Source organism: Enterobacter sp. SGAir0187 (genome assembly GCF_002952735.2).
Classification (GTDB): domain Bacteria; phylum Pseudomonadota; class Gammaproteobacteria; order Enterobacterales; family Enterobacteriaceae; genus Enterobacter; species Enterobacter quasiroggenkampii.
Genome location: NZ_CP025034.2, coordinates 1,995,018 through 2,110,360, shown reverse-complemented (window position 1 = coordinate 2,110,360; position 115,343 = coordinate 1,995,018). Strand labels below are relative to the sequence as shown.

The window sequence follows — 115,343 nt, the reverse complement described above, 5'->3', positions numbered from 1 at the left end:
GTTTTGATTCCAATCTACTTACTGGCACTTCTCTCGAACACCATCTTGATCTTGATAAGTTTAGCCAGAAAGAGGTTGCACAGGCTGAAGGTCAACAGCTAGTCGATATTTCATTAAACGGCGAGATTCTTGAGATAGAAGTGCCGGTTAGATTTAAAAAAAAATCTTCAGATGATACATCTGCTTCTCCTTGTATTGATCGTCATTTATTAAATATACTACAGTTAAAACCTGATGCTAATGCTAATGAAAGCTTAGATGAATGTGTTTTTCTATCACAAATAGTTAAACGGGCTAATTGGCATTATGATGCTTCAAACTTGGTACTGGAATTCGTTGTTCCGCAAGTATCACTTTTACGTAAACCGCGAGGGTTTATACCAGTATCAGAATGGAATGCTGGTAACTCTGTGCTTTTTGCTCGACACAGTACAAATTATTTTCATAACGAAAATAGTACCAGCGGCAGCACCTACAATTATTTATGGAGCATCATGAACATTGGTGCGAATGCCGGTGTGTGGCAAGCTCGTCATCAGGCTAATCTACGTTATATGGATAGCAACAAGAGCGGGAGTAGCTATAAGTGGAATTCCGTGCGAACGTGGGTGCAGCGTCCTTTGCCGGATATTTCAAGCCAGTTAAGCTTGGGTGATAATTATACTAGCACCAATATGTTTGGTGGTATCTCTTATAATGGTATTAAGCTAGAAACCGACGAACGTATGTGGCCACAAGGTAAACGCGGCTATGCTCCAGAAGTTATTGGTACAGCAACATCAAACGCGCGTGTAATCATTAAACAACAAGATCGTGTCATTTATGAAACTAGAGTACCACCTGGCCCGTTTGTCATTAGCGATCTCTATAATACGAAAAGTAATGGCGATCTACATGTCGATGTCATTTCTGCAGACGGTAAAACTACATCTTTCACTGTACCGTATGCGGCTGTACCTGATTCGGTGCGTCCAGGTAATTTCTCCTATGAACTTGCTGCAGGGCGCGTACGTAATTATTACTCAGTAAATAATGAATTTACTGAAGGGGTTCTCAAGTATGGTTTAAATAATTACTTCACGTTAAACAGTGGGATGCGCGTAGCGAAAGATTATGAAGCGCTGCTCGCCGGTGGCGTATGGTCCTCTGCTGCTGGGGCCTTAGCGTTGAATACGACATGGTCACACGCGAAAGAGGCTAATGACAAAAGCAGTAGCGGTTGGCGTGCTGAGCTTTCCTACAGCAAAACATTTGCTACTCGAACTAACCTCGTTCTTGCAGCATACCGCTATTCTACTAGCGGCTACCGTGATTTACAGGATGTACTGGGCATGCGCCGTGAGGATAAAGAAGGTGAGATCTGGTACTCCGATACATTACAGCAACGTAATCGGCTTGCTGCGACGATGAGCCAGAATATGTATGATTTCGGTACATTAGGATTCAGCGCGAGTACCACTGACTACTATGGAAATCGTCCCCGGGTCAGTGAATTACAGTTAACTTACAGCAACAACTGGAAAAAATTAAGCTACAACATCAGTGCCGGACGTCAGCGTACAAGTTGGGATAATAGCAGTATTTATAGTGTTAACGATAGTGATTATCACTCTGATAATTATAAAAAAACGACAGAAAATACAATTTCTCTGAATATTTCCATACCGCTCGATTGGCGTGACACTTCTTCACGCGTTTCGTTGGATATGACTCAAGATAAATATAGCCGTAGTACAACGACTACATTATCGGGGTCGGCTGGTGATGACAACCGTTATTCCTATTCTATCTATGGGGGTTATGACCAATATCGTCAAAGTGAGGGGGGGCATGAAACGTCATGGGGAGCTAACCTGCAGGATAGGACATCAATAGGTACGCTCAGTGCCTCTTGGTCCCAGGGGCAAGGATTTAAACAATTAGGACTAGGTACAAACGGGACGCTCGCTATTCACGAAAAAGGTGTAACTTACGGTCCTTATGCTAGCGACACTTTTGCATTAGTGCATGCACAAGGTGCAAAAGGTGCTCTCGTACGGAATGGGCAAGGATCGCGCATTGATACTTTTGGTAACGCCATCTTACCGTCTCTCGTACCGTATCGGAAAAACCAAGTGAGTCTGGATACGCGCACGATGAACCAAAACGTTGAGATTAAAAGTGGAAGTGCACGTCTGGTTCCTTATGCTGGCTCCGTAACACGCGTTGACTTTGAAACGTTATATGGCCGACCAGTGCTGATCATCGCGAAAACGTCAGATGGAACGCTAGTCCCCATGGGAGCCGATGTATTGGATGTAGAAGGTAAGAATATTGGTATGGTAGGCCAAGCTGGGATGGTGTATGCGCGTTTACCGGAGCAAAGTGGAGTAATTCAGGTTAAATGGGGTGACGCATCTAATAAACAGTGTCGAATTCGTTATCAGCTGGATACATTTAATAGCGAGGATGCGGAGCCCATTCAGTTCGATGCGATATGTAAGGAGAGTCAGTCGTGAAGTCAAAATATTTAATTATTACCGGGATGCTGGCACTGACGATTGCATCAACGGTAAATGCTAATTGCATTAAAGTTAACTCATCTTCACAGCTTTCTGACAGTGCGAAAAGCGCCGGTTATACTGCATCAAGCTGGACCGGTGCATGTGGTAACTGTACGGCGAAACTGGGGCTTTCCTCGATGATCAGTATTGGTACCGGTGTAGCCTCGTATCCGAGTGGTACAGTGCTGTCAGCGACAACGGGAAATTTTATTACGGAAGGTGTCAGTAATGGCTATACAGGCGGCGCTAATCGAATTCTATTTCGCTGTGCAAAAGCAGATGAAGACAGCCTTTACGAAATGTATGCAACTGATGGAAAAAATCCTTACGCTGGAAAATATCAGGTTGAGGATATTGAAGGGGCTTATTATACTTACGCGAAAAATATCGCTTTGCGATTAACTAACACTAAAACTGGGCTTTATTACACAAATCATTGGCAAGCTCGCAAGTTATCATCATCAGAGTGGTATGAAGATGGTGGTTACATTTATATTCCTGCATCAGCATTTAGTGATGTATTTATTGAGTTAATAAAAACAGATAATACAACTTATTATTCGAACTCTAGTGCCCAGTATGCTTACAATAACCCAACAAGTAATGGGTTTGTTGTATTTAAAGGGCCTGGTATGCTCAATGCAATAACCGATGGTGGTGATAGTGGGACACAAACTGATGGATTTTATACCAACTGGCCGGCAGCATGGAGTCTGTACCAAAGCGTTACGATTGCCCGCGGTGCAATGTGCATTTTGAAAGATTACACAAATATGGTTATATTTCCCAAAATTGGCACAGGAGAACTCAATAGTGGGGGAGTTAGCCAACAACCATTCTCTATCACTTTGGATTGTGACAAAGATGCTATTTCAGGTGTTAATGGTTCAGCCAGCAAACCTAATGTCGCCGTGGGATTTTTAGTTAATCAGGCTGTTGCGGCAGAAACCGCAGAAAAACTGGGGTTAAAAAACTCCAGCGGTGGGATTTCTTATTTACTAGATAGTCAGTACGGTGCTGAGGGAGTTGCAAGCGGTGTCGGTATTCGAGTTTATGATAAGACTATGAGATTAATTAACTTGCTGTCTTCGCGTACAACAGGAGGCGGTGAAAGCGCTGGTTGGTATGGTTATAAAGACATCACTGATTATGTCGCTGATAATGAGGATTCAACGGTGAAGTACACCGGCGATTTTATTTCTGCTTTGGAAGTGCTTCCGGGCAATAAAGCAACCGCAGGGAGTGTCGATGCACAACTACAGGTGGTGGTTAGTTTTCAGTAAATCCGTGATAATGACTATCACGCTGGCATGGGGAGTTTTCCCCGCTCGAGCAGTTGTGAATCCCGATCGTTCAAGGGTTATTTTGCAGGAAAAGAATGGTGAAGAAACATTGCTATTAACTAATACTGCAATGATTCCATCGTTGAATCAGGTGTGGGTAGATGAAGGGGATCCTCTAATATCGCCAGAAAAATTAAATGTACCAATAGCGATTTTTCCTCCGGTATTTAAATTAGAGGGTGGTCAACAGCGAGATTTGCGCATTAAGTTAATCAAAAAAAATATACTAAATTTTTCCGAGAAGCTATATTGGATTAATATTTATCAAGTACCACCTAACACCGCGCGTAAATCAGAAAATTTGCAGCGGATAGTAATGCCGCTAAGAATCCGCATTAAACTCATTCTACGTCCTGCGGAGATGGGTGAAATCAATGAGGATGAGGGGGAGGGGATTAATTTCTCTATTCTCAATGAGAAGGAAAAAATATTGCAAGTTTCGAATCCAAGTCTACGTGTTATTTCTTTGTCAGGGCTAAAAATTAACAATTCCAACTACAGTGGGCTTACATTGCTGCCAGGTGAAACCAAAAGAATATGTATTTCTGATAAAGATCTTCATAATGGTAAGCAGGTTATTAAGTGGTCAATTGTTAATGATTTGGGGGTTAATTGGAGATATAGTCGTGACATTTGATTCACATTTCACAAATGAAAGTGCCTATATGATGATTTAGGAAAAATCTTACCTCTTTTATGCGCTACAACCATAAATAGTAGCGCAACCGGTTGTTCACTGGTTTTTTTAATTTTATATATGATAATTTAATCTATTTTAATTATAGATGTTTTATTTTAATTAATTTTTCAAAAAAAATTTATTGTTTTTTGTTATTTTTAACTTGTTTTTAAATGTTTATTTATTATCAGGGTTTGATTTATCTTTATGAATTATGATTAACTCATAACGGTCGTTTTATGGGAAAAGGTTTAATTATGAAAAATAAAAGTGTAAACATTGTATTACATCACCGATTCAATGTTTTTCATGAGTTTATTTTTGATTATATCAGGAAGGTGTTGCCAGCATATAACGTCTTTGTTAATGTTTTCAAAAACGACAATGTTCTGTTGAAGGCAATCGAAGTTGAAAATGTTGATCTTATCATTACTGATCTGGCTAGCTGGTTTAATTTGATGAATAACCTTCACGTAAGTCAGATGAATAATCGAATAGATGTTCCATTGATAAAGTGTAAAGTTGCAGTTATCCTTCAGGATTCAGATATTAATGTTATAGATAAAATTCTTAAAATGAATATTAATGCAATTATCAGTATGACTGATGACTCCCTTGAGCTGAAACAAGCTATCAAGTGTATTTTTGATCAAAATTGTTCTGGTAAGTATATTTCCGATTCAATTGTTAAACAGTTAAATGGTAACTCTCAAGCATCGCCCCGAGAAAGGCTTTCTAAAAATGAATGGGAGGTCATCAAGATGTTTTCTGACGGATATAGCCTTATAGAAATAGCAAAAATAAGATCTCGCGCGATCAGTACTATTGCTACGCAGAAAACCAGTGCAATGAGGAAACTGAATCTCCATAATAATGGTGAGTTAATGAAATATGTATACATGCACAGCATTCTATAAAAATAAAGACATGAGAATAATATTTATTTCATTTATTATGTTGGCGAATGCATTTTTTGTTGCAAAAAGTTATTCACTCAACATTGAAGAATCTGTATTGGCAGCTAATATTTTCGATCCAGAAATGAATGCTGCTCGTAATGAACACGATGCTGACAGTGAAAAAAGAAGGCAAGGATTTTCTGGTCTACTGCCATCTGTTTCGTTTAATGGAGCATGGACTAAAACCGATCAGCCGAATGCCAGTTACGCTGCTGGTGTAACACGTCATAACGCTACCATTAACCTCACACAGCCTATTTTTGACCTATCAAAATATGCTGACTGGAAAAAAGGTGATGCCATTGCTGAGTTGGCAGATGCAAAGCTCTTACAAGCGCAACAGAGGCTAATAAGAAATACTATCATAGCTTGGTCAGATGTTGTGTATCGACGAGAGATGCTGAGTAATAAAAATCATGTATTGAAGCTTTATCAACAAAAACTCAAACAGATACAGTCCCAGATGGTACTTGGCGAATCAACGCTGCTTGATGTTAGCGATGCGCAGGCCCGTTTTGATAAAGCTCAGGCGGATATAGTTAATGCGCAAAGTGAACTCAGTGATGCAGAGTTGGTTTTTTCGAACCTAACGGGTCGCGATGCTAATGAAATAAACGAAATGACGTTGACCTGCATTCCTTCTTTGGAAGCATCTTCACACCAGCAAATGCTGGATCATTTAATGCGCGATAATTTGGATATTCGGTCCGCGCAACTATTCATAAAACAGAGCGATGCAGACGTGCTCGGGGCGACGAGCGGCCATTTGCCTGTGGTAAGCTTGCAAGCTGGGTATGGGACAAACTGGAGTCGAGCGGAAGATAGCAATGAGCTCGATGTACTTTTTGGAACCACGAATAAGACTCGTGACACAGTGTTGTCATTGAATGTGTCAATACCATTATTTAGTGGGGGACGGGCGCTCTCTCAAAGTTTTGAGGCAGCGAAACGTCGTGCGCAATCAAAAGATCTGCTCGCATTAGCCCAGCTTCGTGCTAAACAGAGTTTGAGCCGTTCCTTGAACGCGTTAAAAAGTGGTTTCACTCACCTGGCGGCGACTGAACGAGCACTTCATTCCGCGCATCAACGTCTGGATTCGACACGCTATGGGCGGGAACTCGGTATGCGTACACTTATTGATGAGCTTGATTCTCTAAATGAATACGCTACGGCCTTGAGTGAAAAATCTGAAGTGCAGTTTTCATTAATAAAAGCCCATACAGATCTTGACGCCACTCTGGGTGAATTAGATATGTTCGCACTGAAAAAATATAGCTGCGTGCAATAACGATATGGAAGTTGATATGTCTGAAACCTTATTTCGCCAACAGGCGATTGATAATAATCGTGTCAAGTCTCTTGGATCGGTTATACTATTTACGCCTCCATATCGATGGCTGTTAGTTGTCTTCGTAGGTATGATCGGAGCGGCTATTGTTACCTTATTAATTTTTGGCAGCTATACCAAACGAGAGTCAGCTAGAGGAACATTAGTTCCTGAGCAGGGGATTTTAGATATTGTTCCCGTTGGCAGTGGTACGTTGACAGACATTTTTATTCATGAAGGCCAACGAGTAAAAAAAGGAGAGAAACTAGCCGCGATCTCTAGTGATATTTCAACTGCCATGGGGGCAACACACAAGCAAATAGCCCAGCAACTCAATGAACAGCGCGAAGTCCTTAAGAGCGAGTTGGTAAATCTTGATGCAATAAACAGTAGTACTATGCAAGGAATTCACGATCGGATCGGGTTGCTAAAGGAGCAAATTGCACAGCTACAGTTGATTAATAATCAACGTCGCAGTCAGATTGGTATTGAGCAGGAAAAATTAAAAAACCTTAGATCACTCTTAGCAGAAGGTTACGCCTCTAATACTCAAATCGATCAGCAGGAATCGGTGAGGCTCGAAGCGGTGGTACGAATGCAGGATGTTGGTCGCCAATTGCTGGAGCTTAAGCAGCAACTAGCGCAGCTCGAGCAACAATATATCGAACAACCTATCAATTATTTGAAACAGAAAAATGAAGTTAATCAGAAAATTGCTGAGTTAAACCAAACAATGTTGGAAAACGAATCAAGGAGAGGCACGATCCTTACTGCTCCTGCAGATTCAATTGTAGGCTCGGTGCTGGTGAAGAAAGGGCAGATTGTAACGAGTGGACAAACGATAGCTTCGCTTATCCCAAGCGATGGGAACTTACAAGCTCGCGTCATGATCAGTAGCCGTGCTATCGGATTTATTAAACCCGGCCAGAAAGTTGTTTTACGTTATGATTCATTTCCTTATCAAAAATTTGGTCAGCAATATGGCAGCGTTCTTGAAGTATCGGAATCAGCCCTGACGCCAAAAGATGTCGCTTCAGTCACGGGTGATAACCTAGCACAGGAACAGTTCTATCAGGTAAAAATCGTGCTGAAAAAACAGTCCATTAGTGCCTACGGCATAGAGCATCGTTTGCCGCCAGGCAGTGCGGTGAATGCAGACTTTATTGTAGATAAACGACACCTTTATCAATGGGTTCTTGAGCCACTGTACGCGCTCGGTAAACGTTTCTAACTTCAGGTATTCAAATGGATTTTATTGAGAAAATAAGGTTTTCAGCACGAAAATCCTTACCCCTTTTACGGCAGACACAGGCAGCGGAATGCGGCCTCGCTTGTATTGGAATGATAGCTGGATATTATGGCTACAAGATGGATATGCTGACGTTGCGAAAAAAATACGCTATGTCGCTTAAGGGCAGCACATTAACTGATATAATTAATCTGGCAGGACATCTAGGCTTAGTCACCCGCGCTTTGCGTCTTGAGGTTGAAGAGCTGAGTCAGTTGCGCTTGCCTGCGATTCTTCACTGGGATATGAAACACTATATAGTGTTGAGTGAAATTCACGGCGATAAAGTAACTATTCATGACCCCGCACGCGGTAGACGTATACTTAAGATAAAAGATCTTGCGGCTTCGTTTACAGGGATTGCACTGGAACTGGTGCCTCAATCGGACTTTGAAAAACGAGAAGAGAAAGAATCACTTTCGATGCTCAAACTTCTTGGTAACATTTCGGGCATTAAATCGGTCTTCGCCCAGCTCATGATCTTGACATTGTCTCTGGAAATATTTGGTATCATTACTCCATTCTATATGCAATGGGTACTCGATCAGGTATTAGTTTCCAGCGATTATAATTTAATGACCCTGTTGGGCTGCGCTTTTATTATCGTAGTTCTGCTGCAAAATGGGATTACCGCATTAAGAACGTGGGTGACCACATGGTTCTCAAGCTTGCTGAGCGTCCAGTGGTCAAGCAACATTTGTTCCCATTTATTAAATTTACCGCAATCATGGTTTGAAGAGCGTCACATGGGGGATATTGTTTCCCGCTTTGGATCTATAAATAATATCCAAAGCACCCTGACAACACGCTTTATCTCCTCTGTTTTTGATGGCGTCATGTCGATTATTACCTTGGGAATTATCGTTGTATATAGCCCTTCACTATCGCTTATTGTGGTAGGACTTTTCCTAGCCTACACTACTGTTCGCATGGTAGCATTCCAGCCGTTTCGCCAGGCAAGTGAAGATCAGATGGTTGCTAATTCACAAGTACAGAGCCAATTGATTGAATCGATCCGCGGCTCGCAGGCAATTATGCTGAGTAATAAGCAAAACATGCGAGTGTCGACCTATACGAATGAGTTAGTGGAAGCCACTAATAATGGAATCAAAATTCAGCGGTTATCCATCTTTTTCACTACTGTTCAGGGAATATTATCCGGTGTTGGGCGAATTGTCTTAATATGGTTAGCGGCCTTACAGGTGCTGGATGGCCATTTCTCGAGTGGGATGTTGATGTCGTTTATTACCTTCTCGGATCAATTCATCAGTCGGGCATCAGGCTTAATTGATGCCTTTATTGAGTTTCGTATGTTGCGTCTGCATGGAGAACGCTTATCGGATATTGTACTAAGTGAACGCGAAACCGATATGCTCAATCTTTCGGCTCATCCAGACCCTATACATGCCGTCTCGGTAGAGTTTAAAAATCTTTCTTTTCGCTATTCACCAACAGAGCCGTGGATCCTAAAACAAGTAAACATGTTAATTCATGCGGGTGAATCAGTAGCTATTGTAGGTCCCTCTGGCCAAGGTAAAACAACACTGGCGCGCTTACTACTCGGGCTTTTGCGTGCGGAAGAGGGGGCTATCATTATTGATGGCGTAGAGAATGTTCGTCTTGGAATGACGTGGGTACGTAATAACACAGGCAGCGTTATGCAGGATGATCAGCTTTTTGCAGGTTCCATTCTCGACAATATTTGTTTCTTTGACGCTGATTTCGATATGTCCATGGTTGAAGAAGCAGCAAAAATAGCACAAGTGCATACTGATATAATCGCTATGCCAATGGGTTATAACAGCCTAGTAGGTGATATGGGGTCGGCACTGTCCGGTGGACAAATTCAAAGGTTATTGCTTGCTCGGGCATTGTATAAAAAACCTTCAATCTTACTTCTCGATGAAGCCACCAGTCATCTCGATATCTACCGTGAAAAGGCCATAAACGAGGCCATACGAAAGATGAGTATCACTCGCATCATCATAGCACACCGCCCTGAAACGATAATGAGCGCTGATCGTATTTTTGTGGTGGCTAATCATAAAATTAATGAAGTCGACAAAGCCTCGCTTTTTGGGATACAAAACGGTGAGATGAAACCTGCATTAACCTAAAAACGTCATATGCACGTTTTTTTTGAATTATCACAGCGCTTTTTAACTATATGGCTATATTGTTTAAACTTATAACTGTATATATTTTTTCATTTAACTTCATTTTCATTGTTTTTTCTATATCAATGCAGGCTTGAACGTTAAATAATTATAGCCGCTTACACAGCGTGAGTATTTTATATATATATTTAGGATGAAATAGATATGCGTGAATTAACCGTAATTGAAATGGATGAAGTTGCTGGTGCATCTTTGGGCTCAGCCGTATATTCTGGGGTTATGAGTGCAGCTTCAGGTACTACTGGTGGAGCAATCATTGGTGGGGTTCACGGCGGTGATGGTGGCGGCCTGCTTGGCTTTGGTTCAATTGGCCAGGGTGTTGGTATGATTGCTGGCGGAGCTATTGGTTTTGTAACAGCAGGTATTTTTGGTACTGTATACGGTTATAACCATGCTGCAGAAGTTGAAAGTATCAATACCAGTTTTTGGAATAGTGTGATTAATGGTAGCTTCTATCCAGGTACCAGCACTAACAACAAAATTTAATATATATTTTTAATTATCTGGACAAAATTATGCGTGAATTAACACAAAACGAAATGAATGTAGTAGCCGGTGCTTCTCTGGGAAGTTCTCTTTATGGCAGCGTATTGTTTGCTGCATCAGCTACAGCGGGTGGTGCTATCATCGGTGGTGTTCATGGAGGTGACGGCGGTGGTCTGCTGGGTGTAGGCTCTATTGGGCAGGGCGTTGGTATGATTGCTGGCGGGGCTATTGGTATGGTAGCTGGTGGAATTGTTGGCGCACTTTATGGTTATAACCATGTAGAGGAAGTAGAAAGTATTACCTCTAATTTCTGGACCAGCGTAATTAATGGTAACTACTATCCAGGAACCAGCACTAACAATCATATCTGACGGTTATTTTTGAATACTTCAAAATGCAAACCCATATGCCTAGGTATATGGGTTTTTTATATTGGGTTCATTATAAAAGATCCACGACTAAACGTGCCTTTATCCATATCTCCTGCTATTGATAAGTTGAGTTGCATCCGAGCATCATATTGCGATATGATCATATACATAGTATGGTTTCTCCAATTTTTGATCTTCGCCAATGCGCAATGCTACACTACATTTCCTAGACTTAGAGTGGCTTTTAGGCAGACAATATTATTTATAATATTAAATTTCACGTCATCGACGTAGTCAGCAACTTAGTTATATACATACTACCGACGTTTATTGAAGCAATGTTCTTTTGTACACCGTTTCGCTTTCAGGTAAACGGGGGGCATTAACAATGTAATCGCGATACCATATACAGAGCATTTATCTTAAACTTCTTTCTAAGCCGAGTATTTACATACCTCGCTTTAGTCAACGCGCGTCATAGAGTGTATTTGTTCTCTAGTCTAAATGAGTTGAGGGTATAGTGTTAACTTTCATGAGTATAAAATATTATAAATATCCTTGGCGGTTTTCCGGTCGGGCACGAATTTTGCACAAGTGGTGAGATTTATTGCGGTATTACTCATTATTGAAAAATTTTATTAGCTATATGGTTTTGATTGCTGTTTAGAGATTAAAGGTGTGCAGTAAATGCTCAACAGATGTACTGAGCGGAAGTAATATGACCTGAAGCCTCCCGGTTGAGAGACATACGATCACCTTTCGCTGTAAGGTAGAAAGTATGCTCTTCCTGCCTATATAAATTTATACCGGAACCTCTTTCATTATCGTTTTCACAAACTAAGTGGAGTCCATTATCGATTCCATCGCATTGTCAACCAGTTGGTCCTAATAGTGGGAAAGCTGATTAATAGATAATTACTTAAGCTTCGGTTAGAGTGATATGGAGTTACTGCAGTGATATTAACATCAAAATACACATGATAAATTATTAAAGAACTAATTATGCCACAATGATAGGGCATTGTTACAGGCGACATTGACGTTTGCTACGTCTAACATTCACTTATATCCATATTTTCTTCAAGAACAATAATTTCTTTATTATTCACGATGACTTTATTCCTAGACTCCAGCGTATCTAGCGCACGGGATAGTGTTGAGGGTGATATACCGAGCAATTGTGCCAGTTCTTTTTTGTTCAGGGGCAATTCGAGAAGATCATGTCTGAAACCATATTCTTCATTAATGTATATCATTAGTTTTATAAAGTTGCTAACTTTTTGCAGGCCATCGCCGTTCACTAGCACACTGATAAACTGTTGCTTCTCGCTAACCGAGCGCGATAAGATATTGATGATAAAATTAGTAAAGTCACTGGTAATCTGACTCAAATGATAAAAATGTGCATTTTGCAGTTCGCAGAGCTCGATGTCGGTTGCTGCTTGAACGCTGTATTGATGCAGTTCGCTAAAAAGCTCGTCTGCACCAAATACTTGGCCGGGAAAGATGATCCCCTGCAGCACTTGCTGTGAATCATAGATTTTTGCTACCCCGCGGCGCAGGGCATACAGTGCCTGCACTCGCATGCCAGTTTTATAAATAAATGCATTTTTAGCGAAGTGTTTTTTGCGAGCAAGATCCTTAATGAACATCGGCTCCTGATGGTCGAAAAGATAAGAGCGACATATGGCGGCAAATCCACATTTGTTACAATTGACACAGCTATTATTTTTCATAGATAAAAGACTGACCATTTGAGTTAATTAGATATTAAGAATGAACGATACAGTTTATCAACGGCGAAAGTGCATTGGCAATCGTAATAATGCTATTTAATTGCGCTACCGAATTGAGTCAGGCAGTCTCCACCGGTGGCCTGCTTGTTATTGAACCTGCAGTTTCAGGTCTTATCGCAGTAAAAAGGCATTAACCTGCCCCCCGGATTAGATACAACCTTCAGTTAGTAATGTCGGTTGGTTTTTCTTCATATTTCCTGTTTCGCCACTCCGTTGCGAATTTAGCTGGTGTCTGGTAATCCAGCGATGAATGGGGACGGCACTCGTTATAATCCTGCCGACAGTCATTAATCGTTTTCCGGGCATGAAGAATATCGCTGAACCAGTGTTCATTCAGACACTCATCGCAAAAGCGTCCGTTAAAACTCTCTATAAATCCGTTCTGCGTTGGCTTACCTGGCTGGATAAGCCGTAGTTCCACACCATGCTCAAAGGCCCATTGATCGAGCGCGCGGCAGGTAAATTCCGGGCCCTGATCGGTTCTTATTATCGCCGGATAGCCCCTAAACTGCGCGATGCAGTCCAGAATACGCGTGACCTGAACGCCTGAAATACCGAAAGCAGCGGTGATCGTCAGACACTCCTTCGTGAAATCATCCACACAGGTCAGGCACTTGCTCCTCCGACCGTTGGCCTAGCGTCCATAACGAAATCCATCGACCATGTCAGGTTCGGCGCATCCGGGCGCAGAAGCGGAAACCGTTCGGTTGCCAGCCCTTTACGGCGTCGTCTGCGTTTGCGCTCAGTCCATTACGCTTGTGATTGACGTGAAGGCCCTCCCGACGCAGCAGCTGCCAGATGCGGCGGTAGCCAAAACGCCTGCGCTCCGCCAGCTCAGTGATGCGCCCTGATAAATGCGCATCAGCTGCCGGATGCTGAGCCTCATAGCGGCAGGTTGACTGGGACAAACCAGTAGCCTGCAGGCACGACGTTGCGACAGACCGGTCGCATCACACATAAACTAAACAGCTTCCCGCTTCTGGCCTGTCGTCAGTACTTTCGCCCCAGAGCCACCTGAAGTGCCTCCTTATCCAGCATGGCTTCGGCAAGTAGCTTCTTGAGGCGGGCGTTCTCCTCTTCAAGAGATTTGAGCCGCTTAACCTCGGGCACCTCCATACCGCCATACTTCTTGCGCCAGGTGTAAAAGATGGCATCGGAAATGGCGTGCTTACGGCAGAGCTCACGGGCAGAAACCCCGGCTTCCGCTTCGCGAAGAATGCTGATGATCTGTTCGTCGGAAAAACGCTTCTTCATGGGAATGTCCTCATGTGGCTTATGAAGACATTACTTACATCGGGGTGTATTAATCAACGGGGAGCAGGTCACTGCCATCAGCAAAATAAAAACGGCAACGTCCACTACTCGCTGTGAGTTCAATGGGTCGATGCAACGCTATCCTTAATCAAGAAGATTGTGAGCGAATTAGCAATAATTCGCTGGGTCGGAGACGGAGTTCCTATCCGGCTAAACGTGCTGGAGATCGCCCGAGAAGGAGATAGCATCATCCTGCGTCCCATCCGCCCCACCTGAGGTTCGTTCAAGCAGCTGGACAGGGCCGACCCGGGTTTTATGGCGGGACGCGGGGACGTGTCAGCGGCGAAGGACGGTCTGACCTGTGAACAGGGATTGTATGCCCGATACGAATATCTGTTCGTTCATCCTGCGCGGGCTGCAATAAGTGATCCTGAAGCGCCTGGAGCAGAAGGGGTATTGTGATCTGGCCATTACGTACGCCGAGATACGCTCCGGCGCCACCGGTCAAAAGACCCCTGCCACGTGCATTTAGTTGGTGCAACACCTCGCCGGCGTGCCGACAGGTCCTAACGACATGGCGATCGCTGGACATGCCATCCCTGCCATTGCCGTACTTGTGACAAATTACGTGAGAGAATTTGCGCGTGTGCCGGATCTGACAGTGGAAGATCGGGTGAAGTATCGTAGCTAGACCAGCATCCTACGGCCAAAGGGTCATTCAGTTATTTCAGCCGCATTCCATGTCTGTATGACGGAAGGGCTCTGTACGAATACAGATAGTCTTGAGCGTGGGTTGTAACGGCCTGATAAATTCTACAGTCAGCTCCAGAGACCAGACAGGAAAGCAGTTTAAACATTATTTCTGGGTAACACACATCTCGAGGTAGGACTGAGGATTTCCGAGGAGCCGGGCATCGCCTGAAGAGCTTAATCGTAACTTGTATTCGGCACCCTCAAATTTTTTTGATAATCTCATTTTCAGCAGAACCCCTCGCTGTTTTGATATGACGCATGTTGCTCACGACTATTTTTCCAGGCGTCTTAATGTCATAGTCAAGCGTGAGGTTGCACGAGACAGTCTGCCTGTTTGTGGCTGCGTCGATGCGACCGGAAAGTACGACAATACTTTCAAAATCACTCTCCAGTCTAAAGGTTAATTCCAGTGTGGAAATATAGTCAGGGTTTGCATGATCATAGTGAAGATTTATTGCTGCAGAAGGTATGGAGCATTATATGAGATGGGTCAACGCCTGAAGTATTTCTCCTAGGATTGTGCACAGTCATCATCGTACGCTGATAAGCACGCTCGGGCTTGACAATGTGAGCATTCACACTTTTTTCCTTGCTAAGTACATAGCAGCCCGTCGCATTGCACTGACTTGATTAGAAGGCATTCTGAACACTCAGAATACCAGAGTTAATAGATAAAATGCTCAGACTAGAATCCGGGCATTTCCGTGCCAGCCTCTTTTGTCTTACGCAGATCGCGAATTCAGTTGGCGGAATGGTGAGAACATTACAATAATGACCGGTTCCTTGGGTTCCTTCCTTCTTAATGCTACTGCGTAAAAATTCTTCTCCAATACAACCAGCGCAAACCCAGCTTCGATCTGACTCTTCAGCATACATATAAAAAGTATCTCCACTTTATTACTCTGAACAGGGCGTTTATCAGCCGTACCAAAACGCCTGGAGCCTGCGAAGCAGGCACTCCCTTCGATCTGAAATATATATATATTGTTTTTTTTGTTGCTATTTTGCTATTTCCAAGTTAATTAATTAAATCATTCGCATCTTATGCTGTTCTCCAAAATCGTTATTTGCAGCTTTTATCCATTATCTGGTCAGCAATTACTTTCCTGACGCTTGCTTCATCACCCCAATAAACATTATATAAATTTAAAAAAAGAATTAAAATTGGAGTTTTAATCTTAAAAATAGAATTTAATCGACATTTACATTTACCATTTTGAGATTTAATGGTCTTATATTTTGGCCTTGAGTTATGGCGTGGAATGTTGTCCTGCAACCGAAATTGCCACTCTGGAAAGGTGAAATGAATCATCAACATCTGTTCAGATGCCAAGGATGATGTAGCGAGAAGCAGGGATCAGGAAATAATTCCTCGCTACTGACAAAAGTAAATTTGATTAAGAAAACGGGATATACACAAATGTTTAACAAAGCATTAATCGTTGCGGCATTGATGGTTTCCGGCTCCGCACTTGCAGCTGAATCAACCGGTGTAGCGGGTGGTACCATTACCTTTAACGGTTCGGTGTCCGATACCACCTGTAACGTGGTATCTAATAACGGTTCAGACTTTACTGTAAATCTTTCCCCTATCGCTGTAGGTGATATGGGCACCACTGCCGGTATAGTTAAAACCAACGCCAAAGACTTCACCATGAATCTGAAAAACTGCTCTGCGGCATCAGATGTTGCTAAAACGCTTAAAATCACTTTCAGCAGCAGCAACCTGTCGGATGACGCTAAATACCTGAAAAACTATAGCGACAATGGCGCCGAGGGTGTGGGTATTGCGCTCACCACAGACGGTAACACTGCCGTACCGTTTGATACCGCTTTCGATACTGGCCTGAGTTCCGCTGACGCTGCCACCAAAAATGGCGTCACATTAACCATGTATGCCAACTACTACAACTACGGTGGCGCGGCCGTAACAACCGGTAAAGTAGTTACTGACGCAACTTATTCCTTTAGCTACGACTAACTCATTCAGCCGGGGTCTCCCCGGCTCTCCTCTGCGACATTATGAAAACACTGATACTTTTTCTTGCAGCTACGTTCATTTCCATGAATGCCAGCGCAAGCGTTGTGATCAACGAAACGCGAGTTATTTATCCGGCCAGCGCCAAATTTGTGTCGGTGCAACTGGTAAACGACAGCGAACAAACCCATCTGGTGCAATCATGGATTGACGAGGGCGATGCTTCCGCCGCGCCGGAGAAAGTCAAAGTGCCGTTTTCTCTGCTGCCTCCGGTCGTAAAAATGAGCGGGCACGCCGGACAGGCTCTGAAAATCTCGGCGATAACCTCCAATTCGCTGCCAAAAGACCGCGAAAGTGTGTTCTGGCTTAACGTTCTGGATGTTCCGCCCGTCCCCGAAGGAAGTAAAGATAGCTATCTACAGGTAGCCATTCGCAATCGCATAAAACTGTTCTATCGTCCGGATGTTCTGAGCGATCTCGACAGCAGTATTGCGGAGAAAATTACCGTTTCGACATCCGGCGGTCACACCTGCCTGAAGAATAATTCGCCTTATTATATGACTATCCCTCAGGTCGTGGCCTGGCAAGGGGGCGAGCTAAAGCAAAACCGAAAAGATAATTTACTAGCTGAAACTGCATTTATTCCGCCGTTTGGCTGTGCGCTGGTATCCAGCAAAATTCAGTCCGGTGGGCAATATCGCCTTACCTGGCTGGATGATTATGGCGCAAAGAGATTTAGCACTATCCACTGATATCCCAGATAAACGACCCAGGTTCAATTCTAATGAAAAACAGTTCTCTGTTTCGTATAAGCTTGCTAGTTCATTCTGTCAGCATTGTGCTATTTTCATATCGCGCGCTGGCGGAGGATTTCAATAGCAGCCTGCTGGTAGGTAATTCAGCGGATATGGACTGGAGTAATTCCCGGCTGGTTATGACACCGGGAAATTATGATTTGGATGTTTATGTGAATAACGTCTGGCAGGGGAGATTTAATATTTCCGTCGATAACGACGATAAAGGTACGTTGCTTATTAACAAAGATGACGTATCTCTGCTGACAATAAAGGGTCTGGATGACATAGTAAATAAGAGCAGCGCTGAAAAGCTCGACGTTAATACCCTGCTACATGGAGGGAAAAGTGCGCTGATACCCGGTACACTGCGTCTGGATTTAGAAGTACCTCAGGCTTTCGTAAAAGAGTCCAGCCGTAACTGGGTGTCACCGCAAAAATGGGATCAGGGAATTAATGGCCTGTATACTAATTATAATTTCAACTATTACAATTTTCACGGCCTGGAGAATGGCATTAGTGACAGCGATAATCTTTATTTATCGCTGAACAGCGGACTTAATCTGTATGGCTGGCATTTTCTCGATAGCTCATCGTGGATGCGCTACAGCTCGATCAACAAAGGTAGCTGGATCAATACCACGCGTTTTGTTGAAAAACCGATTGCGGCTATCGATTCGGTACTGCGCATTGGTCGAAGTTATACGACGTCTGATTATTATGACACGGTCCGTTTTCGTGGGGTGACACTGAATAAAAGTCGCCAGATGTTACCGGACAGCGAAAACGTATATATGCCGGTGATCGAAGGTGTTGCAACCAGTTCAGCGGTGGTCAGTATCTCCCAGGATGGTCATATCATTCACCAGATCAATGTCCCGCCAGGTCCCTTCGCCATTCGCGATCTGATGCCTACCGGCTCACGCAGCGATTTATCCGTCGAGGTAAAAAACACCGGCGGCAACATTGAGCGCTTCGTTGTGCCGTTCTCCTCGATCCCGGATATGCAGCGCCCCGGCAGCAGCGACTATCAGATTAACGTCGGGGCGGTGGACATGCGCAACGTCGACGATAGCAGCCATTTTGCCCATGTGAGCTATTCTCGCGGGATGAATAACTATCTCACCGCGTTAGTGGGCGGGATCTGGAGCCAGGATTATCAGTCTCTGCTTCTGGGGGGAGCAGTTTCCGTCCCCTACGCAGGATCACTCTCGGCTTCCGTGGAGGAGTCGCAGTATCGTCTGCCTAGCGATAGCCGTCGCCACGGAGAAAAATACGCGCTGTCCTGGAGTAAGTACTTCCCAACCCGAACCAATATATCGCTGGCTTCGTATTATTACCGTACTCAGGATTACGCTTCTTTTAGCGATTATATCCTGACCAAATCCAATATTAAGGATTATGGCGGAACGGGCACCTCAACGATAAACAGCAAACAAGCCTTTAGCGCCAATATTAATCAGCCGCTGGGGGAACAATTTGGAAGACTGTCGCTATCAGCCTACTGGCGCGATTACTGGCGTGGTCAGAAAAGTAGCCGTCAGTACAACATGACCTGGAGCAATGCCAGTCACGGCGTCAATTACTCGGTTTCGCTGCGCCGCTCGGAGGTTACGCAGTCCTATTATGACTATGAAACAAATTATGAAGGCGACCTGGTGAGCGCCTTGCGTTCACGCGGTAAGACGGAAAACAATCTCTATTTTTCTGTCACGATACCGATGTCGATATTTGGCAGCGGCGGCAGCCTGTCTTCTCATGCCAGCGCGCAGAACGGCAAATATTCCTCTTCTGATGTCAGCATGAGTGGGAATATGCATGATGTTGACTATAGCCTGATGCTGAGCCACGACAGTGACAACGATTCGCGGGCAACAGATCTCTACACCAGCTGGAAAAATGACTATACCAGCATGAACAGCGGCGCGACACTGGCCCGTGAATATCGCCAGCTAAGTCTTGGTGCCAGCGGCAATCTGCTGGCATGGAAGGGCGGGCTGCTGGCGTCTCCTTATAACGGACGTAATTTTGTCATTATTGAAGCGCCAGGAGTGGTGAACGCGGTCGTAAACGGCAATACATCTGCACACACCAATAGCAAAGGTATCGCTCTCATCACCAGCGCGACACCGTACCGACAGAATAATTTCCATCTGGAGCAGGATGGAACCCAAAAAAGCGACGTAGACCTTGAAGGTAATTTACTCAATGTGGCGCCATACGAAGGCAGTATCAGCTGGCTGAAGTACAAAACTGACACGCGCAGACTTTTCACTTTTGATGTGCAAACCGCTGAAGGGGAACAGTTGCCGTTTGGCGCAGTGGTCAGCGGTGCCGGGAATGAAGAAGTCGGCTTTGTCGCACAGGGAAGTCAGATTTTTATTAAGTCAGAGACGCTTCCCTCAAGCCTGAGAGTGAATATCAGCAAAGGCAAAACTAAAAAATTCTGCACTATTTCCCAGCCTGCAGAGCATGCTGAAAATATTTGTCGCTAACTCTGTTTATTCAGATAACAAACTCAATCATGAAAAAATTATTTTATCTTATGGTTACGGCAATAGTATTAGCCGCAATACCAGCATTATCAGCACAAGCACAGTCGCAGGCTCAGTCTCGCGGTGTAACAGGTGATACCTGCCGTAATGCTGGTATACTTTTTACCAGCGTCGCAGAATCGGATAAGTCGCTAAATCTTTCATCGGCTTTCGTGAATTCAAACGTCGTTGAATATTCCTATACCACTAGTTGGTCGGGTAGTATGACCTGCACCTACGGGAATATCGGAATAGGTGGTCTGGCACAAGATCATCTATATTATTTTTCCGGCTTCAATGGTTCTCCTATATATTTGAATTTCAAAAGTACGGATGGTGAAAGTAACTACTGGATAAAATTAACGGCCACCATTACTGGCGATACCAAAGTGACTGTCAGCGGTATCGTGGGCATTCATTCTCTGTCGTATCAGACACAATATACGCTACGGGCAGAACTAATGTCGACACCGCCTGTGGGAGTGGAAAGCTATACTAAAACCACAACCAGCGGCGCACTGTCTGTCATACCTGCGGTGATGAGTGGTACCGGAAGCGGTTCCAGTTCACCCTTCCTTTCAAGCAAAACGTATGCTTACCGCGCCTGGTCAAATATGATGGCTGAAACCGCTCGCAAAAGCTGGGACACCGATTATTTTATTGCTTATGAGAAGCTGACGATTCAGTTTGAGCCAAAAGAAACAACATGTAATATGACACGAGACATGAGCGTGAAATTACCCCCCGCTTCGTTTAGCGTCCTGAAAAAAAATGGAAAGGCAAATGGTGCAGATTTCACTATCCCGCTGAAGTGCGGTAACCTAGCCGGAATTAAAAAATCTACTCGCAACGTTAAGGCATGGTTATCCAGCAATGATTTAGTCAGTTCAGATACCAGCTACCAGATAATGGTCAATGATGAAACCACGGCGGGAGGGGTAGGTATTGCCATTCGTAGTAGGATGCTTATGGGTGACTACGACGAAGTGCAAATATCCAGTAGCAGTAATATGGAACATGCCTCGCAAATATTAGATATCGCTAAGGATGATGATATTAGCAGTACACAGTACATTTATCTTCATGCTTATTACAAAGTTTATAACGCATCAGAATTATCAACCGGTAGTGTAGTGGCGACTGCGCAGATAATGTTTGGCTACGATTAACATCCTCTATTTTACAGTGGCCCAAACGGGCCACGGTAAGTTTTTAATCTCGTTCTGTTAAAGGATTATATGAAAATATCTGTTCAAACTGTACTTGATCTTCTGCACAGCATAATGCACCCGCTTTCTCCTGAACTGGTGTATCATTTGCAACGTACGGGTCTCATTTGCTGGTATCTCGGAAATCGCGCCGGTTTTGACAATGCAGCCATCAATAACGCCTGGCTTGCGGGTATGTTGCACAATATCGGGGCGCTGAGCAAAGCGCATACCTTCAATGGCGCCCATGGTAAAGCCTTTATTGAAGAGCATGGAAGGCTTGGCGCCTCAATGATGTCCGGCGTACGTTTTTTACAGCCAGTGACCGAAATTCTTGAAACGCGCCACGTGGAAGCATTGGATTATACGCAACATACAATGCTGAATACCTGGCATCTAGTGCATATGGCCGATGAGTTTGAGCTATGGCTGCGAGGGATTAAAGGTGACTATGTGGCCCAGCGGCATAAAATTGTTTCCGGCTTTCTGGCCAGTAGCCCCTTATGGCCATCTTTTCTGGTCGAGGCGCTACAGGACGCCAGCCACGAAGATGGTTTCTGGTTTCGCCTGAGTTCGCCCGCATTACAACAGGTGCTGCGCGTTATCAGCCCACTCAATGATGTTGTGCTGGATCACCATGATTTTCTGGAGGTCTGTCTGCTGATTTCGAATATTATCGATAATTACAGCAGCTTTACACAGACTCATAGTACCAGCGTGGCTCACGTGGCTGCGAAACTTGCGGAACTGTACGGCTGCGATAGCTACACGCAAGATAAAATCCGCATCGCGGGATATCTGCACGATATTGGCAAGCTGTGTATTCCGCTGGAAATCCTCGAGAAGCAGGGGAAGCTGGAACCGGAAGAGTACGCGCAAATGAAGCGACACAGCTATAAGACGCTGGAGATGCTACACCCTATTGAAGAGCTGGATGAAATCGTATACTGGGCGGCAAGACATCATGAACGCCTCGACGGCAGTGGCTATCCTTTTCGCCTCGATGCAGCTGCGCTTGATATCCCCTCGCGTATTATTGCTGTGGCTGATGTTTTCACCGCGATGACTGAGAACCGCCCCTATCGTCAGGGGATGACTAGCGAAAAAGCATTGATTATTCTGGAGGAAGAGGCGGCAAATTTTCGGCTGGACCGGGACATTATCGAACTGCTAAGCCATAATATTGCAGTACTCAGACCGTTGGTTGCGATGCACTCAGCTCGGCAAAACCCGAGCTCGCATCTGTGCAGAACGCAAATTGTTTAAATTTATCGATAGAAAACTAGAATGAAATATTTGATAGCCAATAGAGTCAGCTACAATAGCGAGAACGGGGAACTTGTGGTGAGGGAACCCGGAAACGAGCAATGCAAAAGGCTAACAAATACCGCTAATCGTATTCTATCATTACTGATTGCGTCGCCTGGCCAGGTAATTGAACGGGATTATCTTCTGGATAAAGTCTGGGAGGAAGCGGGCCATCCGGGTTCCAGCTCATCGCTGAGCCAGTATATTAGTATCCTCCGAAAAACATTAACATCATTAATATTCATTGAGGAAATTATTGTAGCAGTACCCAAGGTGGGTTTTTACTTCTCACCGGAAATAGCCGTCGAACTTCTGAATGATGAGGATATGGAGATTACATCATCTCTTCCTGTATCTCAGCGTAAACCTGCGTCGAAGGATAAAAAAATCCTTTGCCTGATTACAGCTATAGCGCTTTTGCTGCTGGCCAACATGTGGATACTCAGCCAGAAGCAGGTCTCACCCCGTTTTGCTGCGGAATACAGCATTGGTAAAATCGGGAACTGCAAATTTACTGCCTATGAACATTTAGCGGATGAAGTTGACCCTGAGGTCATGAATATAATCCGTCAGCTACAGCCTGAACTTGAGCTAAAGTGTGCCCGAAAACCCGCACAAATTATGGTTTATTTTCAACCCAGTGTTCTTTACGGCAGTCATGGTCGATTTTTCTATTCTTATTGTCCAATAGATAAGGCAACATCAAAAATTGTCTATTGTGAGAACCATTATGCTTTTAACTGGAAATTAAAATGAAGCTGATGACAACCTTAACGCTGGCAATGGTTATGTTGATTTTTCTGTTAACCTGGCAGCTAAGTCTGCGATCGGATGTTTATTTTGACAAGCGTTGCTTTGCTAATATCACTTATGTTGGCGACTCGGATAGCTCTTTCTTATTCAAAGGAAATGTCACGGTTGAATTTAACAAGGACAAAACGGGCGCATTTAATATTTCCGGCAATGTTGACTATCAGGGTCGGCAATATCAATTGTCGCGTTTTATAACATTTTCCTATCATAACGTCAGCGGGAACCAGTATCGCATGAATACTACGACAAAAGATATTATGGCTCACGATAACATTCCGAAAAACATTACCCCGCTGACAATAAAAATATTTGGAATGGAGGGAGAATACGCTACCTTCTTAGAAAAAAGAGAAAATAATTATATTACGATTGCGAATACTTTATCGCCCTTAATGAACTGTGTGATTCAATAACAGGATTGTGTTATACATTCACAATGGAAAAAATAATTGTGTCAATTGTGGATAGTGTGGTTTTGCAGGTCTATGCTCTGCCTATCTGTTCAGACAGAAAGACCGGTTGTTTATACGCAATCTGGAGACAAAAAAGAAGATCGCCAGAGGTGGGTATATTTATCGACGGGGGAGAGAAAATAGATGCGCTGTATGCCCTACGTAGCAGGGCTGCTAAGGTCTTCTATGCGCGAGGGCAGCTGATAGGGATCGTTTTACCAGGACAGGTTATGGATGTGGAAGAACTGCAAATCGGGTACTGTCAGCAGGATATTCAGGCTGCAACTGAAATGGAAATTTGTGTTCTGAAAAACAATCATTTTTACGAAATTAGCCAGCTTATGCTAGGATTTACTGATTATATTGTAAGGATCATGTCACGTTCGGCGCAGGAAAAACAGAAATTTATTCCAGTATTGACAAAAAATGACGCCTTGAAAAAGATTCAATTTTACCTGCAACTTTTGTCTCGCACTTATAAAAGCTATGGCTTTGAGTATCACAATTTCGAGTTACCTCTTAATAAGAATGAACTGGACCAGGTTCTGGCCATTTCTATGTCTACCTTGTCACGCGTCCTTGAAAGACTAACGGAGTAGGGGGGTATTTCGATGCTAAATAAAAAAGAGACAGAGCTAACTCTGCCAGACAAAAAAATAACGTCTGTATTAGGGTGGTTTTGTAACTCCTAAATATTATGTCAACAAATATCAAATAAGACATTTGTTATTAATGTGCACCCCTCTGTGGAAAACACAAGTCTCATTTCATTTAAAAAAGAATAAGGTTTTGCCTAATGTCCTTAGTCGTATTCTCTGATGACTATTATTTCACTCATTCTGTGGGGTGGTTAGCCTCAATAGATAGCAAGTGTGAAGAACACTTATGTATTATTGATATTGATTCTTTTTTCAGCTTGCGTGATATTAAGCGTCGTGTTTGTAATGAACTAACAGACAGCTATTCTATCATTATGATAAAAGGCCGGGGGATGTTATCAGAGGTACTTTCATCACTGGATGGTATATCCAGAACTTCCTCAGCAACTGAGTTTATCAGATTTATAAAAGAAGGTCGGAGATATACTACACTTCATATCCTTAATTTAATTAATAACTTGAGAGAGTTACGAAGCCTTACGCATACTGAGGTTTTCTTAGCTAATGCGTTACGCCGACAAAATAATATCATTTCTGCATCTCAATATTCACGCTGTTCAAAAAAATTGATATATCAGCGAGTATCAACCATTGCTCACAAAATGAATCTTAGATATGGTACCCAAATCCAGTGTTTTTTGCACCGCGAATATACTATTAAGGAACTAGAGCAGATTGGTTATATTAAACTTCGTTCTGATATTGGTGTACTCCAAAATAATGAACCGAGCCCATTGACCTACTCCCAGTTGATTAATACACCCCGATGTAAGTAATGTCTTCATAAGCCACATGAGGACATTCCCATGAAGAAGCGTTTTTCCGACGAACAGATCATCAGCATTCTTCGCGAAGCGGAAGCCGGGGTTTCTGCCCGTGAGCTCTGCCGTAAGCACGCCATTTCCGATGCCATCTTTTACACCTGGCGCAAGAAGTACGGCGGTATGGAGGTGCCCGAGGTTAAGCGGCTCAAATCTCTTGAAGAGGAGAACGCCCGCCTCAAGAAGCTACTTGCCGAAGCCATGCTGGATAAGGAGGCACTTCAGGTGGCTCTGGGGCGAAAGTACTGACGACAGGCCAGAAGCGGGAAGCTGTTTAGTTTATGTGTGATGCGACCGGTCTGTCGCAACGTCGTGCCTGCAGGCTACTGGTTTGTCCCAGTCAACCTGCCGCTATGAGGCTCAGCATCCGGCAGCTGATGCGCATTTATCAGGGCGCATCACTGAGCTGGCGGAGCGCAGGCGTTTTGGCTACCGCCGCATCTGGCAGCTGCTGCGTCGGGAGGGCCTTCACGTCAATCACAAGCGTAATGGACTGAGCGCAAACGCAGACGGCGCCGTAAAGGGCTGGCAACCGAACGGTTTCCGCTTCTGCGCCCGGATGCGCCGAACCTGACATGGTCGATGGATTTCGTTATGGACGCACTGGCCAACGGTCGGAGGAGCAAGTGCCTGACCTGTGTGGATGATTTCACGAAGGAGTGTCTGACGATCACCGCTGCTTTCGGTATTTCAGGCGTTCAGGTCACGCGTATTCTGGACTGCATCGCGCAGTTTAGGGGCTATCCGGCGATAATAAGAACCGATCAGGGCCCGGAATTTACCTGCCGCGCGCTCGATCAATGGGCCTTTGAGCATGGTGTGGAACTACGGCTTATCCAGCCAGGTAAGCCAACGCAGAACGGATTTATAGAGAGTTTTAACGGACGCTTTTGCGATGAGTGTCTGAATGAACACTGGTTCAGCGATATTCTTCATGCCCGGAAAACGATTAATGACTGTCGGCAGGATTATAACGAGTGCCGTCCCCATTCATCGCTGGATTACCAGACACCAGCTGAATTCGCAACGGAGTGGCGAAACAGGAAATATGAAGAAAAACCAACCGACATTACTAACTGAAGGTTGTATCTAATCCTGGGGTTAGGTCACTTTCTTAATATTAAAGAAATTACTTTCGTATGAAAATTCATTTGAGATTATACAGCATCTCTCTTTTGGCCGAAAAATTCAGGATATTTTTAAACTTTATGAATCAAACGGAAAGATTATTGTTGATTATTCTATAGCATATAAATCTAAAAAAACTCTGGGCGAGTGGACTTTTATGTTTAGCAGTTATTCTTTTTCTATACTATTTGTCTGTAACAATCGTGCTAATTTTATGATGTCCATCGACTTCATGTTAGTGCGTGACAGTAGAATGCTGAGTACATGGATAGGACTTATATCATAAATGTACATTCTGAATTTTTGCCTGTTGATGAATTTTATTTTTTCATGGCAATTTAAAATTATTCTCTCCTCAAAGAAACGAATTAACAAAATACAAAGGTTAATTGGTGATAGTCTTTTTTCAAAAACGAGGTCGCAGTGAGAGTTGAGATCTAAAGCAATTGTATTCTGTACTATTCACTAATAGATATGATGCGTTGGATGCTAATTCACTATGCATCTTAACTGATCTCGATGGGATGGTTTTTCATGTTCATGAGGCGCTTCAGCATTGCCCGGAGTAAAACGTGGTGGAATAGCATAGAAACCGCAATGTCATAAGACTCACCCCGAATATTAAGGTCGAGAAACGTTATCAATATAAAAATTAAAAAAGATTTTAAGATGTTGTTATCTGAATTTTTCCGCAGGATGTCAGGTGGCCAGAGGGAAAGGTAAACGTTTTTTAACAGGACATGTCAATGAGTTACACATGTTGCATGAATCGATATTTCTAAAAATAAATATGTATTCAACAATATCATTAATGTTAATTACGCCGCAAGGTATTGGAGTTTTGACTGCATTCTCTTCCCAGAAGGAAATGAAGGGAGTGAAATTTTCCTGAAAAAAAATCCTGAGCATTTTAGAAACACTTTGGTCCTTAGAAAGGTAACTTTTGCTATATTTTTTTATCGTATTTTTTTTAGCAAAGTCGTTTATTAATGACATTTTAGGTAATTCTCCAGGAAACGAAAGGATGAATTTTATGATTTCATTTCTTAGACAGTCTGTGATGTATATAAGATCTCCATTATCATATGGTAGCGTATTATATTCATTAGTAGATAAATAAATTGAAGGTGTATTTTCTGCTCTTGTGTTGTTGAAATCTATAACACTGTAGCAACCGATAGGATGTTCACCTCTAAGTATGGTTCTTAGAGAATCATGATTTCTTTCATAAGGTGTGTGTAGTAATGTTGTTAAACCTTTGTTGTGCGTTATGCAGTAGGTTGAGTAGTAATAATGCCATGATGATTTAAAATATCCATATCCTTTATTTTTAATAGCCTCCCTCATGCAGTCTATACAGTACTTTATCTGAGGTAAGGTATTATATTGTTCCCGTCGTTGTGTAGGAGTGTAAATATTTTCAACATCTGACATGTATTCTGTCGGATCTGTGAACATTCTCGCACTCTTACAGGCACCCCATGAATTCCTAATTAGTAAAAGAAAATCATGGTCGTTGTAATATTTGAAGTGTTTAGCTGTTTCCGCATTTATACGAGGTATTATTCTCCACTTTTTGCTTCTGGTTGTTACATCTGCATGCTGCTCAATTCCGTTTACCAGGCAAACTCTAAATATGAAACTATGTAATGTTTCATCTGGCTGATAAGTTAGTCTAACTGACATTCTGAGCCTCTGGCATTAGCACAATAATTGATTTGGAAACATAAGTATACATTAGACAATTCGTGTTTGAGATACTTTTTTTATGACTAACGGCACGTTTCCTCTTGGGATTGTTTTAACTCTTAACTTTTAACTCTTAGGATGGTTCGAGTTTTTTTAGACAATAGAGTAAGAGCAAGTATCGGGTGGGAGACTGTGGTGAACGGCTAAATAATAAACTTCTCCAGTAGGAAAAGGTGTTTTTTTTCGTCGGGAAAAGATTTTTACTCGAGTGGTCAATTTTTTCAACGATCTTAGATAGTTCCATGTATAAAGCTAATTCGAATACACTTGTGCGCTCTTTTGACTGGACTTGTTTTCTATATCGGCGAATAACAGGTGAATGTATATGGCTAATAAATTCAGGGTTAGAATTGCATATAAATTCGAGAATCTCAGAAGAAAATTTAGCAAAACAGAAGTTTTCTTCACTACTGAGTGTTATTCGCTGTACCTGATGTAGCAACATGTGGCGTGTGATGCCTGATAATCTGGGATAATGGATAGTGTTAAGCCTGACTTGGTGATGATTGCAACTTGTAACGCCAGCAATTTGATGTTGCCGGTGCCAGTATCCAACTCCATAATTCCTGACATCGTGATGTATGCAAACAGGGCAATGTTTTATCAATGCAGGATGACCTTCTGCATAAGTAGATAAGTTGCATATATTGTATAAGTTCATTGCTGTATTAGCCAGATCTTCAAGCCTTTCCCTATACTCCGGCATTGCCCATGCATAGAGTGGGAGAAGTGTCTGTCGATTCCAGAGTTCATGCCCTGTCTCAGTGGTTTTTTCAGACAGTATATTCAGTGATGTGTTCAAATAAGGATGTACTGAGTGTGTTTTTTTATTGAAGAATACCGAAAAAAACTGCTCGGCAGTCATGCCATACACTTCCCGCGTTCTTACACACCGGCTAAAAATTGTCTCTTCAGGTAGTGCAGGCAGAAGTTGCATATGTCACCTGTGAGTAAGGTGGGGTGGAGATGCTTTAATTATACAGCTTTTATTCAAATGCTGGCTCGGTACATAGTAATCCGTATGCAGACAGATGGGTGAAACTTTTATTTTCATTTGCAAGCGTTCGGAACACTGAGCTGAATTCGACCGAGGCCATTCTCTCCTCAAAACCGTTTAGTATCTTCATGGTGCGTTCTGCAAGTTCAATGTGCTGGGGTCGACTCAGATCACCTACGACTATGTGCGATGAAGCCTCCTGTCTGTTCTTATTGACGGTCACCGCCGATGATTTTTCTTCATGGCGTACATGAAACGAAACAGGTCGGGAGGATAAAGTTGTTACGTTAAGTTGTGTGCTGATGAATTCTTCTGAACTGGCTGATAACCTCGGAATCGCTGAGTGTAGTACGGCTTTGTTAATTATTTCATTCCCACTTCCGATCACCATCATCTGTGCTCTTCTGTAAATCATTTGCGCAACTGCAATGTTGCCTTTCGAGAGTAAGTAAAGCGTCTCATTAAGTTCTTGTGTCAAAGGCGTTACAATATTGGTCCACTGAAGGGGCCAGAGATAGTTGATAAAAGATTGCCAGTCAGTTGTATTGAAATCCGGTGGTGTAATGTACATAAATCCACCTGATTCAGCTCTCCTGGCAATCCTGAGCTTTTTTGTCAGGGTTTCTTCAAAGGGATGGTTGCCGCAAAACACGAGTGACACACCCAGTGAATCGACAATCTCATGCAGAAAATCAATTAAAGTTGATTCACCGCCAGTTCTGGAGAATTTTAATCTTTGCATTTCATCAATGACCAGTACGCCAAGAAATGCGGCTTTAATTCTCTGAGCTATCAACCGTGACAGAGCACCATTCCTGGTGGGGGGGGGCGATGGCTCCAGTCCCAGTACATTATCAAGATTGAGAAGAATAGATTCACAGAGGTCACGGACGCTTGCGTTATAAGGGCAGTTAACCTTCACCCAGATGACCTGGTCACCAACTCCGGGATAAATGCCATTATACAGGGTGTGATTAATTACCTGAGGAAAGTGACCGAGAACCTGTTCAATCATGGTCGTTTTACCGGAACCACTGATACCCACTATGGTCAATGTATCTGCATTAGGATGAAAATATCCATCCAAGGGTTCAATCTCCGGACGTTCATCCCCGTAGTAGTGAAGGTACTGTTGAGTGCTGCTTTTGAGTGGGTTTCGTGGGGCGTATCCGTCTCTAATAATCCTGGTTAAATATTTATAGCATTCTATGTAGTTTGTCTGTGGACAACGGAAGTGTTTGATGCGGTCAACGTAATGTCCTCTGACGGACGCTGATTCATTCCAGCGGATATTTTCATCAAGTGGAGGAAAATTACTCAGAGCCATTAAAATCTCGTTATCTTCAAGCAATGGCGGTAATGCTTCGATTAACGGGTTTCCCCGATGCTCGGGGAGTATGGCTTTATTATATCGTGCGATTACCTTTCTCATTTTTTTTCCTCCTTCGCGTCATATTGGTTATTTTTTGTGGCCAGCCATTTTTCCTTTTCTTTAGGGCCTGGTAGCAGGGTGATGTTTTCTTGTGGTAGCTGGAGTAAGCTATGATCCTGTACTCTCGGCAAAACCTCGTTTTTACTCAGTTCTTCTCTTTTGTTTTCCTTTATGTTCTTTGTCCTGGCGCTATTGTGCAGTTTCATGTGATTCAGTCTTTGCAGGCCGGTCTCTTGTAGTGCTTCAGAGAATTCTTTCACAATATAAGATGTTGTGGTTACAGGCGACTTTTCACTATGCAGATCCACCCAGTCGGCGAGAGCATCAGCGTCAAGATGTGGCATGCTCTTGAAGATATTTCTTTTTTCGAGCAGAGCATGGCGGGTGAACGGTTTGTTTTTATCAAGGCGGACATAGATGAAGTCAACGCAGTTGTCATCGATACGGGCTTCACAGCTCGTTTGCCCGAAAACACGAGCTGCCGAGGCAAGACCTTCCTCGCATTCATAATAGAGATTGTTGTACTGTAGCCCACCGGGAGTAATGCTTACACGCTCAGGAGGCAAAAGCCTAGAAATGACTTCATCCTCCATGATTGCGCGCGCGCTGAATCTGCTTTTTTTCAAACTGATCAGCCAGCTATTCAGGGGGGACATTTTAAGGTCGTGTTCTATTAGGAGTGGATTAATGTAGGCGAGTTCTTTAAAGATAGCCTGATTGTGTTCCAGAATGGCGAGAATTATCGTTTTCGTCACTTCCTGCAGCGTCAGGCACGCTCTTGATGTCGGAGATGGCTCTCCTTTAACAATAAGTCCGCCTCTTGTTGATCCCAGAAGGGGATGAATTGCCTCCCGGTTCAAAATACCAAAACGCCTCTCAACGATGCTTTTTTTGTCAGCCCTGTAGCTGGGAGCAAATTCCAGCGTTGTGATCGGTGTTACAACATCTTGGGGTTTAAGGCCAATCATTTCGCCGTTGTCACAAACCAGTTTTACCGGCACGTGAGAGCAGGGCCAATCCCTTTCAGAGATGCTAATGCCAAATAACATGCAAAACTCTTTCTTTGGCATAAAACAGTTAGCCAATGCCTGGCGGGCTGCTCGCCAGGACGCATGGTAAAGAGATACATGCAAGCCGGTGACCATCCTGGTCGCCCGGTCTACAATGGTATAAATTGTTGGTCGGCCTATTACTTTGGTTTTATTCAGGCTGGAAACCAGGTGAACATCCGCGACAGTGGCATCTATCTCAAAAACATCTCCTGGCAGGGTGCTTGTGTTTGCAGCAGAGCCAAGGCGAGCTCGCTGGTTAAGCATAAAATATGATTTCGTAGCTCTGGCGCGTATCCTTTTCTCCTGAGGAATTCGTTTTTTCCCCCAGTATCTGAATTGCCTGAGTGAGGGGATGCAAGGGGGCTTGTTTGCTGCACGAGCATGCTCAATTTCGTCGCGGAAATAGTCTTTCAGGTATTCTTCATACGTGCGGGTTAAGGAATACCCCCCAACCTTCAGATAGTATTTTTTAAGCGTCCTGATAATATTTTTTTTGTCAGCGCTTTTCAGTATGTAAGTGCTAGCACGTTGCATCGGTAGAACCCGATTTTTCTTTTTTTTACCCAGAGGGATTGTGTCTGGATTGCGTTCTTTTCCTGGTGCTCCGCTGCAGGAGTAGGCGGGTAATAAAGCATAACTATTTTGGCCATATCGCCAGTATCGAGCCAGAAGTAGCCTTAGATGCCGCGGGTTAACTCCGGCTTCTGCAGCATAGCGTGTTAAGAGCTGTGAACGCCTGGACGAAGTGAAGTCGTAGAGAAAATTGCCGTTCTGGATAAGTGGTTGAATCAGCCTGTAATTCTCATCTCGTCTACTTTTGCTTTTCTGATTAAGACTGTCTTCATCTACCAGCATATATAACGGAAGTGCAAAAGTAGAGCGAACGACTACACGTGTTTTGACTAGAAGATGGAATCGCTGAAGTGAAAAAAAGAATGGCTTACTGGCACGATTGTCCTCAAGCTCGAAAAGGATGACGGTATCAATATCACCATTCATATCGAGTATACGGTACAAACCGGTTTTGAGTGCATCGGTGTCAGTTGTTTTCCATACACTATTCAGGGTTATATCCATTGCTCAGTCGCCTTCTGATAACAGTTGTTGCCCAGCACCCGTAACACCCCGAGTTCAAGTATAGGTGTGGTTAAATCAACCTTAATGATTTTTCTGGCAATGAGTATCTGGATAGCGGTCAGGATATCTCTATATTCGACATTAAATTGCCGGGCCAATGAAGAACAGAGTTCTTCAATTATGTGGTCTCCTGGTAGTAACGCGAAGGCCACTTCTTCACAGGGTAAATGAGCATGACATGTGGCATTCATTCTTATTGCAGATGTCGCCCAGGAGATGTTTTTACTTATGATTCGATTGAGTTCTGAGCCAATATAGACTTTAAATTCAATATCATGTAGTGCCCAAAAAAGGCGCTCAATTTCCAGCTTTTCTGCAACCCGGAGGGTAGGCACTCCTTCGGGTTTCACTGCATATGCCTTATATTTTATTCCGCCGTTAGGTTCTTTGACGGTCAGGAGAAAATCGGTAGTCATAACATAAAGAACCGGCGGGCCATTCACGCCTATGACAAAAGGATGTTTTACATTAATGTGGCTGGCAATCTTTTCTGTGAGATTAAGAGGAAATAAGGGGAACTGTTCACGAATATCAATAACTGAATCATTGAATTCAGCCTGATAGAAGAAATCACTTTCAATGATGGACATGAAGTGATGCGCGCGCATGGTTTTTAAACCAAAAACTACCGAACGATTACCATGAGATTTTACATCCTGGACTCTTAGCCAGGGCTGATAGTCTTGCATATGCCCGGATCCCACGCCTTTACTTAAGGCCTGCTCATAATCCTGATAGGACTTAAGCTTTCTTCCTCTGCTCATGATCTGCATTACCGCAATGTACGTCAGCTATCAGCTGCGTTCAGTGAACGTAACCCGAATATGAGGCAGTAAACCTACAGCTACAGTATGCAAGGTCCTTCTTTTGCTTCGTGTCCCGGTAGTAGGGCTTGCGGGTGATCATTAGCCAAAGTGGCAGGTAATGTTCCCCATACAAATAGAAATCAAATGAATGAGTTGTCAGTGAGCTGCTGCATTCGGACGATGACGATGTTGATGTATTTAAGTATACAACTTTAATGTCATTTTGCGATCTCAGCGGTACAACTTTAATGTTAGCGGTATAACTTTAATGTCACATCACATCTCCTTCGTATTTGTCTGGTGTTATGGCACACTAGCACCATAGCTAACTTTTAGTAAGTACGTACGAAAAGGTAAGTATGAAAACAACGATACCGACGCTCAGCGAACAAATGCGCGATGGCAATCTTTTCGCGGAACAGTGCCCTTCACGAGAGGTGCTCAAACATGTTACCAGCCGCTGGGGCGTGCTGATCCTGCTGGCTCTTCAACAGGGAACGCACCGCTTTAGCGAGCTGCGCCATAAAATGGGCGGGGTGAGCGAAAAGATGCTGTCCCAGTCGCTCCAGGCGCTGGAGCAGGACGGGTTTGTTGACCGCGTGTCGTATCCGGTCGTGCCGCCGCACGTAGAGTATAGCCTGACGCCGGTGGGTATCGAGGTCAGCGAAAAAGTCGCCGCGCTGGCGGACTGGATTGAGGTGAATACGCCGAAGGTGATGGCGAACAGGGATGAACGTGCGGCGTAAAAGCCGGGTGGCGGCTTCGCCTAACCCGGCCTACCCGTACTCTTTCCTCCCGTAGGCCGGGTAAGCAAGCGCCACCCGGCACAATCGCCGCTACTTGCTCAAATCCACCTGATAAATCGCGAACCCAATATCATCCGTCGCGACCTGTTTCATTGGATACTGCGCCTTGTCCTTAATGAACGCGGCAGCTTTATCGGACGGTGACGTTTCGAAGCGGATATCCAGTTTCGTATCGCTGTGGATCGGCGCGAGACGCCAGTTGTTGTCCACTGCCGGATGAATTTCGCCGGCCTTTTTCGACTCCGCGCTGATCCACGCCGCCAGCACCGAGCGGTTCTCGTCCGGCGAGGCAAAGGCGATGTGGCTATCTCCCGTACCAGCAAACTTACCGCCGTAGGCGCGGTAGTTATTGGTCACCACCAGGAAGGTGGCATTCGGGTCAATCGCCTTGCCGTTGAAGGTCAGGTTTTTGATGCGCTCCGCCTGCGGGTTAATCGCCTGACACTCGCCGTCATATTTCGCCGGCTGGGTGACGTCAATCTGGTAGTTCACGCCGTCGATCACGTCGAAGTTGTAGGTGCGGAAGCCGTCCCAGTTAATCAGCGACTGCGGCTTGCTGCTGCGCGGGTCAATCTGGTTAAACTGTCCGGCAGAACACTCCAGCCACTCCTTTACCTCTTTCCCGGTGGCTTTAACCACTACCAGCGTATTCGGATAGAGATAGAGATCGGCGGCATTACGGAAGGTGAGCTGGCCCTTTTCGACCTCAACATAGCTTGCCGGGTCATTCTTACGTCCGCCCACTTTGAATGGCGCTGCGGCGGACAGGACCGGCAGCTTCGCCAGATCCGGATCGCCCTGCACAAAGTGTTCGGCATAGGCTTTCTGCGCCATGTTGACGACCTGGACGGTCGGATCGTCCTGCACCAGCGCCAGGAAGCTGTACATGTTGTCGGCGGATTTACCGATCGGCTTGCTGACGAATTCGCGCGTGGCGTCGTGATCGTGCTTCAGCACGTCGACCAGTTTTTTATCTTCCGCCGCCAGTGATTTTTTTGCTGCCGCGTCGTAGATCGGACGCGCTTCGGCTTTTGACTGCGTCACCTTCCAGCGGTCGCCGTCGTTATTCAGCACCAGATCCACCACGCCAAGATGGTCACCCCACATACCTGGCATCACCGACGGCACGCCGTTGAGCGTGCCTTTCCCGATATCCGCCCCTTTGATGCTGGCGAAGTCTTTGCCCGGGAAGACCGCGTGGGCGTGGCCGAACAGGATCGCATCGACGCCCGGAACCTCACTCAGGTAGTAAACGGAGTTTTCTGCCATGGCCTGGTACGGGTCGGCGGAGAGACCCGAGTGGGCGACAACGACCACCAGATCGGCGCCATTCTCACGCATTTCCGGCACGTATTTGCGTGCGGTTTCGGTGATGTCGTTAACGGTCACCTTACCGTCGAGGTTGGCCTTATCCCACGTCATGATCTGCGGCGGGACAAAACCGATATAGCCGATGTTCAGCGTCTGCTTTTTCCCGTCCCGATCGACAACCTCGGTCTCTTTAATCAGGTAAGGGGTAAAGAGCGGCTTTTGGGTCTTAACGTCGATGATATTGGCGTTAACGTACGGGAATTTTGCACCTGCCAGGGCATCGTGCAGGTATGTCAGACCGTAGTTGAATTCATGGTTGCCAAGGTTACCGACGGTATAGTCCAGGGTGTTCATCGCTTTATAAACAGGATGGACCTCGCCTTTTTTCAGCCCCCTGGTCGCCATGTAATCCCCGAGCGGACTGCCCTGAATGAGATCGCCGTTATCGACCAGCACGCTATTTTTCACTTCGCCACGTGCGGCATTGACCAAACTTGCCGTGCGTACCAGCCCGAATTTTTCCGTCGGGGTATCTTTGTAGTAATCGAAGTCCATCATGTTGCTGTGCAGATCGGTCGTTTCCAGAATACGTAAATCGACCGTCGCTGCCTGCACGCTTGCCGCAATCAGCGTCGCCAGGAGCGTTGCGCTAAACTTAATCATCAGAAGAGTCCTTTTTTCGATCCAGGCCACAAAAGAGTATGTATCTATAACGCGTTGCTTACATAAATGTGAATCCTGACAGAAAAAAGCAACCTGAAACCGGAATTGCTTCACAGATAGCGGAATTGTTCACATTACGATATAACTAAAACAAAGAGTTAACCTCACTGCGTTAACAAAGAGGTGGAAAATGCTAGATAAAATTTGTCAGCTCGCACGGGATGCGGGAGATGCCATCATGCAGGTGTATGACGGTATTAAACCTATGGAGGTCGTCAGCAAAGCGGACGACTCTCCGGTCACGGCGGCAGATATCGCGGCGCATAAGGTGATCCTGAAAGGGTTACAGGCCTTAACGCCGGACATCCCCGTCCTGTCAGAAGAAGCGCCGCAAAGCTGGGACGAACGCCAGCACTGGCAGCGTTACTGGCTGGTGGACCCCCTGGACGGGACAAAAGAGTTCATCAAGCGCAACGGTGAATTCACCGTCAATATCGCCCTGATTGAGAAGGGTAAAGCGGTGCTGGGCGTGGTCTACGCGCCGGTCATGAAGGTGATGTACGGTGCTGCAGAAGGGAAGGCGTGGAAAGAAGAGTGCGGCGTGCGCAAGCAGATCCAGGTGCGCGATGCGCGTCCGCCGCTGGTGGTGATTAGCCGCTCGCACAGCGACAGCGAGCTGCAGGAGTACCTGCAGCAGCTGGGTGAACACCAGACCACCTCGATTGGCTCATCGCTGAAATTCTGCCTGGTGGCGGAAGGACAGGCTCAGCTCTATCCCCGCTTTGGGCCGACGAACGTCTGGGATACCGCCGCCGGGCATGCGGTTGCTGCGGCCGCCGGGGCGCATGTTCATGACTGGCAGGGCAAGCCGCTGGACTACACCCCGCGCGAATCCTTCCTCAACCCCGGCTTCCGCGTCTCTATTTATTGAGCCAGCAGCTTATGCAGCAGGTCGACAACCTGCTGCACCTCTTCCTGGGTCAGCGCCCCGTCTTTCACCCACTGTACGCGACCTTCTTTATCCAGCACGATAATCGCGGAGCTCTCTTCCTCCAGCTGCCAGGCCTTACGGGTGACGCCGTTGCTGTCGACAATAAACTGCGACCACGGGTAGAGCTTTTTATTGCTCTCAAGGCTTGAGCGCACAAACATCCCGGAGCCCGGAATGGCGTCATCGGTATTCACAATGGTGGTGGTCTGGTAGCGGTCGTGTGGGAATTTTGCGGCCTTGATCGCTTCCACCAGGCTGGCATTTTTCTCTTTTGCAGATGTACGACCGGCAATATGTTGTACAACTCTCACTTTGCCTGCGAGCTGCGCGCTATTCCAGGCTTTGTAGCTAAACTTATCATTGTCGAGAATCAATTCTCCCCGGTCAGCAATGCCGACTGGCGGTACACGTTGTCCTTTTTCAATGTTGTGAGCACTCGCCCACAGGGGCAGCAGCAGGCAGGTTGCTGCAAGGATATTACGTAGGGTCATGGCGTTTCCTTATTGTTTGCAGGTGATCCGACCACTTGGTCATACGCTTTTAATGATAAGTGCGATCAATGTGGTTTTCCCGCAATCCCGATGCCAGTTTGCGGGTGAACGCACATATCCATGAAAAAACGACGGCTTATACTGCGCTCAGTCACGCTTTGCAAAGATTATTCTGAATAATTGTAATCAAACGGTAAATAAACTTATGCACACTGGGTAACACCGTAGTTCTGGTCTATAGTCATTGGGCATTAAAATTTGCGCTCAGGACAGTCGGGCCGATTGTGGCACCGCAAGAGCGTATGATTCGCAGGAGATACAAGAATGAAAATTTTCCAACGCTACAACCCGCTTCAGGTGGCGAAGTACGTGAAGATCCTGTTCCGTGGACGGTTGTACATCAAGGATGTTGGCGCTTTTGAGTTTGATAAGGGCAAAATCCTTGTCCCAAAAGTGAAGGATAAACAGCACCTGTCTGTGATGTCCGAAGTCAACCGTCAGGTTATGCGTCTGCAAACTGAGATGGCTTAACCAACGTGCTATGCAGTAGTAGTAGATAAAAAGACGGCTCCCGATGGGAGCCGTTGATGTTTGTGGGGGCCAGAACGTTACGCCGACACCTTCTCTTCCGCATCCGGCAGCTTCGGCACCAGTACGGTCGGTTTGTTGTCGATACGCGTTACCAGCAGCTGGTCGATGCGGTAGTTATCAATATCCACCACCTCAAACTTGTAGCCGGAGAACTTCACCGAGTCGGTGCGTTTCGGGATTTTACGCAGCATAAACATCATAAAGCCGCCGATGGTCTCGTAGTTTCCGGACTGCGGGAACTCGTCGATATCCAGCACGCGCATCACGTCTTCAATCGGCGTGCCGCCATCAATCAGCCATGAATTATCGTCACGCTGAACAATCTGCTCTTCCAGCCCCTGGCCTACCAGGTCGCCCATCAGCGTGGTCATGACGTCGTTGAGGGTGATAATACCCACCACCAGCGCGTATTCGTTCATGATCACCGCGAAGTCTTCCCCGGCGGTTTTGAAACTTTCCAGCGCTTCTGAGAGCGTCAGGGTGTCCGGCACAATCAGGGTATTGCGGATCTGCACGCCGCTGTTCAGTGCCAGGCTCTGGTTCGCCAACACGCGGTTCAGCAGGTCTTTGGAGTCGACGTAACCGATGATGTGGTCGATATCTTCATTACAGACCAGGAACTTAGAGTGTGGATGCTGCGCCACTTTGTTCTTCAGGCTCTGCTCATCTTCATGTAAATCGAACCAGATAATGCTTTCACGGCCCGTCATGGAAGAGGGCACGGTACGGGATTCCAGTTCGAATACGTTCTCAATCAGCTCATGTTCCTGCTTGCGCAGCACCCCGGCCAGCGCGCCGGCTTCCACGACCGCATAAATATCGTCAGAGGTGATATCGTCTTTACGCACCATCGGTAGCTTAAAGATGCGGAAAATGACGTTTGCCAGGCCGTTGAAGAACCACACCAGCGGACGGAACACGTACAGGCAGAAGCGCATCGGGTTGATGATGCGCAAAGCCACGGCTTCTGGCGCAATCATACCGATGCGTTTCGGGGTCAGGTCTGCAAAGAGGATGAACAGGCCGGTCACCAGCGAGAAGGAGAGGATAAAGCTCAGCTGTTCGGCCAGCTCGGCGGACATGTACTGCACAAACAGGCTATAAAACGCCGGGGAAAACGCCGCATCACCCACGATACCGCCGAGAATAGCGACCGCGTTAAGGCCAATTTGCACCACGGTGAAGAACATGCCCGGGTTTTCCTGCATTTTCAGGATGCGCGTGGCGTTGATGTTGCCTTCATCGGCAAGCAGCTTCAGTTTGATTTTACGGGACGCGGCCAGCGAGATCTCGGATATCGAGAAAAATGCACTGACGGCAATCAGACAAAGTATTACTAAAATACTGTTTAACATAGTTTATCCGGCTTCTCGCCAGATCCTCAGAAGGGGAGTTGATACCATTTGTGTGGAAACACATTGAACACCAGCTCGTAGCGTTGAGCCGATTATTTCAGCGGGTAGTATAGCGTAAAGAGATGTAAATCTGCCAGAGGTCACATTTTGGGCATAAAACAGACCGAACAGCGGGCGCTGTCCGGTACATCGCGTTATTTCACGGTAGACAGGCGGACATCGCCCACCGCCCGACGGGTGGCATCGCCTCCCCATACCTGATCGTATTCATAGCCCGTGAGCTGCTTGATCACCACGCGGGTGCTGGCGTCGCAGTCGCGGTAATCGCCACCCAGCTTACGGCGCGCAATCTCCTTGAGGAGCAGCTTGTGCGTCTCACGGGTGAGCTTGAACCTGTAGGTGGTGAAGAAGCTTACCGCCAGCAGAGCTGCCGTTGCGAAGATCATCAGGCCGATAATCGCCCCCAACGCGCTTTCAGGCTGCGCGCCGCTGCCCTTCACAAAACCGGCCTCCTGCAGCACCAGGCCAATAATCATGATGGCAATCGCCACGGTGCTCTTGCGGGTCAGGACCATCACCCCGGCAAAAATGCCTTCGCGGCGCTGCTGGGTCACCATCTCGTCAATATCCGGAATGAAGCTGTAGATATTCCACGGAATATAGTAGAGACCAGAGCGGGCGGCACCGAGCAGAATAAAGACCGCGGAGAACAGCAGCGTCGGTACCTGCGTTTTGGTGAGGTAGACCGTAAACAGGAAGGCCAGCACCAGGAAGATACAGCCGTAGGAGAGCCGCAGGGCGGCAGACGGCGTGACATTCAGCCGGTTCAGCAACAGCATAAACCCATAGGTGCCGGGGACCGAGGCGAAGGCCGCAATGCTCAGCCAGCCGGATACCGCAGCCGCATCCTGGCTCAGACAGTACACGACATAATAGGTAAACACCGAACCGAACACGTCCATCGCCGTGAACGAAAAGATATAAATAATAATATGCAGGCGGAACGCGCGGATACGGAAGGAGGAAAAGAGATCCAGCACCAGATATTTCAGGTGATTCAGTAGCCCGCCGCTGCGCTGGTTATCCACTTTAAAACTGGATTCCTGCTGCACATCCTTCGCTTCCCAGGTGGTGTACCAGGTAATAAATACCGCAAGGCAGAACACGCAGGAAAATATCAGCCCGGTGAGGGTATAGGTAAACGGATTATCTTTCCCCGTGAACTGCATAATCACCCCGGGAACGGATACCGCAAGAAAACCGCCCAGCTGGGAGCAGATCATCCGTACGCCGGACAGGCGGCTACGCTCTTCATACCGGTTCGTCATCTCAGCCGCCAGGGTCTCCCAGGGAACCAGCACCATCGCCGACAGCAGTTCAATAGAGAGGTAGGTGCCCAGGTAGTACCAGTAACCCATGTCCGTCAGCCACAGCAGGGCATACAAAAACATGAGCGGTGAACTGAGTAATAAAAAGAAGCGGCGACGGCCAAATTTACGCCCGAGCCAGGTATCCCCGAAGTTATCGGTGATATAACCCATTATCGGGCTTAATAGCGCATCAATCACGCGGGCAATGGCGAATATCGATCCCGCTTCAATGACCGAGAGTCCGCAATAGGTGGTGTAAAAAAATAACAGCCAGGTGCCGATAATGGCGAAAGCGCCTCCGCCAAAAAGATCGGTTACGCCGTAGCCGAGCGCTACGCCATAACCCACTCTACGTTCAGTTGGTTTGACCATAATAATATCCAGTGTAGGGTAATGATTAACCCGTTTTCCGGGTCGTTTTTTATTGAGTGCTGGAATACAAATTACGTTCTAGTTATTGATATCTATCCATTGTCTTAATTGAGATGAGCGGTAAATAGCCTCCACAAGCGTGAGTGAATGTCCGGCTTCACGTATGTTGGTGTAATCCGTGTGCCCCGGGTGGGTGATTGCGTGATAAAACCGGCGGATCGCCTGCTCGTGCCCCAGCCCCCAGTAGCTTTTGACCGAACCGTCGGGAGAGTCATCGCTGGCCAGCCTGAGGCGCCCGCCGCGGGCGATGCACCAGAGCACGTTGTTATGCAGCAGCAGTGAGCCCTGTTCGCAGTGGATCTCCATCAGAAGCGGAGAATCGGTGGTATTGCAGTTGCTGGCGTAAAACAGGCCGCGCGCACCGTTGGCAAAATGCAGGGTAGCCATCGCGCTGTCTTCCCCTTCGGTCACGTCCGCCAGCTCGCCGCTGTCCACCACGCCTTTCACGCGCGTTACGCCGCCGGCGAACCACTGCATCAGGTCGAGGGTATGAATGGCCTGGTTGATCAGCAGGCTGCCACCTTCCGTTCCCAGCCGCCCGCGCCACGGGCTTTCGGTGTAGTACGCGCCCGAGCGTGACCACGTCAGCACGGCCTTAATGCTGAGCATTTTCCCCAGCCCGCCGTCCTCCAGCATCTGGCGAATGCGCAGGCTGGTGGGGTTGAGGCGGTTCTGGTAGCACACGCCGAGCAGACCCGACGCCTGTTCGGCGGCGCGGGTGATATCCACGAGTTCGCTGCTGTTCATGCCCACCGGTTTTTCGCAGAAAACATGCTTCCCGGCGGCGAGCGCCGCCAGGATCATGCTTTTATGCTCGAAATGCGGCGTGCAGATGTGGACCACGTCGATGGCATCATCCAGCAGCATTTCCCGGTAATCCTGATAGAAGCGGCACTGATAGCGCATTGCCAGCTCCAGCCCTTTGACGCTGTCGATGTCGACCAGCGCGCGTAGCGCGACGTTGGGGAGCAGGCGCAACGCATTCACATGGCAGCCGTGAATCGCTCCGGCACCGATAACCGCCGTGTTCAGGATCGTCATTATCGCCTCCCGTTATTCCGTCGCGTTGGCCAGCATCTGGGCCTTCACGCAGAGCTCGGCCGCTTTGAAGGCGTGCGCCTGCGTCATGGCGTTTTCGGTACGATGCAGACAGTCGAGGATCAGTTCGCCAAAGAACGGGAACCCGACCTGTCCGGCGACCGGATAGCGGAATTCCCCCTCCTTATTGACGAGATAAACCACGTCCTGCTCGCCGCGGGTGAGATCGACATATTTGCGGATCTCGATATACCCGTCGGTGCCGAGCAGCGTCAGACGTCCATCGCCCCAGGTTGAGAGTCCGTCGGGGGTGAACCAGTCGCAGCGGAAATAACCGCTGGCGCCGTTTTCGCCCCTGATTGTTGCGTCACCGAAATCTTCAAATGCCGGATGCTGCGGATGGTTGAAATTGCGTGCCTGACTGGCGACCACGGTGGCGTTACGGTTGCCCGTGTAAAACAGAAATTGCTCAATCTGGTGGCTGCCGATGTCGCACAGAATGCCGCCGAAGTAGCGACGATCGTAGAACCAGTCCGGGCGGCCGGTCCCTTCCCGGTGCGGGCCTGTCCCCAGGGTTTGGACGACGCGGCCAATGGCCCCCTGCTGCACCAGCTGTCCGGCAAACACCGCGCTCTCCACGTGGAGACGTTCGCTGTAGTACACGGCGTATTTCCGGCCGGTTTTCTCAACCATCGCTTTGGCATCCGCCAGCTGTTCAAGGGTGGTGAGCGGGGCTTTATCCGTGAAGTAGTCCTTGCCGGCCGCCATCGCTTTCAGCCCCAGCGCGCAGCGCTCAGACGGGATGGCCGCACCGGCTACCAGACGCACTTCGTCGTCGTTGAGTATCACCTCCAGCGACTCCGCCACGTTGACCTGCGGGTATTGCTGGATAAATTTATCCACTTTTGCCGGATCGGGGTCGTACACCCACTTCAGCGTGGCCCCGGCTTCAATCAGGCCGTTACTCATGCCGTAGATATGGCCGTGGTCGAGCGCGGCAGCGGCAAAAACAAACTCCCCCTCGCGGACAACCGGCTGAGGTTTACCCACCGGCGCGTAGTTCATTCCGTCATTTTTGTTCATGGTGTCACTCCTTAATCCAGGTCTTTGCCAAGGGGAATCGCACCCACTTCGCTGAAGTTGGCGACGCTTGCGGATTTTTCATAAAAACGGGGAGCGTGGGCGCTCGTCCCGCCGGTACGGTAAAACGGGTCGTCGCGCTGAATCGGCAGCGAGACCACGGTGCGGGTAATGGCGGATTTATAGATCGCGGCGATCAGCTCCAGCGAGCGTTTGCCCTGTAACCCATCCACTAACGGTGCCGTGCCGTGCTCGATGGCAGAAAGCAGGTCATTAATCTGCCCGGCGTGCAGCGTCCACTCGAGCTTCGGCGTCTGCTTAAACACCGCATCGAGCTGCGCTTCGCGCTGCTGGTCGTGGGCTTCCTGCGGGAAGCCATTGTCGGCGCTGACGCTGGCAAAGGCCTGCCACGGCGCGGAGATGCGCGCCTTCTCACCCTGAATAATGATTTTCTGATCTTCCCCGTGGTGCACGACCGAGGCGGTAAGCTGGGTGAGCGCACCGCTGGGGTATTTGAAGATCGCGGCGCTAAGGTCTTCGACTTCAGCGTTGTCGTGCGCCACGTTGGTCATCATCGCCACCACCTCGGACGGAAAGCCCAGTATCCACTGAATGGCGTCGATGTGGTGAACCGCGTGGTTAAGGGTGCAGCCGCCGCCCTCTTTTTCCCAGGTGCCGCGCCACCACAGGTCGTAATAGCAGTGTCCGCGCCACCAGAAGGAGTCCACCTGCGCGTGGCAAACCTTGCCCGCAAGCTCCGAATCCAGCGCTGCTTTTAGGCGCCAGAAGGCATCGGTAAAGCGGTTTTGGGCAATGATGGAGAGCGTTTTGCCGCTGGCCTTTTGTGCCGCGATCATCGCGTCGCACTCCTCCAGCGAGGCGGCCATCGGTTTTTCGCACAGCACGTGGCAACCTGCATTCAGGGCATCAATGCTGATCTCTGCGTGGACGTAGGGCGGCGTGCAGACGTCGACGATATCGATATCCGGCTCTGACGCCAGCATCTGCTGGTGGCTGTCATACACGCGGGCGTCCGTCAGGCCGTAGCGCGCTTTTTTCTCGTGGGCTTTTTCCGGATAAATATCAACCAGCGCGACGATCCGACAGCGTTGGCCAAACTGCAAATAGCCCTGAATATGGTTGTGGGAGATATTCCCTGTTCCCACAATAGCGACATTTAACATTGATTCTTCTCCGGAGTTACCAGGTGCCTGAGGCGTCCAGCGTGACGCTGGCTGTCTCTTTAGCCACTGAGGTGCTGATGCGTTGTTGAAGCAGGCGCAGATACTGTTTTTCGTTGAGCGGGAACTCGACCCAGTCGTCCGTCCAGGTGGAGAGGTGCATGGCGTTGGAGAGCGTCAACCCGTGGATCCCTTCCAGACCCGGCGCAATCAGCGGTTCGCCGCGCAGGATGGCGGCACAGAAGTTGGCGGTAATAACGTGGTGTTCGCTACATTCCGGGGCCACGGGAAGCGTGACCTCCCAGCATTCAGGTTCGCCAAAACCGTTCTGCCAGCGGGCGTTGAAGGCGGTTTCAGATTCCCGCAGCCGCCAGTAGCGCAGCTTGCCCTCTTCGACGACCACCTTGCCGCGATCGCCGACGATTTCCAGCCGGTTGGTTCCCGGCGTTTCCGCCACGGTGGTGATGAACACGCCCGTCGCACCGTTGGCATACTCGGCGTAGGCGGTGACATCGTCTTCCACTTCGATATCGCGATGCTTGCCGAACTGGCAGAACGCGCGCAGACGGACCGGCATACCGACCAGCCACTGCCAGAGATCGAGCTGGTGCGGGTCCTGGTTGAGCAGCACGCCGCCGCCTTCTCCTTTCCAGGTGGCGCGCCAGCCGCCGGAGTTGTAATAGCTCTGCGAGCGATACCAGTTGGTGATGATCCAGTTGGAGCGGCGGATCTCACCCAGCTCGCCGCTGTCGATAAGATCTTTCACCTTCTGGTAGAGCGGGTTCGGGCGCTGGTTATACATGATGCCGAACACCACGTCGCACGCCTGGGCGCAGGCGTTCATCTCCTGTACCTGGGCGGTATACACGCCCGCCGGTTTTTCACACAGGGTGTGGATGCCGTTGCGCATTGCCAGCATCGACAGGCGCGGATGCTCGTAGTGGGGCGTAGCGACAATCACCGCGTCGATAAGCCCGCTCTGGATCATCTCCTGCGCGTCGCTGAACACGGGGAGGGTGCCGACCAGCTGGCGAATGGCCGGATGCTTTTCCGGCGCATTATCACAAACTGCGGCAAGGCAGGCGTCGCTGACCGTACCCGCCAGTAAATAACGCGCGTGGACCGTACCGATATTCCCTATTCCAATAATGCCAAAACGTACCTTCTCCATGTCACACCTTAATTTCAGTTGAAATGAGTGATGACCGGAAAATAGGAAAGAGGAGCGGTAGCGACAATGTGTTTTTGTGAGAATACTCGCAAGGTGATTAAGTAATCTCCAGGCGTTTTGAAATTTGGTTTTAAAATCAAAGGACTGTTTCTGCAAATATTTGCAAAAACTGAATGAGAGCGAGGTCACACTATGCCGGGCAAGTTAAAAATGGAGGAAATTGCGGCCCTGACGGGCTATTCCGTCAGCACGGTTTCGCGGGTATTAAGCGGCAAGTCTTACACCAGCGATAAAGCCAGGGAGGCGATCGTTCGCACCGCGCGGGAGCTCGGTGTGCTGGAGTCTATGGCGAGTGGAAGACTATTAATTAACGGTATCGCTGTCTTTGCACCGGAAAGAACTTTTCAGGGACGCGGGGATATTTTTTATCTGGAAGTGACAAAAGGAATTGCTGAAGCCTGCGCGCGGCATAATGTGTGGGTCACGTGCTGTGGTTTAGAAGAGCAGCACGCCGACGTAAAAGTCTTTATGGAAAAGGCCAGTCATAAGAATATTAACGCGATCATTATTATTGGCACTGATGATTCCACCATATTTAAACTCGCCAGCACGCTGAATAAGCCCTGCGTGTTAATTAATTCCTTTGACCGGGATCGGGAGCTGGACGCCGTCTCACCCGACCACCGGGCGATTGGCTTCACCGCCATGCAGTACCTGTTTGAGCAGGGACATCGACGGGTATTAACGCTCACCTGCCTGCGACGTGAAACGCTGTACGCGCGACTGGACGGCATCAAAGAGGCGTACCGTCATTTTCACGTCGCCTTCGATCCCCAGCGCGATTTGCTCGTGACGGAGTGGTTTACCGCAGAAGAGGCCGAACGGGCGCTGGACGCGTGGCTGATGAGTCATGACAGAACCCTTTGGCCGGAGGTGATTTTCCCGAACAGTACCAGCATGACGGAAGGGGTGGTAAGGGCGTTGACGCGACACGGGCTGCGCATTCCGGAAGACATTTCGCTCATCACGACCGATTTTGCCTGGAATTTAGCGCACCGTCTGGAAAAACCGGTCACGGGCGTGACGGTGCCCTGCCGCGAGCTGGGAATTGAGGCCGTTCATCTGCTGCAAACGCGGCTCAACCGACCGCAGGCACCGGTCTTTAACCTGCTGTTGCAGGGCAAAGTGATGGATTACGGCTCGGTCAGCAATGCCACGCGCCACGCGGCTCGCGTGGCGCTGGATCAGTGATCAGGCCAGCTGTGGCGGCAGGCAAACGCCGATGCCTCCGATGCCGCAGTAGCCGTACGGGTTTTTATGCAGATACTGCTGGTGATCGTCCTCGGCGTAGTAGAACGGTTTCGCCGTCGCGATTTCCGTGGTCACCTCGCGCGTATCGCCCGCTTCACGCATGGCCTGCTGGAAACGCTCCAGGCTGGCGCGCGCGGCGGCATCCTGCTCAGGCGTGAGCGGATAGATAGCCGAGCGGTACTGCGTGCCGTGGTCGTTGCCCTGACGCATGCCCTGCGCCGGGTCGTGATTCTCCCAGAAGACCTGCAGGAGCTGTTCGTAGCTGATTACCGCAGGGTCATAGACCACGCGTACTGCTTCCGCATGGCCGGTTTCGCCGGAGCAGACTTCGCGGTAGGTTGGATTCGGCGTGTAACCGCCCGTGTAGCCGGCTGCCGTGCTGTAAACGCCGGGCAGCTGCCAGAAGAGGCGCTCAACGCCCCAGAAGCAGCCCATGGCGAACAGGGCGATTTCCATGCCATCCGGCACGTTGGTCATAGAATGGCCATTGACGGCGTGTAAGGTCGCTACAGGCATAGGGGTGTTGCGTCCCGGTAATGCATCTGCTTGTGAAACCAGATGCTTTTTGTCGAATAAACTCACGATGGGGCCTCCCGGGGTGCGATGTTTCAGTTAAGGTTGTCACGAAGCGTTTAATTGAACACAATAAATGCGCTGAATGAGACTAGATTTAATCATAAGAAATATTTGGGTGTTACACCCATTTTCAACCCGCGATTCGGGTTTTTGGCCATCAGGCCGTATTTTGCCGCGGAGCGGCACTTCATTTGCTTCCAGGGTGGAAACAGGGATATTCAGGAGAAAACGTGACAAAAATCCGCCAGTTATGTTTAGTCAGTGTGTTGCTGACAAGCGGGATTGCCAGCGCGGCGAATGTCCGTTTGCAGGTTGAGGGGTTATCCGGGGCGCTACAAAAAAACGTACGTGCGCAGTTATCGACCATCCAGAGTGATGAGGTGACGCCGGACCGGCGTTTTCGCGCGCGTGTCGATGATGCGATCCGCGAGGGGCTGAAAGCGCTGGGTTATTACGAACCCACCATTGATTTTGACCTCCGTCCGCCTCCAAAGAAGGGGCGCCAGGTGCTTATTGCCCGCGTTTCGCCGGGCGAGCCGGTGTTGATTGGCGGCACGAACGTCATCCTGCGCGGCGGGGCGCGTACCGACCGGGATTACCTGGACCTGCTCAGCACGCGGCCGAAAATCGGTACTGTGCTTAATCACGGCGACTACGACCATTTCAAAAAAGAGCTGACCAGCGTTTCCCTGCGTAAGGGCTACTTTGACAGCCAGTTCAACAAAAGCCAGCTGGGCATTGCGCTGGCGCGACGTCAGGCCTTCTGGGATATCGACTACGACAGCGGAGAGCGTTACCGCTTTGGCGACGTGACGTTCGAAGGTTCGCAAATTCGTGAAGAGTATCTGCAAAACCTCGTGCCCTTCAAAAAAGGGGACTACTACCAGTCGAGCGACCTTGGAGAGCTGAACCGACGCCTCTCCGCTACCGGCTGGTTTAACTCCGTGGTTGTCGCACCGGAATTTGATAAGTCACGCAAAACCAAGGTGTTGCCGCTGCATGGCGTTGTTTCGCCGCGCACCGAGAACACCATTGAGACCGGTGTGGGCTACTCGACGGACGTGGGGCCACGGGTGAAAACCTCGTGGAAAAAACCGTGGGTGAACTCGTACGGCCACAGCCTGACCACCAGCCTGAGCCTCTCTGCGCCTGAGCAGCAGCTGGATTTCAGCTACAAAATGCCGCTGCTGAAAAATCCGCTTGAGCAGTATTACCTTCTGCAGGGCGGTTTTAAGCGCACCGATTTGAACGACACCGAGCAGGACTCGACGACGCTTGCGGTCTCCCGCTTCTGGGATCTCTCCAGCGGCTGGCAGCGCGCCATTAACCTGCGCTGGAGCCTCGATCACTTTACCCAGGCTAACGTCACCAACACCACTATGCTGCTTTATCCGGGGGTGATGATCAGCCGCACCCGCTCGCGCGGGGGCCTGATGCCGACCTGGGGCGACTCACAGCGCTACTCCATCGATTATTCCAACACCGCCTGGGGCTCCGACGTGGACTTCTCCGTCTTTCAGGCGCAAAACGTCTGGATCCGTACGCTGTACGACAAACATCGCTTTGTGATGCGAGGCAATCTCGGCTGGATTGAAACGGGCGATTTCGAGCGCGTTCCGCCGGATCTGCGCTTCTTCGCCGGGGGCGACCGCAGCATACGCGGATATAAGTACAAATCGATCTCACCTGAGAACGAAAAGGGCCAGTTGACCGGTGCGTCAAAACTGGCGACGGGCTCGCTGGAGTACCAGTACAACGTCAGCGGAAAGTGGTGGGGCGCCATGTTTGTTGACGGCGGTGAAGCGGTGAACGATATCCGCCGCAGCGACTTTAAAACCGGCGCGGGCGTCGGCGTGCGCTGGCAGTCACCCGTCGGGCCTATTAAGCTCGATTTCGCCGTGCCGGTGGGTGACAAAGATGAACACGGATTACAGTTTTACATCGGTCTGGGGCCTGAATTATGAGTTTATGGAAGAAAATAAGCCTCGGAGTGCTGATCTTTATCGTGCTGCTGCTCGGTACGGTGGCGTTTCTGGTAGGAACGACGACCGGGCTGCATCTGCTGTTTAACGCCGCGAACCGCTGGGTGCCGGGGCTGGAAATTGGCCAGGTGACGGGCGGCTGGCGCGACCTGCGCCTGAAGAACATTCGCTATGAGCAGCCGGGCGTAGCGGTTAACGCCGGGGAGTTTCACCTGGCGGTGAAGCTGGGCTGTTTGCGGGACAGTAAGCTCTGCGTCAACGATCTGTCGCTAAAAGATGTCAACGTGGCGATAGACTCGAAGAAAATGCCGAAGTCTGCGCCGGTTGAAGAAGAGGACAGCGGCCCGCTGAATCTCTCCACGCCGTACCCGATCGCGCTTTATCGGGTCGCGCTCGATAACATCAATATCAAAATCGACGACACCACCGTGTCCGTGATGGATTTCACCTCCGGCCTGCGCTGGCAGGAGAAAAACCTCACCCTGACGCCAACGTCCCTGCAGGGCTTGCTGATCGCGCTGCCGAAAGTGGCCGACGTGGCGCAGGAAGAGATCGTCGAGCCGAAGATCCAGAACCCGCAGCCGGAAGAGAAGCCGCTGGGCGAAACGCTGAAAGACCTCTTCGCAAAGCCAGTGCTGCCGGAAATGACCGACGTTCATCTGCCGCTGAACCTTAACATTGAGGAATTCAAAGGCGAACAGCTGCGTCTGACGGGCGATACTGACCTGACGGTCTATAACATGCTGCTGAAGGTCAGCAGCATTGACGGCAACATGAAGCTCGACGCGCTGGATATCGACACCAACCAGGGCTCGGTGAATGCGTCAGGTAATGCCCTGCTGCGCGACAACTGGCCGGTGGATATCACGCTGAATAGCACCCTGAACATCGACCCGCTGAAAGGCGAGAAAGTGAAGGTCAAGGTGGGCGGGGCGCTGCGCGATAAGCTCGATGTTGGCGTGAATCTCTCCGGCCCGGTGGATATAGCCCTGCGTGCGCAAATCCAGCTGGCGGAAGCCGGGCTGCCGCTCAATCTTGAGGTTGTCAGCAAGCAGCTTTCCTGGCCGTTCACCGGCGAAAAGCAGTTCCAGGCCGATGACCTGAAGCTGAAGCTGAGCGGCAAGATGACCGACTACACGCTCTCGTTCCGCACCGCGGTGAAGGGGCAGGGCGTGCCGCCCGCGAACATCACCCTGGATGCGAAGGGCAACGAACAGCAGGTCAACCTCGACAAGCTGACCGTCGCGGCGCTGGAAGGTAAAACCGAGCTGACCGCGCTGCTCGACTGGCAGCAGGCGATCAGCTGGCGCGGCGAGCTGAAGCTGACGGGCATTAACACCGCCAAAGAGGTGCCGGACTGGCCGTCGAAGCTCGATGGCCTGATTAAAACGCGCGGCAGCCTGTACGGCGGCACGTGGCAGATGGACGTGCCGGAGATCAAGCTCACCGGGAACGTGAAGCAGAACAAGGTAAACGTTGAAGGCTCGGTGAAAGGCAACAGCTATCTGCAGTGGGTTATCCCGGGCCTGCACGTGGCCCTGGGGCGCAACACGGCGGATATCAAAGGCGAGCTGGGGGTAAAAGATCTTAATCTGGATGCCACCATCGACGCGCCGAATCTGGATAACGCCCTGCCGGGGCTTGGCGGTACGGCGAAAGGACTCGTGAAGGTGCGCGGCACGGTAGACGCGCCGCAGCTGCTGGCGGATATCACCGCCAATAACCTGCGCTGGCAAGAGCTGAGCGTTGCCCGCGTCCGCGTGGAAGGGGATGTGAAATCCACCGACCAGATCGGCGGTAACCTGAACCTGCGCGTGGAGCGCATTTCTCAGCCGGACGTGAACATCAGCCTGGTCACCCTGGACGCGAAAGGGAACGAGAAGCAGCACGACCTGCAGCTACGGGTGCAGGGCGAGCCGGTCTCCGGCCAGCTTCACCTGACCGGCAGCTTCGACCGCAAACAGGCGCGCTGGAAAGGGACGCTGGATAACACCCGTTTCACTACGCCGGTCGGGCCGCTGGCGCTGTCGCGCGCTATTGCTCTGGACTACCGCAACGCCGAGCAGAAGATTAGCATTGGGCCGCACTGCTGGACCAACCCGAATGCGGAACTGTGTGTGCCGCAAACCATCGATGCGGGCGCGGAAGGGCGCGCGCAGATCAACCTCAACCGCTTCGATCTGGCGATGCTAAAACCGTTTATGCCGGATACCACGCAGGCGAGCGGCGTCTTCAGCGGGAAAGCCGATGTCGCCTGGGACACCACCAAAGAGGGGCTGCCGCAGGGTAGCGTCACGCTGTCCGGGCGTAACGTGAAGGTGACGCAGGAGGTGAATGACGCGCCGCTGCCGGTGGCCTTCGACACCCTGAACCTGAGCGCTGACCTGCATAACAACCGTGCGGAGCTGGGGTGGCTGATTCGCCTCACCAATAACGGTCAGTTTGACGGGAAGGTTCAAATTACCGACCCACAGGGACGGCGAAATCTGGGGGGCAACGTCACTATCCGCAACTTCAACCTGGCGATGGTGAACCCGATTTTCGCACGCGGGGAAAAAGCCGAGGGCATGGTGAATGCCAACCTGCGCCTGGCGGGCAATGCGCAAAGCCCTCAGTTGTTTGGCCAGTTGCGCCTCAGCGGCGTGGATATTGACGGCAACTTTATGCCGTTTGACATGCAGCCCAGCCAGATCGCCATGAACTTCAACGGCATGAGCTCGACGCTGAGCGGCTCGGTATTGACGCAGCAAGGGCAAATCAACCTGAGCGGTGACGCGGACTGGAGCCAGCTCGACAACTGGCGCGCCCGTATTGCCGCGAAAGGCAGTAAGGTGCGCATCACCGTACCGCCGATGGTGCGTCTGGACGTCTCGCCTGATGTGGTCTTTGAAGCCACGCCAAGCCTCTTCACGCTTGACGGTCGCGTCGACGTGCCGTGGGCGCGCATCGTGGTTCACGACGTGCCGGAAAGTGCGGTCGGCGTCTCAAGTGATGAAGTTATGCTCAATGAAAATCTGAAACCGGTCGAACAGAAGAGCGCTGGCATACCGATTAATAGTAACCTTATCGTGCACGTGGGGAATAACGTGCGGTTGGATGCGTTTGGGCTGAAGGCGAGGCTCACGGGCGACCTGAAGGTGGCGCAGGATAAACAAGGGCTAGGCCTGAACGGGCAAATCAATATTCCTGAAGGGCGTTTCCACGCCTATGGTCAGGATTTGATTGTCCGTAAAGGCGAGCTGCTGTTCTCCGGTCCACCGGATCAGCCCCTGCTGAACATCGAAGCGATTCGTAACCCGGAAGCGACGGAAAACGACGTCATTGCTGGCGTACGCGTCACCGGCTCTGCCGACGAACCGAAGGCGGAGATCTTCTCTGACCCGGCGATGTCCCAGCAGGAAGCCCTCTCTTACCTGCTGCGTGGACAAGGTCTCGACAGCGGTCAGAGCGACAGTGCGGCGATGACCTCGATGTTAGTGGGGCTGGGGGTTGCACAAAGTGGGCAGGTTGTGGGTAAAATCGGCGAGACGTTCGGCGTAAGCAATCTGGCGCTGGACACCCAGGGCGTGGGTGACTCCTCGCAGGTGGTGGTCAGCGGCTATGTACTGCCGGGTCTGCAGGTAAAATATGGTGTGGGGATCTTTGACTCACTGGCAACACTCACGTTACGCTATCGCCTGATGCCTAAGCTATATCTGGAAGCAGTGTCCGGCGTAGACCAGGCACTTGATCTGCTCTATCAGTTTGAGTTTTAGCAATGCGAATATTTGTCTACGGCAGTTTACGAACCAGGCAAGGCAACAGTCACTGGATGACCAATGCCCAGCTACTGGGGAATTACAATATCGAGAACTACCAGTTGTACAGCCTGGGCCACTATCCAGGCGCGGTTCCCGGCGAAGGAACAGTACAGGGTGAAGTTTATCGTATTGATAACGCGACACTTGCCGAACTTGATGCCTTGCGCACCAGGGGCGGTGAATACGCGCGCCAGTTGATCCAGACGCCGTACGGAAGTGCGTGGATGTATGTCTACCAGCGTCCGGTCGAAGGGTTAACGCGGATTGTAAGCGGTAACTGGTTAGACAGAGACCAGTACTGAAAAACGACAACGCCACCGTGAGGTGGCGTTGTTTTTTATGTCTGGCAGTAAGAATTACTTCTTAGCAGCGCGTTCGAAAGAGGCGATGATTTCCGCTTTCGCTGCTTCTGCGTTGTCCCAGCCGTCAACTTTAACCCACTTGCCTTTTTCGAGGTCTTTGTAGTGCTCGAAGAAGTGAGTGATCTGCGCTTTCAGCAGTTCTGGCAGGTCGTTCACATCTTTGATGTGATCGTATTCTTTGCTCAGTTTGGTGTGCGGTACCGCAACCAGTTTCGCATCTTCACCGGATTCGTCGGTCATTTTCAGCACGCCAACGGGACGGCAACGAATCACTGCGCCCGGCTGCAGTGGATATGGCGTTGGGACCAGCACGTCAACCGGGTCACCGTCCAGAGACAGGGTGTGGTTGATGTAACCGTAGTTGCACGGATAGAACATCGCGGTAGACATGAAACGGTCTACGAACAGGGCGCCGCTCTCTTTGTCCACTTCGTATTTGATCGGATCTGCGTTAGCCGGGATTTCGATAACTACGTAGATGTCTTCTGGCAGTTCTTTACCCGCTGGGACGTTGAGTAAGCTCATGTCGGTGTCCTTTAAAATGGATGGTAAACAAGTGGCAGGTATTATAGCCAACTCGCGCTGAATGTCTCCGCCTGTTTTCGCCTTCTCTCCACGTTCTTCCCACTTTTCAGACCGATTCCATGACAGAAAAATCCATAAACTCAGCCGCATTTTTCATGGAGAAATGAAAGCGATTACAAACTTGTGATTAACGTTTTATTCACTTTTCTGAAGTGTGATGTAACGCAATTCGTTACATATTTCATGGGCTATAGTCATTCCGCAGAACATCTTTTAACCAACAATAACTCACCCTACGAGGACGTTCATATGTGGAAGCGCTTACTCCTGGTCACAGCCGTTTCGGCAGCCATGTCGTCTATGGCGATGGCCGCTCCCTTAACCGTAGGTTTTTCGCAAGTCGGCTCTGAATCTGGCTGGCGAGCGGCAGAAACCAACGTGGCGAAAAGCGAAGCTCAGAAACGCGGCATTACCCTGAAAATCGCCGATGGTCAGCAAAAACAAGAGAATCAGATCAAAGCCGTGCGATCCTTTATCGCCCAGGGCGTGGATGCCATCTTTATTGCCCCCGTCGTGGCGACCGGCTGGGAACCCGTCCTGAAGGAAGCGAAAGACGCTGAGATCCCGGTCTTCCTGCTCGACCGTTCCATCGACGTCAAAGACAAATCCCTCTATATGACCACCGTCACCGCCAACAACGTGCTGGAAGGGCAATTGATTGGCGACTGGCTGGTGAAGCAGGTCGACGGCAAGCCGTGTAACGTCGTTGAGCTGCAGGGTACCGTCGGCGCGAGCGTGGCCATCGACCGTAAAAAAGGCTTTGCTGAAGCCATCGCGAAAGCGCCAAACATTAAGATTATCCGCTCTCAGTCCGGCGACTTTACCCGTAGTAAAGGTAAAGAGGTTATGGAGAGCTTCATTAAGGCTGAAAACAACGGCAAGAACATCTGCATGGTTTACGCCCATAACGATGACATGGTGATCGGTGCGATTCAGGCCATTAAAGAAGCGGGCCTGAAGCCGGGCAAAGATATCCTCACCGGCTCTATCGACGGCGTGCCGGACATCTATAAAGCGATGATCGATGGCGAAGCCAACGCCAGCGTGGAGCTGACGCCAAACATGGCGGGCCCGGCATTCGACGCGCTGGAGAAATTCAAGAAAGACGGCACGATGCCGGAGAAAGTGACGGTTACCAAATCCACGCTTTACCTGCCTGACACGGCGAAAGAAGAGTTAGAGAAGAAGAAAAATATGGGCTACTAAGCCTGTCTGAACATGCCGGGTGACGCTGCGCTTACCCGGCCTACGATACGCTCTTTTGTAGGCCGAATAAGCGTAGCGCCATCCGGCTTGATGCAGGGGGAAACCATGACCACTGAACAACACCAGGAAATCCTCCGCACAGAGGGCTTGAGTAAATTCTTTCCCGGCGTAAAGGCGCTGGATAACGTTGATTTCAGCCTGCGGCGCGGGGAGATCATGGCGCTGCTGGGTGAGAACGGCGCGGGAAAATCGACGCTGATTAAATCCCTGACCGGTGTTTATCACGCCGACCGGGGTACCATCTGGCTGGAAGGCAACGCCATTTCACCCAAAAACACCGCCCATGCCCAGCAGCTGGGGATCGGGACGGTGTACCAGGAAGTGAACCTGCTGCCGAATATGTCGGTAGCGGATAACCTGTTTATTGGCCGTGAGCCACGACGCTTTGGCCTGCTGCGCCGTAAAGAGATGGAGGCGCGGGCGACAACGCTGATGGAATCCTACGGCTTCTCGCTCGACGTCCGCGAGCCGCTGAATCGCTTTTCCGTGGCGATGCAGCAGATCGTCGCCATTTGTCGCGCGATCGATCTCTCCGCAAAGGTGCTGATCCTCGACGAACCCACCGCCAGCCTCGATACCCAGGAAGTGGAAATGCTCTTTACCCTGATGCGCCAGCTGCGCGATCAGGGCGTCAGCCTGATCTTCGTTACCCACTTCCTCGATCAGGTGTATGAGGTGAGCGATCGCATTACGGTGCTGCGCAACGGCAGCTTTGTCGGCTGCCGCGAAACCCGCGAGCTGCCGCAGATCGAGCTGGTCAAAATGATGCTGGGCCGCGAGCTGGAGACCAACGCCCTTCAGCGCGCAGGCCGCACGCTGCTGAGCGAGAAGCCGGTCGCCGCGTTCAGTGATTACGGTAAAAAAGGGGTCATCTCGCCGTTTAACCTTGAGGTGCGGCCAGGCGAAATTGTCGGGCTGGCGGGCCTGTTAGGCTCGGGTCGAACCGAGACCGCCGAGGTGATCTTCGGGATCAAGCCCGCCGACAGCGGCAGCGCGCTGATCAAGGGCAAACCGCAAACCCTGCGATCGCCGCATCAGGCCTCTTGCCTGGGTGTGGGCTTCTGCCCGGAAGACCGGAAAACGGACGGTATTATCGCCGCGGCCTCGGTGCGGGAAAATATCATTCTGGCGCTACAGGCCCAGCGCGGCTGGCTGCGGCCGATCCCTCGCAAAGAGCAGAACGCCATTGCTGAGCGCTTTATCCGCCAGCTCGGCATCCGCACCCCGAGCGCGGAACAGCCCATTGAATTTCTCTCCGGCGGTAACCAGCAGAAAGTGCTGCTGTCGCGCTGGCTGCTGACCAAACCGCAGTTCCTGATCCTCGACGAGCCGACGCGCGGCATTGATGTAGGCGCGCACGCCGAAATTATCCGGCTTATCGAAACGTTGTGCGCGGACGGTCTGGCGCTGCTGGTCATTTCCTCCGAGCTGGAAGAGCTGGTGGGCTATGCCGATCGCGTCATCATCATGCGCGATCGTAAACAGGTGGCAGAGATCCCGCTGGATAAGCTGTCCGTTCCGGCGATCATGAATGCCATCGCGGCATAAGGAGTGAATCGTGATGTCCCGTTCGCTTTCGCAAACCGGTGAGTCAAAGCGCCGCTTCAGCTGGCCGACCGGCACGCCGCAAATCGCGGCGCTGCTGGTGGTGCTGCTGGTGGATAGCCTGGTCGCGCCGCATTTCTTCCAGATTATCGTGCAGGATGGCCGCCTGTTTGGCAGCCCGATAGACATTTTAAACCGCGCCGCGCCCGTGGCGCTGCTGGCCATCGGGATGACGCTGGTGATTGCCACCGGCGGGATTGACCTCTCCGTCGGCGCGGTAATGGCTATCGCCGGGGCCACGGCCGCCTCCATGACCGTGGCCGGGCACAGCCTGCCGGTGGTCCTGCTGGCGGCATTAGGTACCGGCGTGCTGGCCGGATTATGGAACGGCATTCTGGTGGCGGTGCTGAAAATTCAGCCCTTTGTCGCCACGCTGATTTTAATGGTGGCCGGGCGCGGCGTCGCACAGCTGATTACCTCCGGCCAGATTGTTACCTTCAACTCACCGAGCCTGGCGTGGCTCGGCAGCGGCAACCTTCTGTTCTTCCCGACGCCGGTGATGATTGCCCTGGTGACGTTAGTGGTGTTCTGGCTTTTCACCCGTAAAACGGCACTGGGCATGTTCATTGAGGCCGTCGGGATCAACATCCGCGCCGCGCGCAACGCCGGGGTCAACACGCGGCTGATGGTGATGCTGACCTACGTGCTGAGCGGTATCTGCGCCGCCATCGCCGGGGTGATCGTCGCGGCGGATATCCGCGGAGCCGATGCCAACAACGCCGGGCTCTGGCTGGAACTGGATGCGATCCTGGCGGTGGTCATCGGCGGCGGATCGCTGATGGGCGGACGCTTTAACCTGCTGCTCTCGGTGATCGGCGCGCTGATTATTCAGGGCATGAACACCGGGATCCTGCTCTCCGGTTTCCAGCCGGAACTCAACCAGGTGGTGAAAGCGGTGGTCGTGCTCTGCGTGCTGATCGTCCAGTCGCCGCGCTTTGTCAGCATCATTAAGGGGATCCGTGGCCATGATAAAACGTAATTTACCGCTAATGATCACGCTGGGCGTGTTTGTGCTGGGCTACCTCTACTGTCTGATGCAGTTCCCGGGGTTTGCCTCGACGCGCGTGATCTGCAATATCCTGACGGACAACGCCTTTTTAGGCATTATCGCCGTCGGCATGACCTTTGTGATCCTCTCCGGCGGGATCGACCTCTCCGTCGGCTCGGTGATCGCGTTTACGGGCGTGTTCCTCGCAAAGGCGATCGGCTTCTGGGGGATCTCTCCGCTGGTGGCGTTTCCGCTGGTGCTGGCGATGGGCTGTGCGTTTGGCGCCTTTATGGGGCTGCTGATCGACGCGTTAAAAATTCCGGCGTTTATTATTACCCTCGCGGGAATGTTCTTCCTCCGTGGGGTGAGCTACCTGGTGTCGGAAGAGTCGATTCCGATTAACCATCCGGTGTACGACACGCTCTCCAGCCTGGCGTGGAAGATCCCCGGCGGCGGCCGCCTGAGCGCGATGGGGCTGCTGATGCTGGGCGTGGTCGTCATTGGCATCTTCCTTGCTCACCGTACCCGGTTTGGCAATCAGGTTTACGCCATTGGCGGCAACGCCACGTCGGCCAACCTGATGGGGATCTCGACCCGCAGCACCACCATCCGCATCTATATGCTCTCGACCGGCCTGGCGACGCTGGCGGGTATCGTCTTCTCGGTATACACCCAGGCGGGCTATGCCCTCGCAGGCGTGGGCGTTGAGCTGGATGCGATTGCTTCTGTGGTCATCGGCGGCACGCTGCTCAGCGGCGGCGTGGGGACGGTGCTGGGAACGCTGTTCGGCGTGGCGATTCAGGGGCTGATACAAACCTATATCAACTTTGACGGCACGCTCAGCTCGTGGTGGACAAAGATCGCCATCGGCATTCTGCTGTTTATTTTTATTGCCCTGCAGCGTGGTCTTACGGTGCTCTGGGAGAACCGTCAAAGTTCGCCTGTTACCCGCGTAAACACATCGGTAACAGAGCGATAACACGCTGAATTTGCTTAAAGTCTAAACATTTTCCGGTAGCGGCCGATACTCTTTTTTTATGCCCAGAAATATCTCGCTACCGGAAATAATATCATGCTTAAAACGCTATCGATTCGTACCGGCTTGCTCTCTTTACTGGCCGTTATGACCCTTCTGCTGCTGATTGTCAGCGGCATTGGCATTTATGCCCTCACACAGAGTTCTTCTTCGCTGCAGCGTATTAATCACCTTCAGGGTGAGCAAATGGTGCAGCTTAATTCAGGCTATACGCTGATCCTGCGCGCGCGCAATGAAGCGGGGCAGGCCGTCCGTATGATGGAAATCGGCATGCTGGACGATGCGGCCAACGCGGTAAAAAACATCAACCAGGAAGTCGCCCTGGCCCAGAAAACGCTGAAGGGCGTGATCGACGGCGGCGTGGCTGACGAGCAGGGGCAACAGCTGCTCAATAAGGTGGCGGCCAGCCTGGGGGCGTATACCCAGCAGGGGATCAACCCGATGCTGAAAACCCTCAATGACCAGAGCGCGGACGGGTATTACGATCTGCTGGAGAAGACGCTGATCCCGCTGGCGTCAACGTTTGATAATGACATGCAGGCGTTTCAGAAATGGAGCGAAGCGCGAGGTCTGGCGGAAGTGAGTGCCGTGCAGGCGAGCAAAACCCGCGTCCTGATCCTGATTATCGTGGCGGCGCTGCTGACGGCAGGCATTATTGTGCTGGCCTGGCTGGCGCTGCGCCATATGCTGCTCAAGCCGCTCTCGGCGTCGATTGCTCAACTGGAGAATGTGGCAGCGGGCGATTTAACCCATGCGCTGGCTGCACCCGCGAGCCAGGAGTTTAACCGCCTTAACGCGGTGATAGAGGAGATGCGTCAGTCGCTGATGAACTCGGTTCTGCGGGTACGCGATGCCAGCGCGCAGATTGACACCGGCAGCCGCGAGCTGACGCTGGGTAACCGGGATCTCGCCGAGCGTACGGAATCCACCGCCACGTCGCTGGAGCAGACGGCGGCCAGCATGGAACAGATCACCGCCACGGTGAAGCTCAACGCCGATAACGCCGAGCAGGCGCACCAGCTGGCGAAGTCGGTGTCCGACACGGCCGATCACGGCAGTGAAATGGTCTGCTACGTGATTGAAAAAATGCGCGATATCTCCGGCAGCTCGTCGCGCATCGCTGACATCCTGAGCGTCATCGACGGCATTGCCTTCCAGACCAATATTCTGGCGCTTAACGCCTCCGTGGAAGCGGCGCGTGCGGGCGAGCAAGGGCGCGGTTTTGCCGTCGTCGCGGGCGAGGTGCGAAATCTGGCCAGCCGCAGCGCTGACGCGGCGAAAGAGATTCGAACGCTTATCAGCGACTCGCAGACCCACGTTAACGAGGGCAGCGAGCTGGCCCAGCAGGCTGGCGAAACGATGGACGAGATTGCAACCGAAGTGCTGCGCATGACCAAACTGATGCGTGAGATTGCGACCGCGTCTCATGAGCAGAGCCGCGGCATTGAGCAGGTGAATATTGCGGTGAACCAGATGGACGAAACCGCGCAGCAGAATGCGGCGCTGGTGCAGCAATCCTCTGCCGCGACCCGCTCCCTTGAGGAGCAGTCGCGTCAGCTGATGGAAGCCATGTCATCGTTCAAAGTGACGACTCAGAACGCGGCATAATATTACCCAGCCCCGGTACGTTCTGTGCCGGGGTTTTATTCCTTCCGGAATTAAGCGCCCCGATATTATCGTGAATTTCACCCATTAATATTTCCAGCGAGCTGGTTAAGGCTAACGCTTTTTCAGTCGGTTCAAGATATAAACCTTTACGGAAAAATAACGGCTCATCAAAGAGTTGATTAAAACGCTTTAATGCCAGACTCACCGCAGGACGGGACATCTCCAGACGCAAAGAGGCCTTTGCCATGCTGCCGCAGCGGACGATTTCAATAAATACAGGGATAAGATTTAAATCAATACCGGTATTAGCACGGGAATAATTTTTCATTGCGATTCTGCTCCACGAAATATCTGTCAAACTGTTATGGAAATAATGCAGGAGCAGTGGCGAAGATTAAAGCATGTTTTTTATAAACACTTATACGGTAAAATATATAAATGACCAGGGGAGCCGGATCGGCTCCCCTGAAGAGAGGGATTATGCGTCCGGGTACTCACGGATGAAACGTTCGACGTCTTCAACCATGTGGTTGTTGCCGACGAAGAATGAACGGCGCTGGTGAAGGCTTTCCGGCACGATCTCCAGAATACGCTCTTTACCGTCGCTCGCCTTGCCGCCCGCCTGTTCGGCCAGGAACGCCATCGGGTTGCATTCGTACAGCAGACGCAGTTTTCCGTCCGGGTGGCTGGCGGTGCTTGGGTAGAGGTAGATGCCGCCTTTCAGCAGGTTACGGTGGAAATCCGCGACCAGGGAGCCAATATAGCGGGACGTGTAAGGGCGCTGCGTCGCTTTATCTTCTTCCTGGCAGAATTTGATGTACTTCTTCACACCGTTCGGGAAGCGGATGTAGTTGCCTTCGTTGATGGAGTAGGTGTTGCCCTTCTCCGGGAAGCGCATGCGTTCCTGGCTCAGACAGAAAACACCCAGGGAAGGATCGTACGTAAAGGCGTGTACGCCGCACCCGGTGGTGTACACCAGCATGGTGGAGGAGCCATAGACGACGTAACCGGCAGCAACCTGATTAATGCCCGGCTGCAGGAAATCTTCTTCGGTCACCGGCGTGCCAACAGGCGTGACGCGGCGGTAGATGGAGAAAATGGTACCGACAGAAACGTTAACGTCGATGTTCGAGGAACCGTCGAGCGGATCCATCAGAACAACGTATTTCGCGTGTTCACACCCTTCGAAAACAACAATTTCATCTTCTTCTTCGGAGGCGATACCCGCAACGATGTCGCGCGCGCGCAGTGCAGCTTTCAGTTTTTCATTTGCGAACAGATCGAGTTTCTGTTGAACCTCGCCCTGAACGTTCTCGGCACCGCTGGCACCCAGGATATCGACCAGACCGGCCTTGTTGATATCACGGTGGATGATCTTAGCGCCCAGCTTTATTGCCGACAGCAAAGCAGTGAGTTCACCGGTAGCATGAGAGAACTCGTGCTGCTTTTCGACAATAAATTCACCTAACGTTTTCATAACACTTTCCCTGCATCTTTGTGAGTAGAGCGATTGTATGTTCACTAAAACGACTAAAGCCCAACAATCTTAACAAATATTCAAATAGTAGCGCAGAGGTGAATCGCGCCAGCAGGATACGGATTTTCCTGAAATGCGTTTCACACCCGCTGACATGTGAGTAAAATGTGCGCCACATTGAAGAAGGATAGTGACGTATGCGCATTCATATATTGGGGATTTGTGGCACTTTCATGGGCGGACTGGCAATGCTGGCGCGCTCGCTGGGCCATGAGGTGACAGGTTCGGACGCCAATGTGTATCCGCCAATGAGCACACTTCTGGAGAAACAGGGCATCGCTTTAATTCAGGGCTACGATGCCAGCCAGCTGGATCCTGAGCCGGATCTGGTGATCATTGGCAACGCCATGACCCGCGGCAACCCGTGCGTTGAGGCGGTACTGGAACGCAATATTCCGTTCATGTCCGGCCCGCAGTGGCTGCATGACTTCGTCCTGCGCGACCGCTGGGTGGTTGCCGTTGCCGGTACCCATGGCAAAACCACGACCGCGGGCATGGCCACCTGGATCCTCGAAGCCTGCGGCTACAAGCCGGGCTTCGTGATTGGCGGCGTACCGGGTAATTTCGACGTTTCTGCACGTCTGGGTGACAGCCCGTTCTTTGTGATCGAAGCCGACGAGTATGACTGCGCGTTCTTCGACAAGCGCTCTAAGTTCGTGCATTACTGCCCGCGCACGCTGATCCTCAATAACCTTGAGTTTGACCACGCGGATATTTTTGACGACCTGAAGGCCATTCAGAAACAGTTCCATCACCTGGTGCGCATCGTGCCGGGGCAGGGCCGCATCATCCTGCCGGAAAACGACATTAACCTGAAGCAGACCCTGGCAATGGGCTGCTGGAGCGAGCAGGAGCTGGTGGGCGAGCAGGGCCACTGGCAGGCGAAGAAACTCAATGCCGATGCCTCCGAGTGGGAAGTGCTGCTCGACGGTGAAAAAGTGGGTGAGGTGAAGTGGGGCCTGGTGGGCGAACACAATATGCACAACGGCCTGATGGCGATTGCAGCAGCGCGTCACGTGGGCGTTCAGCCTGCGGATGCGGCGAATGCGCTGGGCTCGTTTATCAATGCCCGCCGCCGTCTGGAACTGCGTGGTGAAGCCCACGGCGTCACCGTGTATGACGATTTTGCGCACCACCCAACGGCCATTCTGGCCACGCTTGCCGCCCTGCGTGGCAAAGTTGGCGGTACCGCGCGCATTCTTGCGGTGCTGGAACCACGCTCGAACACCATGAAGATGGGCATCTGCAAAGACGATCTCGCGCCGTCGTTAGGACGTGCCGATGAAGTCTTCCTGCTGCAGCCGCAGCATATTCCGTGGCAGGTCGCGGAAGTGGCCGATGCCTGCATTCAGCCGGCACACTGGAGTGCAGATGTGGATGCGCTCGCGGATATGGTGGTGAAAGCCGCTCAGCCTGGCGACCATATTCTGGTGATGAGCAACGGCGGTTTTGGTGGGATCCATCAGAAGCTGCTGGACGGGCTGGCGAAGAAAGCGGAAGCGGCCGCCGACGCGTAAAAAAAAGCCCGGTGGCGCTCACGCTTACCGGGCCTACGTTCTTTTCCCCCTCGCCCCTCCGGGGTGAGGGGAACGGATTACTCTTCGTTCTCAGACAGCTCGCGCAGATACTGGAAAATCAGGCGCGCAGACTTCGGCGGCTTATTCCCTTCTTTCTCTTTCTTCGCGTTGCGGATCAAGGAACGCAGCTGCTGGCGGTCGGCATCCGGCCACAGGTTCAGCACTTCCGGTACGGCGTCATCACCCTGTTCAATCAGACGATCGCGGATCTGCTCCAGCTTGTGGAACAGCGCAACCTGCTGGTTGTGGCGGTTTTTTAGCTTGTCCAGCGCCTGGCGGATCGGATCAACATCGCGCTGACGCAGCATTTTCCCGATAAGCTGAAGCTGGCGACGACGGCCTTCTTTTTTGATTTTCTGTGCCAGTTCAATGGCATCGCGCAGATCCTGGTCGAGCGGGATCTTATCCAGCGCGTTTTTACCCAGTTCTACCATTTCCGCGCCAAGCTGTTTTAACTCTTCGGCGTCACGTTTAATTTCACTTTTACTGACCCAGATGATCTCATCATCTTCGTCTTCGATGTCATCACCGGGAACGTCGTCGAGCCAGTCTTCGGGCTGCTTAGTCATGTCAGGCTCCTTAAAAAAAGAGGCTAATGTTACCAGTTAAGACGCGCACTGAAAAACGGTTCTCTGTTAGACTTCAGTTAACTCTCTCTTACAGTATGGCATTTGCGATGAAAGTAACCTCACAAGTTGAAGCGCAGCGTAAGATTCTGGAAGAAGCCGTCTCCACCGCGCTGATGCTTGCTTCAGAAAAATCAGATGGCGCCGAAGTGGCGGTCAGCAAAACCACCGGCATTAGCGTGAGCACCCGCTATGGCGAAGTGGAGAATGTTGAATTCAACAGCGATGGCGCGCTGGGTATCACGGTATATCACCAGAATCGCAAAGGCAGTGCGTCATCCACCGATCTCAGTCCGGATGCCATCGCCCGTACGGTGCAGGCCGCGCTGGATATCGCCCGCTACACCTCGCCGGATCCTTACGCCGGCGTGGCGGATAAAGATCTGCTGGCGTTTGACGCGCCGGATCTCGATCTTTTCCACCCGGCTGAAGTCACGCCGGATGAAGCGATTGAGCTGGCTGCCCGCGCCGAGCAGGCGTCCCTGCAGGCCGACAAGCGCATCACCAATACCGAAGGCGGCAGCTTCAATAGCCACTACGGCATCAAAGTCTTCGGCAACAGCCACGGCATGCTGCAGGGCTACTGCTCCACCCGTCACTCGCTTTCAAGCTGCGTCATCGCCGAAGAGAACGGTGACATGGAGCGTGACTACGCCTATACCATTGGCCGCGCGCTGGGGGATTTGCAGTCTCCTGAATGGGTGGGCAAAGAGTGTGCCGAACGCACGCTGTCTCGCCTGTCGCCGCGCAAACTCTCCACCATGAAAGCGCCGGTGATTTTTGCCAATGAAGTGGCGACCGGTCTGTTTGGCCATCTGGTGGGCGCGATTGCGGGCGGCTCCGTTTACCGTAAATCAACCTTCCTGCTCGACTCGCTGGGCAAGCAGATCCTGCCGGAATGGCTGACCATCGAAGAACATCCGCACCTGCTGAAAGGGCTGGCCTCCACGCCGTTCGACAGCGAAGGCGTGCGTACCGAACGTCGTGACATCGTCAAAGACGGCGTGCTGACCCAGTGGCTGCTGACCAATTACTCCGCGCGCAAGCTGGGGCTGAAAAGCACCGGACACGCGGGCGGCATCCACAACTGGCGCATTGCCGGGCAGGGCCTGAACTTTGAGCAGATGCTGAAGGAGATGGGCACCGGTCTGGTGGTGACCGAGCTGATGGGGCAGGGCGTAAGCGGCATCACCGGAGACTACTCTCGCGGTGCGGCGGGTTTCTGGGTGGAAAACGGCGAAATCCAGTATCCGGTGAGCGAAATTACCATCGCTGGCAATCTGAAGGATATGTGGCGCAATATCGTTACGGTCGGTAACGATATTGAAACACGCAGCAATATACAGTGTGGTTCTGTATTACTCCCGGAAATGAAAATCGCCGGCCAGTAATATCCGTAAAGCGTTTTAATAATAAAAAAGGAAGTGAGCAATGCGTAAACATCTGTTAGCGATCGTCGCAGCTTCAACGCTGGTTCTTGGCTCTTCTGCGTTTGCTGCCGATCTTGAAGACGACATGGGCATCCTCGGTCAAAACCTGAAGGTGGTGCAGAAAACCGACAATGCGGCGGAAATGAAAGACGCACTGACCAAAATGCGTGAAGCGGCGCTGGACGCCCAAAAAGCGACGCCGCCAAAGCTGGAAAGCAAAGCGGCAGACAGTGCTGAGATGAAAGACTACCGCCACGGCTTTGACGTGCTGGTCGGACAGATCGACGGCGCGCTGAAGCTCGCTAACGAAGGCAAAGTGAAGGAAGCTCAGGCGGCGGCCGAGCAGTTTGTGACCACGCGCAACACGTATCACAAAAAGTATCGTTAATTGGGTGCCTGAGCTGTACGTTCTTCCCCGTATGCGGAGGCGCATGATGCGCCCCCGCATCCTTGCTCCCTACTTGCCGGAGCGACAATCCATCCGCGCTGTCACTTCAAGCGAGCCGTTTCGAAAACGGATCTCGCACAGTGTTTTCCTCGTCACCAGCGTTAAGATGATTATTGTCAAAGCAACAATCATCAAAACCCGGATAATTGGGGATTGGCGTTTCATGGATGCCTCCTTGCTGTAAAGCGGGCGAGGTAGCGAACTCCACGGTGTGACGTGTCGTTTCGAGCCCCCGCCCTGATTTTCTATCAGGCGGGGCTTTCCACTTACCGTCCCATGCCTGAGACGGTCAGTCTCAAGCACCCGCCGCCACTCTACCCAATCCCCATAAGAAAACCTTATCCACGTCACATTTCTACGAGCCTGCTCGGAATCTTTTCCACTCTGCTTACCCGTTCGTTGCCGCGTAATAGCGTGATATTCATCACGCGAATACATCGATTTATCCAGATTCGGCGCATTTATGTGGCACAGATCACTGCTGCGGCTCGCCTTTCCACTTCGAAGTGGAAAACAACTCGCTACAAACCCGTCCCTCCCACCGTTAGTTTTAATCCAGAGCCATTAACGGGGTAAGACCAGTGATTAACGGAGCGGTAATGAACGACGTTGGGGAACAGGCGGAGCAAACAGAACAGCTCGCGAACACCATGCTGCAGCAGGTTTATGCCCTGCTGGCCCGGAACAACATCATCCCCAATGCGGTACAGGAGCAGATGCTCACTTCCCACGTGCGCGCAATGGCACACCGGTCCGTGACCGGCGAGCCGCTGCCGGAGGTTGAAGCAGAGCTGTTTGACGAAATTTCACCGGATTCAATGCGGCTTGCCCGTGAAGTGGTCGCGCAGTTTGGCAACCTTCCAGATGAAGAAGCCTGGCTGCTCTCCGTTCACTTTGAAGTCGCAAAAGACAACCTTTAAGGAGCAACACATGGAACAGATTACAGTCGTGATTGGCGATCGCCTGGGTAAAGGTCAGAAAGTGGCTGCCGGTGTGGAAAAAGCAGGTGGACGCGCGGTGGTCGTACCGGGCATGGCGGCGGACATGAAGCTCGGCGACGTGATGAAAGCGGAAAACGCCACCTTCGGCATCTCCTTCTGCGGCAGCGGCGGCGCGGGCGCCATCACCGCCCAGACCAAATATGGCTACAAGGCCAAATACGGCATGCGTTCCGTGGACGAAGGCGTCACCGCCATCAACGAAGGCTGCAACGTGCTGGGCTTTGGCTTTATGGATAAAGAAGAGCTGGGCGAGCGTCTGGTACAGGCGTGGCAGAAGAAATACGGCGCATAAGCATGAAAGAACAGTTCACAACCACGGTGAGAGTGAAGGGGAAGGGCGACGCCAAAGCGCGCGCCTTTGCCGACGCGCTCAACCACGTTCAGGCCGCGGTGATGAAAGCCTCACCGCATATCTTACTGCGTATTGAGCCACAGGATGTGCAGGTCGTTCAGGCGCAAGAAGCGGTGCGTAAAGAAGCGTTTCTGTTCTTCTTTCTGCGCCGGGAAAGACGCACCTACAGCGTGGAGCTGGATGTGACCGTCAACGTGACAGCCATCAATCTCGACCAGGTGGATTTCGTCACGCAACGCTGATTATTCATAAAAGGGCAGACTGATGTTCTTAATTATATTAATAAAATCGCTCATCATTGGCGGCCTGGTTGGCGTCGGTGTGGGTGCAGGGGCTGCACGCATGTTTCATGCGCCTACCACTCAGGGTATGGGCGCGTTTCGTACGTTGGGGGAACTGAACTCCTGTGAAGGGGATCCGGCGTCCCACTTCTCCTTTGGGTTAGGTTTCTTCTTTAACGCCTGGGCCTCTTCCGTGGCCGCAGGGGCTTTCACACAGGACGTTGACCACCGCATCATCCCGAACTGGGGTGCGGCTGCACTGATGATCAAAAACCGTAACGTCGGCGAAACGCTGCACGATCCCCGCAAAATGGCGATTGCCTGCGGCGTGATCGGCATGATCGTCGTGACCTTCCTTAACCTGACCGCTTCCTCCGTTCCCGCAGCGCTTCAGGTCACCGCCGTGAAGGTGCTGGTGCCGGCGGCAAACCTGCTGGTGAACACTGTGATGCCGGTGATCTTCTGGCTGGCAGCCATCGATGCGGGTAAAAAATCGGGCTTCTGGGCCACCATCTTCGGCGGCGCGGCGCAGCTGATTATGGGCAACGCCGTACCGGGCCTGGTGCTGGGGATCCTGATCGGGAAAGGCGTGGAAGAGAGCGGCTGGAACCACGTCACCAAAGTGATGATGGCGGCGATCGTCCTGCTCTTCGTGCTGAGCGGCTTCTTCCGCGGCTTCGACATGAAGATGATCGAATCCTTCCATCTGACCGTGCCGAACTGGCTCGACATGATCCACAACTCGCTCAGCGGTAAATAACAGGAGCCTCTAAATGGAACAGAATAAAGGTTTTTGGTATGCCGACTGGTCGTTCCCGATCTTTGTTGGCCTGCTCTCCTCCGGCGTGTTTGCCGGGACGCACATGTACTACCTCTACGGCATCGGGGCGTTTAACGAAGTGGCCTTCGTGGCGATGCTGAAAGCGGGGATAGATACCGGCGTTTACGGCGCGGTGGCAGCGTTTGGCGCGAGCTTCCTGTTCGCCCGTATTATCGAAGGGTCGCTGGTGGGTATTCTTGATATCGGCGGGGCGATCCAGACCGGCGTGGGCCTCGGCGTACCGGCGCTGCTGCTGGGTGCGGGGATCATGTTCCCGGTGACCAACTTCATTGCTTCGCTGATCACCGGCCTGGTGATTGGTCTGGCGATTGGCTACGTCATCATCCTGGCGCGTAAGTTCACCATCAACCAGAGCAATTCTACCTACGGTGCAGACGTGATGATGGGCGCGGGCAACGCCTCCGGCCGCTTCCTCGGGCCGTTGATCATCCTCAGCGCCATGACCGCCTCCATTCCAATCGGCGTCGGCTCGCTGGTGGGCGCGCTGCTGTTCTACATCTGGCAGAAGCCGATTACCGGTGGCGCTATCCTCGGCGCGATGATTCTGGGCTGGCTGTTCCCGGTTGCCCTTTAATACCCGCGGGCGCGCTGGCGCCCGCCTTATCAGGAGATCCTCATGTTTGATTTACTCCTGCGCCGTGCGCGCCTCACCGACGATACCCTGACCGATATCGCCATTCAGGACGGGAAAATCGCGGCGCTGGGCGAGATTAACGCGCCCGCGCATAAAACGGTTGAGCTGAACGGTGAAGTGTTCGTCAGCGCAGGCTGGATTGACTCCCACGTACACTGCTACCCGAATTCCCCGATTTACCACGACGAACCCGACAGCGTGGGCGTTGCCACCGGCGTCACCACCGTGGTGGACGCGGGCAGTACCGGCGCCGACGACGTGGACGATTTCTATGAGATCACCCGCAAGGCCTCCACCGAGGTGTTTGCCCTGCTGAACATCTCCCGCGTGGGGCTGATTGCCCAGAACGAGCTGGCCAATATGGCCAATGTTGATGCCGAGGCGGTGAAGCAGGCGGTGAAGCGCCACCCTGATTTTATCGTTGGCCTGAAGGCGCGCATGAGCAGCAGCGTGGTCGGTGACAACGGCATCACGCCGCTGGCGCGCGCGAAAGCGATTCAGAAAGAGAACGGCGACCTGCCGCTGATGGTGCACATCGGCAACAACCCGCCGAACCTCGACGAAATTGCCGAACTGCTGAGTTCCGGCGACATCATTACCCACTGCTATAACGGCAAGCCTAACCGCATTCTGACGCCCTCGGGCGAGCTTCGCGCCTCCATTTCCTCTGCCCTGAAGCGCGGCGTGCGTCTGGACGTGGGGCACGGCACGGCGAGCTTTAGCTTTGAGGTGGCAAAACGCGCCATCGCGATGGGCATTCTGCCGCACACCATCAGCTCAGATATCTACTGCCGCAACCGCATCAACGGCCCGGTGGGCTCGCTGGCGAGCGTGATGTCGAAATTCCTTGCCATCGGCATGTCGCTGCCGCAGGTGATTGACTGCGTCACGGCGAACGCCGCCGACGGCCTGCGCCTGACGCGCAAGGGCCGCATTCAGCCGGGTCTCGACGCTGACCTGACGCTATTCATCCTCAAACGTCAGCCGACGGTGCTGACGGATGCCGAAAACGACAGCCTGCAGGCTGAACACATTCTGGTGCCGCTTGCCGCGATCCGCGCGGGCAAGGGCTACATGACCGAACAAGGGAGCACGGAAAATGCCTTCGATTTATGAGAAGTACAACTTAAAGCAGGTGATCAACACCTCTGGCCGCATGACGGCGCTGGGCGTCTCCACGCCGCGCCCGGAGGTGGTGCAGGCGGCGATGGACGGTATGAATCACTATTTCGAGATGAAGGATCTGGTCAACAAAACCGGGGAGTACATCGCCAGGCTGCTGGATGTGGAAGGGGCGACGGTCGTCTCCTGCGCGTCTGCGGGCATTGCCCAGTCCGTGGCCGCGGTGCTGGTCAAAGACAGCGACTGGCTGCTGGAAAACCTGCACGTCACCCCGATTGAGAATAACGAGATCGTCCTGCCGAAAGGCCACAACGTGAACTTTGGCGCGCCGGTGGGCACCATGGTCGCGCTGGGCGGCGGTAAGCTGGTGGAGGCGGGCTACGCCAACGAATGTTCCGCCGATCAGCTGGCGGCGGCGATCACCCCGCGCACGGCCGCGATCCTCTATATCAAATCTCACCACTGCGTGCAGAAAAGCATGCTCAGCGTCGAGCAGGCGGCCGTTGTCGCGCGTAAACACGACTTGCCGCTCATCGTCGATGCCGCGGCGGAAGAAGATCTGCATGTTTACTACCGCTCCGGCGCGGACCTGGTGATCTACAGCGGCGCGAAGGCGATCGAAGGCCCAACCAGCGGGCTGGTGATCGGCAAAACTCAGTACGTCGAGTGGGTCAAACGCCAGACGGCGGGCATTGGCCGCGCGATGAAGGTGGGAAAAGAGGGCATTCTTGGCCTGACCTGCGCCATCGAACACTATCTGACGGCCACCAAAGAGAGTGGCGCCGAGATGGTGGCGAAAATGACGCCGTTTATCGAGGCGCTCAACACCCTGAATGGTGTGACCGCGCGCGTGGTCTGGGACAGCGCCGGACGCGATATCGCCCGCACCGAGATTAAGTTTGATGAAGCCACAACGGGCGTCGGCACGGGTGACCTGGTGGCGAAGCTCAAGCAGGGCGAATACGCCATTTACTTCCGTGGCTACAAGGCCAACGAAGGGATTATCGAAGCGGATGTACGCAGCGTGAATGCTGATCAGCTGAACATCGTGTACCGCCGCATTAGCGAAGTATTAGGACAGGAGAAAAATGCATGAAACTGACCCCCAACTTTTACCGTGACCGCGTCTGTCTGAACGTGCTGGCAGGGTCGAAAGCCAACGCCAGCGCCATCTACGAGGCGGCGGAAGGTCACGTGCTGGTGGGCGTGCTCTCCAAAAATTACCCGGACGTGGCCAGCGCGGTAGCGGATATGCGCGAGTACGCGGCGCTGATTGATAACGCGCTGTCTGTTGGGCTGGGCGCGGGCGATCCGAACCAGTCGGCGATGGTGAGTGAGATCTCTCGCCAGGTGCAGCCGCAGCACGTCAACCAGGTCTTTACCGGCGTGGCTACCAGCCGCGCGCTGCTGGGACAGAACGACTCTGTGGTCAACGGTCTGGTCTCCCCGACCGGCACCGTCGGCATGGTCAAAATCTCCACCGGCCCGCTGAGCAGCGCGGCACCTGACGGCATCGTGCCGGTTGAAACGGCGATTGCCCTGCTGAAAGATTTCGGCGGCAGCTCCATCAAATACTTCCCGATGGGCGGCCTGAAGTGCCGTGACGAGTACAAAGCGGTGGCGGAAGCCTGCGCCCGTCACGACTTCTGGCTGGAGCCGACCGGAGGTATCGATCTGGAAAACTATGAGGAGATCCTGCAGATCGCCCTCGACGCGGGCGTGAGCAAAATCATCCCGCATATCTACAGCTCGATTATCGACAAAGCCAGCGGTGATACGCGTCCGGAAGATGTGCGTACCCTGCTGGCGATGACGAAGAAGCTGGTGAAGTAGAACTCACACCTATACAGGAGCCACCATGCACACCCGTACCTTGCTTGTCGCTTCACTCTCAATGCTCGCCACCGCCGCTGTCGCCCAGACGCAATATGCCTGGGTGGGTACCTATAATCCGAACGGTGAAGGGTTGTACCGTTTTACTGTTAACCCGCAAACCGGCGCGCTGAACGATAAAACGCTGGTGAGCAAACTGCCGAATGCGGCGCAGTTGACCCTTTCACAGGACGGCAAAACGCTGTATCTGGCAAGCGAAGTGGAGCAGGGCGTGGTGCAGGCGCTGCGCGTCGGCGATAACGGTGAGCTGAGCCAGCTCAATCAGGTGGCCTCCGGCGGTGCCGGGCCGGTGTATCTCTCCCTGACGCCGAACGGCCAGCATCTGCTGGTGGCGAACTACGTCAGCGGCTCCATTGCCGTTTTACCCGTCAACGCAGACGGTAGCCTGGGTGAAGCCACGGACACATATCAGGATCAAGGCGAACCGGGTGCGGCGAAGCCCGAAGCCGCTGCGGAGGGCAGTTTCGCGATCAGCGATCATAACGGCCCCCATGCGCACATGATCGCCGCCGATCCAAGCGGGAAATACGTGTTTTCCACCGATCTTGGGCTGGATCGCCTCTACCAGTACCGTTTTGACGATCGGACAGGAAAGCTGACGCCGAACGATCCGCCGTTTATCAGCGCCTCCTCGAAAGGCGCCGGACCGCGCCACTTTGTCTTTACGCCGAAGGGCGATGCCCTGTGGTTGATTAACGAAGAGGCGTCTACGCTCACCCGGTATACCGTGAACGCCAACGGCACCTTGAAAGAGGGTAAAACGGTCTCTGCTCTGCCGGAAGGTTACAAAGGCACCAGCTTTGCTGCCGGGCTCGCATTAAGCGCCGATGGCAGGCAGCTGTATGTGGCTAACCGTTTGCATAACAGCATCGGGCACTTTACCGTAACAGCGGAGGGTACGCTGACGCATCAGGATGACGTGTGGACGCGTGGTGATTATCCCCGCACCCTGACGCTCGATAAACAGGGGCGCTGGCTGTACGTCATGAACCAGCGGAGCGACAACATTACCCGTTTCCGCGTCGGTCAGGACGGCAAGCTAAGCTTTGAGCCAGACTATACCCCGGTCGGCAGCCCATCCCAGATGGTCATTTCACCTTAAGCTGTTAGAGGACAACGACGTGCGATTTCCGAACCAACGTTTAGCGCAACTTTTCGACCTGCTGCAAAACGAGACGCTGCCGCAGGACGAGCTGGCGCAGCGGCTGTCGGTCTCCACGCGAACCGTCCGTGCGGATATCACCGCCCTGAACGCGCTGCTGGCCAGCCACGGCGCGCAGTTTATCCTGAGCCGGGGCAACGGCTACCAGCTCAAAATTGAGGATGCCGGGCGCTATCAGCAGCTTCAGGCATCCCACCCGCGCGCGCTGCGTATCCCACGGACCGGGCCGGAGCGCGTGCATTATCTGGTGGTGCGTTTTCTCACCTCGGCGTTTTCGCTTAAGCTGGAGGATCTGGCGGACGAGTGGTTCGTCAGCCGCGCCACGCTGCAAAGCGACATGGCGGAGGTACGCGAGTGGTTTCATCGTTACAACCTGACGCTGGAAACCCGTCCGCGCCATGGGATGAAGCTGTTTGGCAGCGAGATGTCGACCCGCGCGTGCCTGACCGATCTGCTCTGGGAGCTGGCGCAGCAGGACAGCCTGAACCCGCTGGTAACCGACGTGGCGCTCAATGCGGGCGTGGCGGAGCAGATGGTGCCGGTGCTGCACGACGCCCTGACGCGTCACCACATTCGCCTGACTGATGAAGGCGAGCTGTTCCTGCGCCTGTACTGCGCGGTGTCGGTACGTCGCATCAGCGAAGGTTACCCGCTGCCGGAATTCCATGCCGAAGACGTGGAAGAGAACGTGCGCGAGGCGGCGAAGGATATCGCGGTGACCATCCAGCAGCTGGCGGGCAAAACGCTTTCGCCGTCGGAGGAGAGCTGGCTGTGCGTGCACATTGCGGCGCGGCAGATCCAGGAGATCGCCCCGAGCGCGATTAATGCCGATGACGATGAAGCGTTGGTCAACTACATCCTGCGCTACATCAACACCCACTATAACTACAACCTGCTTAGCGACGCGCAACTGCACGCGGATCTGCTGACGCATATTAAAACCATGATCACCCGCGTGCGGTATCAAATCATGATCCCCAATCCGCTGCTGGATAACATCAAGCAGCACTACCCGATGGCGTGGGACATGACGTTGGCCGCAGTGTCGAGCTGGGGCAAATACACGCCATATGTGATCAGCGAAAACGAGATTGGTTTCCTGGTGCTGCATATTGGCGTCGGGCTGGAGCGCCACTACAACATTGGCTACCAGCGTCAGCCGCGCGTGCTGCTGGTATGCGACGCCGGTAACGCGATGGTGCGCATGATTGAGGCGGTGCTGCAGCGTAAATACCCGCAGATTGAGGTGACGCGCACGTTCACCCTGCGCGAGTACGAGCTGGCGGAAACCATTGGCGAAGACTTTGTGATCGCCACCGCCCGCGTCAGCGAAAAGTCGAAACCGGTGGTGATGATCGCCCCGTTCCCGACCGACTATCAGTTAGAACAGATTGGCAAACTGGTGCTGGTGGACCGCACCCGCCCGTGGATGCTGGATAAATACTTCGACGCGGCCCACTTCCGCATTATCGACAAGCCGATCGATCAGCAGACGCTGTTCCGCGAGCTGTGTGAACAGCTTGAGGCCGAAGGCTTTGTTGGCGCGGAGTTTCTGGATTCGGTTGTTGAGCGTGAAGCTATCGTCAGCACCATGCTCGGCGACGGCATCGCGCTGCCGCACTCCCTCGGCCTGCTGGCGCAGAAAACGGTGGTCTACACCGTGCTGGCCCCGCACGGCGTTAAGTGGGGCGACGAAACCGCGCACGTCATCTTCCTGCTTGCCATCAGCAAAAGCGAATACGAAGAGGCGATGGCGATTTACGATATCTTCGTCACTTTCCTGCGCGAGCGGGCGATGTCACGGCTCTGTAGCTGCGAGGATTTTGCCGGATTTAAGGCGGTGGCAATGGAGAGTTTGAGTCGGTTTTGAGATAAGGGCGGATGGCTAACATCCGCCTTTGATCAACGCAAATGATGCACAACCTGGTTGCTGCTGCCGCGCCAGATGAGCGCCGGGTCTTTTAAATCCTGCATGAACTTGCCGTCGACCAGCACGTTAATCAGATCCACGACTTCCATTTGCTGCGCGTTCAGCTCATCCAGCTTGTATCCCGTCCAGACCCAGATATCCTTTCCCGAGCACTCGCGGCGAATGCGCTTCACCAGCTTCAAAATATCCGGCACGTTTTGCGGATGCAGCGGATCGCCGCCGGAGAGCGAAATTCCCTGACGGTGAATGCGCGTGTCGTTCAGGTCGCTGATGATTTTATCTTCCATCTCCGCGGTGAACGGCTTGCCGGAATTCAGGCGCCAGGTGCTTTTGTTGTAGCAGCCGGGGCATTCGTGGACGCAGCCTGAGACGAACAGGGTGCAGCGGGTGCCGGGGCCGTTGACGATGTCGACGGGGTAGTATTGATGGTAATTCATAGCGTTAACCTGATGCCCTCACCCCGGCCCTCTCCCACAGGGAGAGGGAGAAAACCGGCGGCCGGCATAACAATGTGCTCGATCGGTTCCCTCTCCCTTGAGGGAGAGGGGTAGGGTGAGGGGGAAAACCCCGCGCAGAACTTACCCGATCTGCCCATTCCCCAGATGCTTCACGCGGCGCTTCACCTCTTCCTGCTTGCCGGCGTTAAACGGACGCGCGTCCGGGCTGCCGAGGTAGCCGCACACGCGACGGGTCACGGAGACGCGGGCCGCATCGTGGTTGCCGCATTTCGGGCAGGTGAAGCCTTTGCTCGTACACTCGAACTCACCGGTAAAGCCGCACTCGTAGCACTCGTCGATTGGCGTGTTGGTCCCGTAATACGGCACGTGCTGATAGCTGTAATCCCACACGTCCTCCAGCGCCTTCAGGTTGTGCTGAATGTTCGGGTACTCGCCGTAGCAGATGAAGCCGCCGCTGGCGATCGGCGGATACGCCGCTTCGAAGTCGATCTTGTCATACGGGTTCACCTTTTTCTCCACGTCGAGGTGGAAGCTGTTGGTGTAGTACCCTTTGTCGGTCACGCCTTCCACAATCCCGAACTCGGCGGTGTCCAGACGGCAGAAGCGGTCGCACAGGTTCTCGCTCGGCGTGCTGTACAGGCTGAAACCGTAGCCGGTTTCCTCTTTCCACTGGTCTACCGCGTCGCGCAGGCGCTGAACGATGGCGATGCCTTTCTCACGCAGGGCTTCGCTGTCGTACATGTGCGTGTCGCCAAACAGCGCGTTGATGGTTTCGTGAATGCCGATGTAGCCCAGCGAAATCGACGCGCGACCGTTTTTGAAGATCTCAGACACGTCATCGTCCGCCTTCAGGCGCACGCCGCAGGCCCCTTCCATATAGAGGATCGGCGCGACGCGGGCTTTGACCCCTTCCAGACGGGCAATACGGGTCATCAGCGCCTTACGCGCCAGCTGCAGGCGCTCGTCCAGCAGCGCCCAGAAGGCGTCTTCATTGCCTTTTGCTTCCAGCGCGATGCGCGGCAGGTTGAGGCTGATCACGCCGAGGTTGTTGCGCCCGTCGTGGATCTGCTCGCCGTTTTCATCCTCGTACACGCCGAGGAAGCTGCGGCAGCCCATTGGCGTTTTAAACGAACCGGTGACCTTCACCACCTGATCGTAGTTCAGGATGTCCGGATACATGCGCTTGCTCGCGCACTCCAGCGCCAGCTGTTTGATGTCGTAGTTTGGATCGCCAAACTTGTGGTTCAGGCCGTCGCGGATCGCGAACACCAGTTTCGGGAACACCGCGGTTTTGCGGTTTTTGCCAAGGCCGGAAATACGATTGCGCAGAATGGACTGCTGGATCAGACGCGATTCCCAGCTGGTGCCCAGGCCAAAGCCGAAGGTCACAAACGGTGTCTGGCCGTTGGCGGTGTGCAGCGTGTTCACCTCATATTCCAGCGACTGGAACGCGTCGTAGCACTCTTTCTCGGTACGGGAATGGGCGTAGCCGTCAGCGTCCGGGATCTGCCACTCTTCAGCCGTTTTACGGTGCTTGTTGAAGCTCGCCGTGACGAACGGAGCCAGCACTTCATCAATGCGGTTAATCGTGGTGCCGCCGTAAATGTGGCTGGCGACCTGGGCGATAATCTGCGCCGTGACCGCGGTGGCCGTGGAGATTGACTTAGGCGGCTCAATCTCGGCGTTGCCCATTTTAAAACCGTGGGTCAGCATGCCTTTCAGGTCGATCAGCATGCAGTTGAACATCGGGAAGAACGGCGAATAGTCGAGATCGTGGTAGTGAATTTCGCCGCGCTCGTGCGCCGAGACCACGTCACGCGGCAGCAGATGCTGGCGGGCATAGTGTTTGGCGACGATACCGGCCAGCAGATCGCGCTGGGTGGGGATCACTTTACTGTCTTTGTTGGCGTTTTCATTGAGCAGGGCGGAGTTGGTCTGCTCGACCAGGCCACGGATCTCCTGATTCAGACGACCGCGCTTCTCGCGCTGCACGTCGCGATCGTGGCGGTACTCAATGTAGGCGCGCGCCAGCTGCTTGTAAGGTCCTGCCATCAGCTGGTTCTCAACCGCGGTCTGGATTTCGTTGATATCGACCTGGCTGCGTTCATTCATCTGGCTGCTAACGACTTCTGCGACGGTGGCGCAGTAATCTGCGTCATCGACTCCCGCTGCTTTAGCTGCACGCAGAATGGCTTCCTGGATGCGCTCTGATTTAAACGGCACTTTACAGCCATCACGTTTCATCACATGCGGTGTCATGATCACTCCATTTTTGAAAACAGGTTATCCACAGAGGTGGAGAAGTATTCACCGGACGCATTTCCCGCCAGGCCAAAGACTTCCCGCGTTCCCAGCTCGTGTTATCCACAATTCCGGCCAGCGTCAGCGCCGTCTTGTTGTTGGAATAGTAGACGATTAATACAAGATGTTGGGTCGGCGTGCATTTTAAGTTCTACATATAGTGATTTGCATCAAACAAGTTTGCGATTTATTTGACGCAGAACAAAGTAAAAAGACGAGAGTACAAACGGCGGGCGCTTCAGCCTTTGTAAAGACGCGAAGGAAAAATCTGATTAATTATTCAACAAAAACAAGCGCTCAACGTGGTACGTGCTGAGCGCCGTTCGGTTAACTCACCGCGCAGGCCCAGCTCAATCCTGCCTGTAAAAAGGCTGCGGTAGCGATACTGCCCAGTATCACTGGAATGAGAAGGGAGCGGTCAGGGGCCGCATCTTGTTTTTGAGGTTCTTCAGCACTCAGGGCGGACATCGCCTCTTCCCGGGTGCGCGCCGCCAGAAGCTGCGCGCGCACTCGATCTTCTGTCAATAAACTGGTCAGCGTCGTCAGCAGCTGCATGTGGGTACTGCCTGCTTCCGCGGGCGGAATGGCGAGCAGGAAAACCATTCTGACCTCTTCATCACCGTCCAGCCCCGGCCAGCGTATCGGGTCGTCAAAGAGTGCCAGACAAAACGCCGCCTGCTGCACCGCCTCGGTTTTACCGTGCGGAACGGCGAGCGCTTCACCCAGCGCGGTAGGGCCTTCGCTTTCGCGCTGTAACACGCTCTGGATGAATGTTTCTTCATCGCAGATGATTTTTCGCCTGGCGAGCGGTTCGGCGAGCCAGCGGATCAGCGCTTCAGGCGTACGGTGCGGCGGGTTGATAAAAACCAGATCGGGGTGCGTCAATGCAAGCAAGTTCATATTAAGCCTCCATCAAAAAATCGCAGGTTGCGAAAGGGGGGATTGCCGTTACCGGCGGCACAGGCTCTTCCAGATAGTTGATCTGACGTAGCCCCGCCAGACTTTCCGGGACGGGAACCGGCTGCGTCCCGGCGTTAAACACGCGGACGACGGTGCCATTCGACCGTTGCGCATGGGGCAGGGCAGAAAGGACTAGCGGCTCCGGCAGGGTCAATAATGAGAATTGTGCCGGAAGCTGATGCTCGGGCAGACGCAACGCAAAGCGCTCAAGGCGGTGATCGAGCGTGTGTAACGATTGCTGTTGGTAGGTGAAGGGCTGTCCGGCCGCCTGATTTTCCAGCTGGCGAAGCGTGAGATGATCGGCGTTGTCGGCCAGCGCGACGGTAAATGAAAAGTGCAGCGGTTTCAGTAACTGGGCGTCGGGGGTCTCAACCACCGTATTATTAATGCCGGACGCACGGCCCGGTCGCCAGTCGAGATCGTTGCGCCCGAGCACGCCCGTCGCTTTAAACAACGTCATGGCAATCGTCGCGGGTTCGCTGCCGATAATCTGAAATTCCTTCATACCGCGACTATTCACCACCAGCGCTTTGCCCGCTTCCGCGACAGCGATAATGCCTTCGGTGGTTTCGATATCCACGGGCATCTCGCGATAGCGCTCCTGCCAGTTTTCACTCTCACACCCCGTATCGCGCTGGATTATCGCGAAGGGCTGGGAGGCGATAGCGTGACGGGTGCGAATATCGCTGCCGATCAGTAAACGTAGCCGGTGATCGCAGTGGCTGTTTTCCAGCGAAGCCTCGACGTACAGGTTCGGATCGTCTTCGCGTAATGTGCACTCCAGACGAAGGGATAACGGCGTTCGGGCAGTATCCTGGCGTCCGGCGAGATCTGGCGGAAGAAACAGGGTGGCTTCAACGATCAGCTTTTCGACAAGCGGCGTTTTCAGGCAGTCGACGAGCGTGAAATGGTCGCATCGCGTCGGCGTATCGCTCGCAAGCGGTGAGAAATCGTAGCTGTCGCCCGCGTCCGCGCTGTCTTCAAGGGTAAAGAAAGAGGGGATACGTCTGCCGCTACGTTTGTCATGCAGGGTAAGCATTCCGGCGTCCAGCGTCAGTTGGTAGTGCGTATTTTCTATCTCACAGCCCGTAATCTGTTCAGGCTGCCGGAACGGTGCAGGGTTCTCTTCAACACTGACGGTAAGATAGCCGACCGACGGTATAACCGGAGTTTGCAAAGCAACCTGCCAGCGGTAATAAGAGGGAAGGGGCGTTTCACACTCGCCTTCGGCGGTAAGGGAGATCGCCGTTCCGCCTGGCAGAATATCTCTTTTCAGGACGTCGAAGGGGATGGGCTGCCCCTGATACGTCAGCGCGATATTTTCAGCGCGGCTATAGAGACTGGTTTTCACCACGCGCTGCGTTTGCATGGCCAGCGGGTTAAAAATCAGCAGATCGCCTTCCTGAGCGCAGGCGGCGGCCAGGGTTTTCACCACCAGATTCCACAGGCTGTGGCACAGCTGTTCGGTTTGCTCCAGCCGATGCAGTATGTCGCGGTTGGTGGCATCGCTGTTACAGCCGCCGATAGAGTCGTGGGCATGGCTTCGCAACAGCTTCTTCCAGAGCGTATCGACCACCGAGAGGTTGACCGCAATCCCCTGATGGCGCGCCATAGCGATTGTCGGCTCCAGCTGCCGCAGGATGAACTGCTCCACCTCATCATTTTTCTTTTTGATGTCGTAGCGTACGGAGCCGATCGTTTTATGGATGCGGGTGTAGCGCGGCGATTTCAGCTCCCCTTCCCAGCCTTCAAACAGTTCACGCTGCGCGCGCAGAATGTCGACGTAGCGCTCCAGCGAACTGATAACGTATCGATCCCCATCGGGAGAGTGTGCGCTGGCGACCTGCAGAATTTTCGGCAGCGCCGGGTCGATACTGACCTGATCGCCGCCGCAGGGCAGCAGCAGGTCATTTATTCCGGCCCGCGAGCGCAGGAGATTGACCATCGGGAAGATTTTTCCCTGCAAATGGCTCGCGTCTGAAGAGATGTTTTTAGCCGCGCCATAACCGAGCGCCATCGCGCAGGCGATAACGGTCGCCCCTGACGGCGCGCGCCAGAGGAACTGGCTGCTTTTCGCCTGTCTGTCGTGATCGATACCGCGCCAGAAGACGATATTGTCGATATTGCAGCCCTGCAAAATCGTGGGCATCTGCGCATTGTGGCCGAAGGTATCCGGAAGATACCCAACCTGCATGGCGTGCCCCAGCTTACGGGCAGAGAAGATGCCGTATTTGAGGTTGCGGATAATGGATTCGCCATGCACGTTGTAGGTGTCCGTCTGGGTATACCACGGCCCCACAAAAATCCTTTTCGCTCTGACCAGCGTCTCCAGCCTGGTGCGATAATCGGGATTGATGGCGAGAAAGTCCTCTACCACCGCCATCTGTCCGTCAAGGTGATAGCAGCTGTAAGCCGGGTCCTGCTCCAGCGTGTCGATAACGTCCCCAAAGTTATATGACGCCAGCACCATGCTGTCCTGACGGGTGAAATACCACTCCTGATCCCAGTGCGTATGGGCAATGACGTGGATCTGATTCATGAACTTCCCCTTAGCTGGCGTTCTTTGGGCTGACATAAAGCACGCCCAGGGCGCAAATCAGTGCGCCAATAAAAACGCTCGCCAGGTAGCCCGCCACGTTGGTTGCCAGCGGCCAGCCCCAGATGGCCGGCAGTGGCAGCGTCTGCTTCACGCCAAGGGCAATAGCGACCAGCGCGCCGGCGACGGCACCGGTCATGAAGACCGGGATCAGGCGTGGGTTTTTCAGGATGAACGGGATCGCACCTTCCGAGATCCCAATCACGCCCAGCAATAACGAGGTGCTGCCAACGGTTTTCTCTTCCCGGCTTAAGACATCCGGTAGCCCAAAGCGGCCGTTGAGGAACGCGGCAAAGCCGACGCCAATGGACGGGATGACGATAGAGAGTTCACGGGCGGTTAAATCAAACGTCTCGCTCATGCCGTTCAGGCCGAGCGCGACCGAGCCCGCCGCCTTGTTGACCGGACCACCCAGGTCGAACGCGGTACCGGCAGCGATCATCGCGGAATAGAACCCGCGCCCGGTGTCACCTGCCGAGGTAAAAAAGACCACCATCAGCTGGTTAAGCGAGCCAAAAATCGGGTTAATCAGGTATTCCATGACCATCACCAGCGTAATGCCGGTGATGAGCGGGACGACCAACATAGTTTTAATGGTGGTGAGCTGCTGGCGGACGTGAATCGAATCATTGAGCCAGCGCACCAGATAGCCCACAAAAAAGCCGATGCCAATGGCGCCGAAAAAGCCGGACGGCATAAAGCCTTCGATATCAAAGAAGCGCTTGTAGACTTCGTCTGACATGATGCCGCCAATAAGCCCGGGGATCAGCGCCGGTTTGCCGGCAATGGAAAACGCCAGATACATGGCGAAAATCGGATACATGAACTTAATGGTCATAAAGCCCACTTTATCCAGCACGCTGAACGGCGAATGGTCGATGTTAATAAACTGGCCGGTAATTTTGGCCGTTGCCATCATCAGCCCGCCCATGACCACCACCGGCAGCATATAGCTGATGGCCGCCATGATATGGCCGATAAAAATCTGGTAAGCCGAAGGCTGGAGTTCGTCTTCATCTGCTACGGCGGTAGAGGTAACATTTTTTTCCATGGCCAGCGCCTGACGCAGATAGCGATCGGTATGTTTGATCAGCTCTTGTGTGCGGGTTTGAAGGTGAGGAAGTTTTTCAAAGCGCTCGGCATCCTGAATGGGAACGTCGGTTGCCAGAATAATGGCCGTGGCGGAGGCGATATCCTGTTTTGTTAAGCGGTTTTTAACGCCGTCGCTGCCCTGCGTTTCGACCTTTACCTCGATATTGTGCTCTTTAGCCCATGCAATAATTTTATTCGCCGCCATAAAGGTGTGTGCGATGCCTGTCGGGCAGGCCGTTACCGCGACAACTTTTTGTTTCGTCATTGTCATAATTCCCTGGATGTGAAAACAGGGAAAGTATAAAGAGAACCTAAAACAGTTTTTAATGTTTGCTAATACTAATTACGTATCGTGATACGCGTAAATGCAATATGTGAAGCGCCTTCCAGAGACTATTTTTCTGTTGTGTTAATATCATGTCGGGATTAAACAGGGCGTAATTTATGAATTCATTTCAGGGAAGTGAACGTTTGATATTTGAATACATTCAGCATCACGCGTGTAATATTTCTAATATATCGGCAAAAGAGATTGCCCGGGATACCTTTACAACGACAACATCCGTTAATCGTGTGTGTAAAAAAATGGGCTATAAAAGTTATACCGAGCTTCGGTATCGTTTTTTGCGCGATCATACTACACCTGCACCCGTAGAGCCTGACGTGGGGCCACAGGCGGATGATATTGTGACAGAGGTGTCCAGGCTGCTCGCCCATTCCAGCCATATCTATCTGTACGCACGGGGAGCCTCGCTCACCAGCCTCAACTACCTGTCGCGCTTTTTATCGCTGGCGAGCCTGCCGCACCTTATATTGAATGACATGCACCAGCTGACACGGGTATCGAAGGGGACGCTGGTGCTGATCAGTAAATCCGGGGAGACGCAGTCGCTGATTGAAATGGCGCGTAACGCGCTGCGCAAAGGGTTAAAAATTATTGCGATTACCCGCGAGGGATCGACACTGGCTGCGATCTCTACACTATGCTGGCCGCTAAAAATCGACATTAACGCGGTATCGCTGTATCAGCGGGAAGGGCAGCTTGACCTGTTAAGCGCCGTGGACCGTATCGGCTGCAGGCTACTGCAGCACGATACGGTGTAGTCAGGCCGTCAGAGCTGCTTCACTATTCCCAGACGTACGGCATAATCATTTTCATGATTGCCATCAGCGGTGATGTACGTTTTATCCAGTGAAACCAGCTCGACGTAAGGCGTCCAGCCGTCGTCGAGTTTGTAGTTGAACGCAACGGTATGCTCCCAGTAGGTATCATCCCCGGTTCCCTGATCGACATTATCCTGCCAGCGGAAGCGCGGGTTGTAGGACATACCGAATTTGCCAATGTTATATGCGAACCAAATGTCGAACTGATGCGATTCTCGGCGGGTATAGTCGTTGCTGTTCAGTACCTTGTCGCTGTGCGCGTCATTGACGGTGTTATAACGGTAACGAGCGGAAAGGTTCAGACCGTTATCAAACGCTTTCCAGCCCTGAATGAAGGGACGGTAATGGGTATTGCTGGCGGTGAAAACCGTCACCATGCCAGGCGCAACGGCGAAGCCATTTCCCAGATCGAAGCGCCAGCGCGTTTCTATCTCCTGCGCCGCTTCCGTTAATCCCTTTTCGTCAGGGTTATATCGGTCGGTATCACCAAAAAAGGTATCGTTGTGGTTTTGTGCGGCTTCAACGGAGAAGTAAAAACCGTTATTCGCCTGATGCATGACCTTAATACGTGAATCATTGACGTCTGAGCGCGTATTATGACCAAAGCGAAGGTCGACCGACGTATTCCCGCACCATCCCTGTGTGCTTAATAATAATGCGCTAATACACGTTGCTTTAATAATTGTCTTTTTCATAATGTCCTGCCGAGGTTATTTAATTGGCAGGGCTATTTTTATTTTGGGTACGCCGCGATGTAAAAGTTATCGTCGTACATTTAGTGTATCGCTAAACATAAAAAAGGAGATACAGCATGCTGTATCTCCTGATGTTTATTCCTGCACCCACCAGATGGCTTCAAACGGGCGCAATAGCAGCGTATCGGGACGGGTGGGAACGTCCTCATAATTGCTGAGAGCGACCCGCCAGGCGCCCTGTACCGGGGCTGGCTGCCACTGCTGGCGATCGCGGCTCAGGTTCGCCACCACCATCAGCGTCTGCCCCTGCCACTGGCGACGGTAGCACCAAAGAGAAGGATGTTCCGGCAGGAGATCCTCATAATCCCCCCACGTCAGCACCGGCAGGGTTTTACGCAGGCTAATCAGCGACTGGTAGGTGTAGAACACCGAATCCGGGTCGTCGAGCGCGGTACGGGCGTTCACCGTTTCGTAGTTATCGCAGACCCCAATCCACGGCTCACCCTCGGTAAAGCCCGCATTGTGCGAGGCGTCCCACTGCATTGGCGTGCGCCCGTTATCGCGGGATTTACTTGCCAGAATCGCCAGTAATTCATCCGGATCGCGGCCACAGGCGCGCAGTTCGGCGAACATGTTCAGGCTTTCCACGTCGCGGTAATCGGTGATGCGGCTGAAGTGCGGGTTCGTCATCCCCAGCTCTTCGCCCTGATAGATATACGGCGTGCCCTGCATACCGTGCAGCACCATGCCGAGCATTTTCGCGGCGTGAACCCGGTATTCTCCTTCGTCACCGAAGCGCGACACGATGCGCGGCTGGTCGTGGTTACACCAGAACAGCGCGTTCCAGGCTTTGTTATGCATCCCCTGCTGCCAGTGGCGGAAGAGGGTTTTCAGCGCCACGAAGTCCGGCTTCGCCTTCGTCCACTTTTCGCCGCCGGGATAGTCCACCTTCAGGTGGTGGAAGTTAAAGGTCATCGACAGCTCGCGGCCATCGAGAGAAGCATACTGCTGGCAGTTCTCCAGCGAAGTCGAGGACATCTCGCCTACCGTCATCAGGTTGCGCGGGGTAAAGACGTCGCGACTCATCTCCTGCAGATATTCATGGATGCGCGGCCCGTCAGTGTAGAAGCGGCGTCCGTCACCCGTCTCGTCATTCGGGAAATCCTGATCTTTCGAAATCAGGTTAATGACATCGAGGCGCAAGCCGTCGACGCCGCGGTCGGCCCAGAACGCGCAAACCTTTTTCAGCTCGGCGCGCACCGCCGGATTTTCCCAGTTGAGGTCCGCCTGCTCCGGCGCGAACAGGTGCAGATAATACTGCTCGCTCTCCGCGTGCCAGCGCCAGGCGTTGCCGCCAAACTTGGAGCGCCAGTTGTTGGGCAACTGCTCAGGCGTGCCGTCGCGCCAGATGTAGAACTGGCGGTACGGGCTCGCTTTGTTCAGCGATTCCCGGAACCAGGGGTGCTGGGTTGAGGTGTGGTTGAACACCATATCCAGCACGATGCGAATGCCGCGCTGGTGCGCCTCGGCGACCAGTTCGTCGAAATCATCCAGCGTGCCGTACGCCGGGTCGATGGCGGTGTAATTCGCCACGTCGTAGCCATTATCCACCTGCGGGGAGATATAAAACGGCGTCAGCCAGATGGCGTCGATGCCGAGGGTTTTCAGGTAGTCCAGACGCTGCGTCACGCCGCGTAAATCGCCGGTGCCGCTGCCGGTGGTGTCCTGGAAACTCTTGGGGTAAATCTGGTAGATAACGCCGTTTTGCCACCAGTGAGGAAGGGTATTCATAGTGTGTTCCTGCAAATGCGAAGGGGCGCAACTGCGCCCCGAAAGAGAGAGATTAAACAATCTGCAGCGAGCCCTGACGGAACTTACGCTGATAAACCACGGTAGTCAGCGCCATTGGGACGATAATTGCGATGGCCATTGCCAGGGCGAACACCTGCCAGTAAGCGGGCTGGATGGAGAGGATGCCCGGCAGGCCGCCGACGCCAATCCCGTTTGCCATTACGCCGTTCAGTCCGCACACCAGGCCTGCCAGACCGGAACCGATCATCGCGCAGAGCATCGGGAAGCGGTATTTCAGGTTGATACCGTACATCGCCGGTTCGGTGACACCGAGGTAGGCGGAGATGGCCGCCGGAACGGAAATCTCGCGTTCGTTGTGCTTGCGGCTGACGATGATGATGCCGGTCACCGCGGACGCCTGAGCAATGTTAGACAGGGCGATAATCGGCCAGACCGGCGTGCCGCCGAGGCTCTGGATCATCTGCATATCAATGGCCAGCGTGGTCTGGTGCACGCCGGTGATCACCAGCGGGGCGTACAGGAAGCCAAACAGCGCGGCGCCAATCGGGGCGAAGCTGCCGGTCATCAGGTGACGCACCGCGAAGGCCACGCCGTCGCCAATCATGCGGCCAAACGGACCGATAAAGGCATGCGCCAGGAAAACCGCCAGAATCAGCGAGCACACCGGCACCACCACCAGATAAAGGTAATCCGGCACGATGCGCTTCAGTCGGGTTTCAATAAAGCCCAGCGCCAGCCCCGCCAGCAGGGCCGGAATGACCTGCGCCTGATAGCCCACTTTGGCGATAGTAAACAGGCCGAAGTTCCACACCTCAGGCACCTGCTGACCAAGTAAGTAAGCGTTCATTAACTGCGGAGAGACCAGCGTGACGCCCAGCACGATACCGAGGATCGGCGTACCGCCCATCTTGCGCACTGCGGACCAGCAAATCCCGACCGGCAGATAGAAGAAGATCGCTTCGCCAATCAGCCACAGGAAGTCGTACACGGTTTTCAGCGCCGGATACATCTGCGCCAGGGTTTTGCCGTCACTCATCGGCACGTCGCCGATGACGTTACGGAAGCCTAAAATCAGGCCTCCGCTGATCAGCGCCGGCAGCAGCGGGAAGAAGATCTCCGCGAAGTGGGAAATCAGCTGCTCGTGCCACTTCATATTCTGGCGCGCAGCCTTCTTGGCCTGCTCTTTATCAGCCGCGCTGTGCCCGGTGGTCGCCAGCAGAGCCTGATAGTAATCGCCCACTTCGGTACCAATCACGACCTGGAACTGACCGGCGTTGGTGAAGCAGCCTTTTACCATTTTCAGCTCTTCAATCGCCTTCGGGTTCGCTTTGGCCGGATCGTTCAGCACGAAGCGCAGTCGGGTAATGCAATGGCTGACGGTTGCGATGTTTTCGCGGCCGCCGACCAGGACGATCAACTGATCGATATCTGCTTGTTTGACTTTACTCATCATGAAACCTCATGACAGATGGTGAGGGGGGTAATGACCTGAGCGCAAGCCTACTCCTTCAGCGTGACGGCGGAAATGGGAACGTTCCCGAAATCGGGCGAAGATCACAATAAACCGATTGGTGGGGGTTATGAAAGGTGGGCAGGAATAACGATCTGACGCGGCTCAGCGCGCCCGTTGATCTGCTCGATCAGCTGCGCGGCGGCCTGTCTGCCGGACTCGGCATAACCCGGATCGACGGTAATAATTTCCGGGTGCAAAAACTTCATCAGCGGCGTGCTGCCGACGCTCGCCACCTGCAGGTTATCGATGCGCTGCTCCTGCAGATATTTGCTGGCACCCAGCGCCAGCGTATCCGTGGCGCACACCAGCGCGGTGGTTTGCGGCGTCAGGACGCTGGCGACCTGCTCGTAGCCCTGCTTCATGCCCAGCCCCGGCAGAGAGGCCACGGCGGAGAGATTGTGCTTTTTGCAAAAGGCCAGATAGGCCTCATGGCGGCGCTTGCCGGTGGTGACGTCCGCGTGCGGTACGCCGAGGAAGCTGATGTGGCGGTGGCCTTCGTCGAACAGGCGCTGCATCAGGGTGATAATCGCGCCCTCGTCGTCATAGCAGACCGAGGCAAAGCCGTGGGCATCGCGCGCCAGCAGTACCAGCGACGGCTGCCAGGGTTTTAGCATCTCGTCTTTAATGCCGGTAAAGCCGAACAGCACCACGCCGTCAATGTTGCGCCGCTGGAGCATACCCAGATGCTCTTCCACCAGCTGTGGCGAGAACTGGCTCTCCATCATGATCGGATCATATCCCTGCTCATAGAAGGCGGGCAGCATGGTCTGCACGGCGAGGTTTTCAGACAGAGAATCCAGACGCGAAACAATGATGGCGACCACTTTGTCACTCTGCCCGCGCATGGCGCGCGCGGAGCGGGAAGGGGAAAAGCCGTGCTGATTCATGACCGCCTCAACGCGCTCGCGGGTGCGTTCGCTGACGCCGCTTTCGTTGTTCAGCACACGTGAGACGGTTGATTTCCCCACGCCGCTTAAACGCGCGATGTCTTTAATCGTAAGGCGGTTCTGCATGCTGTATTCCCTGTAACAACGACAAAATGGTCAATTGAGCCTAATGCTATAGCGCGATTTCGCTATGGGCAAAGTCTGGTTTACGTTCGGTTTATTTGCAGTGGGGTATAATACCGCCCGAATCGTCACAAAGGGTACGCTTAAATCCTTATACTGCGCGGCGACACCCTGTTTTTTACTTACCGGAGGCTTCATGGATCCCGATCCCACTCCTCTCCTGAACGGGAGAATGCGTTCTTTCCGGTAAGCCAGCCTGTTGCTGACTCACCGGTGATGTGAGGCAGCAGCGTCCCAAACGTTCCTGCTTGAAAAATTGAGTGCCTCTCAGGTACGGCTTTGCCACGCCTGAAGGAAATGCTGCGTCCGCCTTTGCGGATGCGGAGGAATGACTATGTTTAAAAATATCACCCGGCAGCTGCAGGCCCTGCTGAGCCGCCACCTGCCACACCGTCTTGTTCAGCGCGACCCGCTGCCAAACGCCAAAAACATGGCGGGGGCGGCGATCCCCGCGTCCCTGACCGAACGCTGCCTGAACGTGGCGGCGATGGATGAAAACGAAGTATGGCGCGCCTTTGGCGGCCATCCGGAAGGGCTGAACGCGTCTGAAGTGGAAAAAATCCGCGCCGTGCACGGCGATAACCAGATCCCGGCGCAGAAGCCCTCTCCGTGGTGGGTGCACCTGTGGCTCTGCTACCGCAACCCGTTCAACCTGCTGCTGACCGTACTCGGCATTATCTCTTACGCGACGGAAGATCTCTTTGCCGCGGGCGTGATTGCCCTGATGGTGGGTATCTCCACGCTGCTGAACTTCATTCAGGAAGCCCGCTCCACCAAAGCGGCGGACGCCCTGAAGGCGATGGTCAGCAACACCGCAACCGTCTCGCGCGTGATTAACGACCTCGGCGAAAACGCCTGGGTTGAGCTGCCTATTGACCAGCTGGTGCCGGGCGACCTGGTGAAGCTGGCGGCGGGAGACATGATCCCGGCGGATTTACGCATCATCCAGGCGCGGGATCTGTTCGTGGCGCAGGCCTCCCTGACCGGCGAGTCCCTGCCCGTTGAGAAGGTATCGCGCAGCCGCGACCCGCAGCAGATGAACCCGCTCGAGTGCGACACCCTGTGCTTTATGGGCACCACGGTGGTCAGCGGCACCGCGCAGGCGATTGTCACCGCCACCGGGGGCAACACCTGGTTTGGTCAGCTGGCCGGGCGCGTCAGCGAGCAGGAGAGCGAGCCGAATGCCTTCCAGAAGGGAATTGGCCGCGTCAGCATGCTGCTGATCCGCTTTATGATGGTGATGACGCCGATCGTGCTGCTGATCAACGGCTACACCAAGGGCGACTGGTGGGAGGCGGCGCTGTTTGCGCTCTCCGTGGCCGTCGGCTTAACGCCGGAAATGCTGCCGATGATTGTCACCTCTACGCTGGCGCGCGGGGCGGTGAAGCTCTCTAAACAGAAGGTGATCGTCAAACACCTCGACGCCATTCAAAACTTTGGCGCGATGGACATTCTCTGCACCGATAAAACCGGCACCCTGACGCAGGACAAAATCGTGCTGGAGAACCACACTGATATCTCCGGCAAAACCAGCGAGCGCGTGCTGCACAGCGCGTGGCTGAACAGCCATTACCAGACCGGGCTGAAAAACCTGCTCGACGTCGCGGTGCTGGAAGGGGTAGATGAAGAGTCAGCCCGCACGCTCTCCGGCCGCTGGCAGAAGGTGGATGAGATCCCGTTCGACTTCGAGCGCCGCCGCATGTCGGTGGTGGTGAGCGAGCAGACGGATGTGCATCAGTTGATCTGCAAAGGCGCGCTGCAGGAGATCCTCAACGTGTCGACGCAGGTACGCTATAACGGCGACATCGTGCCGCTGGACGACACCATGCTGCGCCGCATCAAGCGCGTCACCGACAACCTGAACCGTCAGGGGCTGCGCGTGGTGGCGGTGGCGAGCAAGTTCCTGCCGGCGCGCGAGGGGGACTATCAGCGTATCGACGAATCCGATCTGATCCTCGAGGGTTACATCGCCTTCCTCGATCCGCCAAAAGAGACCACCGCACCGGCGCTCAAAGCGCTGAAGGCGAGCGGTATTACCGTGAAAATCCTCACCGGCGACAGCGAGCTGGTGGCGGCGAAAGTGTGCCACGAGGTGGGGCTGGACGCGGGTGACGTGGTGGTCGGGAGCGATATTGAACATCTCTCTGATGACGAACTGGCGAAGCTTGCCCAGCGCACCACGCTGTTTGCCCGCCTGACGCCGATGCACAAAGAGCGCATCGTCACCCTTCTTAAGCGCGAAGGGCACGTGGTGGGCTTCATGGGCGACGGCATCAACGATGCGCCCGCTCTGCGTGCGGCGGATATCGGTATCTCCGTAGACGGAGCGGTCGATATTGCCCGTGAAGCTGCGGATATCATTCTGCTGGAAAAAAGCCTGATGGTGCTGGAGGAGGGCGTCATCGAAGGGCGCCGTACCTTTGCCAATATGCTCAAGTACATCAAGATGACCGCCAGCTCCAACTTCGGTAACGTCTTCAGCGTGCTGGTGGCGAGCGCGTTTCTGCCGTTCCTGCCGATGCTGCCGCTGCACCTGCTGATCCAGAACCTGATGTACGATGTCTCTCAGGTGGCGATCCCGTTTGATAACGTGGACGACGAGCAGATCCAGAAGCCGCAGCACTGGAACCCGGCAGATCTTGGGCGCTTTATGCTGTTCTTTGGCCCGATCAGCTCCATCTTCGACATTCTGACCTTCTGCCTGATGTGGTTTGTGTTCCACGCCAACACCCCGGAACACCAGACGCTGTTCCAGTCCGGCTGGTTCGTGGTCGGGCTGCTGTCGCAGACGCTGATTGTGCATATGATCCGCACGCGCCGCATTCCGTTCATCCAGAGCCGTGCCGCATGGCCGCTGATTGTGATGACGGGGATTGTGATGGCGCTCGGCATCGCGCTGCCGTTCTCACCGCTGGCGAGCTACCTGCAGCTGCAGGCGCTGCCGCTGAGCTATTTCCCGTGGCTGGTGGCGATCCTCGCGGGTTACATGGTGCTGACGCAGATGGTGAAAGGGTTCTATGCGCGTCGGTATGGGTGGCAGTAACGGCAAGCCCGGTGGCGCTGCGCTTACCGGGCCTACGATCCGAACGTAGGCCGGGTAAGGCGAAGCCGCCACCCGGCACTCGCTTTCCTCTCAAATTCAACAACCTGTGATCTCCGTCGGCGCATTCGCTTGACGACAAATTGAGCGCATGTTAACAGAATGTTTTGCCTTTATTTGGCCCGTCAGATAAGGAACATTCATGTTACGGTACAGTCTCTTAACCGCCGGGCTGATGCTCGGCGCCTCTGCCTTTGCCGCCCCGGCAGGGGATCTCCCCTTAATGCCCTGGCCTGCGAAGGTCGAACGCCCGACGACACAGGGCGCGCTGGTGCTCAGCAACAACGTATCCATTAGCGTCAGCGGGGACGATCTCGGTGACGCCGTCAACCGCCTGCGCCAGCGCATCGCCCTGCAAACCGGCTGGACGCTGCAGCCGCAGGCTGAAAAGCCAGACAAACCGACCATCCGCATCGTGATTGCCAAAAAGGTGAAGCCGCAGCCTCTGCCGGACAGCGATGAAAGCTATACGCTCACGGTGGATGCCAACGGCGTGAACATCTCCGCCAACACCCGTTTTGGTGCCTTGCGCGCCATGGAAACCCTGCTCCAGCTGATGCAGAACGGAGCGGAAAACACCTCTCTGCCGTGGGTTACGATTGAAGATTCGCCGCGTTTCCCGTGGCGCGGGCTGCTGCTCGATTCGGCACGTCACTTTATCCCGCTGCCGGATATCAAACGCCAGATCGACGGCATGGCCGCGGCGAAGCTCAACGTGCTGCACTGGCATTTGACCGACGACCAGGGCTGGCGCTTCAGCTCGAAGCGCTACCCTAAGCTGACGCAGCTTGCCAGCGACGGGCTGTTCTACACGCCTGAACAGATGCGTGAGGTGGTGCGTTACGCCGCCGAGCGCGGCATTCGCGTGGTGCCGGAGATCGACATGCCGGGCCACGCCTCGGCGATTGCCGTGGCCTACCCGGAACTGATGAGCGCGCCAGGGCCGTACGCCATGGAACGCCACTGGGGCGTGCTGAAGCCGGTACTGGATCCCACCAAAGAGGCAACCTACGCTTTTGCTGACGCGATGGTCAGCGAACTGGCAGCGATCTTCCCCGATCCGTATCTGCACATCGGCGGCGATGAGGTGGACGACAGCCAGTGGAAAGCGAACGCCGCGATCCAGAATTTCATGCGCGACAACAGGCTGGCGGACAGCCACGCGCTGCAGGCGTACTTCAACCGCAAGCTGGAGACGATCCTCGAGAAGCATCACCGCCAGATGGTCGGCTGGGACGAGATCTACCATCCTGACTTACCGAAAAGCATTCTGATCCAGTCCTGGCAGGGGCAGGACGCGCTGGGGCAGGTGGCGCAGAACGGCTACAAGGGCATTCTGTCGACCGGCTTTTATCTCGACCAGCCCCAGTCCACCGCCTATCACTACCGCAACGAAATCGTCCCGCAGGGCTTAAACGGCGTGGATGTGATAGCCGACACCGACAGCGCCCAGAGCTGGGCCTTCTCCATGCCGCGCCTCAAGGGCAAGCCGGTGGAGGGGAGCTTCACGCTGGTGAAAGGGGATGCCGGCTGGCGCGGGTTTATTGATTTTGCCGGGAAATCGCGCCGCGCGGTGCAGGATATTGCATGGCGGGATGACAATCAGGTGACCTTTACCGTTGATACCTGGATGGGCGAAACGCGCCCGGTCGTCACCGTCGATAACGATAAACTCTCCGGCTATTTCCTTGTCGGGAATACGCGCTACCCGATTAGCGGCACGCGTCTGGACGACGTGCCGAAAGGCGTTCCGCCGGTTGTGCCGGACGTGGCGAACCAGGCCAACCTGCTCGGCGGCGAAGCGGCGCTGTGGGCGGAAAACGTGGTGGCGCCGGTGCTGGATATCCGCCTGTGGCCGCGTACGTTTGCGGTTGCGGAGCGGCTGTGGTCCGCGCAGGACGTCAACGATGTCGACAACATGTACACCCGCCTGCAGGCGATGGACAGCTGGTCGACGGTGTCGGTCGGGCTGCAGCAGCACACCCAGCAGCAGGTGCAGTTCACGCGCCTCGCCGGTAATGCCGACACCCTGCCGCTGCAGATCCTCGCTCAGGCCATTGAACCGGCGCAGTATTACACCCGCCAGCACCTGAAGTTCCAGGCCGGAAACTATCATCAGTTCGAGCCGCTCAACCGCTTTGCGGATGCGCTGAACGCCGAAAGCGCCACCGTGCGCCAGATGCACAAATGGGCGGACCGTCTGGTGAGCGATGCGGAAGACACGGAAAGCGCCGACGCCCTGCGCCACGTTTTCAACCGGTGGCAGAGCAACACCAGCGACGCGCTGGCGCTAAGCGAAAACAGCTATCAGCTGAAGGCGATGAAGCCGGTGATTCAGGAGGTGGATAAGCTCGCCTCGATTGGCCTGCGGCTGACGGATCTGGTGGCGCGCCAGGGCACGCTGGATGATAAAGAGATTGCGTCGATTCAGAGCGAGCTGGATAACGCGGCAAAGGTGCAGGACGAAGTGGTGATTGCAGCGGTCTATCCACTGGAGACGCTGCTTCGCGCCACGCGGAATCAGTAACAAAAATGCCCGGTGGCGCTACGCTTACCGGGCCTACGTAACGTGTAGGCCCGACAAACGAAGTGCCGCCGGGCGTAAAGGCAACTCAGTTCTTCAATACCCACGCCTCTTTCCAGTGCGCACCCACGCCTGGCTCAAACTGGTTTGCGGTTGGGCTGTACTGCACGCAGTAGCCGCTGTACGGGAACGGTTTACACTCGTAGGTCTTACCGTCTTTAGGCTGCAACACTACGGTGCCCGCCTTGTAGGAGGCAATGCTGTCCGGGAAGATAAAGTCATGCGGGCCGCTGCTGTCCGCCGCGTCGCCTTCCAGCATCAGGTTCAGCACGTCCTGCGCGAACAGCGTGCCGTCTTTATTGGTCGCGTAGTATTTCAGCATATGGTGGCCCGCCGTCACGTCATTCAGGGTCATGGTCACGTCCTGACTGGCGTTATTCATCTCCTGCTTCAGGTAGCCTTTTTCCGCACCGTGGTGGTTCATCACATGTGCTTCCATATTCACGTCTCCTTTGGTGTTGACGTGGAAGGTCACGGTCGCGTTGCCATGTTCGATTTTGCTGTATTGCAGATCGGAAACGGCGATGGTCTCATTCACCTGCGCTTTTTGCTCTTCATAAGAGATGGCAACGGATCTCAGCGTGCTGCCCTCTTTCACGAATACGCTGTTGGCGCCGTGAACCGGGCTGATTTCACCCGCTTCATCTTTCACGCCGACGCGCACATCGCTATGAGCGGTGTTGATCTTCTGCGCCAGATCGTAAGACCACTGATTAGCGTCGCCTTGTTCAGAAGAGCCGATGGTCATTTCGGTACGCATGGAGGTCACTTCACCGTTGGTATCGAAGAATCGCGCAATCACTTTATCGCCTGTGTTCAGGTTATTACCCGCGATCTGGCCGCTCAGGGTTTTGCTCCATTGGGAAACTACGGCTGGCGTGTCGTCCGGCGTAACGTTGCCGCCGTTACCGAAATCTACGTCAATCGCCTGATAGAAACTGTTTGCGGTATCCGCAATCTCCCACACGCCATAAATAACCTGGTAGCCCGTACGCTCGGGTACATTGCAGGTCATGGATTTGGTCATCGCCGGTGCCTGGCCATTCCCGCTAATGGTACAGAACGGCGTTAATTCAAACTGGTCGCGAGTCAGGGGCTTATTGGGGTCCCAGTTTTGTTTGGTGATGTAATAGCGCCAGTTGGTGGTTTTATGCGGCGCGGTATGGTGCCAGACAAATTCATGCGGGCCTGCCGTCATGGGGCTTTTGGTCCACGTGTTCAGGCTCTGTTTATCGAGCTGAGAATACTGAGAGATACCCGCGCTGGCGAGGTGTCCGTCTGCTGGTTCTGCCCCTGTCGGGAAACCGGAGGACTTTTCTACGCTCTGCGGTTCGTACTGAACGGAGCCACAGTCAATATTCTGGCCGAGCTTACACATATAAGCGCGGCTGGCGGGTGACTCAATATATCCGTGTGCAAACGCAGAAGAGGCGACGGCAAATGTCGCCACCGCCAGCGCAATTTTAGAGATTCTCATTCTTAGTCCATTTTAATAGAAGGTAATAAAACAGCAGCAGTCTATTAATGGACAGCACCCGACGTCATTGAATGCCGGGAGTAAAAATGGTCGAAATAAAAAAGGTAGCCGAAGCTGCCTGTATAAGCTGAAATGAATTAACGACGTACGGCAATCGCTTCGATTTCAATTTTCACGTCTTTTGGCAGACGCGCCACTTCCACGCAGGAGCGCGCCGGGAAGGTGGCGTTATGCTCGATGAAGAACGCTTCGTAGGTGGCGTTAACGGTCGCGAAATCGTTCAGATCCTTCACGAACACGGTGGTTTTCACGATATCACCCACTTTCAGGCCGGCAGATTCAACGATAGCCTGCACGTTTTCCAGCGACTGACGCGCCTGCGCCGCGACATCTTCCGGCACCGCACCGGTTTTTGGGTTTACGGGGATCTGACCTGAAGTGATGATCATGCTGCCCAGATCAACGCCCTGAACGTAAGGGCCGATAGCGGCTGGTGCATTTTCCGTCGCGAGTACTTTGCTCATGTTTTCTCCAGAATTACAGCGTTAAGAATGTTCCCGGCCATTATAACAGCCGGGATTTCATTACCAACCTCAATTAGTTGGCCAGCACCACATAATGAGAAAACTCTTTTTCGCAGTATTTGCATTTGAGCGCGATGTCATCGGCGCGTTTTTTCACTGCAAAGCTGGAGGAAACCGGCTCAGCATGACTGATGCAGTTGCTGTTCGGGCAGACCAGCACGTTTTCGATGCGATCCGGCAGGCTCGGACGGGATTTGCCGACCACTTCATACTCGTCGATGCGGTTGACGGTGGCGTCCGGCGCGTACAGCGACAGCTGGTTAACCTGCTCGTCGGTCAGGAAGGTGTTCTCGATTTTAATCAGGTCCTTGCGGCCCATCTCGCCCGACGGCAGGTTCAGGCCGATGGTGATGCGCTGGTCGGTTTCGGTCAGTTTGAACAGCGTCAGCAGCTTAAAGCCCACCTGCGCAGGGATGTGGTCAATCACGGTGCCACGCTTGATGGCTTCAACCTGGAGTTTGTTATCGTGTGTCATGGTCGTCTCCCCTTACAGAGCTAATTCGCGATTCAGAACCAGTGCCAGTAACGCCTGGCGGGCGAAGATGCCGTTTCCTGCCTGCTGGAAGTACCAGGCGTGCGGCGTTTTATCCACGTCTGTGGTGATCTCATCGATGCGCGGCAGCGGGTGCAGCACCTTCATGTTGTCGCGCGCGCCTTCCAGGTCGCTGGCGCGCAGCACGAACTGCGCCTTCACGTTGGCGTATTCGGACGGATCCAGACGCTCTTTCTGCACGCGGGTCATGTACAGAATATCCACGTGGCTCATCACCTCTTCGATGCTGGCGTGCAGGCTCCACGCAATGCCTTTCTCGTCCAGCATATCGAGGATGTACTGCGGCATCGCCAGCGCGTCAGGCGCGATGAAGTAGAAGCGGTTGCCGTTAAATTTCGCCAGCGCCTGAGTCAGGGAGTGGACGGTGCGGCCGTATTTCAGGTCGCCGACCATGGCGATATTCAGGTTCTCGAGCTTGCCCTGGGTCTCCTGAATGGTGAACAGGTCCAGCAGGGTCTGCGTCGGATGTTGGTTGGCACCGTCACCGGCGTTCAGCACCGGAATGCCGCCGGAAAACTCGGTTGCCAGGCGCGCCGCGCCCTCCTGCGGATGACGCATCACAATCGCGTCGACGTAGGTGCTAATCACTGAAATGGTATCCGCCAGGGTCTCGCCTTTTTTACCCAGCGACGTGTTGCTGCTGTCCGAGAAGCCCACCACGCTCGCGCCCAGGCGGTGCATGGAGGTCTCAAAGGAGAGGCGGGTGCGGGTCGAGGCTTCAAAGAAGCAGCTCGCAATCACCTTGTGCTTCAGCAGCTCCGGTTGCGGATTGGCCTTCAGTTTTGCCGCGGTTTCCAGAACCAGTTCCAGCTCTTCGCGGCTGAGGTCGTTTATGGAAATGATGTGTTTTTGATAAAGCGGATTCATGTTTATCTCCTGACGCCGGGCAAAAAAAAGCCCCTCAAATGAGGGGCTCTGGGAATAGGTTTAGCAACGGGAAGAAAAACGGCAGGCCAGCGTCTGATTTCAGACGCGGTAAGACGTTATGTCGTACACGCTTGACCATGCTTCCTCCCGGCAAATTGTCGGGCATTATACGCAGCTCGCTTTTCGGATCAAGCGATTTAATGCACGCTTTACTCAATGCAAACGGTTCTTTATGAATATTAATTCGTTCTGAGTAAATAATTAATTTGCTTATGCACCAGCGCGGTGCGCTTCACCACCCGGGGGGCGACCCAGACGATACTGCTGCCGGCCACCACGCCTAATATTTCCGGAAGCTGGTGATAATCCAGAATACGCGCCACCGCGCGGCCATATCCGGCGACGGTATGGACAAGGATAAACTCGCTATTATGCTCGACGCTCACCACCATTTCCGAAACGGTACGCGCGGCGTCCGGGGCAGGGCGAAGCTGGGGATTCAACGAATAAATCTTTAGCCCTTTGGCATTTCGAATTTTTATGACTCCGAGCAACTTCAGCAATCGCGAAACGGTCGACTGGCTGATGCTGTCAAACCCTCTCTCCTGCAGGTCGCGGCGAATCTCTTCCTGCGAAAGATAACTCTTTTCGGCGATCAAACGCTGACACACCGTGAGCTGCAGTTGTTCTTTGGGAGAGTACTCTTCGTAATCCATCATGTTTCCCATATCAGTTCCCGAAATAACCGGTGACACCGCACCGATCCGTAGGCCGGATAAGCGCAGCGCCATCCGGCAAATTACAACAACGCCCCCAGACTTAACGCCACCATAATCACCACCGTCAGGATCGCCAGCAGCGGCGCCACCCATTTCAGATAGCGCACGTAGGGCACCCGGGCGATAGCCAGCCCGCCCATGACCACCGCTGAGGTTGGCGTGACGAGGTTTACGATGCCGGAGGCCGACTGGTAAGCCGTAACCACCAGGTCGCGGTTGACGTTAGCGAAATCGGCAAGCGGTGCCATGATCGGCATCGTCAGAACGGCCAGGCCGGATGAAGAAGGCACAAGAAACGACAGCACGACCTCCAGCCAGTACATCACGTTGATAAACGCCACCGTGGACAACCCGCTGACCAGCCCTTCCGCGCTGTGCAAAATGGTGTGGGTAATCATGCCCTTATCCATGATGACTACGATACCGCGCGCGATGCCGATAATCAGCGCGACGCCCAGCAAATCTCGCGCGCCGTTGATAAACGTCGACGTCAGCTCCTCTTCGCTCATGCGGGCAATCAGGCCGACGATGATCGCGCTGGCGAGAAATACTGCGGAGATCTCCGCCATCCACCAGCCCAGCACCGCCACGCCGTAAATCATCACCGCGAAGGCGAGGGCAAAAATCACCAGGATGATTTTGCGCACCGGGGTGAATTCCAGCGACTGTTCGCCTTTGTTGCCGAGGAAATGGGCGAGGTTCTCTTCCTGCTTGTCTGCAACGATCGACAGCGACGGATCCTTGCGCACCTTGCGGGCGTAGCGCATCACCCACGCCACGCAGATGATCCAGCCAATGACCAGCAGCGCCACGCGCAGGGCGATGCCGTTGGTAAAGGGGATCCCGGCGGCGTTGGCGGCGATGACCGTGGCAAACGGGTTAATGGTGGAACCCAGCGTGCCGATCCCCGCGCCGAGCAGCACGGTGGAGGCGGCGACAACCGGATCGAACCGTGCGGCCAGCATCACCGGCACCAGTAAGGTATAGAAGGGCAGTGACTCTTCGGCCATACCGTAAATCGTGCCGCCTGCGGCAAATAGCGCCATCAGGATCGGGATCATCCATTCCTCGCGCCCGCGCAGCCGAGTGGTCACGCGCTCGATCCCGGCGTCAATCGCCCCGGTTTTGGTGACGATCCCGAGAAATCCCCCGATGATCAGGATAAACAGCGCCACGTCGATCGCCCCGGCCTGACCGGAGACCGGATCGTACAGCCCGGCGATGGGCGCCATCAGGACGGAAACCAGCCCCTGCGGATGCGCCGCTACGTGCGCGTAGGTTCCGGCAATCGGGACTTCTTTACCGAGGGTGTCGTTCATCGCCATCTGGTACTGACCGGCGGGAACGACCCAGCTCAGCGCCGCCACAACGGCAATCAGGAAAAAGAGAATGGTGTAAGCGGAGGGAAACTTAAACTTGCCCATGATGTTCTCCTTAAACCCGGCGCACCCGCGGCGCGCCGGGCGGTGATTAGTCGCCGAGTGTCGCCACCATGACCGCTTTAATGGTGTGCATGCGGTTCTCTGCTTCGTCAAAGACGATGGAGTTCGGTGATTCGAAGACCTCTTCCGTCACCTCCAGCCCCTTCAGGCCGTACGCCATCTCGATCTCGCGGCCCACTTTGGTGTGCTCGTTGTGGAACGCAGGCAGGCAGTGCATAAACTTGACGTTCGGGTTGCCGGTGGCCTTCATCACGTCCGCGTTGATCTGGTACGGCTTCATCAGGCTGACGCGCTCGGCCCAGGCTTCCTTCGGCTCGCCCATAGAGACCCACACGTCGGTGTAGAGGAAATCGGTCCCCTGCACGCCTTCTTCCACGTCGTCGGTGAGGGTGATGCGCGCGCCCGTCTCTTTGGCGATGGCGCGGCACTGCTCAACCAGCCCCGCTTCCGGCCAGAAGGATTTCGGCGCGACGAGGCGGATATCCATCCCCATCTTGGCCGCGCCGACCATCAGGGAGTTGCCCATGTTGTTGCGCGCGTCGCCGAGATAGGCAAAGCTCAGCTCCGGCAGGGTTTTGCCCGGAGAGTGCTCCAGCATGGTCATCAGGTCGGCGAGGATTTGCGTTGGGTGGAACTCGTCGGTCAGGCCGTTCCACACCGGCACGCCCGCGTACTCGCCCAGCTCTTCGACGATGGCCTGACCATAGCCGCGATACTCGATGCCGTCATACATGCGGCCCAGCACGCGGGCGGTGTCTTTCATCGACTCTTTATGGCCAATCTGCGAGCCGCTTGGGCCGAGATAGGTGACCTGCGCGCCCTGGTCGAACGCGCCCACTTCGAAGGCGCAGCGGGTGCGGGTGGAGGTTTTTTCAAAGATCAGGGCGATATTTTTCCCGACCAGGGTTTGCTTCTCGCGTCCGGCTTTTTTGGCGGCCTTGAGCTCAATGGCGAGGTCAATCAGGTACTGGATCTCCGCCGGGGTGTAGTCCAGCAGTTTGAGGAAGTTGCGGTTTTTCAGGTTGATGGTCATGGCTAAATCCTTTTTAAAATGAGTGTTCAGTTACGAATCAACGTGCCTTTCTCGCCCGCGAGGATCTCCGCGCCGTCGGCCAGCGCGCCGATCCCGGCAATGCCGTTGCAGGCTTCAACGAACTCGCGGCAGGCGGCCACTTTCGGCCCCATCGATCCGGCGTCGAACTGCATGCCCCTGAGCAGTTCCGGCGTCACCTGCGCCAGCGGACGCTGGGTCGGTTTGCCCCAGTCGAGGTACACCGCGTCGGCATCGGTGAGGATCAGCAGGGCATCGGCTTCGATCTGGCGCGCCAGCAGGGCGGCGGAGAGGTCTTTGTCGATTACCGCCTCAATGCCGCGATAGCCGTTGGCGTGTTCCACCACCGGTACGCCGCCGCCGCCGTTGCAGATCACCAGGTGGTCGCGCTGGATCAGCGCCGTGATGGCGTCGCTCTCGACGATGCGCTTCGGCTGCGGTGACGGCACCACGCGGCGGACGTAGCTGCCGTCGGCCTTAAACACCCAGCCTTTCTCCGCCGCCAGCGTTTTTGCCTGGGCTTCGCTGTAGACCGGGCCGATGTACTTGGTCGGGTTGCTGAAGGCCGGGTCGGCGGCATCCACTTCCACCTGCGTGAGCAGAACGCTCACCTCCCGCTGCGGGAGGCTGTTTTTCAGCGCCTGCTGGAGCATGTAGCCGATCATTCCTTGGCTTTCCGCGCCGAGAACGTCCAGCGGGTAGGGCGTGACTTTGTCGTAGGCGCTGTTCTGCAGCGCCAGCAGCCCGACCTGCGGCCCGTTGCCGTGTACCAGCACCACGCGCCACTGCGCCGTCAGCCCGGCGATGGTGCGGGCGGCCTGCTCGATGTTCTGGCGCTGGATCTCCGCTTCCAGCGGCTCGCCGCGCTTGAGCAGCGCGTTGCCGCCCAGTGCCACAACCAGAGTGGGTTTTCGTTCCATGATGGCTCCTTAAATTCCGTCGCGTTCCAGCGGGCAGCTCATGCAGCGCGCGCCGCCGCGGCCGCGTCCGAGTTCGTCGCCCGGGATGGGCAGCACGGTGATACCCGCTTTGTCATACTTCTCGTTGGTCCAGACGTTGCGCTCGTAGCCGATCACCACGCCGGGGCGAATGGTCAGCACGTTGTTGGCGTCGTTCCACTGCTCGCGCTCGGCCTCAAAGGCGTCGCCGCCGGTGGTGATCAGGCGCACCTGGTTAATGCCGAGCGCTTTCTCGATGGCGTGCAGCAGGTCGGTTTCCTGCGTGCGCAGCAGGCCGCCGCGTCCGTCCGGGGTGAGCGTCCAGCACTGGGCGTCTTTGCGCACCACTTCCGGGTAGACGGAGAAGGTGTCCACGTCGATGTGGGTCATCACGGTGTCGAGGTGCATGCAGGAGCGGTGTTTTGGCAGCTCAACGGCGATCACGCGCTCGGCCTGACGGTGTTTGAACAGGCTGTTGGCGAGGAACTCCACGCCCTGCGGCGTCGTGCGTTCGGACATGCCGATCAATACCGCGCCGCGGCCAATCACTAATACGTCACCGCCTTCTAAGGTGGCGTGGTCGTAATTAATATTCTCGTCGCCGAAATACTTAATAAAATCGCCATCGGCGAACGCCGGGTGCCAGCGATATATTGCCCGCAGGTTATTGGTTTCACGCTGACGCGCCGGTTTGGCCATCGGGTTAATAGAGACGCCGTTATAGATCCAGCAGGAGGTATCGCGGGTAAATAAATGGTTTGGCAGCGGCTTCATAATAAAATCATTCGCCGTGTGGGTATCTACCACCATATTTTTAATGGCCGCCGGAATTTCACCGTAGGTTAATCCGCCGCTCAGCCTGCGCGCCAGTTCGCGGTGCGGCATATCCGCCAGCCAGCCGCGCACGTCGCCGGCAAAGGTAGGGCCGAGGCGATAGTCAGAGATTTGCGTCTCCAGCAGCCAGGCTTTCGCCTCAGCAATATCAAGGGTTTGTGTCAGAAGGTCGGTCAACAGCAGGACTTCCACACCCTGCTCGCGCAGCGTGTTTGCGAAGATGTCATGCTCCTCACCCGCACGCTCAACCGAGAGCACGTCATCGAAAAGTAGCTCCTGACAGTTTGATGGCGTTAAGCGTTTAAGACTTAAATTTGGGCGGTGCAGCATAACGCTACGCAATTGACCAATTTCAGAACCGACGTAATGCTTTTCCATAATTATTCCTTTAACTGTTTTTCAGAATAAAAAGGGCATGCGCCATGTGATGCATTTAATTTCATGGCGGCTAAGCTCAATTGATTTCGTAATTCATACTAGGCAGTTAAATAATCCGTATTGTGATATTGCTCACGCGAAAATGGATATTTTATAGCTTGTTTTCATTTGCATGATTCGCATCAGATAATGATTAATTGACTATTCTGGCGAGGTGAATAGCTAAGCACTATCCGTTGTCATTATTTGCAGTTGTTAGTGTTTTGTAGAATTACATGCTTTGAAATATTTTGTTAAGCCTTTGATTTTAATTGTGTTTAAAGGTGGCTGGGAATGGCTATGCAATATTGCTAATTAACTATTTTTGGCTTAAGGAAAATCAATAAATATTTATTGAATTTAATAGCAAATTATCAAAGTGATAAAATGTGAAGCTGTAGCGAGTTTTGTTGTTAAGGCATGACGATCAGTAAGTTAGCGCAAGGCCGTGATAACGAAGAACTGAAGATATGCATAATGACTGCATAAATGCCTGGGCAGGATTAACAGCAAATTAACACCATTCCCGATAAACATGCGCTCGCGCAAACCTCGTCCAAAAAGGGCTGGTATGGCAGCCGGGATTCTCGTATAAAAGATAAAAATGAAACATTGTTTTATATTGAGGGTTGAAACATGATTATCGGCAACATCCACCATCTGCAGTCCTGGCTGCCTGACGATCTGCGCCAGGCGATTGAGCACGTTAAAGTTCACGTCACCGACGCGACGCCGCTCGGGAAACACGACGTCAACGGCAACAGCCTGTTCTATCTGGTCTCTGAAGATACAACCCAGCCGTTCGCCGAGCGTCGCGCCGAATACCACGCGCGCTATCTGGATATCCAGATCGTGTTGAAGGGTCAGGAGGGGATGACCTTCAGCACCCTGCCGCCAGGTACGCCCGACACCGACTGGCTGGCGGACAAAGACATCGCGTTCCTGCCGGAAGGCGGGCAGGAGAAAACCGTGGTGCTGAGCGAAGGGGATTTTGTGGTGTTCTGGCCGGGTGAGGTGCACAAGCCGCTGTGCGCGGTGGGGGAGCCTGCTAAGGTCAGGAAAGTTGTGGTGAAGATGCTTGTAGAGTAACCCCTCTCCCAAAGGGTGAGGAATCCCCAGTAATTTTATACCTGAAGCGATGCATGTGACTTCAGGAAAATGAATGGCTTACAGCGATGCCCTGGTCCGGCTGTAAATCGCTGAGGCGTTTGCCTTCCGGCCGGGGCGAGGCGCATGGATGCGCCGAGAGGGCGGGCTTTACAGGGACGTTACCTCCGCCCGTCCCCGAAAAGCCGGAAGGAATAAGCCGAAGGCACCGCGAAGCGGCGATTTACCGCCGGGAGCCCGGGTCGCCAGGGCGGTGGCGATTGAGCCGCCCTGGCACGTTCACCGGCCATGTCCTTACAGAGTAGCAAGGAACATAAAGTGAACGGAATGACCACCTGAGCCGTATGTTCCCCCTCACCCCAGCCCTCTCCCTCAAGGGAGAGGGGGTCGTCCGTGCTGGTATTATTTTGTGGAGATTCCTCAGCCCTGTGGGAGAGGGTTAGGGTGAGGGCATCAGGCCGCACCTTCCAATATGTGATCCAGCTTAAATTTCCCGCACTCCTTCTTCATCTCTCATTTACCTGCGCTTTTTCTGCGTCATAGTATGATCGTTAAATTAATGAACACTGTTCTATAATGTAGAACAAAATGATTCAACAAGGAGATCTCATGCCGCAGTCCGCGTTGTTCACGGGAATCATTCCCCCTGTCTCCACTATTTTTACTGCCGATGGCCAGCTCGATAAGCAGGGCACCGCCGCGCTGATCGACGATCTGATCGCGGCAGGCGTTGACGGCCTGTTCTTCCTGGGCAGCGGCGGCGAGTTTTCCCAGCTCAGCGCTGCAGAGCGTAAAACCATTGCCCAATTTGCTATCGATCATGTCGATCGTCGCGTACCGGTCCTGATCGGCACCGGCGGCACCAACGCCCGGGAAACCATTGAGCTTAGCCAGCACGCCCAGCAGGCGGGCGCGGACGGCATCGTGGTGATCAACCCGTACTACTGGAAAGTATCGGAAGCGAACCTGATCCGCTATTTCGAGCAGGTGGCGGACAGCGTCACGCTGCCGGTGATGCTCTATAACTTCCCGGCGCTGACCGGGCAGGATCTGACTCCGGCACTGGTCAAAACGCTCGCTGACTCGCGCAGCAATATTATCGGCATCAAAGACACCATCGACTCCGTCGCCCACCTGCGCAGCATGATCCACACCGTCAAAGCCGCTCACCCGCACTTCACCGTACTCTGCGGCTACGACGATCATCTGTTTAATACCCTGCTGCTCGGCGGCGACGGGGCGATCTCGGCGAGCGTTAACTTTGCTCCGCAGGTATCGGTGAATCTTCTGAAAGCCTGGCGAGATAAAGACGTGGCGAAAGCGGCTGAGTATCATCAGACCCTGCTGCAAATCCCGCAGATGTATCAGCTGGATACGCCGTTTGTGAACGTGATTAAAGAGGCGATTGTCCTCTGCGGCCGCCCGATTTCTACGCACGTGCTGCCCCCCGCCTCGCCGCTGGACGCGCCGCGCAAGGCGCAGCTGAAAACCCTGCTGCAACAGCTCAAGCTCTGCTGAGCCGGACGATAACCATGACCATCGAGAAGATATTCACCCCACAGGACGATGCGTTTTATGCGGTGATCACCCACGCGGCGGGGCCGCAGGGCGCGCTGCCGCTGACCCCGCAGATGCTGATGGAATCCCCCAGCGGCAACCTGTTCGGCATGACGCAGAACGCCGGGATGGGCTGGGATGCCAACAAGCTGACCGGCAAAGAGGTGCTGATTATCGGCACCCAGGGCGGCATCCGCGCCGGGGACGGACGCCCGGTCGCGCTGGGCTACCACACCGGCCACTGGGAGATCGGCATGCAGATGCAGGCGGCGGCGAAGGAGATCACGCGCAACGGCGGGATCCCGTTTGCGGCCTTCGTCAGCGATCCCTGCGACGGCCGTTCTCAGGGCACGCACGGCATGTTCGACTCCCTGCCGTACCGCAACGACGCGGCGATCGTGTTTCGCCGCCTGATCCGCTCCCTGCCGACGCGCCGGGCAGTGATCGGCGTGGCAACCTGCGATAAAGGTCTGCCCGCCACCATGATCGCGCTGGCCGCGATGCACGATCTGCCGACCATTCTGGTGCCGGGCGGGGCGACGCTGCCGCCGACCGTGGGGGAAGACGCGGGCAAGGTGCAGACCATCGGCGCGCGCTTTGCAAACCACGAACTCTCCCTGCAGGAGGCCGCCGAGCTGGGCTGTCGCGCCTGCGCCTCGCCGGGCGGCGGGTGTCAGTTCCTCGGCACGGCGGGCACCTCGCAGGTGGTCGCCGAAGCGCTGGGTCTGGCGCTGCCGCACTCCGCGCTGGCCCCGTCCGGGCAGGCGGTGTGGCTGGAGATTGCCCGCCAGTCGGCGCGCGCGGTCAGCGAGCTGGATAACCGCGGCATCACCACGCGCGATATCCTCACCGATAAAGCCATCGAAAACGCCATGGTGATCCACGCGGCGTTCGGCGGATCCACCAACCTGCTGCTGCACATTCCAGCCATCGCCCACGCGGCGGGCTGCACGATCCCGGACGTAGAGCACTGGACACGCGTTAACCGCAGGGTGCCGCGTCTGGTCAGCGTGCTGCCCAACGGCCCGGACTATCACCCGACCGTGCGCGCGTTCCTCGCGGGCGGCGTGCCGGAGGTGATGCTCCACCTGCGCGATCTCGGCCTTCTGCATCTGGACGCCATGACCGTGACCGGCCAGACGGTGGGCGAGAACCTCGACTGGTGGCAGGCATCCGAGCGCCGTAAGCGCTTCCGCCAGTGCCTGCGCGCGCAGGACGGCGTGGATCCGGATGACGTGATCCTGCCGCCGGAGAAGGCAAAAGCGAAAGGGCTGACCTCAACGGTTTGCTTCCCGACGGGGAACATTGCGCCGGAAGGATCGGTGATCAAGGCCACGGCGATCGACCCGTCGGTGGTGGGTGAAGATGGCGTTTACCGCCACACCGGCCGGGTGCGGGTGTTTGTCTCGGAAGCGCAGGCGATTAAGGCCATCAAGCGGGAAGAGATTCAGCAGGGCGATATCATGGTGGTGATCGGCGGCGGGCCGTCCGGCACCGGTATGGAGGAGACCTACCAGCTTACCTCGGCGCTGAAGCATATCTCGTGGGGCAAGACGGTGTCGTTAATCACCGATGCGCGCTTCTCGGGCGTGTCGACGGGCGCCTGCTTCGGCCACGTCTCGCCGGAGGCGCTGGCGGGCGGGCCGATTGGCAAGCTGCGCGATAACGACATTATCGAGATAGCCGTCGACCGCCTGACATTAACGGGCAGCGTGAACTTTATCGGTACCGCGGACAACCCGCTGACGCCGGAGGAGGGGGCGCGCGAGCTGGCACGGCGGCAGACGCACCCGGACCTGCACGCCCACGACTTTTTGCCGGACGACACCCGCCTGTGGGCAGCATTACAGTCGGTCAGCGGCGGCACCTGGAAAGGCTGTATTTATGACACCGATAAAATTATCGAGGTAATTAACGCCGGTAAAAAAGCACTCGGCATTTAATTATTTTTCACGCGATTGTCGTCTACGGAATATATTCCGTGGACGGCTTTTGCTTTTCCGTATTTTATCAATTTAAACAATAGGTTGTGATATATCGTTGGCGTCACAAAAGCAAAATAACGTAATTCAGAAATAAGATATGACCATTGCTGGTTAATTGAACAGCTCATTACACTCCCTTAACACGATGTTGTAATTCAGCACACTACATAAGGGTGTAATTCTGATGACGCAATTAACCATGAAAGACAAAATTGGCTACGGGCTGGGTGACACCGCCTGCGGCTTCGTCTGGCAGGCCACGATGTTCCTGCTGGCCTATTTCTACACCGACGTCTTCGGCCTGTCGGCGGGCATTATGGGGACGCTGTTTTTGATCTCCCGCGTGCTCGACGCTGTGACCGACCCGCTGATGGGGCTACTGGTCGACCGCACCCGCACGCGGCACGGCCAGTTCCGCCCGTTCCTGCTGTGGGGCGCCATCCCGTTTGGCATCGTCTGCGTGCTGACCTTCTACACGCCGGACTTCTCCGCGCAGGGCAAAATCATCTACGCCTGCGTGACCTACATTCTCCTTACCCTGGTCTACACCTTCGTTAACGTGCCGTACTGCGCCATGCCCGGCGTCATCACCGCCGACCCGAAAGAGCGTCACGCCCTGCAGTCCTGGCGCTTTTTCCTGGCGGCGGCGGGGTCGCTTGCCATCAGCGGCATCGCGCTGCCGCTGGTGAGCATCATCGGTAAAGGGGACGAGCAGGTGGGCTATTTCGGCGCCATGTGCGTGCTGGGGCTGATCGGCGTGGTGTTGCTCTACGTCTGCTTCTTCACCACCAAAGAGCGCTACACCTTTGAGGTACAGCCGGGCTCGTCGGTGGCGAAAGATCTGAAGCTGCTGCTGGGGAACGGCCAGTGGCGCATCATGTGCGCGTTCAAGATGATGGCGACCTGTTCCAACGTGGTGCGCGGCGGGGCGACGCTCTACTTCGTGAAATACGTGATGGATCACCCGGAGATGGCGACCCAGTTCTTACTCTACGGCAGCCTCGCCACCATGTTTGGCTCGCTCTGCTCCTCCCGCCTGCTGGGCCGCTTCGACCGGGTAAAAGCGTTCAAGTGGATCATCGTCGCCTACTCGCTGATCAGCCTGCTGATTTTCATCACCCCGGCCGAGCACATCGCCCTGATTTTCGCCCTCAACATCCTGTTCCTGTTCGTCTTTAACACCACCACGCCGCTGCAGTGGCTGATGGCCTCTGATGTGGTGGATTACGAGGAGAGCCGCAGCGGACGCCGCCTCGACGGGCTGGTGTTCTCCACCTACCTGTTCAGCCTGAAGATTGGCCTGGCGATTGGCGGCGCGGTGGTGGGCTGGATCCTCGCGTACGTCAACTACTCCGCCAGCAGCAGCGTGCAGCCGGTTGAGGTGCTGACCACCATCAAAATTCTGTTCTGCGTAGTGCCGGTGGTGCTCTACACGGGCATGTTCATCATGCTGTCGTTCTACAAGCTCACCGACGCCCGCGTGGAGGCCATCAGCCAGCAGCTGATCAAGCACCGCGCGGCGCAGGGCGAGGCCGTTCCCGACGCCGCGACAGCCGCATCCCATTAACCGGAGGCACTATGCAAATCACTAACCCTATTCTGACCGGCTTCAACCCGGATCCGTCCCTGTGCCGTCAGGGTGAGGACTACTACATCGCCACCTCGACCTTCGAGTGGTTCCCCGGCGTGCGCATCTACCACTCCCGCGACCTGAAAAACTGGTCGCTGGTCAGCACCCCGCTGGACCGCGTGTCGATGCTGGACATGAAGGGCAACCCGGACTCCGGCGGCATCTGGGCGCCGTGTCTGAGCTACGCCGACGGCAAATTCTGGCTGCTCTACACCGACGTGAAAATTGTCGATTCGCCGTGGAAAAACGGCCGCAACTTTCTCGTCACCGCGCCGTCCATTGAGGGCCCGTGGAGCGAGCCGATCCCGATGGGCAACGGTGGGTTCGACCCGTCCCTGTTCCACGACGACGATGGCCGCAAATATTACCTCTACCGCCCGTGGGGGCCGCGCCACCACAGCAACCCGCACAACACCATCGTGATGCAGGCGTTCGATCCGCAGACCGGCACGCTCTCGCCCGAGCGCAAAACCCTGTTTACCGGCACGCCGCTCTGCTACACCGAAGGGGCGCATCTGTATCGCCACGCGGGATGGTACTACCTGATGGTGGCCGAAGGCGGCACCAGCTACGAGCACGCCGTCGTGGTGCTGCGTTCAAAAAACATCGACGGGCCGTACGAGTTGCACCCGGACGTGACGATGATGACCAGCTGGCACCTGCCGGAGAACCCGCTACAAAAGAGCGGCCACGGCTCGCTGCTGCAGACCCACACCGGGGAGTGGTATATGGCCTACCTCACCAGCCGCCCGCTGCGCCTGCCCGGCGTGCCGCTGCTGGCCTCCGGCGGACGCGGCTACTGCCCGCTGGGCCGTGAGACCGGCATCGCCCGCATTGAGTGGCGCGACGGCTGGCCGTACGTGGAAGGCGGCAAGCACGCGCAGCTGACCGTGAAAGGCCCGCAGATTCCCGAGCAGCCCGCAGCCGTTCAGAGCAGCTGGCGGGACGATTTCGACGCCAGTTCGCTCGACCCGGAACTTCAGACCCTGCGCATTCCGTTCGACGACACCCTCGGCTCGCTCACCGCGCGCCCAGGCTACTTACGGCTCTACGGCAACGACTCGCTCAACTCGACCCTTACCCAGTCGACCGTGGCGCGCCGCTGGCAGCACTTCACCTTCCGGGCCGAGACGCGGATGCAGTTCTCGCCGGTTCACTTCCAGCAAAGCGCGGGGCTGACCTGCTACTACAACAGCAAAAACTGGAGCTACTGCTTTGTGGACTACGAGGAGGGGCAGGGGAGAACCATCAAGGTGATCCAGCTCGACCACAACGTGCCGTCATGGCCGCTGCATGAGCAGCCGATTCCGGTGCCGGAGAGTACGGAGAGCGTCTGGCTGCGGGTGGACGTGGATACGCTGGTCTACCGCTACAGCTACTCGTTTGACGGCGAGACGTGGCACGCCGTGCCGGTAACGTATGAGGCGTGGAAGCTGTCGGATGACTACATCGGCGGGCGCGGCTTCTTTACCGGCGCGTTTGTGGGGCTGCACTGCGAGGACATCAGCGGCGACGGCTGCCACGCTGACTTCGACTACTTCACCTACGAGCCGGTATAGCCCAGCGCGCGTGAGAGCTCGAGCCCGGCCTGCTGAAGCTGCTCGCGGAAATTAGCAAGCTCTGCATCGTCCACGCGGGAGGTCAGCGTCGACAGGCTCAGGGCGGCGATGACGCGGGATTCATGGTTCCACACCGGCACCGCCACGCAGCGCACGCCCTGCTCGTTCTCTTCGCTATCCAGGGCATAGCCCTGCTCGCGGGTCTGCGCCAGGGCGGTCATTAACGCTTCGCGGGAGGCAAGGGTAGCGGGCGTAAAGGTGGTGTACTGATAGCCCTCCAGCAGGGCGTTCAGCTCGGCCTCGCCCAGCCAGGCAATCAACACCTTGCCGATGGCGGTGGCGTGAACCGGCAGGCGGCGGCCGATGCGTGAATAGGCGATGGCCGCCAGCTTGCCTTCAATCTTCTCGATATAAACCCCTTCACGCCCGTCCAGGATCCCCAGATGGGTAGTCTGCCCGGTCCGCCGGGACAGCTCCGTCAGCCAGCCTTTCGCCTTCTGACGAATATCGATGGAGCCCACGACAAAATGGCCGCGCTCGACCAGCTTCATGCCGAGGCGATATTTGCCGTTCTCCGGGTTCTGATCGATATAGCCGTGAAGCTGCAGGGTTTTCAGCAGCGAGTGGAGGGTACTCTTGCTCAGCCCCATCAGTTTGCTGATGTCGGTGATCTTAAGCTCGGTGGCCTGCTCGTTGAACAGGTCGAGGATCTGCAACGCACGTTCAACAGACTGAATAATCGGCATAATGCTGGCATGTCCACGCTGGAATTAAGGCGAAAACGTACCTTTTTCGGGGTGAAAAATCAATTGAGCAGGCCTGATTTGCCCGGCGGCGCTTCGCTTGCACGGGCCTACGGGTTTTGTAGGCCGGGTAAGCGCAGCGCCACCCGGCAAAAAGAGCGCGCAGTATCTATAACATTGCAGGTACGTCGTTTGGCTCAGTTCGATATAGTCAGGTTTCTTGAAAATTCAACAGCAGAAACTGACTGTACCTTCCATAAGTTGTCTTCTTTCACCATGCAGTCTATGACTATGTGGTCCTGCTTTTTACCGAATGCAATGTATACGTTGACACAGACTGGATCGGTATCCCCGGCTATGGCTGTTACATTCTGCGGCCAGTCATCGCCGACGTATTGCGCTTTTAAAAAGATATCGGCCTCGTAAAACTCTTCGTCTGCATAGCGAGGATCCTGCGCATGACGGAGTTTTTTCATTGTTGATGCTGTGACATATTTATCTATTTCGTTTCCATCAGTGATGGGAAATGCATCTTTGTTGATTTGATTAACGTACCAGCTGTTAAATTTTACAGCACGCTCAATCGGGTCAGAATGGCCAGCCATTGCAGACAAAGAAAATATGAAGAGAAGCAGTAAGATATTTTTCATATCAGTAGTGCCTGTAAAGGGTGATTTTGGGCTGTATCTTTCGATATGTCTGACCGGGATAAAGGCTGTTCTGTTTAAAGTCTGAATACCAGGTACCCGATCCGTCGTAGATACATGCATGCCCGTTCTGATGCGCACCAGGTAATGCGTCAATGACTGCAACATCACCCTCAATAGGGGTGCCGTACATCTTACTGAATCCTGCCTTCTCAAGAGAGCGCCAGAAGTTTTTTGCATCAGCACCATCAATCTTCAGTCCTCCGGCGCGGAGCGGATAGCTGCAGCAACGGCACGGGCGCAGTAACCGGTACTTTTATGATGTGCGTGGCTACGGGCGTATGACACAGCTTCATGCTTATTCCATGACATAATTAATCCTTATTAACGAAATGCAGCAATAAGGAAATATTACGCCGATAATATACGGTGTTTTGTAATTGATAATGACCTGATATTAACCATTATCTACTCAGTAAATAATGGTTAATAAAAAGATAAATACCTATTATGGTTAATGCGTATCTGAGAAAGCGTCAGTAAAATGAATTTTTCTGCCTGACGATAACGCTGTTGTCGTTTTTAGTGTTTTCTCCCTCTCCCCGTGGGAGAGGGCACCAACGCGCAGAGGAGCCAATCACTCCCCAAGCGTCGCCACCATCACCGCCTTAATCGTATGCATCCGGTTTTCCGCCTGGTCGAACACGATGCTCGCCGCCGACTCAAACACCTCGTCCGTCACTTCCATCCCGCCGTGCAGGTCGAACTCCTTCGCCATCTGCTTGCCGAGCGTGGTCTGGTCGTCATGGAACGCCGGCAGACAGTGCAGGAACTTCACGTCCGGATTCCCGGTCAGCGCCATCATCTGCGCGTTCACCTGATACCCGCGCAGCAGCGCAATCCGCTCTGCCCACTTCTCTTTGGCTTCGCCCATCGACACCCACACGTCGGTATAGATAAAGTCCGCCCCCTTCACGCCTGCCGCCACGTCTTCCGTCAGGGTGATTTTCCCGCCGTGCTTCTCCGCCAGTGCGCTGCACTCCGCCACCAGGCTCTCTTCCGGCCAGCAGGCCTTCGGGGCCACCAGGCGCAGATCCAGCCCGGTCAGCGCCGCCGCTTCCAGCATCGAGTTGCCCATATTGTTGCGAGCGTCGCCCGCGTAAACCAGCGTCATCTCGTTAAACGCCTTGCCCGGCAGGTGCTCCTGCATGGTCAGCAGGTCCGCCAGCAGCTGGGTCGGGTGGAACTCATTGGTCAGCCCGTTCCACACCGGCACGCCCGCATACTGCGCCAGCGTTTCGACGACTTCCTGGCCGTGGCCGCGATACTGAATGCCGTCGTACATCCGCCCGAGCACGCGCGCGGTGTCCTTAATTGATTCTTTATGCCCAATCTGGCTGCCGCTCGGCCCCAAATACGTGACGCGCGCGCCCTGGTCAAATGCGGCAACTTCGAAAGAGCATCGTGTACGAGTTGAGTCTTTTTCGAAGATGAGCGCGATGTTTTTACCGGTAAGCTTCTGTACTTCCTTGCCCTTTTTCTTATCGGCTT

General features: G+C 53.5%; 93 protein-coding genes and 5 pseudogenes (2 of these 98 cut by a window edge). 55 read left to right on the top strand and 43 right to left on the bottom strand.

Annotated elements, in window-relative coordinates:
- From CWR52_RS10100 to CWR52_RS10060, 9 genes are all read left to right on the top strand, one after another.
- Positions 1-2,498 carry the 3' portion of a fimbrial outer membrane usher protein gene (locus CWR52_RS10100; RefSeq protein ID WP_104950908.1) on the top strand. 55 nt of this gene lie to the left of the window's left edge, so 2,498 of the gene's 2,553 nt are visible here — the last part of the coding sequence; the start codon falls outside the window, past its left edge; its stop codon occupies positions 2,496-2,498.
- Entirely contained in the window at positions 2,495-3,826 is a 1,332-nt protein-coding gene (gene stbD, locus CWR52_RS10095) for a fimbrial usher protein StbD (RefSeq protein WP_252152189.1), read from the top strand. The genes CWR52_RS10100 and stbD overlap by 4 nt, the downstream gene beginning before the upstream one ends.
- A 10-nt stretch (positions 3,827-3,836) precedes the next feature.
- Positions 3,837-4,523 (top strand): fimbrial biogenesis chaperone, encoded by a 687-nt coding sequence (locus CWR52_RS10090; RefSeq protein ID WP_161566067.1) that lies wholly within the window; start codon positions 3,837-3,839, stop codon positions 4,521-4,523.
- Positions 4,524-4,822: 299 nt separating this feature from the next.
- On the top strand, positions 4,823-5,482 hold the full coding sequence (locus CWR52_RS10085; RefSeq protein WP_161566066.1) for a LuxR C-terminal-related transcriptional regulator: 660 nt from the start codon (positions 4,823-4,825) through the stop codon (positions 5,480-5,482).
- On the top strand, positions 5,457-6,812 hold the full coding sequence (locus CWR52_RS10080) for a TolC family outer membrane protein (protein ID WP_104949568.1): 1,356 nt from the start codon (positions 5,457-5,459) through the stop codon (positions 6,810-6,812). The genes CWR52_RS10085 and CWR52_RS10080 overlap by 26 nt, the downstream gene beginning before the upstream one ends.
- A 16-nt stretch (positions 6,813-6,828) precedes the next feature.
- Complete coding sequence (locus CWR52_RS10075; RefSeq protein WP_104949567.1) at positions 6,829-8,082, top strand: HlyD family secretion protein; 1,254 nt, start codon at positions 6,829-6,831, stop codon at positions 8,080-8,082.
- 14 nt (positions 8,083-8,096) lie between these two features.
- On the top strand, positions 8,097-10,256 hold the full coding sequence (locus tag CWR52_RS10070; RefSeq protein ID WP_104949566.1) for a peptidase domain-containing ABC transporter: 2,160 nt from the start codon (positions 8,097-8,099) through the stop codon (positions 10,254-10,256).
- A 204-nt stretch (positions 10,257-10,460) separates the two neighbouring features.
- On the top strand, positions 10,461-10,802 hold the full coding sequence (locus CWR52_RS10065; RefSeq protein WP_252152188.1) for a colicin V synthesis protein: 342 nt from the start codon (positions 10,461-10,463) through the stop codon (positions 10,800-10,802).
- A 29-nt stretch (positions 10,803-10,831) separates the two neighbouring features.
- Positions 10,832-11,173 carry a colicin V synthesis protein gene (locus CWR52_RS10060; protein ID WP_104949565.1) on the top strand — a complete coding sequence of 114 codons (342 nt, stop codon included), beginning with the start codon at positions 10,832-10,834 and terminating at the stop codon, positions 11,171-11,173.
- A 1,052-nt stretch (positions 11,174-12,225) separates the two neighbouring features.
- Here CWR52_RS10060 and CWR52_RS10055 read toward each other — a convergent pair.
- Entirely contained in the window at positions 12,226-12,825 is a 600-nt protein-coding gene (locus tag CWR52_RS10055; protein WP_104949564.1) for a Crp/Fnr family transcriptional regulator, read from the bottom strand.
- A gap of 304 nt (positions 12,826-13,129) precedes the next feature.
- A pseudogene (locus tag CWR52_RS10050) lies at positions 13,130-14,223 on the bottom strand (IS3 family transposase).
- A gap of 219 nt (positions 14,224-14,442) precedes the next feature.
- Here CWR52_RS10050 and CWR52_RS23440 point away from each other — a divergent pair.
- From CWR52_RS23440 to CWR52_RS09990, 12 genes and pseudogenes are all read left to right on the top strand, one after another.
- Positions 14,443-14,588 (top strand): annotated as a pseudogene (locus CWR52_RS23440) (AbrB/MazE/SpoVT family DNA-binding domain-containing protein); the annotation flags it as partial.
- A 59-nt stretch (positions 14,589-14,647) separates the two neighbouring features.
- Positions 14,648-14,914 (top strand): annotated as a pseudogene (locus CWR52_RS23435) (hypothetical protein).
- 1,482 nt (positions 14,915-16,396) lie between these two features.
- On the top strand, positions 16,397-16,957 hold the full coding sequence (locus CWR52_RS10035; protein ID WP_104949563.1) for a fimbrial protein: 561 nt from the start codon (positions 16,397-16,399) through the stop codon (positions 16,955-16,957).
- A 41-nt stretch (positions 16,958-16,998) separates the two neighbouring features.
- Entirely contained in the window at positions 16,999-17,706 is a 708-nt protein-coding gene (locus CWR52_RS10030) for a fimbrial biogenesis chaperone (protein ID WP_104949562.1), read from the top strand.
- Between the two features lie 32 nt (positions 17,707-17,738).
- On the top strand, positions 17,739-20,243 hold the full coding sequence (locus CWR52_RS10025; RefSeq protein WP_104949561.1) for a fimbria/pilus outer membrane usher protein: 2,505 nt from the start codon (positions 17,739-17,741) through the stop codon (positions 20,241-20,243).
- Between the two features lie 29 nt (positions 20,244-20,272).
- Positions 20,273-21,451, top strand: a complete 1,179-nt coding sequence (locus tag CWR52_RS10020) for a fimbrial protein (RefSeq protein WP_104949560.1) — start codon at positions 20,273-20,275, stop codon at positions 21,449-21,451.
- A gap of 69 nt (positions 21,452-21,520) precedes the next feature.
- Positions 21,521-22,756, top strand: coding sequence for an HD-GYP domain-containing protein (locus CWR52_RS10015; RefSeq protein WP_104949559.1), 1,236 nt, complete (start codon positions 21,521-21,523; stop codon positions 22,754-22,756).
- A gap of 21 nt (positions 22,757-22,777) precedes the next feature.
- A complete protein-coding gene (locus CWR52_RS10010; protein ID WP_104949558.1) occupies positions 22,778-23,554 on the top strand; it encodes a winged helix-turn-helix domain-containing protein in 777 nt (258 codons plus the stop codon).
- The gene (locus CWR52_RS10005) at positions 23,551-24,024 is read left to right on the top strand and encodes a hypothetical protein (RefSeq protein WP_104949557.1); all 474 of its coding nucleotides are present in this window, start codon (positions 23,551-23,553) and stop codon (positions 24,022-24,024) included. Before CWR52_RS10010 ends, CWR52_RS10005 begins: the two co-directional genes overlap by 4 nt.
- A gap of 38 nt (positions 24,025-24,062) precedes the next feature.
- Positions 24,063-24,662, top strand: a complete 600-nt coding sequence (locus CWR52_RS10000; protein ID WP_129546956.1) for a Crp/Fnr family transcriptional regulator — start codon at positions 24,063-24,065, stop codon at positions 24,660-24,662.
- 197 nt (positions 24,663-24,859) lie between these two features.
- Positions 24,860-25,498: a hypothetical protein gene (locus tag CWR52_RS09995; protein WP_129546955.1), complete on the top strand. Its 639-nt coding sequence runs from the start codon at positions 24,860-24,862 to the stop codon at positions 25,496-25,498.
- Between the two features lie 30 nt (positions 25,499-25,528).
- Positions 25,529-26,623: pseudogene (locus CWR52_RS09990) on the top strand (IS3 family transposase).
- A 747-nt stretch (positions 26,624-27,370) separates the two neighbouring features.
- Here the strand turns inward: CWR52_RS09990 and CWR52_RS09985 are convergent.
- The 5 genes from CWR52_RS09985 to CWR52_RS09965 form a co-directional block, all read right to left on the bottom strand.
- Positions 27,371-28,357 carry a TniQ family protein gene (locus CWR52_RS09985; protein ID WP_129546954.1) on the bottom strand — a complete coding sequence of 329 codons (987 nt, stop codon included), beginning with the start codon at positions 28,355-28,357 and terminating at the stop codon, positions 27,371-27,373.
- Between the two features lie 136 nt (positions 28,358-28,493).
- Positions 28,494-29,357, bottom strand: coding sequence for a TniQ family protein (locus CWR52_RS09980; RefSeq protein WP_104949555.1), 864 nt, complete (start codon positions 29,355-29,357; stop codon positions 28,494-28,496).
- A 49-nt stretch (positions 29,358-29,406) separates the two neighbouring features.
- The gene (locus tag CWR52_RS09975) at positions 29,407-30,849 is read right to left on the bottom strand and encodes an ATP-binding protein (protein WP_104949554.1); all 1,443 of its coding nucleotides are present in this window, start codon (positions 30,847-30,849) and stop codon (positions 29,407-29,409) included.
- Complete coding sequence (locus CWR52_RS09970; RefSeq protein WP_104949553.1) at positions 30,846-32,978, bottom strand: DDE-type integrase/transposase/recombinase; 2,133 nt, start codon at positions 32,976-32,978, stop codon at positions 30,846-30,848. The genes CWR52_RS09975 and CWR52_RS09970 overlap by 4 nt, the downstream gene beginning before the upstream one ends.
- Positions 32,969-33,802 carry a TnsA endonuclease N-terminal domain-containing protein gene (locus CWR52_RS09965; protein WP_104950906.1) on the bottom strand — a complete coding sequence of 278 codons (834 nt, stop codon included), beginning with the start codon at positions 33,800-33,802 and terminating at the stop codon, positions 32,969-32,971. The genes CWR52_RS09970 and CWR52_RS09965 overlap by 10 nt, the downstream gene beginning before the upstream one ends.
- Positions 33,803-34,203: 401 nt before the next feature.
- Here CWR52_RS09965 and CWR52_RS09960 point away from each other — a divergent pair, with 401 nt between their 5' ends.
- A complete protein-coding gene (locus tag CWR52_RS09960; RefSeq protein ID WP_104949552.1) occupies positions 34,204-34,590 on the top strand; it encodes a winged helix-turn-helix transcriptional regulator in 387 nt (128 codons plus the stop codon).
- A 90-nt stretch (positions 34,591-34,680) separates the two neighbouring features.
- Here CWR52_RS09960 and CWR52_RS09955 read toward each other — a convergent pair whose 3' ends face one another.
- Positions 34,681-36,624 carry a bifunctional 2',3'-cyclic-nucleotide 2'-phosphodiesterase/3'-nucleotidase gene (locus CWR52_RS09955; protein WP_104949551.1) on the bottom strand — a complete coding sequence of 648 codons (1,944 nt, stop codon included), beginning with the start codon at positions 36,622-36,624 and terminating at the stop codon, positions 34,681-34,683.
- A 190-nt stretch (positions 36,625-36,814) separates the two neighbouring features.
- On the opposite strand from CWR52_RS09955, the gene cysQ reads away from it, so the two are divergent.
- Complete coding sequence (gene cysQ / locus CWR52_RS09950; RefSeq protein ID WP_104949550.1) at positions 36,815-37,555, top strand: 3'(2'),5'-bisphosphate nucleotidase CysQ; 741 nt, start codon at positions 36,815-36,817, stop codon at positions 37,553-37,555.
- Here the strand turns inward: cysQ and CWR52_RS09945 are convergent.
- On the bottom strand, positions 37,549-38,106 hold the full coding sequence (locus CWR52_RS09945) for a YtfJ family protein (protein WP_104949549.1): 558 nt from the start codon (positions 38,104-38,106) through the stop codon (positions 37,549-37,551). The genes cysQ and CWR52_RS09945 overlap by 7 nt on opposite strands.
- Before the next feature lie 324 nt (positions 38,107-38,430).
- Between CWR52_RS09945 and CWR52_RS09940 the strand changes: the two genes are divergently transcribed.
- Entirely contained in the window at positions 38,431-38,637 is a 207-nt protein-coding gene (locus CWR52_RS09940) for a DUF1107 domain-containing protein (protein WP_008501430.1), read from the top strand.
- A gap of 77 nt (positions 38,638-38,714) precedes the next feature.
- Here CWR52_RS09940 and CWR52_RS09935 read toward each other — a convergent pair whose 3' ends face one another.
- The 6 genes from CWR52_RS09935 to CWR52_RS09910 form a co-directional block, all read right to left on the bottom strand.
- Positions 38,715-40,052 (bottom strand): hemolysin family protein, encoded by a 1,338-nt coding sequence (locus tag CWR52_RS09935; protein ID WP_104949548.1) that lies wholly within the window; start codon positions 40,050-40,052, stop codon positions 38,715-38,717.
- Between the two features lie 194 nt (positions 40,053-40,246).
- Entirely contained in the window at positions 40,247-41,794 is a 1,548-nt protein-coding gene (locus CWR52_RS09930) for an MFS transporter (protein WP_104949547.1), read from the bottom strand.
- 78 nt (positions 41,795-41,872) lie between these two features.
- Entirely contained in the window at positions 41,873-42,895 is a 1,023-nt protein-coding gene (locus CWR52_RS09925) for a Gfo/Idh/MocA family protein (RefSeq protein WP_104949546.1), read from the bottom strand.
- Positions 42,896-42,907: 12 nt separating this feature from the next.
- On the bottom strand, positions 42,908-43,975 hold the full coding sequence (locus CWR52_RS09920) for a Gfo/Idh/MocA family protein (protein ID WP_048027907.1): 1,068 nt from the start codon (positions 43,973-43,975) through the stop codon (positions 42,908-42,910).
- Positions 43,976-43,986: 11 nt separating this feature from the next.
- Entirely contained in the window at positions 43,987-45,156 is a 1,170-nt protein-coding gene (locus tag CWR52_RS09915; protein WP_104949545.1) for a Gfo/Idh/MocA family protein, read from the bottom strand.
- A gap of 16 nt (positions 45,157-45,172) precedes the next feature.
- Positions 45,173-46,324, bottom strand: a complete 1,152-nt coding sequence (locus CWR52_RS09910; protein ID WP_104949544.1) for a Gfo/Idh/MocA family protein — start codon at positions 46,322-46,324, stop codon at positions 45,173-45,175.
- Between the two features lie 192 nt (positions 46,325-46,516).
- Here CWR52_RS09910 and CWR52_RS09905 point away from each other — a divergent pair, with 192 nt between their 5' ends.
- Positions 46,517-47,575: a LacI family DNA-binding transcriptional regulator gene (locus tag CWR52_RS09905; RefSeq protein WP_104949543.1), complete on the top strand. Its 1,059-nt coding sequence runs from the start codon at positions 46,517-46,519 to the stop codon at positions 47,573-47,575.
- On the opposite strand, the gene msrA is transcribed toward CWR52_RS09905, so the two are convergent.
- A complete protein-coding gene (gene msrA, locus CWR52_RS09900; RefSeq protein WP_048027915.1) occupies positions 47,576-48,217 on the bottom strand; it encodes a peptide-methionine (S)-S-oxide reductase MsrA in 642 nt (213 codons plus the stop codon). It lies immediately after the preceding gene.
- A gap of 224 nt (positions 48,218-48,441) precedes the next feature.
- Here msrA and tamA point away from each other — a divergent pair, with 224 nt between their 5' ends.
- From tamA to CWR52_RS09885, 3 genes are read left to right on the top strand one after another with little or no spacing between them, the layout of a single operon-like run.
- Entirely contained in the window at positions 48,442-50,175 is a 1,734-nt protein-coding gene (gene tamA / locus CWR52_RS09895; RefSeq protein ID WP_045908043.1) for an autotransporter assembly complex protein TamA, read from the top strand.
- Positions 50,172-53,948 (top strand): autotransporter assembly complex protein TamB, encoded by a 3,777-nt coding sequence (tamB, locus tag CWR52_RS09890; RefSeq protein WP_104949542.1) that lies wholly within the window; start codon positions 50,172-50,174, stop codon positions 53,946-53,948. Before tamA ends, tamB begins: the two co-directional genes overlap by 4 nt.
- 2 nt (positions 53,949-53,950) lie before the next feature.
- A complete protein-coding gene (locus tag CWR52_RS09885) occupies positions 53,951-54,295 on the top strand; it encodes a gamma-glutamylcyclotransferase family protein (RefSeq protein WP_025759063.1) in 345 nt (114 codons plus the stop codon).
- A gap of 54 nt (positions 54,296-54,349) precedes the next feature.
- Here CWR52_RS09885 and ppa read toward each other — a convergent pair whose 3' ends face one another.
- Positions 54,350-54,880, bottom strand: coding sequence for an inorganic diphosphatase (gene ppa, locus CWR52_RS09880; protein ID WP_008501423.1), 531 nt, complete (start codon positions 54,878-54,880; stop codon positions 54,350-54,352).
- Positions 54,881-55,189: 309 nt separating this feature from the next.
- On the opposite strand from ppa, the gene ytfQ reads away from it, so the two are divergent.
- From ytfQ to CWR52_RS09855, 5 genes are all read left to right on the top strand, one after another.
- The gene (gene ytfQ, locus CWR52_RS09875; RefSeq protein WP_014882271.1) at positions 55,190-56,146 is read left to right on the top strand and encodes a galactofuranose ABC transporter substrate-binding protein YtfQ; all 957 of its coding nucleotides are present in this window, start codon (positions 55,190-55,192) and stop codon (positions 56,144-56,146) included.
- Between the two features lie 105 nt (positions 56,147-56,251).
- On the top strand, positions 56,252-57,754 hold the full coding sequence (gene ytfR / locus CWR52_RS09870) for a galactofuranose ABC transporter, ATP-binding protein YtfR (RefSeq protein ID WP_045908045.1): 1,503 nt from the start codon (positions 56,252-56,254) through the stop codon (positions 57,752-57,754).
- 10 nt (positions 57,755-57,764) lie between these two features.
- Positions 57,765-58,790 (top strand): galactofuranose ABC transporter, ATP-binding protein YtfT, encoded by a 1,026-nt coding sequence (gene ytfT / locus CWR52_RS09865; RefSeq protein WP_167467778.1) that lies wholly within the window; start codon positions 57,765-57,767, stop codon positions 58,788-58,790.
- Entirely contained in the window at positions 58,777-59,778 is a 1,002-nt protein-coding gene (yjfF, locus tag CWR52_RS09860) for a galactofuranose ABC transporter, permease protein YjfF (protein ID WP_104949540.1), read from the top strand. The genes ytfT and yjfF overlap by 14 nt, the downstream gene beginning before the upstream one ends.
- Positions 59,779-59,871: 93 nt before the next feature.
- The gene (locus tag CWR52_RS09855) at positions 59,872-61,443 is read left to right on the top strand and encodes a methyl-accepting chemotaxis protein (RefSeq protein WP_104949539.1); all 1,572 of its coding nucleotides are present in this window, start codon (positions 59,872-59,874) and stop codon (positions 61,441-61,443) included.
- On the opposite strand, the gene CWR52_RS09850 is transcribed toward CWR52_RS09855, so the two are convergent.
- Positions 61,415-61,771, bottom strand: a complete 357-nt coding sequence (locus CWR52_RS09850) for a helix-turn-helix domain-containing protein (protein ID WP_024907284.1) — start codon at positions 61,769-61,771, stop codon at positions 61,415-61,417. The two genes, CWR52_RS09855 and CWR52_RS09850, sit on opposite strands and share 29 nt — an antisense overlap.
- Before the next feature lie 150 nt (positions 61,772-61,921).
- Positions 61,922-62,920, bottom strand: a complete 999-nt coding sequence (fbp, locus tag CWR52_RS09845) for a class 1 fructose-bisphosphatase (RefSeq protein ID WP_008501416.1) — start codon at positions 62,918-62,920, stop codon at positions 61,922-61,924.
- A gap of 197 nt (positions 62,921-63,117) precedes the next feature.
- Between fbp and mpl the strand changes: the two genes are divergently transcribed.
- Positions 63,118-64,497 (top strand): UDP-N-acetylmuramate:L-alanyl-gamma-D-glutamyl-meso-diaminopimelate ligase, encoded by a 1,380-nt coding sequence (gene mpl / locus CWR52_RS09840; RefSeq protein WP_048027922.1) that lies wholly within the window; start codon positions 63,118-63,120, stop codon positions 64,495-64,497.
- Positions 64,498-64,574: 77 nt separating this feature from the next.
- Here mpl and yjgA read toward each other — a convergent pair whose 3' ends face one another.
- Complete coding sequence (gene yjgA, locus CWR52_RS09835) at positions 64,575-65,126, bottom strand: ribosome biogenesis factor YjgA (protein WP_008501414.1); 552 nt, start codon at positions 65,124-65,126, stop codon at positions 64,575-64,577.
- 95 nt (positions 65,127-65,221) lie between these two features.
- On the opposite strand from yjgA, the gene pmbA reads away from it, so the two are divergent.
- Both pmbA and cybC read left to right on the top strand, forming a co-directional pair.
- A complete protein-coding gene (pmbA, locus tag CWR52_RS09830) occupies positions 65,222-66,574 on the top strand; it encodes a metalloprotease PmbA (RefSeq protein WP_032643854.1) in 1,353 nt (450 codons plus the stop codon).
- 40 nt (positions 66,575-66,614) lie between these two features.
- Positions 66,615-67,001 (top strand): cytochrome b562, encoded by a 387-nt coding sequence (gene cybC, locus CWR52_RS09825; RefSeq protein WP_008501412.1) that lies wholly within the window; start codon positions 66,615-66,617, stop codon positions 66,999-67,001.
- Between the two features lie 69 nt (positions 67,002-67,070).
- Here the strand turns inward: cybC and CWR52_RS09820 are convergent, their stop codons facing one another.
- On the bottom strand, positions 67,071-67,226 hold the full coding sequence (locus CWR52_RS09820; protein WP_104949538.1) for a Hok/Gef family protein: 156 nt from the start codon (positions 67,224-67,226) through the stop codon (positions 67,071-67,073).
- A gap of 416 nt (positions 67,227-67,642) precedes the next feature.
- On the opposite strand from CWR52_RS09820, the gene CWR52_RS09815 reads away from it, so the two are divergent.
- Genes CWR52_RS09815 through CWR52_RS09770 form a run of 10 tightly spaced genes read left to right on the top strand, consistent with a single transcriptional unit; the run spans position 67,643 to position 76,217 of the window.
- Positions 67,643-67,981 (top strand): glycine dehydrogenase, encoded by a 339-nt coding sequence (locus CWR52_RS09815; protein WP_025911967.1) that lies wholly within the window; start codon positions 67,643-67,645, stop codon positions 67,979-67,981.
- Positions 67,982-67,991: 10 nt separating this feature from the next.
- Positions 67,992-68,354 (top strand): SFCGS family glycine-rich protein, encoded by a 363-nt coding sequence (locus CWR52_RS09810; protein ID WP_006810339.1) that lies wholly within the window; start codon positions 67,992-67,994, stop codon positions 68,352-68,354.
- 2 nt (positions 68,355-68,356) lie between these two features.
- On the top strand, positions 68,357-68,656 hold the full coding sequence (locus CWR52_RS09805) for a DUF4312 family protein (protein ID WP_006810338.1): 300 nt from the start codon (positions 68,357-68,359) through the stop codon (positions 68,654-68,656).
- Between the two features lie 22 nt (positions 68,657-68,678).
- Positions 68,679-69,455: a DUF4311 domain-containing protein gene (locus tag CWR52_RS09800; protein WP_008501408.1), complete on the top strand. Its 777-nt coding sequence runs from the start codon at positions 68,679-68,681 to the stop codon at positions 69,453-69,455.
- A 13-nt stretch (positions 69,456-69,468) separates the two neighbouring features.
- Positions 69,469-70,110: a DUF4310 family protein gene (locus CWR52_RS09795; protein ID WP_003856081.1), complete on the top strand. Its 642-nt coding sequence runs from the start codon at positions 69,469-69,471 to the stop codon at positions 70,108-70,110.
- Positions 70,111-70,152: 42 nt separating this feature from the next.
- Entirely contained in the window at positions 70,153-71,286 is a 1,134-nt protein-coding gene (locus CWR52_RS09790; RefSeq protein ID WP_104949537.1) for an amidohydrolase/deacetylase family metallohydrolase, read from the top strand.
- A complete protein-coding gene (locus CWR52_RS09785; protein WP_104949536.1) occupies positions 71,270-72,388 on the top strand; it encodes a DgaE family pyridoxal phosphate-dependent ammonia lyase in 1,119 nt (372 codons plus the stop codon). The genes CWR52_RS09790 and CWR52_RS09785 overlap by 17 nt, the downstream gene beginning before the upstream one ends.
- Positions 72,385-73,125, top strand: a complete 741-nt coding sequence (gene dagF / locus CWR52_RS09780) for a 2-dehydro-3-deoxy-phosphogluconate aldolase (protein ID WP_023334305.1) — start codon at positions 72,385-72,387, stop codon at positions 73,123-73,125. Before CWR52_RS09785 ends, dagF begins: the two co-directional genes overlap by 4 nt.
- Before the next feature lie 25 nt (positions 73,126-73,150).
- Entirely contained in the window at positions 73,151-74,287 is a 1,137-nt protein-coding gene (locus CWR52_RS09775; protein ID WP_104949535.1) for a lactonase family protein, read from the top strand.
- 19 nt (positions 74,288-74,306) lie between these two features.
- Entirely contained in the window at positions 74,307-76,217 is a 1,911-nt protein-coding gene (locus tag CWR52_RS09770) for a BglG family transcription antiterminator (RefSeq protein ID WP_104949534.1), read from the top strand.
- A 32-nt stretch (positions 76,218-76,249) separates the two neighbouring features.
- Here the strand turns inward: CWR52_RS09770 and nrdG are convergent, their stop codons facing one another.
- The 5 genes from nrdG to CWR52_RS09745 form a co-directional block, all read right to left on the bottom strand.
- Positions 76,250-76,714, bottom strand: a complete 465-nt coding sequence (nrdG, locus tag CWR52_RS09765) for an anaerobic ribonucleoside-triphosphate reductase-activating protein (protein ID WP_104949533.1) — start codon at positions 76,712-76,714, stop codon at positions 76,250-76,252.
- A gap of 141 nt (positions 76,715-76,855) precedes the next feature.
- On the bottom strand, positions 76,856-78,994 hold the full coding sequence (gene nrdD, locus CWR52_RS09760) for an anaerobic ribonucleoside-triphosphate reductase (RefSeq protein WP_104949532.1): 2,139 nt from the start codon (positions 78,992-78,994) through the stop codon (positions 76,856-76,858).
- Positions 78,995-79,363: 369 nt separating this feature from the next.
- On the bottom strand, positions 79,364-79,936 hold the full coding sequence (locus CWR52_RS09755) for a PTS sugar transporter subunit IIA (protein WP_041911451.1): 573 nt from the start codon (positions 79,934-79,936) through the stop codon (positions 79,364-79,366).
- A 1-nt stretch (position 79,937) separates the two neighbouring features.
- Positions 79,938-82,535, bottom strand: a complete 2,598-nt coding sequence (locus tag CWR52_RS09750) for a glycoside hydrolase family 38 C-terminal domain-containing protein (protein ID WP_104949531.1) — start codon at positions 82,533-82,535, stop codon at positions 79,938-79,940.
- Positions 82,536-82,545: 10 nt separating this feature from the next.
- A complete protein-coding gene (locus CWR52_RS09745; protein WP_104949530.1) occupies positions 82,546-83,949 on the bottom strand; it encodes a PTS fructose transporter subunit IIC in 1,404 nt (467 codons plus the stop codon).
- Positions 83,950-84,128: 179 nt separating this feature from the next.
- On the opposite strand from CWR52_RS09745, the gene CWR52_RS09740 reads away from it, so the two are divergent.
- Positions 84,129-84,788, top strand: a complete 660-nt coding sequence (locus CWR52_RS09740; RefSeq protein WP_104949529.1) for a MurR/RpiR family transcriptional regulator — start codon at positions 84,129-84,131, stop codon at positions 84,786-84,788.
- 8 nt (positions 84,789-84,796) lie between these two features.
- Here CWR52_RS09740 and CWR52_RS09735 read toward each other — a convergent pair whose 3' ends face one another.
- From CWR52_RS09735 to treR, 4 genes are all read right to left on the bottom strand, one after another.
- Positions 84,797-85,543, bottom strand: coding sequence for an oligogalacturonate-specific porin KdgM family protein (locus CWR52_RS09735; protein WP_104949528.1), 747 nt, complete (start codon positions 85,541-85,543; stop codon positions 84,797-84,799).
- Positions 85,544-85,678: 135 nt separating this feature from the next.
- On the bottom strand, positions 85,679-87,334 hold the full coding sequence (treC, locus tag CWR52_RS09730; protein ID WP_104949527.1) for an alpha,alpha-phosphotrehalase: 1,656 nt from the start codon (positions 87,332-87,334) through the stop codon (positions 85,679-85,681).
- A 52-nt stretch (positions 87,335-87,386) separates the two neighbouring features.
- Positions 87,387-88,805, bottom strand: a complete 1,419-nt coding sequence (treB, locus tag CWR52_RS09725) for a PTS trehalose transporter subunit IIBC (protein ID WP_032664631.1) — start codon at positions 88,803-88,805, stop codon at positions 87,387-87,389.
- A 128-nt stretch (positions 88,806-88,933) separates the two neighbouring features.
- Positions 88,934-89,881, bottom strand: a complete 948-nt coding sequence (gene treR, locus CWR52_RS09720) for a trehalose operon repressor TreR (RefSeq protein ID WP_032651468.1) — start codon at positions 89,879-89,881, stop codon at positions 88,934-88,936.
- A 391-nt stretch (positions 89,882-90,272) separates the two neighbouring features.
- On the opposite strand from treR, the gene mgtA reads away from it, so the two are divergent.
- Positions 90,273-92,981 carry a magnesium-translocating P-type ATPase gene (gene mgtA, locus CWR52_RS09715; protein ID WP_104949526.1) on the top strand — a complete coding sequence of 903 codons (2,709 nt, stop codon included), beginning with the start codon at positions 90,273-90,275 and terminating at the stop codon, positions 92,979-92,981.
- A 199-nt stretch (positions 92,982-93,180) separates the two neighbouring features.
- Complete coding sequence (locus CWR52_RS09710; RefSeq protein WP_104949525.1) at positions 93,181-95,565, top strand: beta-N-acetylhexosaminidase; 2,385 nt, start codon at positions 93,181-93,183, stop codon at positions 95,563-95,565.
- A gap of 85 nt (positions 95,566-95,650) precedes the next feature.
- Here CWR52_RS09710 and gbpA read toward each other — a convergent pair whose 3' ends face one another.
- The 5 genes from gbpA to CWR52_RS09685 form a co-directional block, all read right to left on the bottom strand.
- On the bottom strand, positions 95,651-97,099 hold the full coding sequence (gbpA, locus tag CWR52_RS09705; RefSeq protein WP_104949524.1) for an N-acetylglucosamine-binding protein GbpA: 1,449 nt from the start codon (positions 97,097-97,099) through the stop codon (positions 95,651-95,653).
- 137 nt (positions 97,100-97,236) lie between these two features.
- Positions 97,237-97,623, bottom strand: a complete 387-nt coding sequence (ridA, locus tag CWR52_RS09700) for a 2-iminobutanoate/2-iminopropanoate deaminase (RefSeq protein ID WP_104949523.1) — start codon at positions 97,621-97,623, stop codon at positions 97,237-97,239.
- 73 nt (positions 97,624-97,696) lie between these two features.
- Positions 97,697-98,158: an aspartate carbamoyltransferase regulatory subunit gene (gene pyrI / locus CWR52_RS09695; protein WP_045908062.1), complete on the bottom strand. Its 462-nt coding sequence runs from the start codon at positions 98,156-98,158 to the stop codon at positions 97,697-97,699.
- A 12-nt stretch (positions 98,159-98,170) separates the two neighbouring features.
- On the bottom strand, positions 98,171-99,103 hold the full coding sequence (gene pyrB / locus CWR52_RS09690) for an aspartate carbamoyltransferase (RefSeq protein ID WP_032651472.1): 933 nt from the start codon (positions 99,101-99,103) through the stop codon (positions 98,171-98,173).
- A 34-nt stretch (positions 99,104-99,137) separates the two neighbouring features.
- The gene (locus tag CWR52_RS09685) at positions 99,138-99,242 is read right to left on the bottom strand and encodes a pyrBI operon leader peptide (RefSeq protein WP_022646880.1); all 105 of its coding nucleotides are present in this window, start codon (positions 99,240-99,242) and stop codon (positions 99,138-99,140) included.
- On the opposite strand from CWR52_RS09685, the pseudogene CWR52_RS09680 reads away from it, so the two are divergent.
- A pseudogene (locus tag CWR52_RS09680) lies at positions 99,222-99,339 on the top strand (hypothetical protein). The gene CWR52_RS09685 and the pseudogene CWR52_RS09680 overlap by 21 nt on opposite strands.
- Before the next feature lie 3 nt (positions 99,340-99,342).
- Here the strand turns inward: CWR52_RS09680 and CWR52_RS09675 are convergent.
- From CWR52_RS09675 to arcA, 5 genes are all read right to left on the bottom strand, one after another.
- On the bottom strand, positions 99,343-99,822 hold the full coding sequence (locus CWR52_RS09675; protein WP_039024059.1) for an arginine repressor: 480 nt from the start codon (positions 99,820-99,822) through the stop codon (positions 99,343-99,345).
- Between the two features lie 80 nt (positions 99,823-99,902).
- Positions 99,903-101,306, bottom strand: a complete 1,404-nt coding sequence (locus tag CWR52_RS09670; protein ID WP_104949522.1) for a YfcC family protein — start codon at positions 101,304-101,306, stop codon at positions 99,903-99,905.
- 46 nt (positions 101,307-101,352) lie between these two features.
- Positions 101,353-102,357 (bottom strand): ornithine carbamoyltransferase, encoded by a 1,005-nt coding sequence (gene argF, locus CWR52_RS09665; protein ID WP_003863360.1) that lies wholly within the window; start codon positions 102,355-102,357, stop codon positions 101,353-101,355.
- 26 nt (positions 102,358-102,383) lie between these two features.
- Positions 102,384-103,295, bottom strand: a complete 912-nt coding sequence (gene arcC / locus CWR52_RS09660; protein ID WP_032661347.1) for a carbamate kinase — start codon at positions 103,293-103,295, stop codon at positions 102,384-102,386.
- Positions 103,296-103,304: 9 nt separating this feature from the next.
- Positions 103,305-104,525, bottom strand: coding sequence for an arginine deiminase (gene arcA, locus CWR52_RS09655; RefSeq protein ID WP_008501384.1), 1,221 nt, complete (start codon positions 104,523-104,525; stop codon positions 103,305-103,307).
- Between the two features lie 675 nt (positions 104,526-105,200).
- Here arcA and CWR52_RS09650 point away from each other — a divergent pair.
- The 5 genes from CWR52_RS09650 to CWR52_RS09630 all read left to right on the top strand — a co-directional run bounded on the left by CWR52_RS09650 (position 105,201) and on the right by CWR52_RS09630 (position 112,402).
- A complete protein-coding gene (locus CWR52_RS09650) occupies positions 105,201-105,653 on the top strand; it encodes a YhcH/YjgK/YiaL family protein (RefSeq protein ID WP_104949521.1) in 453 nt (150 codons plus the stop codon).
- 627 nt (positions 105,654-106,280) lie between these two features.
- Positions 106,281-107,189 carry a 2-keto-3-deoxygluconate aldolase gene (gene yagE / locus CWR52_RS09645; protein ID WP_104949520.1) on the top strand — a complete coding sequence of 303 codons (909 nt, stop codon included), beginning with the start codon at positions 106,281-106,283 and terminating at the stop codon, positions 107,187-107,189.
- 14 nt (positions 107,190-107,203) lie between these two features.
- The gene (gene yagF, locus CWR52_RS09640; RefSeq protein ID WP_104949519.1) at positions 107,204-109,171 is read left to right on the top strand and encodes a xylonate dehydratase YagF; all 1,968 of its coding nucleotides are present in this window, start codon (positions 107,204-107,206) and stop codon (positions 109,169-109,171) included.
- Positions 109,172-109,397: 226 nt separating this feature from the next.
- Complete coding sequence (locus tag CWR52_RS09635) at positions 109,398-110,780, top strand: MFS transporter (protein WP_104949518.1); 1,383 nt, start codon at positions 109,398-109,400, stop codon at positions 110,778-110,780.
- Positions 110,781-110,791: 11 nt separating this feature from the next.
- Entirely contained in the window at positions 110,792-112,402 is a 1,611-nt protein-coding gene (locus CWR52_RS09630) for a glycoside hydrolase family 43 protein (protein ID WP_104949517.1), read from the top strand.
- Here CWR52_RS09630 and xynR read toward each other — a convergent pair.
- The 3 genes from xynR to argF (CWR52_RS09610) all read right to left on the bottom strand — a co-directional run.
- Positions 112,387-113,148, bottom strand: coding sequence for a DNA-binding transcriptional repressor XynR (xynR, locus tag CWR52_RS09625; protein ID WP_104949516.1), 762 nt, complete (start codon positions 113,146-113,148; stop codon positions 112,387-112,389). The two genes, CWR52_RS09630 and xynR, sit on opposite strands and share 16 nt — an antisense overlap.
- A gap of 194 nt (positions 113,149-113,342) precedes the next feature.
- Positions 113,343-114,041, bottom strand: coding sequence for a hypothetical protein (locus CWR52_RS23560; RefSeq protein WP_348982983.1), 699 nt, complete (start codon positions 114,039-114,041; stop codon positions 113,343-113,345).
- Positions 114,042-114,429: 388 nt separating this feature from the next.
- A protein-coding gene (argF, locus tag CWR52_RS09610; protein WP_032675854.1) for an ornithine carbamoyltransferase crosses the window boundary here: on the bottom strand, positions 114,430-115,343 show its 3' portion. The gene runs 91 nt beyond the window's last position; 914 of the gene's 1,005 nt are visible here — the last part of the coding sequence; its start codon lies off the right edge, out of view; it ends in the stop codon at positions 114,430-114,432.

Excerpts from the sequence above, each read along its gene's own strand:
- CWR52_RS10090 (WP_161566067.1), top strand. The coding sequence starts at position 3,837 with ATGACTATCACGCTGGCATGGGGAGTTTTCCCCGCTCGAGCAGTTGTG.
- CWR52_RS10085 (WP_161566066.1), top strand. The coding sequence starts at position 4,823 with ATGAAAAATAAAAGTGTAAACATTGTATTACATCACCGATTCAATGTT.
- CWR52_RS10080 (WP_104949568.1), top strand. The coding sequence starts at position 5,457 with ATGTATACATGCACAGCATTCTATAAAAATAAAGACATGAGAATAATA.
- CWR52_RS10075 (WP_104949567.1), top strand. The coding sequence starts at position 6,829 with ATGTCTGAAACCTTATTTCGCCAACAGGCGATTGATAATAATCGTGTC.
- CWR52_RS10070 (WP_104949566.1), top strand. The coding sequence starts at position 8,097 with ATGGATTTTATTGAGAAAATAAGGTTTTCAGCACGAAAATCCTTACCC.
- CWR52_RS10065 (WP_252152188.1), top strand. The coding sequence starts at position 10,461 with ATGCGTGAATTAACCGTAATTGAAATGGATGAAGTTGCTGGTGCATCT.
- CWR52_RS10060 (WP_104949565.1), top strand. The coding sequence starts at position 10,832 with ATGCGTGAATTAACACAAAACGAAATGAATGTAGTAGCCGGTGCTTCT.
- CWR52_RS10055 (WP_104949564.1), bottom strand. The coding sequence starts at position 12,825 with ATGTTCATTAAGGATCTTGCTCGCAAAAAACACTTCGCTAAAAATGCA.
- CWR52_RS10035 (WP_104949563.1), top strand. The coding sequence starts at position 16,397 with ATGTTTAACAAAGCATTAATCGTTGCGGCATTGATGGTTTCCGGCTCC.
- CWR52_RS10030 (WP_104949562.1), top strand. The coding sequence starts at position 16,999 with ATGAAAACACTGATACTTTTTCTTGCAGCTACGTTCATTTCCATGAAT.
- CWR52_RS10025 (WP_104949561.1), top strand. The coding sequence starts at position 17,739 with ATGAAAAACAGTTCTCTGTTTCGTATAAGCTTGCTAGTTCATTCTGTC.
- CWR52_RS10020 (WP_104949560.1), top strand. The coding sequence starts at position 20,273 with ATGAAAAAATTATTTTATCTTATGGTTACGGCAATAGTATTAGCCGCA.
- CWR52_RS10015 (WP_104949559.1), top strand. The coding sequence starts at position 21,521 with ATGAAAATATCTGTTCAAACTGTACTTGATCTTCTGCACAGCATAATG.
- CWR52_RS10010 (WP_104949558.1), top strand. The coding sequence starts at position 22,778 with ATGAAATATTTGATAGCCAATAGAGTCAGCTACAATAGCGAGAACGGG.
- CWR52_RS10005 (WP_104949557.1), top strand. The coding sequence starts at position 23,551 with ATGAAGCTGATGACAACCTTAACGCTGGCAATGGTTATGTTGATTTTT.
- CWR52_RS09995 (WP_129546955.1), top strand. The coding sequence starts at position 24,860 with ATGTCCTTAGTCGTATTCTCTGATGACTATTATTTCACTCATTCTGTG.
- CWR52_RS09985 (WP_129546954.1), bottom strand. The coding sequence starts at position 28,357 with ATGTCAGTTAGACTAACTTATCAGCCAGATGAAACATTACATAGTTTC.
- CWR52_RS09980 (WP_104949555.1), bottom strand. The coding sequence starts at position 29,357 with ATGCAACTTCTGCCTGCACTACCTGAAGAGACAATTTTTAGCCGGTGT.
- CWR52_RS09975 (WP_104949554.1), bottom strand. The coding sequence starts at position 30,849 with ATGAGAAAGGTAATCGCACGATATAATAAAGCCATACTCCCCGAGCAT.
- CWR52_RS09970 (WP_104949553.1), bottom strand. The coding sequence starts at position 32,978 with ATGGATATAACCCTGAATAGTGTATGGAAAACAACTGACACCGATGCA.
- CWR52_RS09965 (WP_104950906.1), bottom strand. The coding sequence starts at position 33,802 with ATGAGCAGAGGAAGAAAGCTTAAGTCCTATCAGGATTATGAGCAGGCC.
- CWR52_RS09960 (WP_104949552.1), top strand. The coding sequence starts at position 34,204 with ATGAAAACAACGATACCGACGCTCAGCGAACAAATGCGCGATGGCAAT.
- CWR52_RS09955 (WP_104949551.1), bottom strand. The coding sequence starts at position 36,624 with ATGATTAAGTTTAGCGCAACGCTCCTGGCGACGCTGATTGCGGCAAGC.
- cysQ (WP_104949550.1), top strand. The coding sequence starts at position 36,815 with ATGCTAGATAAAATTTGTCAGCTCGCACGGGATGCGGGAGATGCCATC.
- CWR52_RS09945 (WP_104949549.1), bottom strand. The coding sequence starts at position 38,106 with ATGACCCTACGTAATATCCTTGCAGCAACCTGCCTGCTGCTGCCCCTG.
- CWR52_RS09940 (WP_008501430.1), top strand. The coding sequence starts at position 38,431 with ATGAAAATTTTCCAACGCTACAACCCGCTTCAGGTGGCGAAGTACGTG.
- CWR52_RS09935 (WP_104949548.1), bottom strand. The coding sequence starts at position 40,052 with ATGTTAAACAGTATTTTAGTAATACTTTGTCTGATTGCCGTCAGTGCA.
- CWR52_RS09930 (WP_104949547.1), bottom strand. The coding sequence starts at position 41,794 with ATGGTCAAACCAACTGAACGTAGAGTGGGTTATGGCGTAGCGCTCGGC.
- CWR52_RS09925 (WP_104949546.1), bottom strand. The coding sequence starts at position 42,895 with ATGACGATCCTGAACACGGCGGTTATCGGTGCCGGAGCGATTCACGGC.
- CWR52_RS09920 (WP_048027907.1), bottom strand. The coding sequence starts at position 43,975 with ATGAACAAAAATGACGGAATGAACTACGCGCCGGTGGGTAAACCTCAG.
- CWR52_RS09915 (WP_104949545.1), bottom strand. The coding sequence starts at position 45,156 with ATGTTAAATGTCGCTATTGTGGGAACAGGGAATATCTCCCACAACCAT.
- CWR52_RS09910 (WP_104949544.1), bottom strand. The coding sequence starts at position 46,324 with ATGGAGAAGGTACGTTTTGGCATTATTGGAATAGGGAATATCGGTACG.
- CWR52_RS09905 (WP_104949543.1), top strand. The coding sequence starts at position 46,517 with ATGCCGGGCAAGTTAAAAATGGAGGAAATTGCGGCCCTGACGGGCTAT.
- tamB (WP_104949542.1), top strand. The coding sequence starts at position 50,172 with ATGAGTTTATGGAAGAAAATAAGCCTCGGAGTGCTGATCTTTATCGTG.
- CWR52_RS09885 (WP_025759063.1), top strand. The coding sequence starts at position 53,951 with ATGCGAATATTTGTCTACGGCAGTTTACGAACCAGGCAAGGCAACAGT.
- ppa (WP_008501423.1), bottom strand. The coding sequence starts at position 54,880 with ATGAGCTTACTCAACGTCCCAGCGGGTAAAGAACTGCCAGAAGACATC.
- ytfQ (WP_014882271.1), top strand. The coding sequence starts at position 55,190 with ATGTGGAAGCGCTTACTCCTGGTCACAGCCGTTTCGGCAGCCATGTCG.
- ytfR (WP_045908045.1), top strand. The coding sequence starts at position 56,252 with ATGACCACTGAACAACACCAGGAAATCCTCCGCACAGAGGGCTTGAGT.
- yjfF (WP_104949540.1), top strand. The coding sequence starts at position 58,777 with ATGATAAAACGTAATTTACCGCTAATGATCACGCTGGGCGTGTTTGTG.
- CWR52_RS09855 (WP_104949539.1), top strand. The coding sequence starts at position 59,872 with ATGCTTAAAACGCTATCGATTCGTACCGGCTTGCTCTCTTTACTGGCC.
- CWR52_RS09850 (WP_024907284.1), bottom strand. The coding sequence starts at position 61,771 with ATGAAAAATTATTCCCGTGCTAATACCGGTATTGATTTAAATCTTATC.
- fbp (WP_008501416.1), bottom strand. The coding sequence starts at position 62,920 with ATGAAAACGTTAGGTGAATTTATTGTCGAAAAGCAGCACGAGTTCTCT.
- mpl (WP_048027922.1), top strand. The coding sequence starts at position 63,118 with ATGCGCATTCATATATTGGGGATTTGTGGCACTTTCATGGGCGGACTG.
- yjgA (WP_008501414.1), bottom strand. The coding sequence starts at position 65,126 with ATGACTAAGCAGCCCGAAGACTGGCTCGACGACGTTCCCGGTGATGAC.
- pmbA (WP_032643854.1), top strand. The coding sequence starts at position 65,222 with ATGGCATTTGCGATGAAAGTAACCTCACAAGTTGAAGCGCAGCGTAAG.
- cybC (WP_008501412.1), top strand. The coding sequence starts at position 66,615 with ATGCGTAAACATCTGTTAGCGATCGTCGCAGCTTCAACGCTGGTTCTT.
- CWR52_RS09820 (WP_104949538.1), bottom strand. The coding sequence starts at position 67,226 with ATGAAACGCCAATCCCCAATTATCCGGGTTTTGATGATTGTTGCTTTG.
- CWR52_RS09810 (WP_006810339.1), top strand. The coding sequence starts at position 67,992 with ATGGAACAGATTACAGTCGTGATTGGCGATCGCCTGGGTAAAGGTCAG.
- CWR52_RS09805 (WP_006810338.1), top strand. The coding sequence starts at position 68,357 with ATGAAAGAACAGTTCACAACCACGGTGAGAGTGAAGGGGAAGGGCGAC.
- CWR52_RS09800 (WP_008501408.1), top strand. The coding sequence starts at position 68,679 with ATGTTCTTAATTATATTAATAAAATCGCTCATCATTGGCGGCCTGGTT.
- CWR52_RS09795 (WP_003856081.1), top strand. The coding sequence starts at position 69,469 with ATGGAACAGAATAAAGGTTTTTGGTATGCCGACTGGTCGTTCCCGATC.
- CWR52_RS09790 (WP_104949537.1), top strand. The coding sequence starts at position 70,153 with ATGTTTGATTTACTCCTGCGCCGTGCGCGCCTCACCGACGATACCCTG.
- CWR52_RS09785 (WP_104949536.1), top strand. The coding sequence starts at position 71,270 with ATGCCTTCGATTTATGAGAAGTACAACTTAAAGCAGGTGATCAACACC.
- dagF (WP_023334305.1), top strand. The coding sequence starts at position 72,385 with ATGAAACTGACCCCCAACTTTTACCGTGACCGCGTCTGTCTGAACGTG.
- CWR52_RS09775 (WP_104949535.1), top strand. The coding sequence starts at position 73,151 with ATGCACACCCGTACCTTGCTTGTCGCTTCACTCTCAATGCTCGCCACC.
- nrdG (WP_104949533.1), bottom strand. The coding sequence starts at position 76,714 with ATGAATTACCATCAATACTACCCCGTCGACATCGTCAACGGCCCCGGC.
- nrdD (WP_104949532.1), bottom strand. The coding sequence starts at position 78,994 with ATGACACCGCATGTGATGAAACGTGATGGCTGTAAAGTGCCGTTTAAA.
- CWR52_RS09755 (WP_041911451.1), bottom strand. The coding sequence starts at position 79,936 with ATGAACTTGCTTGCATTGACGCACCCCGATCTGGTTTTTATCAACCCG.
- CWR52_RS09750 (WP_104949531.1), bottom strand. The coding sequence starts at position 82,535 with ATGAATCAGATCCACGTCATTGCCCATACGCACTGGGATCAGGAGTGG.
- CWR52_RS09745 (WP_104949530.1), bottom strand. The coding sequence starts at position 83,949 with ATGACGAAACAAAAAGTTGTCGCGGTAACGGCCTGCCCGACAGGCATC.
- CWR52_RS09740 (WP_104949529.1), top strand. The coding sequence starts at position 84,129 with ATGAATTCATTTCAGGGAAGTGAACGTTTGATATTTGAATACATTCAG.
- CWR52_RS09735 (WP_104949528.1), bottom strand. The coding sequence starts at position 85,543 with ATGAAAAAGACAATTATTAAAGCAACGTGTATTAGCGCATTATTATTA.
- treC (WP_104949527.1), bottom strand. The coding sequence starts at position 87,334 with ATGAATACCCTTCCTCACTGGTGGCAAAACGGCGTTATCTACCAGATT.
- treB (WP_032664631.1), bottom strand. The coding sequence starts at position 88,805 with ATGAGTAAAGTCAAACAAGCAGATATCGATCAGTTGATCGTCCTGGTC.
- treR (WP_032651468.1), bottom strand. The coding sequence starts at position 89,881 with ATGCAGAACCGCCTTACGATTAAAGACATCGCGCGTTTAAGCGGCGTG.
- mgtA (WP_104949526.1), top strand. The coding sequence starts at position 90,273 with ATGTTTAAAAATATCACCCGGCAGCTGCAGGCCCTGCTGAGCCGCCAC.
- CWR52_RS09710 (WP_104949525.1), top strand. The coding sequence starts at position 93,181 with ATGTTACGGTACAGTCTCTTAACCGCCGGGCTGATGCTCGGCGCCTCT.
- gbpA (WP_104949524.1), bottom strand. The coding sequence starts at position 97,099 with ATGAGAATCTCTAAAATTGCGCTGGCGGTGGCGACATTTGCCGTCGCC.
- ridA (WP_104949523.1), bottom strand. The coding sequence starts at position 97,623 with ATGAGCAAAGTACTCGCGACGGAAAATGCACCAGCCGCTATCGGCCCT.
- pyrI (WP_045908062.1), bottom strand. The coding sequence starts at position 98,158 with ATGACACACGATAACAAACTCCAGGTTGAAGCCATCAAGCGTGGCACC.
- pyrB (WP_032651472.1), bottom strand. The coding sequence starts at position 99,103 with ATGAATCCGCTTTATCAAAAACACATCATTTCCATAAACGACCTCAGC.
- CWR52_RS09685 (WP_022646880.1), bottom strand. The coding sequence starts at position 99,242 with ATGGTCAAGCGTGTACGACATAACGTCTTACCGCGTCTGAAATCAGAC.
- CWR52_RS09675 (WP_039024059.1), bottom strand. The coding sequence starts at position 99,822 with ATGATGGATTACGAAGAGTACTCTCCCAAAGAACAACTGCAGCTCACG.
- CWR52_RS09670 (WP_104949522.1), bottom strand. The coding sequence starts at position 101,306 with ATGGGCAAGTTTAAGTTTCCCTCCGCTTACACCATTCTCTTTTTCCTG.
- argF (WP_003863360.1), bottom strand. The coding sequence starts at position 102,357 with ATGACCATCAACCTGAAAAACCGCAACTTCCTCAAACTGCTGGACTAC.
- arcC (WP_032661347.1), bottom strand. The coding sequence starts at position 103,295 with ATGGAACGAAAACCCACTCTGGTTGTGGCACTGGGCGGCAACGCGCTG.
- arcA (WP_008501384.1), bottom strand. The coding sequence starts at position 104,525 with ATGGAAAAGCATTACGTCGGTTCTGAAATTGGTCAATTGCGTAGCGTT.
- CWR52_RS09650 (WP_104949521.1), top strand. The coding sequence starts at position 105,201 with ATGATTATCGGCAACATCCACCATCTGCAGTCCTGGCTGCCTGACGAT.
- yagE (WP_104949520.1), top strand. The coding sequence starts at position 106,281 with ATGCCGCAGTCCGCGTTGTTCACGGGAATCATTCCCCCTGTCTCCACT.
- yagF (WP_104949519.1), top strand. The coding sequence starts at position 107,204 with ATGACCATCGAGAAGATATTCACCCCACAGGACGATGCGTTTTATGCG.
- CWR52_RS09635 (WP_104949518.1), top strand. The coding sequence starts at position 109,398 with ATGACGCAATTAACCATGAAAGACAAAATTGGCTACGGGCTGGGTGAC.
- CWR52_RS09630 (WP_104949517.1), top strand. The coding sequence starts at position 110,792 with ATGCAAATCACTAACCCTATTCTGACCGGCTTCAACCCGGATCCGTCC.
- xynR (WP_104949516.1), bottom strand. The coding sequence starts at position 113,148 with ATGCCGATTATTCAGTCTGTTGAACGTGCGTTGCAGATCCTCGACCTG.
- CWR52_RS23560 (WP_348982983.1), bottom strand. The coding sequence starts at position 114,041 with ATGGTGCTGATGCAAAAAACTTCTGGCGCTCTCTTGAGAAGGCAGGAT.